Raw genomic sequence first — 115343 nt, forward strand, 5'->3', positions numbered from 1 at the left:
ACGCGCGCGCCCATACCCAGCCGCCCAAGGTCATAAAGCGTCAGCGCCCTGCCATTGTTCAGTTCAAGAAACCCGTCCAAATCCCACGGCAACACTATGTGCTGCGTGACGTGCAGATCCGTCAGGCCAATCGGCGCCTGACGCCGGGCCACCAGCATCTCTTTGATCAAGCGGACGAACGGGAACATGGGCTTCTCCTTTGTTCTTAAAATGCGGCAGTGCGGCGTAACATCAAGGGGCGGTCCAATGTGACCTTGCGCCACATCGCGGTGCGCCCTACCACTAACCAAACACCGCAAAGGAACAGGCCATGGTCATTTATCAACTGCTTCAACTGGTGCTGGGCGTGGTCTATTGGATCATGATCATCCACATCATCATGAGCTGGCTGATCAGTTTTCAGGTGCTGAATATGAACCAGCCGCTGGTGAGCCAGATTTGGACCGGGTTGAACAAGCTGCTGGAACCCATCTACCGACCGATCCGCCGGTATATGCCGGATACGCACCCGTTGGATTTGGCACCACTGGTCGCCTTTGTGATCCTGATTGCGATCCGTTCGATCATCCTGCCTGCGATCTTTGGATTGCGCTGATCCGGCGCGTTCGGGGACTTGTTTACGAGCCCTTAAAATGTGAGTCTGTATTCAAACGAGCAGACATATAAAATTTTATAGGGTTTCCGCCATGGCCAGCGCTGCCACGCTGTTGCACGACGTCTTTGGATTCGATGATTTCCGCCCCGGACAGGAAGAGATCGTCGATGCGGTTGCCGCTGGCGAAAACGCACTTGCCATCATGCCGACAGGCGGCGGGAAATCTTTGTGTTTTCAACTGCCTGCGCTGATGCGGGATGGGGTCACGGTGGTCATTTCACCGCTGATTGCACTGATGCGTGATCAGGTGCGTGCGTTGCAGGCCGCCGGGGTCGCCGCCGGTGCTTTGACATCCGGGAACACGCCCGAGGAAACCGACGCCGTGTGGGAGGCACTGGAGGCGCGCAGGCTCAAGCTCCTTTACATCGCGCCGGAACGGTTGGCGGCCGGGTCCTCTATCGGGATGTTGCGCCGGATCGGTGTCAGCCTGATCGCCGTGGACGAGGCGCATTGCGTCAGCCAATGGGGCCACGATTTCCGCCCCGATTATCTGCGCATAGGCGCATTGCGTGCGGCCCTCGATGTGCCGTTGGCGGCGTTCACAGCGACTGCTGATGCGGAAACCCAAGCGGAGATCATCGAAAAACTGTTCGATGGGCAGATCCCGCGCACCTTCCTGCGCGGTTTCGACCGGCCCAATATCCACCTTGCCTTTGCGGCCAAGAATGGCCCGAGGGCGCAAATTCTGAACTTTGCCGCCGCGCGTAAGGGGCAGTCGGGCATCGTCTATTGTGGCACCCGCGCAAAAACGGAAACCCTTGCCCAAGGCCTGCGCGAGGCCGGACACGCCGCAATCCACTACCATGGCGGCATGGACCCCGAAGACCGCCGCATCGCCGAACGCAAATTCCAGCAGGAGGACGGTCTGATTGTCGCCGCCACAGTTGCCTTTGGCATGGGGGTCGACAAACCTGATATACGCTGGGTTGCCCACGCAGACCTGCCCAAATCCATCGAAGCCTATTATCAGGAAATCGGGCGTGCGGGCCGCGATGGCGCGCCCGCCGAAACCCTGACGCTATACGGTCCCGAAGACATCAAACTCCGCCGCTCGCAAATCGACGAAGGGCTGGCCCCGCCTGAACGCCGCATGGCGGATCATGCGCGGCTTAACGCATTGCTGGGATTGGCCGAGGCGCTGGAATGCCGCCGCAAAACCCTGCTTGGCTATTTTGGCGAAGATGCAGTCAGTTGCGGCAAATGTGACCTGTGCGATAGCCCGCCCAAACTCTTTGATGGCACGACCGCTGTCCGCAAGGCATTGTCGGCGGCCCTGCGCACGGCGGAATGGTTCGGGTCGGGCCATTTGATCGATATTCTGCTGGGCAACGATACGGACAAGGTGCGCCAGCGCGGCCACAAGGACCTGCCAACCTTTGGCGTCGGCAAGGACTATTCCAAACCCGAATGGCAGGCGATTTTCCGGCAGATGATGGGACATGACCTGATGCGTCCCGATCCCGAACGTCACGGCGCGCTGCGCATGACGGAACGGGCCCGCCCGATCCTCAAGGGCGAGGCGCAGATCACCCTGCGCCGCGACACGATCAAAGGGGCACCGCGCCGTCCTGCGATCAAGACGCTGGTGTCCGAGGAAGACGCGCCGCTGTTGTCCGCGCTCAAAGCCAAGCGCCGGGCGCTGGCCGAGGCGTCCAAGGTGCCGGCCTATGTGATTTTCCCGGACCGCACGTTGATCGAAATGGCCGAACGGCGTCCTGCGACGCTGGATGACATGGCGGGGATCAGCGGGATCGGGTCGAAGAAGTTGCAGAATTATGGCGCGACCTTCCTCGAGGTGATCACCGGCGCGTCCGAGGACCTGCATCCAACCCGCGCCAAGCTCGCCGGGCGCGAGGCGGGAACGATCTATGACCAACTGCTCGCCGTGCAGGCCGATCTGGCGCGCGGCTCAGATGGCACGCAAAAACCGCTCAGCTGTTCGGCATCACAATTGGCCAAGGTCGCGCAATTGCACCGTCCGGACGCTGCGGCGCTGGAACGGGTGCTGGGTGATCGCAAGGCGGAACGGTTTGGTGGCGCGTTTCTGGACGTGCTCCGTGCTGCGGGCTAGATCAGCGGGACGACAGGCAAAAGGGGCAGGGATATGTTGGTGGTGATCTCACCGGCCAAGCGGCTGGACTGGAGCGACAGGGACGTCGCAATGACGGCACCTGCCATGCAGGAGGACGCCGCGCGTCTTGCCAAGACGGCGCGCAACCTGACCCTTGGCAAGCTCAAGGCGCTTATGGATCTGAGTGATGATCTCGCCCGCCTGAACCGTGATCGGTTTCAGGCCTTTTCCGATACGCCGTCACAGGAGGTGACGCGCCCTGCACTCTATGCGTTTGCCGGTGACACGTATCAGGGGTTGGATGCCGCGACGATGGACGCGGAAACGGTTGCCTATGCGCAGGATCGGTTGCGCATTCTGTCGGGACTTTACGGTCTGCTGCGGCCGCTTGATGCCATTCAGCCCTACCGGCTGGAGATGGGCAGCCGCTTGAAAACACGGCGGGGCGCGTCGCTTTATGACTATTGGCGGACCGATCTGTCAAAGGCTCTGAACGCGCAGGCCGAGGATGTGGGCACGGGTATGATCGTCAACTGCGCCAGTCAGGAATATTTTGGTGCGGTCCCGGAAAAGGCGCTCAGGCCGCAGGTCATCACGCCCGTCTTTATGGAAGACAAAGGGCAGGGTCCCAAGATCGTCAGCTTTTTTGCCAAGCGCGCCCGGGGGGCGATGGCGCGACATATCCTCGACAATCGGGTGGTGGATGTGGAGGGTGTTAGGTCGTTTGATACAGATGGCTACGCGTATCAGCCCGCACTGTCCGACGATGCGCGCCTTGTCTTTGTCCGTCCTTATCCGACCGCGTGATCCGCGCTTTCTTTCTGTGCAAAGGGGTGTGTGACCGCATCCGGACAGGCGGCTGACAGACGCTTGTGGATTTCGGCCTTGCGCAGCGGTTTTGTCAGGTAGTGGTCGATGCCGGCGGCCAGAATCCCCTGATCGTCCCCTTCCATTGCATGGGCCGTCATCGCGACGATGGGCACGTGACCGCCATGTTCGGCCTCAATGGACCGGATTTCGGCGGTGGCTTGTTTGCCGTCCATCTTGGGCATGGAGATGTCCATGAAAACGAGATCGGGCGCAAAGCTCTGGAACAGTTCCACCGCTTCCAGCCCATTGGCCGCAAATTTGAGATCAATTTTGGCGTCCTTGATCATCTTGGTAAAGACAAGCTGGTTTGTCTTGTTGTCTTCGGCGGCCAGCACGCGCATCAGGCGTGGCGTGTCGGGCACCTGTACCTGTACTTCCTCGACGACAGGCGGTTCTGCGGGTGCGGCGGTGTCAGGGGCGTCCGGTGCCACGATTGGGCCAACGCTTTGCAGCCGTGAAAACAGTTCGGCCCGGGGCACCGGTTTTTGCGCAATTCCGAAGAGGTGCTGGGCACCCGGATCGTTTGCCGCAAATGTCGGGTTCGAGGTCAGCAACAATACCGGCACGGTGCTGCCCGATGCATGGATCGCTTCGGCCAGTTCCAACCCGTCCATTTCGGGCATGTTGTGATCGGTCAGGACAAGGTCCACCTCGTCCAGATGCCGCAGAGCGTCAGCGCCGTTGGCGCAACAGATGACGCCAAGGCCCAACTGCTCCAGCTGGCGTTCAAGGATCAGCCGGTTTGCTGACAGATCATCCACCACCAGCACCCGACGCAATCCGTCCGGAACAGGTGGATGCGCGGGTAGCACCTCATCGCTCATTGTCAGCGGCACGCGAAAGCCAAAACAGGACCCGACACCGTCCTCACTGGTCACCCAGACCTCACCCTTCATCAGCGACACCAGCCGCTGCGAAATCGCAAGGCCAAGGCCGGTGCCATCGAACTGTCGGTTGCGGTCATTTTCGACCTGATTGAACTCACCAAAAATGTGCTCGATCTTGTCCTCGGGGATGCCGATGCCGGTATCTTCAATCGTGATGGTCACTTGCGCCTCACCCGTATCGGCATCCGGTACACCGATGACGCGGACCAGAACGTGCCCGTCCTGCGTGAATTTGACCGCGTTGCCCATCAGGTTGGTCAGAACCTGCCTGATCCGCCCCGGATCGCCGACAAAAGTTGTGGGCAGGAACAGGTCGTAATCCACCAGCAATGTCAGCCCTTTGTCCCGCGCAGAGGGTTGCAGCAGCATGATCACTTCGTGAATGCTGCGCTCCAGATCGAAGGGTTCGGGATGCAGTTGCAGTTTTTGCGCCTCGATCTTGGAATAGTCGAGCACGTCATTGATGATGACGAGCAGCGCCTCGCCCGAGTTTCGGATCGTATCCACATATAGCTGCTGTTCCTCGGACAGGCCCGTGTCGGCGAGCAGTTCCGCCATGCCGACAACCCCGTTCATCGGCGTCCTGATCTCGTGGCTCATGTTGGCGAGGAAGGCGGATTTGGCGCGGCTTGCCGCCTCTGCCTGTGCCCGCGCGGCCTTGAGCTGTTTTTCGTGCTCAACAGATTCGGTGATGTTCAGACCAAGCGAGACGATGTCGCCCGCCTGTCCGCGCCTGTCCACGAGTCGGATGTATTGATCATTCCACAGCCGGATCGTGATCGGTTCGGGTGCAGATTGCATCCACCGTTCCACCATCATCTGCCGCCAGTCATCCGGTGCAAGATTACCTGTGTTTACAATCCCTTCGTCCGTGAGAACCTGTAGGATCGTGATGTAGTTCACGCCGGGCCGGACCACGTCCAGATTGTCGAACACGGCGAGATAGCTGGCATTCGCCGCAACCATTTCATTGTCGGAATTGAAAATGGCAAATCCATCGGTGATCGTCTGAACCGAGTGCCACAGCCGGCGTTCGGCCACCTCAACCTTTTGGTTGGCCTGCCCCAATTCGCTGCGGACGCGTTCGTTTTCAGTGCGGACATTGGCCACTTCGGCCCGGGTTTCGACGATTTCACCCTGTAACGCAGCCGCATGGCGGCCCAGCTTCCGATTGGCTGCCGACAGCTCCGCCTGCTTAAGTTCCAAGAGCCGCTCTGCCGCGAGCCGCCCGCGCCGTTCTTCAGCCAGCTTGTTTGCCAGGCTCATGACCCGCTCCGCCAATTCACTTTGGTCGAGATATGTCACGATCCCGGTGAACAATGGCTTAATGCCGGGACAGCTTATCCGTTGCGCTGGCAGAGCGGGCCGTGGCAGGCTTGCGACATTACCGACACAGTGATTGGAGACGGGTGATGCGCCTGATTGCCTATTTTGCTACCGTTTTGACGCTCGCAACCGGGGTCGCCGCGCAGAACGCGGTGCCGGACCGCCGCTATGTCTTTTCCCGCGATGTGGATTTCTATGGGGCGGATCGGGCGAACCTCTTTGATACGACCCAAGAGGCGTGCCAGCGGGCGTGCAGCGCAGATGACCAATGCGTTGCCTTCACGTTCAACACCCGTTCCAATGCCTGTTTCCCGAAATCAGCTGTCAACGCGCGCGAACCCTATGTCGGGGCGATATCCGCGACACGGGTCGAAACACCTGCCCGGATTGTACAAGGTGCGGCCGCGCGCGCCGCGGCGCTGGCGCCGGGTGACAGGGACCTGAATGCAGCGCGGGTCATGGCGCAATCCATGGGCGCGCGCTATCCGGTCGGGTCTGCAACCGTTGATGATCTGATCGCCGCCGCTGACGCGGCATGGCAGCGCGGTGACCGGGCAGCGGCCCTGCGTTGGGTTGGCGGTGCTGTGGCACTCACGGACGCGCCGGACCTTTGGACGCGCTACGCAGACCATGCCCGAAGACTGGGCGACACAGTGACGTCTGCGCAACGGCGGCGCGCGCGGAACGAGGCTGTGCCTGCGGCGCTGAACGGCTACCTCCGGGCACAATCCGAAGGTGGGCAAGCAACCGCTCTCATCGAGTTGGCATTGGCCTACGAGGCGACCCGCCGAGGCCGCGACATGATCGCGCCATTGCGTCTGGCGCAGGCCATCCAGCCGCGCGACAGCACGTCTGATATGCTGGACAAGGCCATTGGCAAATACGGCTTTCGCACTACCGACCACACGGTCGATAACGATGCCGCCAACCCGCGCATCTGTGCGACCTTTTCCGAACCGCTGATCAAGGCGGGCTTTGACTACGATCCCTATGTGACGGCGGGTGAAGCGGATCTGGTGGCACAGGCGGATGGGGTGCAGCTGTGTCTGGACGGGGCCCGCCACGGCACCCGGTATCAGATCACCCTGCGCCAGGGTCTGCCCGCCCAAAGCGGCGAGGTGCTGGCCCGCGACGTGCAACTGTCGATCTATGTGCGCGACCGTGCGCCAGCCGTTCGGTTTCCCGGACGTGCCTATGTTCTGGCGCGCGGTGGTGATGTCGCGCTTCCTGTGGAAACTGTGAACCTCGATGAGGTTGAGCTTGTCCTGTCGCGGGTGAGTGACCGTAATCTGGTGCGCGCCCTGCGTGAGGATGTGTTCGGGCGCCCGCTGTCACAGTGGCAGGAACGCGAGTTCAAAGCGTCGATGGGCGAAGAGGTTTGGCGTGGCACCGGCGCAGTGCTGGGTGACTTGAACGTCGAAACCCGCACGCGCCTGCCCCTGTCAGAGGCGTTGGGCGGCCAGCCTGCGGGCATCTATGTGCTGTCCGCGCGTGTGCCGGGCAGTGATCCATACAGTCAGGCCTCGGCAACGCAATGGTTTGTCCTGTCGGATCTTGGGATCACCACGTGGCAAGGCAATGACGGAATGACCGCCGCCGTACGCGCGCTTGGCGATGCGAGCGCTGTGGCCGGAGCGGACGTAACGCTGGTGTCCCGTGCCAACGCTGTATTGGCCACAACACGGACCGACGCCGACGGATATGTGACCTTTCCGGCAGGGGTCACGCGGGGTCGTGGCGCAGCCGCACCGGCGATGGTGCAGGTGCGCGCAGGAGAGGATTTTGTGTTCCTGCCGCTGACCGGCCCGGCCTTTGATCTGTCCGATCGCGGGGTTGAAGGGCGGCCACCGGCCCCACCCATTGATCTGTTTCTGACGACCGACCGGGGTGCCTACCGTCCCGGGGGCACGGTGCATGTGACCACCCTTGCCCGTGATGCCCAGACGATGGCCCTGACGGGCCTGCCGGTGACGGCCATCCTGTTCCGGCCCGATGGGGTCGAATATAGCCGCGTATTGAGCGACGCGGACATGGCCGGTGGCCACGTGTTTTCCCTGCCGTTGGGCCATGCTGTCCCGCGCGGCACGTGGCGGGTCGAGGTCAAGAGCGACCTGAACGCGCCTGCACTTGCCAGTCAGACGCTGCTGGTCGAAGATTTTGTGCCCGAACGGATCGATGTGTCCCTTGATCTGCCCGGGGGCCCGCTGACCTTGGGGGTCGCATCGCCCATCCGTGCCGAAGCGCGATATCTCTTTGGCGCGCCCGGTGCCGATCTGGCCGTGGAGGGCGACTTGCGCCTGACCCGCCGTGACACGCTGGCTGACAAACCGGGCTACCGTTTTGGACGCCACGATGCGGCATTCTCGGCCCGACAGTCGGCGCTGCCCAGCCTGCGCACTGACGCAAATGGTTTGGCGCAAGTGCCACTGAACTGGCCTGAGATCGAGGCCGAAGGTGTCCTGTTGCAAGCCGCCGTGACCCTGCGGGTCTCCGATGGGGCGGGCCGCCCGGTCGAGCGCACAGTGACCCGTCCGGTCGCTCCGGCAGGTCCGGTGATCGGCATTCGTCCTGCCTTTGACGATGTCCTCCCCGAAGGCGCGGAGGCGCAGTTTGATCTGATTGCGGCGGGCGCGGCACAGCCGATGCCCGCGACGTGGACCGTGAACCGGGTCGAGACGCGGTATCAGTGGTATCAGCTTTATGGCAACTGGAACTGGGAGCCGGTCACCACCCGCACCCGTGTCGCCCAAGGTGACGTGACCCTGTCGGACCAGCCCGTGCAAGTGTCTGTCCCCACTGACTGGGGCGACTACGAGTTTGTCGTGGCGCGTGCGGACGGCCTCTATACTGCCAGCTCTTTTGGGTTTTCCGCCGGGTGGTACGGGGCATCGGACAGCAGTGACACACCCGACCGTGCGCTGGTGGCCCTGAATGCGGCGGCCTATGCGCCGGGTGACATAGCCACATTGCGCATCGATGCACCGTTTGACGGGACCGCACTGGTGTCTGTGCTGGCTTCCGATGTGATCGAACGGCGTACGGTGCCGGTTGTCGCGGGGGAAAACACGGTGATGTTGGACGTGACCCCGGATTGGGGCACTGGTGCCTATGTCGCCGCCTCAATCCTGCGCGGTACGGCGCAAGACGCCTTTGGTCCGTCGCGGGCACTGGGCATCGCCCACGCCGCGATTGATCCAGGTTCAAAGGCGCTGGCCGTTACGTTGGACGCCCCGACCACCACGGATGGTCAGGCGGGAAACACCGAGGTGACCGTTCGCGTGGACGGTTTGGGCAGCGTGCAGGGATATGTGACGCTGGCAGCGGTCGATGTCGGCATCCTCAACCTCACCGGGTTCGAAGCGCCTGATCCGCAAGGCCACTACTTTGGTCAGCGGCGTCTGGGCGTCGATCTCCGCGATCTGTACGGACGGTTGATCGATTCCAGCAGTGGCGCGTTGGGCACCATCCGGTCCGGCGGCGACGCGGCGGCGGGTATGGCGCGGCAAGGTCCGCCCCCGACCGAAGCGGTCATGGCAGCGTTTTCTGGTCCGGTCCGCCTTGGCCCGGACGGCACGGCGACAATCCCCATCCCGCGCCCCGCGTTCAACGGCACCATTCGCCTGATGGCGGTGGCGTGGTCTGCGCAAGGTGTCGGTCAGGCACAGACCGAGGTGGTCGCCCGCGACCCCGTGGTCATCTCTGCCGCCCTTCCGCGGTTCATGGCGCCGGGTGATCAAAGCCGGGTGCAACTGGAATTCGTTCATGCGGCAGGCCAAGCCGGTCAGATGGACCTGAGCGTCACCGCATCGGGCATCAGTGTCGGACAGGCACCCGCGCAAATCGACATTGCCCAAAGCGGCACGCTGCGCGTCGCCTTACCGATCCGCGCCAACGCGGTGGGGGATCACTCCATCACAGCCGTCTTGACGACACCAGACGGGACCACGTTGCGCAAGGCATTGACATTGGGCGTCCGGTCCAACGATCCGACCATCGCTATCACGCGCAGGCTGACCCTTGCGGCAGGTGCAGCACTGACGCTGGACGACAACCTTTTTGCTGATCTGCGTCCCGACGGGGCGGAGGTTACGGTGGCCGCCGGTCCCTTGTCGCGCTTTGATATGCCGGGGCTGCTGCGCCAGCTTGACCGCTATCCCTACGGCTGCACCGAACAGGTGACATCTGCCGCATTGCCGCTGCTCTATGCGTCCGACCTTGCGACAGGTGCCGGGCTGGATGACATCGACATGCGGATCAACGATGCAATTGCCCGCGTTCTGACCCGACAGGCCAGCAGCGGCGCCTTTGGCATGTGGCGGGCACAGGCGGGGGAATTCTGGCTTGACGCCTATGTCACAGATTTCCTCAGTCAGGCCCGGATGGCGGGATATGCTGTGCCGGATCACGCGATGACGCTGGCGCTGGACAACCTGCGCAACCGCGTCAATTACGCACCAGATTTCGACAGCGGCGGTCAGGACCTTGCTTATGCGTTGCTGGTGCTGGCCCGCGAAGGGGCCGCGCGGATTGGCGACTTGCGGTACTACGTGGATACCAAATCGACCGCCTTTGCCACGCCGCTGGCACGCGCTCAGATGGGTGCGGCACTGGCGCAATATGGTGAACAGGCCCGCGCCGACAAGATGTTCGGGCTGGCGCAGGACATGGCGCTGTCCCCATCACCGGATGGCCCGCGCTGGCGTGCCGATTTCGGCACCCCTGTGCGTGACGCAGCGGGGGTGCTGCACCTCGCAGCACAGGCGGGCAGCAACCGGGTGGACCGCACCGCGCTGGCAAGTGTGATCACCGGGCAGAACCGCAGCTATTCCACACAAGAGGCCGCGCAGATCGTGATGGCGGCCCAAGCTCTGCGTGCGCCGGGCGGCCCTGCACTGTTCGCTGTGAACGGCACGCAGGTCGTCGGGCCAGTGGTGCGATCGCACAGCGCGCGCGGTACCGCGTCGCTGATCGAGAACATCTCGGGCACGGCGCAGGACCTCACGCTGACCACCTACGGCGTCCCCATCGTGGCACCGCAAGCGGGGGGGTATGGCTATGCCATCACACGGCGCAGTTTCACCATGGACGGGGCGCCGGTGGACGGGCCGTGGCAGGTGGGGGAACGCCGGGTCATCGTGCTGGACGTCACGCCATTCGAAGAGGTTGGCGCGCGTCTGATGGTGGACGACCCACTGCCTGCCGGGATCGAGATCGACAATCCCAACCTGCTGCGCTCCGGCGATATCCGTGCGCTAGACTGGCTCAAACCGGCGACCACCGAACATGCAGAATTTCGGACCGACCGCTTCCTTGCCGCTGTGAACCATCGCGGCAGTGAGACCTTCCAACTGGCCTATGTCGCACGGGCGGTCAGTCCGGGGGATTTCCATCATCCGGCAGCACGGGTCGAGGATATGTACCGCCCCGAATACCGCGCCATCACCGGCACGAGCCGGACCTTGGTCCGCGAGTGAACATGCGCCTGACACTGGCGCTGCTGGCCGCGTCTGTGCTGCCCGTGATGGGCTGTCATGCGGGCTGGTCACGCTGGGTGGACCGGACGGATTTGCCGCCTGTTCTGGCGGAAACCTCAGTGGAAATGCGGGATCGCGACGGCCATATGTTGCGCGCCTTTGATGTGGAGAACGGGCGTGTCAGGCTGGCGGTGCGGGGCGATCAGGTCGACGCGGGCTTTGTCGACATGCTCGTGCGCTATGAGGACAAGCGGTTTTGGCGGCATACGGGTGTGGATGCCCGCGCGATGGGGCGCGCCGTGGCGCAGGCGCTGTGGCATAGGGACGTGGTGTCGGGTGGGTCGACCCTGACCATGCAGGTGGCGCGGCTTTTGGAAAATGGACCCACGGGATCGGTCCGGGGCAAACTGCGTCAGATGCGCGTCGCATGGGCGTTGGAGCGTCGTCTGACCAAAGACGGAATCCTGCGGCTCTATCTGCAACACGCCCCCTATGGCGGGCGGATCGAAGGGGTGCGCAGCGCCAGCCTGCTGTGGTTCGGCAAAGAGCCACGCCGCCTGTCCCCGTCCGAGGCGGCGTTGCTGGTCGCCTTGCCACAAGCACCTGAAACACGCAGGCCCGACCGGTTTCCGGAACAGGCGCGCGCCGCGCGGGACAGGGTGTTGGCGCGATTGGGGCAGGCCGCCACCGATGCGCCCGTGCCGCGCGCGATGCTGCCGGTGCCAATGCAGGCCCCGCATCTGGCTGATGCGCTGCGCGCTGCTGACCCGGACGCACGCCAGTTCGACACAACCCTGTCCCGCGGGCTGCAATCCCAGATCGCAACGCTGGCCCGCGCGCATGTGGCGCGGATGCCTGCCCGCGTGTCCGCTGCGATCGTGGTCGCCGACCACCAGACAGGCGAAGTTCTGGCGCGGCTCGGCGCACCTGTGTATTCCGACGCCTCGGGCGGGCTTGGCTTTGTTGATATGGCACGTGCCGTGCGGTCGCCGGGATCGACACTCAAACCACTGGTCTACGCGCTGGCCTTTGATCGTGGGTTGGCGCATCCATCGACGGTCATCGCGGATCAGCCGATGCAATTTGGCCGCTACGCGCCGCAAAACTTCGATGGTTTCTTTCGCGGTGACATCGCGGTGCGGGATGCGCTGGCACAATCGCTGAACGTGCCCGTGGTGGCGCTGACCGAAGCCTTGGGGCCGGACCGCTTGATGGCCGCGATGCGCGCGTTTGGCACAAATCCGCAACTGCCGGGCGACGCGGCACCGGGGCTGGCCGTCGCACTGGGCGGCGTAGGGATCAGCCTTGATGATCTGGTGACGCTCTATGCCGGGATGGCGCAGCAGGGACAGGCGCGGCCCTTGCACGTGCAGGCGGGTGCCGCACGGTCAGGATCCACAGTCTTGGCGCCGCGCGCGGCGTGGCAGGTGGGTGACATATTGGCAAACATCGCACCCCCGTCCGGGGCGCGCGCCGGGCTGGCGTACAAGACGGGCACGTCTTATGGCCACCGGGACGCGTGGGCTGTGGGGTTTGACGGACGCCATGTGGTGGGCGTGTGGATCGGGCGGCCAGACGGAACACCGGTGCCGGGGGCCTTTGGTGGCGACGTCGCCGCGCCGCTTCTGTTCGAGGTCTTTGGCCGGTTGACGCCTGACTATACCCCGTTGCCGCCCCCCCCGACGGATACGCTGATCCTGACGCAAGGCGAACTGCCCAGTCGGTTGCGCCGGTTTGAACCCACCGCGGCGCGGGACACAGGGCCAGAGGTCACGTTTCCCCCGGACGGCGCATTGCTGGCGACGCCGGACACGGTGGTCAAAGTGCGCGGCGGCAGCCTGCCGCTCACCGTTTTGGTGAACGGGCAACCAATCGAGACGCGACAACGTGGTCGTCAGATCGACCTTGGGCGGCTCGGACCGGGCTACACGGATATTTCGGTGATCGACGCGCAAGGCCAGTCGGCGCATGTGACCGTGCAGGCGCGCCCCTAGCGGCGGCCCTCGCGCAGCCACGCTGCGGTGATGCACCCGGCGGCGAGCAGCAGCACCAGCCACGGCGGCAACAGTGCCGACTGGCGCACATCCACCGTCTCATAGGCCCCGCGCGGGGTCAGCCCGATCCAGCCGCGCCCCGCCGCGGGCCGCCCCTCGCGCACATTGCGCAGACGCGGCACGCCATCTTCGATGCGGACGATCCCGCCGCGTGTGACGGCCACACGGTTTTCGAGGATGTCGCCAGAGGCGATGGTTTGCTCAAATTCCTTGGGCGCTGCGGGGCCAAGGCCGATCACGGCCTCCTGGTCTCCGTTGGCAAGGCGGTAAAGCCCGATCTCTGGACCTTCGAAATCCGTCTCGAACAGGCCCGGTGCGGTCTGCACCATGTCGAGGGTTGTGATGGTTCCATCCGGTCCCGTAACCGTGACCGGCGGCACGCTTTCTTCCAATGTGCGTCTTGCGATGCGCATGTTCTGGCCGGTGGCAACGGCGGTCAACGCCTCTTCTTCAAGCTCCGGTTCTTTCATCATCCAGTGGGCGAGCCGGCGCAGCAATTCCAGCTGCGGCCCGCCACCTTCGTAACCTCTGTTCCACAGCCATGCGTGATCCGATGCCAAAAGCGCCACGCGCCCCTCGTCCACCCGGTCGAGGATCAGCAGGGGCCGTTCGTCAATCCCTTCCATCACCGTCTTGCCAGAGCGGGGTTCCACGTCGATCTGGCGCAGCCAACGGCCCCAGTCACCGGCACTGGGCAAGCCGGTGGTGACCGGATGGCGCTGGCCGATCTCCGACACTTCGGGGCGGTAGGCTTCTTCGAGAACGCGGGCCGACGGCTGCGCTGGCATCACCTCACCCAAGGGCGAGCGATATAGGCTATCGGCACTTGCGAAATCCGGTCCGGCAGCCACCAGAACCGCTCCGCCATCACGGATATAACGCGCCACGTTTTCAAGGTATAGCGCAGGCAGGATGCCGCGCCGTTTATAGCGATCAAAGATGATCAGGTCGAAATCGTCGATCTTTTCCAGAAACAGCTCCCGCGTGGGAAAGGCGATCAGCGACAGCTCTCCTACGGGCACGCCGTCCTGTTTTTCCGGGGGGCGCAGGATGGTGAAATGGACGAGGTCGACGGAACTGTCAGACTTGAGCAGGTTGCGCCATGTTCGCCCACCCGCATGTGGTTCACCCGACACCAGCAGCACCCGCAGGCGGTCACGGATGCCGTTCATCTGAATCAGCGCGGTGTTGTTGCGGTCGGTCAATTCGCCGTCCGCTTCGGGCACAGTGAACTGGATCACGTTCAGCCCGCCATGGGGCAGCGTCACTGGCAGTTCCACATCTTCGCCGATGCGCACGTTGAACCGCTGCGGTTCGGACCCGTCGACCGAAATGTCCAGCGGTGCAAGACCGGTGTCCGTGGGGGCCGCTCCGCTGTCCTCAATCCGGAGGGTCAGGGTCACGGCCTCACCGATGATGGCAAAGGCTGGGGCGTTTTTGACAATCAGGCGGCGGTCCCAGTCGGTCTCTCGTCCCGTCAGCAGCAGGTGCAGCGGTGCAGGCAGGTCCAACGGCAGATCGGCGTCGTGTACCTGTCCGTCGCTGATCGCGATCAGTCCGGCAACACGGGCGCGCGGCTCTTCTGCGAGCGCATCGGACAGCGCGGTCATCAGGCGTGTGCCTGCGTCCTCTTCGCCGTCGGGCACGGTGATCCTGCGCACTTCTGCGCCGTCGCGGGCATTCAGCGTCGCCTCAAGTGCGTCAGCGGCTGTTGCAGTCTGGCCGGGGCGTCCGGGCAATTGCTGGCTGGCGCTTTGGTCTTCGGCGATAATCACGATGTCGGTCAGGGGTGCGCGGTCCTCCTGCTGAAATGCCGGTCCGCTGAGCGCGGCCAGCACCACGAGCCCGGCAAGCCCGCGCAAGGCCCAACCACTCAGCCCTCGTATCAGCGCGAGGCCAACACCGCCCAGCACCAGCACAGCCAGTACAATCAGAACGGGCCAAGGCACCAGCGGGTCAAAAAGGACGGTTCCGGTCATTGGCCCAACCGATCCAGCAAGGCAGGCACGTGGACCTGATCGCTTTTGTAATTGCCGGTCAGCACATGCATCACGAGGTTCACGCCAAAGCGGTAAGCCAGTTCGCGCTGCCGCTCACCGCCAAATCCCCGGCCCACAGGCAGCATCGCTTGCCCCGAGGATGTAACAGCCCATGCGGCGGCCCAGTCATTGCCGCCGATGACCACGGGCGTCACACCGTCATTGAGATTGCGAAAGGGCATCCCTTCGATCTGTTCAGCCCCGGGCGGGGCCGCTTCGACCCAGATTTCGCCGTCCATGTGTCGTCCGGGAAAATCCTGTAGCAGGTAGAAGGTGCGTGTCAGAACGTGATCGCGTGGCACAGGCTCCAGTGCGGGAATATCGAGCGGTGCGGCAAGGTCCCGCAACTTGCGCCCATTTGGGCTGGCCGCACCAAAGCCCGCGATGTCGCCATCGCGCGTGTCAAACAGGATGAGGCCGCCGGACCGCAGATAATCGTTCAGTTTGGCATAGGCCTCCCGCGAAGGGCGCGGCTGATCCGGCGTGATCGGCCAGTAAATCATGGGAAAGAACGCCAGTTCGTCCGTTTCGAGGTTTACGCCAACGGGGTCAGACGGCTCAACCGAGGTGCGGAAAAACAGCGTGTCGGACAGGCCGCGCAGCCCCGCCTCGGCCACCTCGTCCAGTTGTCGGTTTCCGGTGATCACGTGGGCCAACACCACCTCGGCGGCGGCGCTCAGCGTGCCCTCATCGGCGGGTTGGGCAAAGCCGTCGGTGGCGGGGAATGCCAACGCAACCGCCAGCGCAACCGACGCCGTGCGGCTGCCGCGCAAGCCGCCTGTCAACCGGCCCGACAAGGCAAGCGACGCGACCACGTCCGCCAGCAACAACCCGATGGCCAGCGCCAGCAGCAGGCCACCCAAGGGCTGCGGCGGGCGGTTGGTCAGCCCCGACACAGGCACATCCAAAGGCCAACTGGCCGCGACCAGCGTCGCATCTGCCGTCAACACATTGCGCGCAAGGCTGCGGTCGGCAGATGTGTAGACACCGGGCAAGAGGTCCGGACCAGCGGGCGCCGTGACCAGTTGCGGCCCCGGCACTCCGGGCATTGCGCCCGCGTCACGCAGGGTGCCAAAGCCGTCCATGACAATCTCGGGGGTCCAAACCGTCCCCTCCAGATCCTCGGCCACAGGTTGCGAGGATGTGGAGGATATCGCCAGCCGCTCCAGCATTTCGACAAAGAGACCAGACAGGGGCAAGGTTGACCATTCGGCGTTCGCAGTGACGTGGAACAGGACAATCTGCCCTTGCCCCATACGCTTGCGCGTGACCAGCGGTGTGCCGTCGCTCAACTCGGCAATCACACGTTCGGCCAATGTGGGATCGGGCTGCGCCATGACCTGCGCTGTGATCGACACATCATCGCGCACGTCGAGACCGAAGAAGGGCGAGTTTTCGCGGAAAGGGGCAAGCGTCTTGGGAGAACCCCAGCTCATCGCGCCCCCGACACTGCGCCCGCCCGACCGCAGACGGACAGGCATCAGCGGGTCCTCGTCCATGCGGCTAATGTCGCTGGCTGCAACGCGGGGGCCGGCAAAGCGGACCAGCATACCGCCATTTTCGACCCAGTCCGTGATGCCTTCGGCCTCGCCATCGGACAGGGTGGCCACATCGGCCAGTACGATCACATCAGGATTGGCGGGCAGCACATCGCTGAGGCTGCCGTCCAGCACATCCGCCGTCTCGACCAGCGCCCGTTCAAGGTAATGCAGCGGTGACAGCAGTTCCAGACCTTCGCGGCCTTCGCGCCCTGCAATCAGCGCGACCTCGCGCCGGCGCAGGCTGTCATCGACCAGCGTCACGGCACCGGCAGAGCGGGTGGCCTGCACTTCAAACCGGGTGATCCGCGCGCGCAATTCAGCGGGCAGGGCGAGCGCGGTGTCCGCCTCTGTCGCGCCTTCCGCAAACACGGCGTTGGCCGACGCAAGGATCGCCGCATTGCCAGCAGGGTCACGCCCCTGCGCAAGGATGGTCACGCCCCGCTCCGGTCCGGGGGCCGAGCGGCGCGCGGTCAACTGTATGGTGCCATCCTCATACGTCGCGGGTGCCAACGCGACGACGCTGGCACCGGTTTGCGTCACGCGCACCGGGCCTCTGTCCTGCAATGTTGCAAGGATGTCCGCACGCGCGGCATAGTCCAGCCCGTCACTGAACCAAACGGTTTCAAACGATCCGTCGGGCAGCGCGTCTGTCACATCCGCGACGGATATGGGTTGCCACGGCTGCGGCTGGAGACCGGCCAGACGGGCGACGCCCGCATTGGCCGCCTGAAACGTCGCCGCATCAGGATCGGACAGGTGCAGCAGCGCCACTTCGCGCCCCGCTGCACCGGCGCGGCGCAGTTCTGTCTCCATCGCTTCGACGGCTTGTGCCCAGCGGCTTGCCCCGGCCCAACTGCCGTCTATTGCCACCAAAAGCGGTCCGTCAGAGGTTTCCGCATTGTCATCGGGGTTTAGCACAGGGCCAGCCAGCCCGATGATGATCGCCGCAACGGCCAGCATCCGCAAAAGCAGCAGCCACCACGGCGTCCGGTCTGACACGGCCTCGTCATCTTGCAGGCCAAGCAGCAGCGCCACGCCCGGAAAGCGTTGGCGCAAAGGGGCAGGAGGAATGGCGCGCAGGATCAGCCACAGGATCGGCAACACAATCAGGCTCAGCAACAACCAGGGCGCGGCAAAGCCGATGGGGCCAAGGATCATCATGCCCGTCCGACCCCGCCATCCAACGCCCGCCACAGCCACAGCAGGCCCGACTGGGCCGACGATCCGGTGTGGTGTATTCCATATTGCCAGCCCGCCACGCTGCACAGCCGTTGCAATTCATCTTTGCGCGCGGCGAGGCGGGACAGGTAGCGATCCTTGAGCTCTGACGCCTTCAGCGTCTCATGTTCCAGCGTGCCACCGACGCTTTCGAAAATGGTGCGCCCGCGAAAGGGGAAGGCCTCTTCGGCAGGGTCAAGGACGTGGTAGAGCACACCGCGCACCCCTCGATCGGCGGCTTTGGTCAGGGCCAGTTTCACGGCCTCGATGTCACCCATGAAATCCGAGACAAAGACGGCGCGGGCATGGGGGATCATGGCGCGGTGTTCCGGCGGGGCATAGTCGTCCATCGCGTCTTCGGAGAACATCTCGGCCAGTCGCAGTATCTGCGCATTGCCGCGCCGCGGCGGCAGTGACGTGCCCGTCAGGCCCACACGTTCGCCCCCACGGATCAGCAGAATGGCAAGGGCAAGGCTCAGCACCCGCGCGCGGTCCGCCTTGGTCGGCAGATCGGGAGCAGAGGCAAAGCGCATCGCGGCCCCTTGATCGACCCACAGCATCACCGACTGCGCAATCTGCCATTCGCGTTCGCGCACAAACTGCACGTCCCCCATGGCCGAGCGGCGGTGGTCGATCATCCGACGGCTGTCCCCGATTTGCGCGGGCCGGTACTGCCAGAAATCATCCCCCATCCCCGCGCGCCTGCGGCCGTGATCGCCCAGCAGAACGGCACCGGCCAGATGTTCGGCGCGGGCCAGCAGGGGTGGCAGACGCGCGGCCTGCGTTTCAGCCTGCGCGCGGAGGGTGGTGGGTGTGATCACGCGGCGGCAGCCTTGCGGCTGAGGCCCTCAGCGGTTTCGTCGATCAGGTCGGCAAGGCTGTCGCCCCGCGCCCGTGCGGCAAAATTCAGGGCCATTCGGTGGCTCAGCACCGGGCGCGCCATATCAATCACGTCCTCGGCTGATGGTGCCAGACGCCCTTGCAGCAGCGCGCGGGCGCGCACCGCCAGCATCAGCGCCTGCGCGGCGCGCGGGCCGGGGCCCCACGCGACGGTTTCGCGGACCTTTTCGGATGCGTCTGCCTCTCCGGGGCGGAAGGCGCGCACAAGATCAAGGATCATTTCGACGACGCTTTCACCAACCGGCATCCGGCGCAGCAGCGTTTGTGCGGCCAGCAGTTCTTCTGTTGTAAAGACTTGGGTCGATTGCGCGTCCTCGGTGCCTGTGGTTGCCACCAGAATGTCCCGTTCCGTCGCGCGGTCGGGGTAGAGCACGTCGATCTGGACAAGGAACCGGTCCAACTGCGCCTCTGGCAGGGGGTATGTCCCCTCTTGTTCGATCGGGTTCTGCGTGGCCAGCACGTGGAACGGCACACCCAGCGGGCGGTCTTGCCCGGCGACGGTCACCGTCTTTTCCTGCATCGCCTGCAACAGCGCGGACTGCGTCCGGGGGGAGGCCCGGTTGATTTCATCCGCCATCAAAAGCTGGCAGAACACCGGCCCGGGTACAAAACGAAACGCGCGCGTGCCGTCTTCGGCGGTGTCCAGCACTTCGGAGCCCAGAATGTCCGCAGGCATCAGGTCCGGCGTGAACTGAATGCGGTTGCCGTGCAGGCCCATCACGGTGGACAAAGTTTCGACCAGCCGCGTCTTGCCCAGCCCGGGCAGACCGATCAGCAGGCCGTGCCCACCGCACAGCAGCGCGGTCAATGTCAGTTCCACCACCCGTTCCTGCCCGATGAAACGATTGGTGATCGATGCCTTGGCCTCGGACAGTTTGCCTCCGAGTGCTTCGATGTCCGCGACAAGATCCTCTGCGTCAGCCATGACTTCTCTTTCTTCCGGGGTATATGCTTTAGGGTACCAACCTATGGCCAATGCATGGAATGGCAAAAGATATGAGTGCACAAAAAACCGTGACACCGGATGCCGAGGGCCTTGTGGCGTCGATCACTGCTGCAAAAACACGCGGATTGCCGCCCGTACATCTCTGGAATCCGCCGTTTTGCGGTGATCTGGACGTGCGCATCGCCCGAGATGGGACGTGGTTTTATCAGGGTACGCCGATTGGGCGACCCGGATTGGTCAAACTGTTCTCATCGATTCTCAAGCGTGAGGGGGGCAAATATTTCCTCGTGACGCCTGTGGAAAAGGTGGGGATCACGGTCGACGACGCTCCGTTTGTCGCAATCGACTTTGAGGTGCAGGGCGAAGGCGTGGCGCAGGTCCTGACCTTTACGACCCATGTCGACGATATGGCCAAGGCCGGGCCGGATCATCCCATCCGGGTGGAGCGGGACCCCAAAAGTGGTGAGCCGTCGCCCTATATCCTGATCCGCGCGGACCTTGAGGCGCTGATTGATCGCAAGAGCTTTTACCGGCTTGTCGATCTTGGCGTTCATCATGACGGATGGTTTGGCGTTTGGTCGGGTGGCGCATTCTTTGGCATCATCCCGTCTTCAGAATTGCCCAGCTGACGCACACGCCATGTGCGCGTGCAACCCTTGGGCGCGGGCGGTGTCCACGGCATGATGCAGGCCTGACACAGCAGGCGAGGGCATTCACATGACACAGGGCACCGCAGTGATCATCGGCGCGGGCAGAGGCCTGTCGGCGTCTCTTGCGCGCAAACTGGCCGAACGGGGACACCCGGTTGTCTTGGGCGCGCGCAACGTCGCAAAACTGGACGACCTGGTGGCAGAGACCGGGGCGCAGGCGGTCGCGGTGGACGGCAGCGATGCGCCGTCGATGGACGCACTCTTTGCCGGTATCGACGGTCGCATAGACGTTGCCATCTACAATCCTTCGGCCCGCGCGCGGGCACCAGTGGCCGATTTGGATCCCGAAGAGGTGCGGCGCGCCCTCGAAGTCACGGCGTTCGGGTCATTCCTGCTGGGCCGTGCAGCGGCGGGCCGGATGCTGGCGCAGGACCCGGTGGACGGTGCGCGCGGCACGATCCTGTTCACTGGCGCGTCGGCGGGGGTCAAAGGCTTTGCCCAATCCGCCCCGTTTGCCATGGGAAAATTCGCGCAACGTGGCCTCGCGCAAAGCATGGCGCGCGAATTACACCCACAAGGCGTGCACGTGGCGTGGGTCAACATCGACGGTGGTATATCAAATGTGGCCCGGGCCGAACGCACTGACGATGGCACGGATAATATGCTGGACCCGGACGCCATTGCCGACGCCTATCTGGGTCTGATCGACCAGCATCGGTCGGCATGGTCCAACGAGATCGCGCTGCGCCCTTGGGTGGAACGATTCTGACCGGCTGGCGTCCGGTCAGGCGGGACGCTAGGGTCGCGCCATGCCGCAATTTGCCGCCAATCTGAGCTATCTCTGGGCCGAACTGCCCTATCTCGACCGGTTCGATGCGGCGGCTGAGGCCGGGTTCGGCGCGGTCGAGGTTCTGCAACCCTATGACGTCCCCGCGCCCGAGACGCAGGCTGCGCTGCGCCGCAACGGGTTGCGGTTCGTCCTGCTGAACGCACCGGGACCGAACTATACGGGTGGCGCGCGCGGGTTTGCGGCGCTTCCGGGGGGTGAGGCGCGTTTCGACTATGATATGCGTCGGGCCACGCGATATGCGCAGGCGCTGGGGGCGGGGCTGGTCCATGTGCAATGCGGTGACGCCTCCGGCCCAGAGGCGCGGGCCACGTTGATGGCCAATTTGCGGCGCGCTTGCGAAGGGCTCCCGGATGGGCTGACGGTGACGCTGGAGCCGATCAATCCGCAGGACAGGCCCGGCGGCTATCTGAACAGTTACGATCAGGCGGCGGAGATCATTGCGGCGGTGAATGCGCCCAACCTGGGTCTCCAATATGACAGCTATCACGCGCAGATGATCACCGGGGACGCGCTGGGATGCTTTGCCGCCCACGCGGACATGATCCGACACATCCAGATCGGAGACAGCCCGGACCGCGCCGTGCCGGGCACGGGCGAGATTGATTTTGCCGCGCTGTTCGCCGCCATTGATGCCAGCGGGTACACCGGCTGGGTCGGCGCGGAATATCACGCCGGGGACCGGACGGAGGCCAGTCTGGGCTGGTGGCTATAAGGCTGTGCGGTGGCGCACTTTTGCAGGCCCGCCCCCGCCGATATCATCGCGCCGACAGACCGCTCAGGAGACCCGCGATATGATCCCCAAGAAATATGCCCACATCGTTTTTGGCCTCATTCTCAGCGGGATGATGTCATTCCTTGTCTCGGGGATTTCGACCTATCTGGCGGTGGGGATGATCCCCGGATTTCTGGGGGAATGGATCTGGGCATGGCTGCCAAGCTGGGCCGTGGCCTTTCCCATCGTGCTGGTTGTCGCGCCCTTTGCCCGCCGCCTCGTGGCGGCGATCACGATCGAGGAGTGATCGGGGCTGTCCCATGCTGGGACACCGCGCCACGCACCAAAAATCAATGGGTTACAGAGGCCGTTTTACCATTTGTTAGGACTTCGCCCGCTCAGCGCCGAAAGGGAGAGGGGCGTGGACCATGGCGGGCAGAGGCCACAACGTCGTCGATCCGCGTGGCGCGGGTGGGTGCGGACTTGGCCGTTTTGATCCATGCCAGCGTCCCGCGTTTGACACAGCGGGGGTAGCGATCCCACGCGGGTCGCAACGCCTCGCCCAACGCGGCGGCGAGGTCCCCGGGCACCTCCAGCCGGTCCACGTCATCCAGAACGGCCCACATGCCCTTGACCAGTGCCGCCGCGATCAACGCTTTGCCCGCCTGTGTCACCCGCATCGCCGACCGCGCCGATGCCGGAGTGCGGGGCAAGACGCGGTAGGACGACCCTGCGTCATCCACGCGACGGGTCACGCTGTCGATCGAACCCCGGCACAACAGCTTTGCGACCGCGTCACCCCATGGCAGGCAATGCGGTGACGGCTGTTTGTTGACGACCGGCCAGACCGGTCCAGCGGTGGCGTGAGTATCGGCGAGCCATGCGCGCAGTGCGGCGCGGGATTTTACCTGGGCCTGCGGGCACGCACGCGCCACGCTGGAACAGGGGTGTTTGGTGCAGGTCATGGATGCGGCTTGGGGTCTTATTCCAGTCGCCGCCCACAAAAACAAAGCCGACGCGAGACGCGGAGTTTTCCCTGCCTATCGGGCACGCCACCACGAGACGGCGCAGGGGGTCGCGTGGTCATGCACCGTCGATCTGCCATGTGAGGCCGCCAAAAGGCCAAAGAGTGCACGGAGCGGTCAGCGACCGTCCATCGGGTGAACCCAAACTTCGGCATCTGGGTCATGCGCGGCGCGGGTGCCGTCCGTGGTGGCCCCAACCCGTTTGGCCACCGCCTGCGACTGTGTGTTTTCCACGTCGATATAGCTGTGGAGCTTGTCCAGTCCGAGCGCCGCCCCGGCCCATGTTCTGACGGCGACCGCGGCCTCGGTGGCGTAGCCATTGCCCTCGGCCCCGTCAAAGAGATGCCATGCCAGTTCGATATCCGGCCAGTCCGAATGCTTGAGCAAGCCCACACGCCCAACAGGCTGCATCGTCTGCGACAGGACAACGGTGAAAAAGCCAAAGCCGTGCCAGTGCCAGTGGCCGATGCCTGTCAGAAAGCTGTACCATGCCTGTTCCGCTGTGGTTGTTTCGCCCTGCGCCTCAAGCGACGGCGCGCTGGTCATAAACCGGGTGAACGCAGGCAGATCATCGCGTTCGGGGCCACGCAAAACCAGACGCTCTGTCGTGAGAAAGGGGGCGGTCGTGAGAGAGTTCATTAGTCGCCTTTCCGGTCGCAGATAAAAAGTCCGGCCACGTTCGGGATGCAGATGGACGCGCATCACAAACAGGAGCCGTTCGAATATGCCGTGGGCACAGCACCGTGGGCCAGAGGGGCGTGGGGGTCAGTGTGCTTCGGCCCAGTTTTGCCCTTGGCCCGCGTCCACGGTCAGCTTTACGTCCAGATGCACAACGGGAGCGTTGGCGCCTTCCATCACGTCCTTGGCCACGCCGATCAGGTCATCGACGGCGCTGTCTTCAACTTCGAACAGCAATTCGTCGTGGACTTGCAGCAGCATGGCGGCGGGCAGGTCCTTGATCGCGTCGGGCATTCGGATCATGGCGCGGCGGATCACGTCAGCGGCGGTGCCTTGGATCGGGGCGTTGATGGCGGCGCGGGCGGCAAAGCCTGCGCGCGGCCCCTTGGAGGCAATTTCGGGCGTGTGGATCTTGCGGCCAAAGAGCGTCTGCACATAGCCGTGTTCCTTGGCGAATGTCTTGGTGTCGTCCATATAGGTGCGGATGCCGGGGAAGCGTTCGAAATAGCGGTCGATGAAGCCCTGCGCCTCGCCCCGTGGGATGCGCAGATTGCGGGCGAGGCCAAAGCCCGAGATGCCGTAGATGACGCCAAAGTTGATCGCCTTGGCCTTGCGGCGGATGTCGGGTGTCATGTCTTCGAGCGGCACGTCGAACATTTCGGATGCGGTGAGCGCGTGAATGTCGATGCCGTCCGCAAATGCCTGTTTGAGTTCGGGGATATCCGCGATGTGGGCGAGAATGCGCAGCTCGATCTGGGAATAGTCGAGTGCGACAAGGGTTTTGCCCGGCTCGGCCACGAAAGCCTCGCGGATGCGGCGGCCTTCTTCGGTGCGGATCGGGATGTTTTGCAGGTTTGGATCGGTCGAGGCGAGGCGTCCGGTGGAGGCCCCGGCGATGGCGTAGGACGTGTGTACGCGGCCCGTGTCGGCGTTGATGTGGTCCTGAAGCGCATCGGTATAGGTGGATTTGAGTTTGCTGAGTTGCCGCCAGTCGAGCACGCGGGCGGGCAGTTCGTGTTCGGTGGCGAGGTCTTCGAGCACGTCGGCACCGGTGGCATATGCGCCTGTCTTGCCCTTTTTACCGCCTTCGATGCCCATTTCGTCAAACAGGATTTCGCCCAGTTGCTTGGGTGAGCCGACATTGAAGCTGCGGCCAGCCAGTTCGTGAATTTCCGCCTCGAGTCCGGCCATTTTCTGGGCAAAGGCATTGGACATGCGGCTGAGCGTGTCGCGGTCGACCTTGATGCCGGAACGTTCCATGCCCGCCAGCACGTGGACCATGGGGCGTTCGAGCGTCTCGTAGACGCGGGTGGTTTTGGCGACGTGCAGTTGCGGTTTGAACAATTGCCAGAGGCGCAGGGTGATATCGGCATCCTCGGCGGCGTATTTTACCGCATCGTCGATGGGCACCATGTCAAAGGTTTTGGCGGATTTGCCAGTGCCCAGCAGCGGTTTGATCGGGATCGGCGTGTGCCCAAGGTAGCGTTCGCTGAGCGTATCCATGCCGTGCCCGTGCAGGCCACCATGCATGGCGTAGGACATCAGCATGGTGTCGTCGATGGGGGCCACGTGGATGTCCAGACGCGCAAAGATTTTGGCGTCGTATTTCATGTTCTGGCCGATTTTGACGATGCTGTCGTCTTCGAGCACGGGTTTGAGCATGTCGAGTGCGGTGTCCAGCGGCATCTGGCCTTCGGCCAGCGCGTCGGAGCCAAAGAGGTCGTCGCCCCCCTGCCGGTGAGTCAGTGGGATATAGCAGGCGTGGCCTGCATTCACCGCAAGAGAGATGCCCACAAGGTCCGCCGTCATTTCGTTGAGGCCGGTGGTTTCGGTGTCCACGGCGACGTAGCCGCGTTCATAGATCAGGTCGATCCAGCCTTGCAGCGCTTCGGCGGTCTGCACGTGCTCATAGGTGGATTTGTCGAATGTGGGCGCTTTGGGGGCGTCGGTGGGGGCGGGGGCGGCCTCTTTGATCTCGGGCGGTTCCACGCCCATCTGTTCGGCGATGCGTTTGGTGAGGGTGCGGAACTCCATCTCGGCCAAGAAAGCCATGAGCGGTTCGGGATCCACGTCGCGCACTTCGAGGTCGTCGAGGGTGAAGTCGAGAGACATGTTTTCGTCGAGGCGGACAAGGTCGCGGCTGAGGCGGATCTGGTCGGCATGGTCGATGAGGGTCTGGCGACGCTTGGGCTGTTTGATCTCGGAGGCGCGTTCGAGCAGGGCGTCGAGATCGCCAAATTCGTTGATCAGGAGGGCGGCGGTTTTTATGCCGATGCCCGGCGCGCCGGGCACGTTGTCGACGCTGTCCCCGGCCAGCGCCTGCACGTCGACCACACGTTCGGGATAGACCCCGAATTTCTCGTGTACGCCGTCGCGGTCGATGCGCTTGTTCTTCATCGCGTCGAGCATTTCAACGCCGTCGCCCACAAGCTGCATCAGGTCCTTGTCTGAACTGATGATGGTGACGCGGCCCCCGGCGGCGCGGGCCTGCACGGCGAGGGTGGCGATGATGTCGTCGGCCTCGAACCCTTCGCGTTCCTTGCAGGCGATGTTGAAGGCTTCGGTCGCCTGACGGGTCAGTGGAATCTGCGGGCGCAGATCTTCGGGCATGGCGTCCCGGTTGGCCTTGTACTGGTCATAAAGGTCGTTGCGGAACGTGTGGCTGCCCTTGTCGAAGATCACGGCGATATGGGTGGGCGCGTCCGGGCCGTGGTTCCCCTCCACGTAACGCTGCAACATGTTGCAAAAGCCCGAGACGGCACCGATGGGCAGGCCGTCGGATTTGCGCGTCAGGGGCGGCAGGGCATGGTAGGCGCGGAAGATGAACGCCGATCCGTCGATCAGGTGCAGGTGGCAGCCTTTTCCGAATGCTACGGTCATGCGAATATCCCCTCTGGTTCCGAGACAGGTATTGCCATGATCCGCGTGGTCCCGCCAGCGACGCGGGCGATTTTTCTCCGCAAGGCCGAAAAGACGGCCGGGGAGGCAGGTGCTCCAGCCGACCCCGGTCCCCGGACCCGGCCGTGACCAAATTGAGCGCCTGCGGCGCACGCCATTGTTTATTTGGCGCTCACGGCGGGGATACGTTCACAACAGCGGGGCATGCCGCTGGCTCAGGCGTCGTCGGCGTGGTCGCGGTGCACATATTTGCAATCGCAATACGGGCATTCGACCCAACCGGTATCTTCGGGGATCTGCAACCAGACCCGCGGATGCCCCAGCGCGCCTTCGCTTCCGTCACAGGCCACACGGTGGCTGTCGACGATCTTGGTCTCGGGTGCGGGGAGGGTCATGGGAGGGCGGTCCTTGCTGAGCGTTGCGCAAGTGTTATGCGCCAAGCCTGCCGCCCCGACAAGGGTCTAGTCGTCGCGATCCACCCGCGCCTGATAGCAGTTGTTGCGTGCGGATCGGACATGGATATAGGCCACCTCCGGATCGGCAAAGATTTCGGCAATCCGCGCCTGCATCGCATCCGTGGCGACAACCCCGCCTGTACCATAGACGATGCGGTCGTGTGGCCCATACCCTTTCAGCAGATAGTCCGGTGCGGTTTTCAGCACCTCGGGCTGGTCCGCCCCGCTGCCCTGCGGACAGGCGGCGGCGCACAGAAAAATCGGACCGATCTCGGCATAGGGATGCGTGCCCTCGAAGGGCTTGTGCGCAAGGATCAACATGTCCGCGCCCGCCGGTATCTCGCGCAGACAATGGCGGCACGGATTGCCATGCCCATCGGATGTTGCCCGTTCGGGCGGATGGCCAAAAGCATCGGGCGCGCCCGCCTGATAGGCACGGGCGACATCGGTGGGCAGAGCGGTGAATGTGGGCATGACAGGTCTCCTTCTGCGCAGTGGGATATCCGCTGGCCAGTCTGCGGTTCGACCCGAATATTGCGCATCCGTCCCCGTTTCTTCTGACCAGAAATACCACGGGGGGCCCGCAGGGCGGGGGCAGAGCCCCCTCAACACTTCAAATAAGAACAAAAATAGAACATACTACACCCGGCTGCCGCTGCGAATCTGCTGTCTATGTTTACCGAACTGTCGATCACCTCGAACTTTACCTTTCTCACCGGGGCCTCCCACCCCGAGGAATACGTGGCGCGTGCCGCCCTTTTGGGGATGAAAGCGCTGGCCATTGCCGATGACAACTCGGTGGCGGGCATCGTCCGCGCCCATACCGAAGCCCGCAAAATCGCGCGCGACGTAAAGGAACGGCAGACCTTCGATGCCCTGCACGGGCTGATCGGTCCGCCCAAACCTGCACATCTGCCCGCACCACCCCGCGCGCCAGCCACGGTGACCCCCCGCCTGATCCCGGCAGCGCGGCTGCTTTTTACCGATGCCGCCCCGGTCACAGTGATCCCGAAAAACCGTGCGGGGTGGGGCAGCCTCTGCCGCATCATCTCGCGCGGTCGGCTGAAAGCCGACAAGGGGCAATGCGATCTCGGCCTGCGCGACCTCGAAGAATTTTCCGACGGTCTCCACCTGCTCCTGTGGCCACAGGCGCAAACGGTGACGGGCGGCGCGTGCGATTGGGTGACACAGGCGGAACGGCTGTCGCGCCGCTTTGCCGGAAACATGCATGTGCTGATGGTGCCGGGCTATGACGGGCGGGACGCGGCCTATTTCGACCACATCACCGATCAGGCGCAGCGCCTTGGCGTGCAGACCCTCGCCTCTGCCGCGCCCCGGATGCACCACGGCACGCGGCGCAAGCTGGCGGATGTGGTTGCAGCCGTGCGACTGAAATGCCGGGTCGATGATCTGGGCCGCAACGCGCTGGCCAATGGCGAAGGGCGCCTGCGCGGCGCAGACGAGATGCTGCGCATCTTTGCGGGCCACGAGGACGCCGTGCACCGCACGTCAGAACTCGCCGAAACGCTCACCTTTTCGCTGGACGAGTTGCGATACGAATACCCGTCCGAGATCACGGAGAACGAGACCCCCGGCCAGCGGCTGGAACGGCTGGCCGATGAGGGGCTGAAATGGCGCTATCCTGCGGGCGCACCGGAAAAGGCGCAAAGGCTTCTGCGCCACGAACTCCAACTGATCGCCAAGTTGAATTACGCGCCCTATTTCTTGACCGTTCGCGATATCGTGGCCTTTGCCCGGTCGCGCAACATCCTGTGTCAGGGGCGCGGGTCGGCGGCCAATTCGGTGGTGTGCTATTGCCTTGGCATCACCTCTGTCAGTCCCGAGATGGGGACCATGGTGTTCGAACGCTTTGTCTCCGAGGCCCGCGACGAGCCCCCGGACATCGACGTCGATTTCGAACACGAGCGGCGCGAGGAGGTGATTCAGCACATCTACGAACGCTATGGCCGCCACCGCGCGGGTCTGTGCGCCACGGTGGTGCACTACCGGGGCAAGCGGGCCATCCGCGAGGTGGGCCGGGCCATGGGCCTCTCCGAAGATACGATTTCGGCGCTCAGTTCGCAGCTTTGGGGCTTTTTCTCTACCAAGGGGATCGAGGCCGAGCGCATGGCCGAGATCGGCCTTGATTACCGCGACCGCCGTCTCGCCCAAACAATTGAACTGGTTTACGAGATCAACGGCTTTCCCCGCCACCTGAGCCAGCATGTGGGCGGGTTCATCGTGACCGAAGGGCGGCTGGACGAACTGGTGCCCATCGAGAACGCCACGATGGAGGACCGCACGGTCATCTGTTGGGACAAGGACGATATCGAGACGCTGGGCATCCTCAAGGTCGATGTGCTGAGCCTTGGGATGCTGACCTGCATCCGCAAGGCGTTCGACCTGCTCAAGATGCATCACCAGCGTGACTATACCCTTGCCACCCTGCCGCCCGAGGACCCGGCGGTCTATGACATGCTGTGCGCGGCCGACAGCGTCGGCGTGTTTCAGGTGGAAAGCCGGGCGCAGATGAACTTTTTGCCCCGGATGCGACCCCGCAATTTCTACGATCTGGTGATCGAGGTGGCGATTATCCGGCCCGGCCCCATTCAGGGGGACATGGTGCACCCCTATATCCGCCGCCGCAACGGAGAGGAGGAGGTGAGCTTTCCCTCGGACGAACTGGGGCAGGTGCTGGGCAAGACGCTGGGCGTGCCGCTGTTTCAGGAACAGGCGATGCAGATCGCCATTGTGGGCGCGGGGTTCACGCCGGATCAGGCGGACCGGCTGCGCCGGTCATTGGCCACGTTCAAAAAACACGGGAGTGTCAGCGAATTCCGTGCCCTGTTCCTGCGGGGGATGCGCAGGAACGGCTATGACGATGTCTTTGCCGAACGGTGCTTTTCCCAGATCGAGGGGTTCGGCTCCTACGGCTTTCCCGAAAGCCACGCGGCCAGCTTTGCGCTTTTGGTTTATGCGTCAAGCTGGCTCAAATGCCACCATCCGGGCATCTTTGCCTGCGCGCTGCTGAACGCGCAGCCCATGGGGTTCTATGCCCCCGCCCAGATCGTGCGGGACGCGCGCGAACACGGGGTCACGGTCAAACCCATCTGCATCAACGCGAGCTTTTGGGACAACGTGATGGAGCCGGACGGCAGGGGCGGGCTGGCCCTGCGGCTGGGCTTTCGCCAGATCAAGGGGCTGAGCGAAGAGGACGCCACATGGATCACCGCCGCGCGGGGCAACGGTTACCAATCGGTGCGCGATGTGTGGCGGCGGGCGGGCCTTGGCCATCAGGTGATCGTGCGGCTGGCCGAAGCGGACGTGTTCGCGGCCCTTGGCCTTGGGCGCCGCGAGGCACTGTGGGAGGCCAAGGCGATTGCGCCGGGCCCCGTGCTGCCGCTTTTTGCCAGCGATATCGACGGCGAGGTGGTGGACGAACCGACCGCGCTGCTGCCCCGGATGACCTTGGGCGAGGAGGTGGTGGAGGATTACGTCTCGACCCGCCTCACGCTCAAGGCGCATCCCGTGGCGCTCTTGCGCCATGTCCTGACACCGGGTGCTGCGCTGGAGCCAGTGACGGGCCGCGCGCCGGACCTGTCCAAGATCAGCTTTACCCGCGGCAACCCGGACTGAGCCCAGCGCCGGGCCATACGCGCAAACGCAAAAGCGCCGCAGATGCTCTGTCGACGCGAGAAAAAAACCACACGCAATGTCTGCTGCGAGCCCAAACTGATCGATGCTGCACCTTGCACCAAAGTCCGTTTGAATAGTAGCAGAGATATAAAGGGGAGTTTACCACATGAAACGTTGTACGATACTCGCAAGTTTCATTTTGTCTGTGGCGCTGCCGGTCTCAGCACAAGATGTACAATGGCAATTGGTCGATACCGGAGTCCTATCCCATTCGTCTCACGGTAAGGGAATAGAGATGCGAATCCAACCTGATCCAATTCCTAAAGGGTTGTTCGGTAACGAAAACTTGGATGATTTCCTTTTGGCGCTTTGCAATCACTATGCGCCATCTGTCATTCCATTCGTACTGCAACAAACAGGTATCGAAGATCCAAATTTCATTGCTGTACGCATCGTTTCAGGTGGTGCGGTAGGGCGCTATGTCTTGGAAACCTACGCAATTTCTGACGGGCAATGTGGAGAGACTCTTTAGCCAGTTTGCGATTGTAAAGCCGCCATTCGCGCAGTCGCAGCGAAATGGCGCAAAGTCCCGCAAGGCGGACGCAATGCAAAGATGAGCTTGGTGGCCTTTGATGCTTTGGTTAGGATCCGAAGGTTGCCGGACATGCAGGACAAATTGCGATGGGTTAAAACCCATCCTGCGCTTTTGATCGGTCGCTGGTCCGTAAGCGGGAAGCTTTTGATCCCATAGCCACCTTCCGAACTGGTGGCGTAACACTGGCGGCAGTCGGGACAGCCACCCCAATCAGACCGGCATATCAAAGCGCGTTTGCATGCAGAACGCATCAGGCGTCGGGCCTTGCGCGCGCAGATGCAACAGCTTTTGCCACCCCGTCTCCAGCGTCACGCGGGTGCCGCGGCGTTCCCACCACATCACCATCGTTGCACCATCCGACCGGTCCACCCAGTCGCGCAGCGTCTTCATCCCGTCCCGGTGCAGCGGGTCGCGATAGGCAAAGCGGTGGAGCGCGGCGGCGTCCTTCCATCCCGCCATGGTCAGGATGTCAAAGTTGTCTTTGGTCCGCTCTGTCTGCAACGCGAGGATACCGTTCATGTCGGCAAACCCGCCCTGAGGCGTGCGGGCCCCGTGATTGTGCCACAGCAGGCCGTCATCCGCCTTTGCCTTGGCAAAGACGGCGGGCAGCTGGGAAAAGAAATAGACCGCGTTGGGGTGGCTGGCCGTGAACGCCCCCAAGGGGCGCACCACATTCAGGTGTACCAGCATGTAATCGCTCATCCGTTTCCCCCCAACCTGCACGCCCCCCATATACAGCAGCCAGAGCATCCTTCCCATGCCTTGCACCGCACGCTAGAACCCAAGGCGACGAAGCAGCACCAAGAGCGCGCAGCCATGAGCACCCCGAAACCCGTAGTCCTGTGTATCCTTGATGGTTGGGGCCTGCGTGACGACAGCCACGGCAACGCGCCTGTGCTGGCGGACACCCCGACCTATGACCGGATCATAGAGACATGCCCGCACGCCACATTGGTCACACATGGGCCGGATGTGGGCCTGCCGTCGGGCCAGATGGGCAATTCCGAGGTTGGGCACACCAATATCGGCGCGGGCCGTGTGGTGGCGATGGATCTGGGCCAGATTGATCTGGCCATTGAGGATGGCAGTTTTTTCCACAATGCGGCGCTGCAGGACTGGATTTCGGGGATCAAGGATGCGGGCGGGCGCGCGCATCTGATGGGCGTGATGTCGGACGGGGGCGTGCACGGGCATGTGTCGCATATGGTTGCGGCGGCCAAGGCCTGCACCGATGCGGGCCTGTCGGTGCTGGTCCACGCGATCACGGATGGCCGCGACGTGGCCCCCAAATCCGCCGAAACCTATCTGGCCGATCTACAGGACGCCCTGCCCAAGGGCGCGCGGATCGTGACCGTGACGGGCCGCTATTTCGCCATGGACCGGGACAACCGCTGGGACCGTGTGGAAACCGCCTTTGCCGCGATTGCGCGGGCCGATGCGCCGGTGGTCGAAAGCCCCGCCGCCGCCATTGCGCGGGCCTATGCCAACGATCACACCGATGAATTCATCCCTGCCACGGTGGTGGACGGCTACAAGGGGGCCAAGGATGGCGATGGGCTGTTCTGTCTGAACTTCCGCGCCGACCGCGCGCGCGAGATCATGGCGGCCTTTGGCGATCCGGGTTTTGACGCGTTTGACCCGGCGGGACGCCCGGCGTGGTCCGGGCTTCTTGGCATGGCGGACTATTCCGAGGCGCACAAGGCCTACATGACCACCGCCTATCCCAAGCCCGAGATCGTGAACACGCTGGGCGCGTGGGTCGCACAGGCGGGCCTGCGCCAGTTCCGTCTGGCGGAGACGGAAAAGTACCCGCATGTGACGTTCTTTCTGAACGGTGGGGAGGAGACGCCCGAACCGGGCGAAGACCGCGCGATGCCCAAATCGCCTGATGTGGCCACCTATGACGCCCAGCCCGAGATGTCGTCGGTCGAGGTCACCGACCGCTTTGTCGAGGCAATCGAGGCGGGCTATGACCTGATTGTCGTGAATTATGCCAACCCGGACATGGTGGGTCATACCGGTGACCTGCAAGCTGCGATTGCGGCCTGCGAGGCGGTGGATGCAGGGCTGGCCCGTGTGCTGCCTGCGCTGGAAGCGGCGGGGGGCGCGATGATCCTGACGGCGGATCACGGCAATTGCGAGACGATGATTGATCCGGACACCGGCAACCCGCACACCGCGCACACGACAAACCGCGTGCCTGTTGCGCTGATCGGCGCTGACGGGACCTTGCGCGACGGGCGGCTGGCGGATCTTGCGCCGACGCTTTTGCAACTGATGGGGCTGGACCAGCCCGACGAGATGACAGGGGTCAGCCTGATCTCATGAGGCGTTTGCGGTTTGCCTTGATCCTTGCCATATGGCCCGCCGCGTTGACGGCGCAGGATGATCCCGGCGCATTGGCCCGGCAGGCGGCGGTGGCGTTGTCCGATGCGTCGGCGCAATTGGACGCGGCAGACAGCGCGCGGGACCGGGTGCGGGCGCTGACCCGGACCATTCAGGCCTACGAGGCGGGCCTGTCCGCCATGCGCGGCGGCCTGCGGCAGGCGGCGATCCGCGAGGATCAGCTGCGCCGCCAGCTGGGCGCGCGGGATGCGGAGATCGCGCGGCTGCTGGCCGTGTTGCAGACCATGTCCCCGGGTGAGGCACCCACAGCGTTTCTGCATCCGCAGGGACCCGAAGGCACGGCACGGGCGGGCATGTTGCTGGCCGAGTTGACGCCTGCGCTGAACCAGCGTGCGGCGAACCTGCGGCGCGATCTGGAGGACGTCGAGACGCTGCGGCTGTTGCAGGAAGACGCCGCAAACCGGCTGCGCACCGGGCTGGCCGAGGTGCAGACGGCACGCTCTGCGCTCAATCAGGCGATGGCCGAGCGCACGGACCTGCCCACCCGGTTTACCGCCGACCCGATCCGCACCGCGCTTCTGGTGGCGTCGGCCGAGACGCTGGATGCGTTTTCCAGCGGCCTTGCCGAGATTGTCGTGGATGAGGCCGCGTGGACGCCACCCCGCCTTGAGGACCGGATCGGCACGCTGACCCTGCCCGCGCGCGGGGTGCTGCTGCGCGCCGCCGGAGAGGCGGACGCGGCGGGCATTGCGCGCCCCGGCCTGTTGCTGGCCACGCGCCCCGGTGCGCTGGTCACGGCCCCCACGGAGGCCACGCTGCGCTATGTCGGGCCGCTCTTGGATTTTGGCAATGTCGTGATGCTTGAGCCGCGCCCGGGCACGCTGTTTGTCTTTGCCGGGCTGGGCGTCACCTATGGGCAGGCGGGCGATATCATTGCCGAGGGCACGCCGCTGGGCCTGATGGGCGGCTTGCCGGGGGCGCAGACGGAAAACGCCGCTTCAACAGGTGGTGAAGGGGCTGGCGGAACCCGTTCGGAAACGCTCTATATAGAAGTCAGACAAGACAACACGACTGAGGACCCTGCGGGGTGGTTCAGCATCGACAAGGATGGATAGGCAAGAATGAAACGTTTCGTCATGGCCGCGTTGGGCGGTACGGTCGCGGGTGCCATCGCGACCACGCAGATCGCAGGCCCGTTGCTGGCCCAAGAGGCCAATGCCAGCGCCAGCGTCTACGAGCAGTTGGACCTGTTCGGTGACATCTTTGAGCGCATCCGCAACCAATATGTCGAAGAGGTCGAACCCGGCGAACTGATTGAGGCGGCAATTGACGGGATGCTGACATCGCTTGACCCGCATTCCAGTTACCTGTCCCCCGACGACGCGGCGCAGATGCAGGTGCAGACACGCGGCGAGTTTGGCGGCCTCGGGATCGAGGTCACGCAGGAAGAAGGGTTCATCAAGGTCGTCTCGCCCATCGACAGCACGCCAGCGGCCGAAGCGGGCATCGAGGCGGGCGATTTCATCACCCATGTGGACGGCGAAAGCGTGCTGGGCCTGACCCTCGACGAGGCGGTGGACCGGATGCGCGGGCCGGTCGGGTCCGAGATTATCATCACCGTTGTGCGCGAAGGCGAAACGGAGCCGTTCGACGTCTCGATCATCCGCGACACAATTGAATTGCAGGCGGTGCGCACGCGCACCCAAGGCGAGACGGTGGTGCTGCGTGTCACGACCTTTAACGACAAGACGACGCCCAACCTGATCTCCAAGCTCGAAGAAGAGGTCGAAACGCTGGGCGGGATGGAAAACGTGGATGGGTTCGTCCTCGATCTGCGCAACAACCCCGGCGGTCTGCTGACCCAAGCGATCCGGGTGTCGGATGCCTTTCTTGAAGAGGGCGAGATCGTGTCGACCCGTGGCCGCGACCCGGCTGATGGTGACCGGTTCAACGCGACACCGGGCGATCTGGCGCAGGGCAAACCTATGGTGGTCCTGATCAATGGTGGGTCCGCGTCGGCGTCCGAGATTGTCGCGGGTGCGTTGCAGGATCACCGCCGGGCGATTGTCGTGGGCACCAAGAGCTTTGGCAAAGGGTCTGTGCAAACGGTCATGCCGCTGCGTGGCGCATCGGCCATGCGCCTGACCACGGCGCGTTATTACACGCCATCGGGCCGGTCTATTCAGGCGCTGGGCGTGAGCCCGGACATCGTGGTGGAACAGCCCCGCCGCGCCCCCGCAACCGAGGAAGACGAAGAGGCGCGCAGCGCGGTGGGCCAACGCTCCGAATCCGATCTGCGCGGCAGTCTCGACAACGACTCGCTGAGCGAGGACGAAATCCGTCAGATCGAAGCGGACCGCGAAAAGGCCGAAGCCGCCGCCGCCCTGCGCGAAGAGGATTATCAACTGGCCTATGCCATCGACATCCTCAAGGGTCTGAACGCGCTTGGCCCCAGCGACTGAGACCACGGCCCTGTGATTGCAGAAAGGCCGCCGCAAGATGTTGCGGCGGCCTTTTTCATGGCTGTTACACGGATTGCGTGGCGGCCACGGCACGTTGCCAGCGGCCATAGGCCTCTGCGCGGTCCGCGTCGGCCATTGCGGGGGCGAACTGCACATCTCGCGCCCACGTGTCGGCAAAGCCCTGCACATCCGGGTAGAGGCCCGCGCGCATCCCGGCGAGCCACGCGGCCCCAAGCGCAGTTGTTTCGACCCCGGCGGGCCGGTCCACCGGCGCGCCCAGCATGTCGGCAAGGAACTGCATCGCCCAGTCATTGGCGCTGAGCCCGCCATCGACGCGCAGCACGGCGTCACCGCCATCGGGCCAGTCAGCGCGCATCGCCTCCCACAGATCGCGGGTCTGAAAGCCGATGCTTTCCAGCGCCGCACGCGCCATTTCCGCAGGCCCGGTGTCGCGGGTCAGGCCATACACGGCCCCCCGGCAATCCGGGTTCCAGTACGGCGCGCCAAGACCGGTGAAAGCGGGCACAAGTGTGACGCCGGGCTTGCCTGTGGGTGCCAATGCCTCCGTCTCGGGGGCAGAGCCGATGACGCCCAGCCCGTCACGCAGCCATTGCACCACGGCGCCTGCAATAAAGATCGACCCTTCGAGCGCGTATGTCGGTTTGCCGTCCAGTTGGTAAGCGATGGTTGTGAGCAGCCGGTTCTGCGACCGCACCGGCGCGTTCCCGGTGTTCAGCAGCGCAAAGCAGCCTGTGCCATAGGTTGATTTCAACATGCCCGGCGCAAAACACGCCTGTCCGATGGTGGCCGCCTGTTGGTCCCCTGCGACGCCGTAGATCGGCGTTTCGCCCCCCAGAAGGCCGGTCACACCGAAGTCGGCGGCACAGTCTTTGACCTCGGGCAGCATCTCTTGCGGGATGTCGAGCATGGCGCACATCTCGGCGCTCCACTGGCCCTTGTGGATGTCATAGAGCATCGTGCGAGCGGCGTTTGTGGCATCCGTGACATGCGATGCGCCGTTGGTCATGCGCCAGATCAGGTAGCTGTCCACCGTGCCGAACAGCAGCTTGCCTGCACGGGCACGGTCCCGCGACCCTTCGTACTGGTCGAGGACCCATTTGACCTTGGTCGCGGAGAAATACGGGTCCAGCAGCAGCCCGGTGATGTCGGTCACCTGATCCGCGTGCCCTTGGGCGCGCAGGCCCTCGCACATGTCGGCGGTGCGGCGGTCCTGCCACACGATGGCACGGTGCAGGGGCGCGCCCGTCTCGGCATCCCAGACAACAGTTGTTTCGCGCTGGTTGGTGATGCCGATGGCGGCGATGTCGCTGGCCCCGAGCCCCGCCTTGGCCAAGGCAGCCGCGACCGTCGAGCCGACGGTGGTCCACAGGTCCTCGACCTCGTGTTCGACCCAGCCGCTGGCCGGGAAATGCTGGGTGAATTCCTCTTGCGCGGAGGCGATGGGTGTCATGTCGCCGTCAAAGACAATGGCGCGGGAGGACGTGGTGCCCTGATCAATGGCCAGAATATGGGTCATGCGGACTGCTCCTTCATCCATGTGTCGACGGCTGCGCGTTCTGCTTCGGTCAGCCTCAGCCCCAGCTTGGTCCGCCGCCAGAGCGCGTCCGCCCCTTCGCGTGCGTATTCGCGGGTCATCATCCATTTGAGCTCTGCCGCCGTCAACGTGGCGCCAAAGTCCTGACCGAGGTCAGTGGCAGCCTTGGCATCGCCCAGCACGTCCCATGCTTCGGTGCCGTAGGCGCGGATCAGACGGCCTGCCCATTTTGCGCCGAGAAACGGGTAATCCTGTGCCAGCCTGTTGGTCAGCGTGCCCACATCCGCCACGGCAAAGTCGCCACCCGGCAGCGGCACGCCAGCGGTCCATGCCGCGCCCAGACCCATCTTGGCCAGCGCCTGTTCGGCGAGTTTGCGGTAGGTCGTGATCTTGCCGCCAAAGACGCTGAGCACCGGCGGGCCGTTGTCGTCCAGCGTCAGCACGTAGTCCCGGGTGGCGGCCGTGGCAGACGACGCACCATCGTCATATAGCGGGCGGACGCCGGAATAGGTCCACACCACGTCATCGGCGGTCACGGGTTTTTCGAAATACTCGGACGCAAAGGCGCAGAGGTAGTCGCGTTCGGCATCGGTGATCTGGGGTTTGACGTCGGCGGCATCGTGTTCCGCATCCGTGGTGCCGATCAGGGTAAAGTCACGTTCGTAGGGAATAGCAAAGATGATGCGCCCGTCGGTGCCCTGAAAAAAGTAGCACTTGTCATGATCATAGAGCCGTTTGGTCACGATGTGCGATCCGCGCACCAGCCGGATGTTGTGCTGGCTGTTCTGGCGCATGACACCTGTCAGGATGTCGGCCACCCATGGGCCGCCCGCGTTGACCAGCGCCTTGGCCCGGTATGTGCCCTGTGCGGTGTCGATGCGCCATGTGTCGCCATCGCGGGACGCCTCGTTCACGCGGCAGCGGGTCAGGATCGTGGCGCCGCGCGCTTCGGCGTCGCGGGCATTGAGCATAACCAGTCGCGAATCCTCGACCCAGCAATCGCTGTATTCATAGGCCATCTTGAACCGCTGTTTGAGCGGTTTGCCTTCGGGCGCGGTGGTCAGGTCCAGCGTCTTGGTGCCCGGCAGGATCTCGCGCCCGCCGAGATTGTCATAAAGGAACAGGCCCAGCCGGACGAGCCAAGCGGGCCGCCGCCCCTTTTCGATCCACGGCATCGTCATGCGCAAGAGCCGTGAGGTTGGCGTGTCGCTGTCGAACCGCATATCGGGCGCGTATGGCAGGACAAAGCGCATGGGCCAACTGATATGCGGCATCGCCTTGAGCAGCACCTCGCGTTCTTTCAGCGCGGATTTGACAAGGCCAAACTCGAAGAATTCCAGATAACGCAGCCCGCCATGGAACAGCTTGGTCGATGCGCTGGATGTTGCGCCGCCCAGATCGCCTGCCTCGGCCAGCCCGACCCTGAGCCCCCGACCCGCCGCGTCACGCGCAATCCCGGTGCCGTTGATGCCGCCACCAATGATAAACAGGTCAAAAACTTGGTCGTCCGACACGTGCGCGCCCTCCGTTTGGGATACGGATGACGGTGTATGCTGAACCATCCAGTGCTTCAAGTTAGCGTTAACGCTGCGGCGACATGTCCTTGAGGCCCAGCAAAACAGCCGCGCCGATCATCAGCCCGCCGCAGATGCGGTTGATGGTGGCCATGGACATACGGGCAAGGCGGGCGGCAACCCGGTCCCCGGCCCAACCCCACGCAATCAGGGTCAGCCCATCGACCGCCAGATAGGTCGCCCCGAGGATCAGCAACTGCGGCAGGATGGCCGCATCAGGCGCAATGAACTGTGGGAAGAGCGCGGCAAAGAACACCACGGCAAAGGGGTTTGTCATCGAGGTGACAAAGCCCATGCGGAAGAGCCGTGCGGGCCGTGCGGTGTGTGCCGCTGCGCCACGGGCCGCCCCCTTGGCCCGCATCATCTGCACCCCGATCCACACAAGATAGGCAACGCCCAGCCACTTGATCCAGCCAAAGGCCACGGCAGAGGTCGCAATGATTGCAGCAAGGCCAAAGGCGGCGGCGGTCATCTGCAACATATTTGCACTGAGGTCCCCGGCGATCACCCACAGGCTGCGGCGCAGCCCGTGTTTCATCGCGTTGGAGACGATCAGAAGCTGGCTGGTGTCAGGTGGGGTGGCAAAGAAAACGGCGACGGCGGCGAGGTACAGCAGATAGGTGTCGGCTGTCATACCCGCGCGGCAATGGCGAGGTCGGCACCAAAGATCACATCGGCGTGGTCCGTCAGGTAGATGCGCAGCCACGGTGTGAACCGTTCGGGATGGCGTTGCACCATGGCCTTGAGGTCGTGGTAGTCGGTCCACTTGTAGGCCATGACTTCGTCCGGGTTGGGTGCGACATGCAGGTCACCGCGCACGCGACCCAGATAGACATCGACCACCTCGTGTTCGATCAGACCGTCACCCACGTCCGCGCGGTATTCCAGATGATGCCGGTGTTCGAGCGGCAGGCCCGTGATCCCAAGCTCTTCGTTCAGGCGGCGGGTGGCGCAGACCGACGGCGCTTCGTCCCAGTCGGGATGCGTGCAGCAGGTGTTCGCCCAGAGGCCCGGCGTGTGGTACTTGCCCATTGCGCGCTGTTGCAGCAGCACCTCGGTGCCGCGGATGACGAACACGGACACCGCCTTGTGCCGCAGGCCGCGCTGATGCGCTTCGAGTTTTTCGACCGGGGTCAACGTGCCGTCGACCCATGCGGGGATCATGATACTCATACGTGTTCCGCCTTTACGAGGCCGGTCAGGTGGGCGAGGTTCTTGATGCCGATCTTGACGTGGGCCATGGGCCGCGCCTTGACCAGCTTCTTGTTCATATACGCCTCGAACGTCAGACGCTGCACATCAATGTCGTGACATAGTGACACAAAGCGCTCGCGTCGGTCGTCGCTGCGATAGTAGGCATTTTGCATCGAAGCGAGGACCCGGAACACTGTCTTGTGCTCGCGCATGAACAGCTTGCGGGCAAGCCGTAGATCCTTGGCCCGGCCCGAGGCGAGTGTGGCCGCACAGGCTGTGGCGGCCACCCGGCCCCCAACCATGGCATAATAGATGCCTTCGCCTGACGAGGGGGCCACGACGCCTGCGGCGTCGCCCGCCAGCACCACGTCCTTGCCGTTGTCCCAGCGGTCGAGCGGTTTGAGGGGGATTGGCGCGCCTTCCTTGCGGATGGTTTCGCAGTCTGCGAGGCCGGAGGCCTTGCGCAACGCGGCGGTTGCGTCCTTGAGGTTTACGGACTGCAATTCGGTACCCATGCCGACGCTTGTGGTGCCGCCGTGGGGGAACACCCAGCCGTAGAAATCCGGCGAGATCGCGCCGTCATAGATCACGTCGCAGCGCATCGGGTCGTAGGTTTCGGTGGCGGCAGGGGCCTTGATGATCTCGTGATAGGCAAAGACCAGCGGCACCTTGTCGGCATCCTTGACCTCGGCCAGACCCACGCGGGATTTGGCCCCGTCCGCGCCGATCACCAGCTTGCACGGCAGCGCGCGTTCCTCTTGCGTGGCCTTGTCACGGTAGATGACGACGGGCGTGCCGTCGGGACGGTCGATGCGGACAAAGGTGCCGGTGAAGTACTTGGCCCCCGCATCCGCTGCGCGTTGGCGCAGGAACGGGTCGAAATCCTTGCGGTCGACCATACCCACATAGCCGTTTTCGATCGGGATATCGACCATGCGCCCCGTGGGCGAGATCATGCGGGCTGTGGTGACTTTGGTCAGCAGCTGATCTTCGTCGATGTGGAAATCCTGCATCAGCCTGGGCGGGATGGCGCCGCCGCAGGGCTTGATCCGGCCCTCGCGGTCCAGAAGGGCGACGGAATGACCGGACCGGACCAGATCTTCGGCGGCTGTGGCGCCGCAGGGGCCGCCTCCGACTACAACGACATCATACATGAGCTTTACTCCCCGGGGACCAAGGTTGCGTCTGAATAGTCAGCGCCCTGCATCACGCGGGCGGCGACCACGGCGGCCGCCAGAAACAGCGCCGCCTCCAATGTGAAAACGGTGGCGTAGGCGGTGGCGTCCGGCAGGACGAGCCGCGCCAGATCGAGCGTGCCGGTGGCCACGAGGCCCGCCAGACCCGCAGCGATGGCCTGAGCCGCGCCAAAGACGCCCATGCGGGTGCCGGTTGCCTTGGCATGGGCGGCGGCCAGTTGCATCATCGACCCGACCGCGCCCACGACGAACAGACCATTGCCGAGGCCAAGCACGACGGTTGATGGCACCAGCGGCAATTGCGCGCCAAGGCCCAGCAGGCCAAGCGCCGACAGGACACAGCCCGCCACGGCCCAAAAGCGCAGGCTGCCCAGCCGCAGATGGGACAGCACGCCTGCGCCGATCATGCCCATAAGTGCCGCGCCGTCCTTGCCGCCCGACAGCTTGGTGCTGTCCTCGGGACTGAGGCCGTGGATGTGGCCCGCAAAGGGCTCGAAGATCAGTTCGGACAGGTAGAACGCCAGGATCGACAAAAAGACAAAGCCGGTGAACCGGCGCGCCATGGGGTCGGCCCACGTGTGGCGCAGCGCCTGTATCAAGGGCACATTGCGCGCTTCGTCCGGCGCGGTCGCGCCGTCCTCAGCCCGCCATGTGGCGATGACACATAGTGCCAGCGCAATGGCCACGACAACCGCGACCACCGCAACGAGGCGCTCCGGACTGTAGGGTTCGAGTGCGATGCCGGTGCCAACGGAGGCAAAGATCGCGCCCGCGATCAGCAAGAGCCACGCCATTGTCGCTGCGGCGCCTTTGCGCGGACCGGTGACCGACGCCAGCAGCGCGAGAAACGACGTGCCCGCCGCCCCGATGCCAAGGCCGATGGCGATGTAAGAGATAACCCAGACCACCAGCGCCCAAGGCACCGAAGCAGTCGCAACCTGAATGCCCCAGGCTGCGCCCAGCACACCCGCACCCACCACGGCCATGCCGCCAAGGATAAAGGGCGTGCGCCCGCCACGCGTATCGGACCGGTGGCCCCAGACGGGCCGCGTCAGTTGCACGCCGTAGTGCAGCGCGACAAGCAGGCCGGGCAGCAGTGCAGGCAGGGCCAGTTCGACGGTCATCAACCGGTTGAACAGGTTCACGGGCAGGGCGGCCAGTCCGCCGATGGCGGCGTTCACAAGGCACAGCCGGATCAGAAGCCCCCAACCCGCCATCAGACCAGTCCCCGCAGGGCAAAGGCCGCGATCATCATACCCGACACATAGAGCAGCACACCGGTGCCGTTGTACCACGGTGCCTTGGCCTTGGGGTCGCGGAACATGATGGTCATGGCCCAGAATTGCAGGGCCAGCACCGTCATGACGCCCATGGCGTGCAGCGGGCGGTCCCAGAGAAACAGCAGGGCGATCACCACGGCCTGCGGCGCGGCCATCACAGCACAGGCCACTTGCGCAGCCCGCCGCGGGCCAAGCGTCACGGGCAGGGAGTTCACGCCCATTTGCCGGTCACCTTCCAGCGCTTTGAAATCGTTGAGTGTCATGATGCCATGCGCCCCCAGACCGTAAAGCAGGGCGACCAAGAGAATTTCCCACCGAGGGGCACCCGCGCTGAGCACGGCGGCCCCTGTCACCCATGGCAACGTCTCATAGCTGAGACCGACAAGGCCCGGGCCCCACCAGCCCGACCGCTTGAGGCGCACGGGTTCTGCCGAATAGGCCCACGCGGCCAGCACACCGACAACCGTCGCGGCAAAGCCCCACGGGCCCAGTTGCCAGCCGACAAAGAGGGATAGGGCAGACATCGCCAGCGCGATCCACAGACCCCAGCGGCCCGGAATGCGGCCCGACGGGATCGGGCGGTCCGGTTCGTTGATGGCGTCCACGTGGCGGTCGCACCAATCATTGGCCGCCTGGCTCATTCCGCAAACAATCGGTCCGGCGAGAAGCACACCCAGCAACACCAGCCACCAATGGCCCGCAGGTGCCACGCCCGATGAAATCACGCCACAGACATAGGCCCACATCGGAGGGAACCACGTGATCGGTTTGATCAAGCGCAGCGCGGCGACCGGTTCGGGAAATCGGCGCGTGGTCAGGGAAGAGCTGACATCCATGTGTCAACTATGGTTGACAACTTGAGTCGGCGCAAGTGTCTAGCGAGACTGTCAGGTGTCCTTGGCGAGCAGGCCGTATTTGCGCAATTTGACATAGAGCGACTGGCGAGACAGGCCCAACATCTCGGCCGCGGCCACGCGGTTGTTGCGGGTCAGGTTCACCGCTGTCTCGATGCACATTTTTTCGACCACATCCGTGGTTTCCGCCACTATGTCCTTGAGCGAGGCGGAGCCAACAAGGTCCATCACATTCCGACCGGGATCGGGCAACGTATTGCCGCCTTCGGGCTTGCGCACCCCTTCGAGGCGGCTCACATCGCGAAGGATGATGCCAATGGCCGACGCCTCTCCGGCTTCGAGCCGGGTGGCGGACACCTCAACCGGGACACGTGCGCCCAGATCGTTGACCAGACGGGTTGCGTACAGACGCATCTGTCCGGACCGTGTCACATTTTCCAACAGCACGCCCAGATCGACCTGACCACGGGTCAGGAAATCCGCAAGTGTCGCGCCAACCACATCGCTGAGATGCGCGGCACCAACAAGGTCCTGAAATGCCTCGTTCACCGACAGGATGCCGCCGCGGTTGTCGAGGAATGCAACCGCGTCCGAGGTTTGGCGGAACAAAGCCGCCGCATGGCTGGCCGCCGCATCGGCAGAGGGCGTGGCCTCTGCCTCGCCTGTCAGGCGGCACATCAGCACCCGCTGGCCTGCGGCGCGGAACACCACGGGATGGATTTGCAACCGTTGCCGGGTGCGCGTGGCGCGCACGGTTACGGGCGTCGCATCATCCGACAGGGTGGAATTCATCAGGCTTTCGGTCAGTTCACTGCCGGACCGATCCGAAAAGAGGGTGGCAAAGGTCGCGCCCGAGAGCGCGTCGGGTTTCAGCCCCAACAGGGTCGCGGCCTTGGCGTTGGCGTCCTCGACCCGGCCCGTCTGGACCGACACGAACACCACCGCATCTTCGACGTTGCCCATGACAACGCGGTACCGCGCGTCGAACTCGCGCTTGGCCTCGTACCCCTGCTCAAGCGCGATCTGCGCCTGTACCAATTGCTGCTGAGTCTCGGCGATCGGGCGCAGGTCGCGGCCCAAAAGCAGGACCGCATCCTCCTGCCCAAACCGGTGAAAGGTGTAGCGCACCGGATATTGCCAAACGGCGTTGTCGGCGTGGTTCAATTCGATCGACTTGCGTGCCAGACCGCCCGCCAGATAGCCGTTATGGGCGTGTTGAAACTTTTCGATACTGTCGTCGGTCAGGAATTCGACAACCGGACGGCCTTCCCAGTGGTTGAGATTGCCAAAACTGTCATCCTGCGCATTGATCACCACGGACAGGATATTGCCTTCGGCGGACACAACCAAAGCAATGTCAGACGCCGCGCCGATGATGCTGCTCAGGAATTCCGGCTCGATCAGGGGCACAGAACCGCTGGTCCAGAAACTGCTGCCCCCGGTGGTCATCCTCGGCTCAGCGCCTTGTGCCGCTTCGTATAGAAGCCAACAACGTCCTTCGCCGATTTCGTCACCAGATCTACGCCTGTCTTCTTTCGAATGCCTTCGATATCGCCCCGCATTGCGCCACCCAGAGCGATGACAGGAGCGGGGTCAATCGCTCGTCTGATCTTTTTAACGTTTCGGGCGATGGTTTCAAGGCCCGCCACCTGGGCGCAGGACATCAACACCATGTCAGGCTGATCATACAAAACGCGGTTGGTGATTTGCTTGGGGGGCTCTGCGATGGACAGGCTCACATCGCAACCCAGCCGCCGCAGTTGCGCGGCCACGACAGACGCCCCGAGAAAGTGCTGTTCGCCTTCGGACACGACCACCAGCGCAAGCGGCGCGGTGTGCGTGTTAATCGCCGTATGGACCAGCGCTGACGATGCCTCGCTCAGCAGGGCTTGCAGGCGCAACGCGCCCACAGTGACGGAGGCGAAATCAAGATCGGAGGTGGTCCACAGCTCGCCCATGCAGGTGGCAACCTGCGGAATATAGAGATCAATGATGGAATCGATGGTCAGGCGGTAGCCGCGCAACTCTTCCATCACGAGCGATGCGTCAAAGCTGTTCCGGGATGTCACCGCACGCAACAGGTAGTCCACAACGATCTGCCGCGCACCCGAAGGTCCGCTGGTTTGGCGTTCGCACAGTACGGATATGACCTGGGATGCCAAAGGCTCCAGGCTCCCTCCCATCCCGTTTCTGGTCTGGGCCGTGCCGAAAGGGTCGTCTTGCGCCATGGCTCACCTCTAACGGTAGACACACAACAGACGACTCTGGCGCGTCAGAGTCGTGGCTCTTGTGTAAGTCTCTGCTTTGCACCTGTGCATGTCAATGCAGATTGACAATAATCCACAGGTTGATTGGCGCAATTTTCACGAAAAACCGCTGTTTTCTCTTAAAATCAGCCATCTCGCCCTGAATCCGAGCGCTCTGACATGTCCAGAGTTGTAAACATACGTCTCCAAAACTGTAACTTATAATTGACACTTTTCCGGTTCCGCCGATAATTTCACCTTATGTAGCCATGGAGAGGCGCAAGTGATGTCCCACACGGGAAAGCCCAGCGGCGTGCCGCATGGCCTCTATACGGCCCAAGAGCGTGCGCGGCGCGACAGCACCATCTGGACGCCCATTCAGGGTATCCTCGCGCCGATCCAGTTTGTGGTCTTTCTGGTCTCTCTGGTGTTGGTCATCCGCTACCTCGTGACAGGTGACGGATACGCCGTCGCCACATGGTCCATCGTGGCCAAGACCGGGGTGCTGTACATCATCATGATCACCGGCGCGATCTGGGAAAAAGTCGTTTTTGGTCAGTACCTTCTGGCACCTGCATTTTTCTGGGAAGACGTGTTTTCCTTCCTCGTGATCGGGCTGCACACGGCCTATCTCTGGGCTCTGTTTTTCGGCGCGCTCAGCCCGGTGCCGCTGATGTGGCTCGCGCTGGCCGCCTACGCCGCCTACGTCATCAACGCCGCTCAGTTCGTACTCAAATTGCGGGCCGCCAGACTGCAGGCCGCCGCCATGCCGGAGGTGACCGCATGACCGAACTGCCACGTCTTCCCACCAGCGGCGGGTGCCGCGATGTGCCGATTCTCAAGCAGCGCGGACAGCGCGAAGTGTTCTGCGGTCTGACGGGAATCATCTGGCTGCACCGCAAGATGCAGGACGCGTTCTTCCTCGTGATCGGCTCGCGCACCTGCGCGCACCTGCTGCAATCCGCCGCCGGCGTGATGATTTTCGCCGAACCGCGCTTTGGTACGGCCATTCTCGAGGAAACGGACCTTGCCGGTCTGGCAGATGCGCAGACCGAGCTGGACAAGGTGGTGGACGAATTGCTGACCCGCCGCCCGGACATCAAGCAATTGTTCCTCGTGGGTTCCTGCCCGTCCGAGGTGATCAAACTGGACCTCGCCAAGGCGGCGGAACGCATGACCCAGCGCCACGCGCCATCGGTGCGGGTGCTGAACTTCTCCGGGTCAGGCATCGAGACGACCTTTACCCAAGGCGAAGACGCTTGCCTTGCCTCCATGGTGCCCGTCCTGCCCAAGACGGAGGACCGGCAATTGCTTCTGGTCGGCGCGCTGCCGGATGTGGTCGAGGAACAGGCCATCGGCCTGCTCGAAGCGATGGGCATCGGTCCGATCAAGGTGCTGCCCGCCCCCCGTGCCAGTGACGATCTTGGCGTTGGCCCCGGCACGGTCTACGCGCTGACACAGCCGTTTCTGGGCGACACCCACGATGCCCTGACGCGCCGCGGCGCGCGCCATATCCCGGCCCCGTTCCCCTTTGGCGAAGAAGGCACGACGCAATGGCTTGCCGCCATTGCCACAGAATTCGGTGTCTCCGCCGACCTCTTCGAACAGGTCACCGCCGCGCCCCGCGCCCGCGCCCGCAAGGCCATTGCCCAGGCCGCCGAAGCACTCAAGGGCAAATCCATATTCTTCTTTCCCGACAGCCAGCTGGAAATTCCGCTGGCCCGGTTTCTCACCCGCGAATGCGGCATGACCGCCATCGAGGTCGGCGCGCCCTTCATCCACAAAGGGCTCGTCGGCCCCGACCTCGACCTGCTGGCCGAGGGCCCGACCATCTCCGAAGGGCAGGATGTCGACCTGCAACTCGACCGCGCGCGGGCCGCCCGACCCGACCTGACGGTCTGCGGCCTCGGCCTCGCCAACCCGCTCGAAGCCGAAGGGCTCGCCACGAAATGGGCCATCGAACTGGTGTTTACCCCTGTCCATTTCTACGAACAGGCGGGCGATCTTGCCGGGCTCTTCTCCCGGCCGATCCGGCGTGCCGACCTCCTCAAGCTGGAGGTGTCCTGATGCTTCTTCTCTTTCCAAATACTCAATCCGGCGGCGACACATGAAGCTCACGGTCTGGACATATGAGGGTCCGCCCCATGTGGGTGCCATGCGCGTTGCCACCGGGATGACGGGTCTGCACTACGTGCTGCACGCACCGCAGGGCGACACCTATGCCGACCTGCTGTTCACCATGATCGAACGGCGCAATCACCGCCCGCCTGTGACCTACACGACCTTTCAGGCCCGCGACCTTGGTGCGGACACCGCCAACCTGTTCAAGACTGCGGCGCAGGACGCCTATGACCGGTTCAAACCACAGGCGATCATTGTGGGCGCGTCCTGCACGGCCGAATTGATCCAGGACGACCCCGGCGGCATGGCCGAGACGATGGGCCTGCCTGTGCCAACGATCCCGCTGGAACTGCCCAGCTACCAACGCAAGGAAAACTTTGGCGCAGACGAGACGTTTTTCCAGATCGTCAAAACGCTGGCCCGTCCAATGGAACGGACCAAACAAATCACCGCGAACCTCATTGGTCCGACAGCCCTCGGTTTCCGTCACCGCGACGATATCCAAGAGGTCACCGCGCTTTTGTCCGACATGGGCATCAGCGTGAATGTGGTGGCTCCGATGACATCGTCACCTGCTGACATTGCCCGCATGGGGGCGGCGCATTTCAACGTCCTGATGTATCCCGAAACCGCAGAAAGCGCGGCGCGCTGGATGGAGCGGGAACTGGATCAGCCCTATACCAAGGTGGTGCCCATCGGCGTCGGTGCGACCCGTGACTTTGTGGCCGAAGTGGCCGCGATCAGCGGCAATGAGGCATATGTCGACACCTCTCGTCTGCGCCTGCCGTGGTACTCCAAATCCGTGGACAGCACCTATCTGACGGGCAAGCGCGTTTTCCTGTTTGGCGACGGCACCCACGTGCTTGCGGCCGCGCGCGTGGCCTCCGAAGAGATGGGGTTCGAGGTTGTCGGCCTTGGCTGCTACAACCGCGAAATGGCGCGCCCGGTGCGCGCAAAGGCGCGCGAGATGGGCCTCGAGGCGACAATCACCGATGACTACCTCGAAGTCGAACGCGTGATCGAAGCGCTGCAACCCGAGATGATCCTCGGCACCCAGATGGAGCGTCACATCGGCAAGCGTCTGGGCATTCCCTGCTCCGTGATTTCGGCTCCGGTGCATGTACAGGACTTTCCCGCCCGGTATTCGCCCCAAATGGGGATCGAGGGCGCGAACGTCCTCTTTGACACATGGGTGCACCCGCTGGTTATGGGGCTCGAAGAGCACCTGTTACACATGTTCCGCGAGGATTTTGAATTCCACGATGCGGCGGGTCCGTCGCATCATGGCGGCCATGCGCCCAGCCCGGGCGCAGAGGGGGGCGCTGCCCCCCGGCCTGCGGCCTCCCCCCGGGATTTTTCCGGGACAGAGACGGGTGGGGGTCAGGTGATCTGGCTGGCTGAGGCCGAAAAGGAACTAAAGAAGATCCCCTTCTTTGTCCGTGGCAAGGCACGGCGCAACACAGAAGTTTTTGCCGCCGAACGCGGTGTGGCGCAGATTTCGGTGGACACACTCTATGAGGCAAAGGCCCATTATGCGCGATGACACCGGCATAGAGGGGCGTCGCCCCGGCTACCGCGTGGTGATCATCACGCTGGACAGCCATGCCGCGGGACCTGCGCGCAAGGCGCAGGAGGCGTTGGCGGGCGACTATCCGGGTCTCGACATCCAGATCTTTGCAGCCGCTGAATGGGGCGAGACGCCCGGAGCGTTCGAGGCCGCCGAAGAGGCGGTGATGCAGGGCGATATCATCATCGCAAATCTGCTGTTCCTCGAAGAGCATGTGGCGCGCATCCTGCCTGCATTGCAGGCCCGCCGGGACACCTGCGACGCAATGATCGGCGTTGTGGCGGATGCCGACGTGGTCAAGCTGACGCGCATGGGCACGCTGGACATGGCACAGCCTCCGTCGGCCATGGGCAAGTTGATGAAGCGGCTGCGCGGGTCGTCCAAACCATCGACCGAAAGCGGCGCCAAGAAGATGGCGATGCTGCGCCGCCTGCCGAAAATCCTCAAGTTCATTCCGGGCAAGGCGCAGGACCTGCGCGCCTGGTTCATGGTGATGCAATACTGGCTGGGCGGGTCGGACGACAATGTGCGCAGCATGATCCAGTTCCTGCTGGGCCGCTACGCAGACAGCGCCGATTGGACGGACCGGCCCGAGGCCGCGCTGCCGATTGATTACCCGGACACCGGCCTTTACCACCCCGATCTGCCCGGGCGGATCACAACCGATCCTGCGGACATTGCCGGACCCAAAACGGCTGTGATGACCGTCGGCATCGTGATGTTGCGATCCTATGTGCTGGCCGGCGACACCGCCCATTACGATGGCGTCATTCGCCGCTTCGAAGCGCAAGGTGTTCGGGTGTTGCCCGCCTTCGCCGGAGGGTTGGACGCGCGCCCGGCAATCGACACGTTTTTTAAGGGTCAGGTCGATGCGATGGTGTCACTGACAGGCTTTAGCCTTGTGGGTGGCCCTGCCTACAACGACAACGAGGCGGCCATTGACGTGCTGGCGGACCTCGATGTGCCCTATCTCGCCGCGCACGCGCTGGAATTTCAGACCCTGGGCCAATGGGCGGGCAGTTCCGGTGGGCTTGGCCCGATCGAGACGACGATGCTGGTTGCCTTGCCCGAATTGGATGGGGCTACCTGTCCAACCGTCTTTGGCGGGCGGCTGGGGCCCGAAGGTTGCGCAGGCTGTGCCCATGCCTGCCGCGCCGCTGAGCCCAAGGCCATGGTGCCCTGCCACGAGCGGATCGACAGCCTTGTTGAAAAGACCATCCGCCAGATGCGCCTGCGCCGCAAAGACAACGCGGACAAGAAGGTGGCCATTGTCCTCTTTGGCTTTCCGCCAAATGCGGGCGCTGTCGGCACTGCCGCCTATCTGAGCGTCTTTGAAAGCCTGATGAACACCCTGCGGGCCATGCGCGCGCGGGGCTACGATGTGGACGTCCCGGACAATGTGGACGCCCTGCGCGCCCGCGTCCTCGACGGGAATGCCGCGCAATACGGGCAAGAGGCCAACGTGGCCGCCCATGTGGACGCTGACACCATCGTGCGCACAACGCCACCCCTGCACGCCATTGAGGCGGTGTGGGGTCCTGCACCGGGCCGTATCCAGTCGGATGGGCGCGGTGTGTTTGTGCTGGGGGCCGAATTGGGCAACGTCTTTGTGGGGGTGCAGCCAGCGTTTGGCTACGAGGGCGACCCGATGCGGTTGCTGTTCGAGAAAGGCTTTGCGCCCACCCATGCCTTTGTCACCTTTTATCTGTGGCTGCGGAACACCTATGGCGCGGATGCGGTGGTGCATTTCGGGATGCATGGCGCGCTGGAGTTTATGCCGGGCAAGCAGGCAGGCTTGGGCGCGCAGGATTGGCCGGACCGTTTGATTGGCGAGATGCCGAACATTTATCTGTATGCGGCCAATAACCCGTCAGAGGCGTCGCTGGCCAAGCGGCGGTCGGGCGCTGTGACGATCACGCATCTGACGCCGCCGCTGGCGCAATCGGGGCTCTACAAGGGTTTGTCGGAGCTAAAGGATTCACTGACCCGCTGGCGTGGAACGGCGGCGGGTGATCCCACCCGCGATGACCTCGAAGTGTTGATCGCCGAACAGGCGGAGGCGGTTGATATGGGCGGCGTGGCACCTGCCGATCTGTGGCTGAAACTGCTCGAAACCGAGGACGCGCTAATCCCTGAAGGCCTGCATGTCGTCGGCGCGCCACTCAGTGACGCCGCGCGGCGCGATTACCTCGATCTGATGCAACACGAGGATGACGACGCGCGGGCGCGGGTGGACGCGCTGTTGCAGCAGGAGACGGAATTGTCGTCGCTGATGGCGGCGCTGGATGCACGCTATATCCGGCCTGTGCATGGCGGTGACCTGTTGCGGTCACCCGACATTCTGCCCACGGGGCGCAACATCCATGCGTTTGACCCGTTCCGGATGCCTACGGCTTTTGCCTGCCGCGAGGGCGTGGCGCAGGCGGAATTGTTGCTGAAGACGCATGACAGCCTGCCACGGTCCGTGGCGCTGGTGTTGTGGGGGTCGGACAATATCAAATCGGACGGGGTGCCTATTGCACAGGCGCTGGCGCTGATGGGGTGCGTGCCCCGCTTTGACAGCTTTGGCCGGTTGGCGGGGGCCGATCTGGTGCCGCTTGCCGAACTTGGCCGCCCACGGATCGACGTGATCATGACCCTGTCTGGGATTTTCCGCGATCTGCTGCCCTTGCAGACACGGATGCTGGCTGAGGCGGCGCTGAAATGCGCCGAGGCCGAAGAGCCGTTGGAACAGAACTTTATCCGCGCCCACGCGCTGGCCTATGCCGAGGCGCAGGGCGTTGATCTGGCGACGGCGGCGCTGCGCGTGTTCTCCAACGCCGAAGGCGCCTATGGGTCGAACGTGAACCATCTGGTGGACAGTTCGGCCTTTGGCGATGAGGACGAATTGGCGGACGCCTATGAGGGGCGCAAGAGCTTTGCCTATGGTGTCGACGGCAAATCAGCGGCGAACCCGGCCCTGTTGCAGCGCGCGCTGGCGGATGTGGAAATCGCCTACCAGAACCTTGAATCGGTCGAGTTGGGGGTCACGACGGTTGACCATTATTTCGACACGCTGGGCGGAATTGCCCGCGCCGTGAAACGGGCGCGCGGCCAAGAGGCGGCGGTATACATCGGTGACCAGACGCGCGGTACAGCCAAGGTTCGTACGCTCAAGGATCAGGTAGCGCTGGAGACGCGCAGCCGGGCGCTGAACCCGAAATTTTTCGAGGGCCTGCTGAAACATGGCGCCGAAGGCGTGCGCCAGATCGAGGCGACAGTGACCAACACGCTGGGCTGGTCGGCCACCACCGGTCAGGTGGACGAATGGGTATATCAGCGGATTTCCGAGACTTTTGTGCTGGATGAAGAGATGCGCCAGCGCATCGCAGACCTAAACCCCACGGCATCAAGCCGCATGGCGAACCGCCTGCTGGAAGCGTCCGACCGGAACTATTGGCAGCCGGACGCAGAGACATTGGCGGCGTTGCAGGATGCGGCGGATGCGCTGGAAGACAAGCTCGAAGGGATCGCGGCAGAATGATCCGTTTCGCGGCACATAAGATGGGAGCCTCCGGCGGGAGTATTTCTCAAGAGAAGAAGCACAGGGCGCGCACCCTGATGGAAAGGAGGCTCGCATGAGCCCACTCGACAGAAACCCACCCGTCCTGCGGGGTCAGGATGGCGAAGGATCGGTGCAGGTGCATCAGGACGCCGAGGCCCGCATCGAAGGGGCCAAGGTGTTTTCGGTCTACGGCAAGGGCGGGATCGGCAAATCGACCACCTCGTCCAACCTGTCGGCGGCCTTTTCCAATCTGGGCAAGCGCGTGTTGCAGATCGGGTGCGATCCGAAACATGACAGCACGTTCACCCTGACGGGGCATTTGCAGCCGACGGTGATCGATATTTTGAAAGAGGTGGATTTCCACCCCGAAGAGTTGCGGCCCGAGGATTTTGTGACCGAAGGGTACAACGGTGTGAAATGCGTCGAGGCCGGCGGCCCGCCTGCGGGCACAGGCTGTGGTGGTTATGTCGTGGGGCAGACGGTGAAGCTGCTCAAGCAGCACCATCTGCTGGAAGAGACCGACGTGGTGATCTTTGACGTTTTGGGCGATGTGGTCTGCGGTGGTTTTGCGGCACCGTTGCAGCACGCGGACCGGGCGCTGATCGTGACAGCCAATGATTTTGACAGCATCTACGCCATGAACCGGATCATTGCCGCCGTGCAGGCGAAATCGGCCAACTACAAGGTGCGGCTGGCGGGCTGCGTGGCGAACCGCAGCCGCGAAACCAACGAAGTGGACCGGTATTGCGACACTGTCGGTTTCAACCGGATTGCGCACATGCCGGATGTTGATGCGATCCGGCGGTCGCGGCTCAAGAAAAAGACCCTGTTCGAGATGGACGACGAAGAGGACATCGTCCGTTGCCGCGCCGAATACATCCGGCTGGCGCAGACATTGTGGGACGGGACAGAGGGTCTGGCACCCGCACCAATGGAAGACCGCGATATCTTTGAACTGCTGGGGTTCGACTAAGCCCATGGCCTATGACCAAACCCGCGCCCGGGTCGAAACCTATTTCGACCAGACGGCCACAAAGACATGGGAGCGTCTGACGTCAGACGCCCCGGTGTCGCGTGTGCGTGAAACGGTGCGTGCGGGGCGGGACCGGATGCGGACGCTGATGCTGAGCCGTTTGCCGGATGACCTGCGCGGCGCGCGGGTTCTGGACGCGGGCTGCGGTCCGGGCATGGCGACGATTGAACTGGCCAAACGCGGCGCGACGGTGGTCGCCGCAGATATCTCGCCACAGCTGATCGACATTGCGCAGTTGCGGTTGCCGCATGAATTGCAGCGGCAGGTGACATTTCACGCAGGCGATATGCTGGACCCGAAGCTGGGGCAGTTCGACGCCGTCATCGCGATGGACAGTCTCATTTACTACACCGCCGAGGACATTGGTGCAGCCTTGCACAAGCTGGAGCCGCGGGTGTCTGGACCAATTGTGTTCACTGTGGCCCCGCGTACGCCTGCGCTGATGGTGATGTGGTACGCGGGCAAAGCCTTTCCCCGCGCGGACCGGTCGCCTGTGATGATCCCGCACGCGCATCCCAAGCTCGCCAATGCTGCCAAGGCCGCCGGTGTGCGCCGGATGCTGCGCCCGGTGGAACGTGTCAGTTCGGGCTTTTACATCTCCGAAGCGATGGAGTTGCGGCCATGAGCGGGCTCAAATCCCTCAGCCTGCGGGCGCTGCCCTTTGCGGATGCGGCATCCGATGGATTGCCGATGGATCAGTTGCTGCGGCTGTCGCTGTTTCAGGTGTCCGTGGGTATGGCGACGGTCATGCTGCTGGGCACGCTGAACCGGGTGATGATTGTCGAGTTGAGCGTGCCTGCGATGATCGTGGCGATCATGATCGCGCTGCCGGTACTGATTGCGCCGTTCCGGGCGCTGTTGGGCTTCAAGTCGGACAATTACCGGTCGTCTATCGGGTGGAAGCGGGTGCCCTATATCTGGTTCGGTTCGCTGTGGCAGTTTGGGGGGCTGGCCGTGATGCCCTTTGCCCTGCTGGTGCTGGGCGGCGATGTCTATCACGAGATCCCCTTTGCCGGAGAAGTGCTGGCGGCGCTGGCCTTTCTGATGACGGGTCTGGGTCTGCACATGACGCAGACCGCAGGGCTTGCGCTGGCCTCGGACCGGGCCACGGATGAGACCCGGCCACGGGTCGTGGCGCTGCTTTATGTGATGTTTCTGGTGGGCATGGGCGTGTCCGCGCTGATCATTGGCGGCCTTTTGAACAACTACAGCGATCTGCGCCTGATCCGCGTCGTGCAGGGGGCTGCTGTTGCAGGTGTCGCCCTGAACCTGATCGCCCTGTGGAAGCAGGAGGCCGTGCGCCCGATGAGCAAGGTGGAGCGCGCCGCCCCGCGCCCCCTGTTCCGGGAGGCGTGGACGGATTACGCCGCCGGTGGCCAAGCCGGTCGCCTGCTGGCCTGCGTGTTTGTGGGCACTATGGCGTTCAACATGCAGGACGTGCTGCTGGAACCCTATGGCGGCGAAATTCTTGGGCTTTCTGTGTCCGCCACAACGCTGCTGACGGCGCTGTGGGCAGCGGGCGCGCTTCTGGGATTTGCCTGGGCCGGGCGGCGCTTGGCCAAAGGATCGAACGCCTACCGGCTGGCAGGCGGGGGCATCCTCGCGGGGGTCTGGGCCTTTACGCTGGTGATCTTTGCCGCGCCGATGCAGGCCAATGTGCTGTTTTATGCCGGTGCCTTTCTGATCGGCTTTGGCGGCGGGCTCTTTGCGGTGTCGACCCTCACGGCTGCCATGACCATGCCCGCCAAAGGAATGGCTGGCCGGGGTCTTGCGCTGGGCGCGTGGGGGGCCGCGCAGGCCACCGCCGCCGGGGTTGCCATCGCCCTTGGCGGCACGCTGCGCGACTGGATCGGCGCCATCGCCATGTCGGGCGTCTGGGGGGAGGGCCTGCAAACACCCGCCGCCGGATATGCCTTTGTTTATCACGCCGAGATTGGCCTGCTTTTTGTCACTCTCATCATCCTGGGACCGCTCGTGCGCCATTCGGGTCCCCTCACCGAAAAGGAGGAGCCGCAGCCGCTTGGCCTTGCGGATTTCCCCACATGACCTTGTCCAGGAAAGGAACACACACATGACTGGGACATTCTTTGGCGAATTTGACCTCGCCTCCCTTGCGATCTGGCTCTTCTGGGGGTTTTTCGCGCTGCTGATCTTCTACATCCAGCGCGAGAATATGCGCGAGGGCTATCCGCTGGAAAATGACGATGGGACCGAAGCGGCTAATCAGGGGCCGTTCCCGGTGCCGTCGGACAAGACGTTTGAGCTGCCCCACGGGCGCGGGTCGGTCACTGTGCCGTCGGGCCAGACGCCTGAACGCAGCGACATTCCGATGAAAAAGACCGCCGAGCCCAATGGCTTTCCGTTTGAGCCGACGGGTGATCCGATGCTGGACGGTGTTGGCCCCGCATCTTGGGCCCCGCGCCGTGACGCGCCGGAACTGGACGGTCACGGCCACCCCAAGATCGTGCCGATGTCCGCCAATGAGGCCTTTACCCACGCCGCTGGTCGCGACCCCCGTGGATTGCCGGTGATGTCGGGCGATGACGAGGTTGTTGGCCGCGTGGTGGACATGTGGATCGACGAGCCGGAGCAACTGGTGCGCTACCTCGAATATACGCTGGACGCAAAATGGGGCACCGGCAACCGGCTGGTGCCGCTGACGCTGGCGCGGATCAAATCCGACCGCGTCGTCGTGCAGTCGATCTATGCCAAGCACTTTGCCACCGTACCGACGATCGCAAGTGCGACGCAGGTGACCCTGCTCGAAGAGGACAAGATCTGTGGCTACTACGGCGGCGGCCTTCTTTATGCCGATGCCAGCCGTCAGGACCCGCAGCTTTGATGTGAACCCACCCACGCGGCGGGCTGGTTTCGCCGCGTGCAACCGCAACCAATCATAGGGACGTGCGCAATGCCTCATGATGATTTCGAGATCGAGCCCATAGAGGGCTTGCCGGAGGCGCCGCCGGACGGCGAACAGATCCTGTGGCAAGGCCGCCCGGACACATGGGCGCTGGCCCGCGAGTCGCTGAATGTGAATTGGGTCGCGGGGTATTTTGCGATCCTTGCGGCATGGCGGTTCGTTTCTGTCGTGGACTTGATGCCGATGGGGCAAGCCATCGGTGCCATGGTGCCTTTCGCGATTTTAGGGGTGATCGTCTATGGCCTGCTGCTGGGCATCGCTTACGTTCAGGCGCGCTGCACGATGTACACGATCACAACGTCCCGCGTGGCAATGCGCATTGGCGCCGCGCTGACGCTGACGCTGAACCTGCCCTATCGCGAATTGGGCAATGCCGCGCTTGATCTGCGCAAATCCGGCACAGGCACGATCGCGTTCGACACGCTGGGCGAGACCAAGCTGAGCTATCTGGTGATCTGGCCCCACGCGCGGCCCTGGCGGTTTGGCAAGACCCAGCCCGCGCTGCGTTGCATCCCCGATGCACAAAACGTCGCCAGCATTCTGGCCGAGGCGGCAGAGGCGCGGGTGAGCACTCCGCAAGTCATGCGTGTCGTGCCCAACAGCGCAGTGGCGGCGGAGTAGGGGCGATGTCAGACACACACACCTCCGAGGCCCGCATCCACGCCCGCCCTGACGAACTGGTGCCGCGCGTGCTTGTGCGCGCGATGGTGGCGCTGGTTCTGGTGATCCTGTCGCTGGTTACCGTGGCGCGCATCACCGACCGCCCGTTGGAAAGCACACCGGCCCTGACGCCGATCCTGGCCGAGCGGGTGATCCACCTGTCAGGGGACGCTTCGGGCGCGGCGCGCGTTCTGGATGAAACGGGCAGCGTCATCGCCAGTTTCCCGTCCGACAAGGGCGGGTTTGTGGCAGGCATCGACCGCGTGCTGCAACGCGAACGCGGCAAGATCGGTGCGGACACGTCCGCGCCGGTCGTCTTGCGCCTGCGGGACGGCAATCGCCTGTCCCTTTACGACCCCATCACCGATTGGTCTGCCGAGCTTATGGGCTTTGGCGCCGATAATCTCCGCACCTTCGCCAGGTTGCTGGAGCCCACTTTGACCCAAGGAGGAAGCCACCATGGGACTACTGACTAAGGACGTTGAACATGCACCCTGCACGGTCGAGATCAGCCACAAGTTCGAAAGCCTGCACGCGCATGTGAAATTCAACAACGGCGCCGTGATCTATCCCGGCGACGAGGTGCAGGTCAAAGGGCCCGAGATCATGGCCCCCTTTGGCGAGATCGTGCGCGAGGACCGCGAGGCGGTCATCATCCGCGCCTCCAAGCTGGAACAGCTTTGGACCCGCCTGACCGGCGATTTCGAAGTGATGGAACTGTGTGAATTCTCGTTCTCCGAGGAGGTGACGCTATGAATGCCCATACCAAACACACCGCCGACGCCACCAGCGTCGAAGAAGGTCTTGCCATTGCGCAGGCGCAGGACGAACAATTTACGTCCGAATTTGCGACCGAGACGGCGATGCAGAACACGCTGCTCACGCCGCGGTTTTACACCACGGATTTTGACGAGTTGGATGCGATCGACGTGTCGGGTGTCCGCGAAGACTGGGACAAGCTGATCGACCAGATGGAAAGCGACCCGAACAAGGGTCATTTCAAGAAAAACGAGGACTGGGACACCGTCGATTGGGACGGAATGGAGCCGGAACTGAAAAAGGAATTCATCGATTTCCTGATTTCGTCCTGTACCGCCGAATTCTCGGGCTGCGTTCTTTACAAAGAGATGAAGCGGCGCGGCAACAACAAGGACATCACGCAGCTGTTCCAGCTGATGGCGCGGGACGAGGCGCGGCACGCGGGCTTTATCAACGACGCATTGCGTGAGGCTGGCCTGCGCGTGAACCTCGGGTTTCTGACCCAAAAGAAAAAGTACACCTATTTCCGGCCCAAGTTCATCTACTATGCCACCTATCTGTCGGAAAAGATCGGTTACGCCCGCTACATCACGATCTTTCGTCACTTGCAGGCGCACCCCGAACATCGCTTTCACCCGATCTTCAAGTGGTTCGAAGAGTGGTGCAATGACGAGTTCAGCCATGGCGAAGCCTTTGCCCTGCTGATGAAGACGGACCCCAAGCTGACCAGCGGCATCAATGTCTACTGGATCAAGTTCTTTCTCACGGCTGTCTATGCGACCATGTATGTGCGCGACCATCAGCGCCCCGCGTTCCATGCCGCGCTCGGGGTAGACCCGGACTGGTATGCGCACGAGGTTTTCACCAAGACGTCAAAGCTGAGCGAACAGATTTTCCCGATCACGCTGGACATCGAACACCCACGCTGGCAGCCCGGCCTCGAACGTCTGCAAAAGGCGAATGTCGATCTGGCCCAGTCGAAGGGCCTCAAGAAGATCGGCGCGCAAATCCGGGCCGGTCTGGCCTTTGTGTCACTGCTGACCATCCCGTCGCGCAGCCACACGGTCCCGGCCTCCACCCGTCTGGAGCCGGTCTATTGATGCGCGCGTTTTCCGACACCGGAGATCACCGGAGAGCGGTACGCTGTCCGGTCGCGCAGGCGCTTGACGCCTGCCTGTTTTCCGCGTCGGAAAGCAGCCCGAGCCAAGTGTGCGGAGGGTGTGCATGACACCGTGGATCGCAGCCCTGATCGCGCTTTTTATCTGGTGGTTCTCTACCGGCACGATCCTGATGGCTGTGAAATATGCGGACCGCCAAGGCGCGGCTGCGCGCAAGCGCGCCACGCTGGGCGGCCTGCCTTTGGTCTGTCTTGGCGCGTACGGTGCCTATTGGTCGGCCACGCAAACGGACGTCATGGGGGTCTACGTGGCGTTCCTGTCCGCACTGGCCATTTGGGGCTGGATCGAACTGGCGTTTCTGACCGGCATCATCACCGGACCCAACCGCAGCCCGCTGCCCGACCGCACCCCCGAATGGGAACGGTTCATCCGCGCGTGGGGCACGCTGGCCTATCACGAGATGCTGCTGGTGGCGGCGCTTATTATGCTGGGCCTTGCCCTGTGGGATGCGCCCAACGCGTTTGGGTTCTGGACCTTTGCGGTTTTGTTCTTTGCCCGCGTGTCGGCCAAGCTGAACCTCTTTTTCGGGGTGCCGCGCACCCATGTGGAATTCCTGCCCGAGGCGCTGTCGCATCTGTCCAGCCACTTTCGCGTGGCGGGTATGAACTGGCTTTTCCCGGTATCGGTCACGGCGCTGACATTTGCCACGGCCTGCTGGCTCGAACGGCTTTATGCCGCGCAGACTATGGGCGACACCACGGGGTTTGCCCTGCTGACCGCGCTGACCGCGCTGGCGGCTCTCGAACACTGGGTAATGGTTTTGCCCATTCCTGACGAACGGCTCTGGCGGTGGATGCTGCCTGCGCCCAAACCACATAAACACCAAAAGACCCAAGGGGGACATCATGGACTTTGATGCACTGTTCCAAACGCAACTGGACGCGCTGAAAGACGAAGGCAACTACCGCATATTCGCGGAGCTTGAGCGCCAATACGGCGCGTTCCCCCGCGCGCGTTGCCACGATGAGGACGCCCCGGACGAGGTCACAGTCTGGTGTTCCAACGATTACCTTGGCATGGGCCAGCACCCATCGGTGGTCAAGTCGATGAAGGACACAATCGACGCCTGCGGTGCAGGCGCGGGCGGCACGCGCAACATCAGCGGCACCAACCACGCGCACAAGCAGCTGGAAGAAGAGCTTGCCGACCTGCACGGCAAGGAAAGCGCGCTGCTCTTTACCTCGGGATATGTCTCGAACTGGGCCGCCTTGAGCACATTGGGCAGCCGCCTGCCCGATGCTGTGATCCTCAGCGACGAGTTGAACCATGCCTCCATGATCGAAGGCATCCGCCACGCGCGCTGCAACAAGGTCATCTGGAAACACAACGACCCCGAAGACCTGGACCGCAAGCTGGCCGCCTTGCCCGCCAACGCCCCCAAGATTGTGGCGTTCGAGTCCGTCTATTCGATGGATGGTGACATCTGCCCGATGCAGGAGATTGTCGAGGTCGCCGAAAAGCACGGCGCGATGACCTACCTTGATGAAGTACACGCGGTTGGCCTTTACGGCCCGCGCGGTGGCGGCATTTCGGAGCAGGAGGGCCTCGCCGACCGCATCACGCTGATCGAAGGCACCTTGGGCAAGGCTTACGGCGTTGTCGGCGGTTACGTGACCGGGTCCGATGCGATGTGTGACTTTATCCGCAGCTTTGCCAGTGGCTTTATCTTTACCACGGCTCTGCCCCCTGCCGTGGCCGCAGCGGCCCGCACCTCCATCCGCCATCTCAAACAGTCCGATCAGGAACGGCTCCTGCAACGCCAGCGGGTCGCATATCTGCGCAAGCGGCTGGATCAGGAAGGCATTCCGCACATGGACAATGCCAGCCACATCATCCCCGTGATGATCAAGGACCCGGTCAAATGCCGGATGCTCAGCGACTATCTGATGCAGCGCTACGGCATCTATGTGCAGCCCATCAACTACCCCACAGTGCCCAAGGGAACCGAGCGTTTGCGCTTTACCCCGTCGCCATTGCACAGCGTTGAGGACATCGAACACCTGGTGCTTGCCCTCAAGGATTTGTGGAAACAATGCGCGATTGCCCACGCAGTTGCCTGACATCAATACAAAGTTACTGTTGACTTGATCGTGAACTCGCTACGTTCATTTGCAACGAACACTTGGAAGGAGAGACCCATGTTCCGATCCCTCGCGATTGTGGCCGCCACCGTTCTGGCCGCCCCCGCATTCGCAGACGGCCACGCTGTTGACCTCACGCCCACGGGCGATGTGGAAGCGGGCGAAAAGGCATTCCGCCAATGCGTGTCCTGCCATGTCGTCGTGAACGACGAAGGCGAAACGCTGGCTGGTCGGAAGTCTAAAACCGGGCCAAACCTTTACGGCGTTGTGGGCAGCACAGCGGGCTCCGTCGAAGGCTTCAAATACTCTGACATCATCATGCTCGCTGGTGAGCAGGGCGTGATTTATGACGAGGCCAGCTTTGTTGCCTATGTGCAGGACCCCACCGGTTGGCTGCGCGAAGTGACCGGTGACGGTGGTCGTGGCAAGATGACCTACAAGGTCCGCAAGGAAGAGGACGCCGTGAACCTCTATGCGTACCTCGCGTCGCTGGCCCCGCTGCCAGAGCCCGAAAGCTAAGGGACCCCGGTCCAACCAGTTGACAACACGCCGCCCTGTAACCGGGGCGGCGTTTTGCGTTTCGGCTATGGGTGGAGCAGGCGCAGGATCAGCGCGGCCAGTTGTTCCGGCGCTTCCTCGTGCATGAGGTGACCCAACCCTTCAATCTGGTGGAACTCAGCGTTGGGCATACGTCCAGCGGATGTCTGGGACACCGACGGCGGCACAGTTGCATCCTTGGAACCCGCAATCAGATCCACGTGACCTGCGTAGCGTGGCAGCGCGGCCAGCAGCGGTCGCAGGTCCCATTGGGCCATCATCCTGAGCGTTCCGTCCACATGCGCCTTGTCCCCGACCAATTGACGATACAGGTCGTAGCCTTCTGCATCCAACGCAGACCCGGTGGACGCGATCAGCGCCTTGATCCGCGCGGGATTGGCGGAGGTGGTGGAAAACAGGGTGGTCGCAAAGGGCATCGCCGCCAGCGCCTTGGCCATCAGCGGAAAGACAAGACCGGCAAGGCCGGGAAACTCGCCCAATGCGGCGTTCAGGCCGATCACATGGGGCGGGTCGACCATATCCCGTGCCATTTGCAGGGCAACCGCCGCGCCTGCGGAATGGCCGATGATCGCGGCAGGCCGCCAGCCTTCTTGCGCGCACAAGGCGGCCACGTCCTCCGCCATCGCTTCCAGCCCGCTGCGCTGCCGCGCGCCCAATTGGGAAAAGCCGTGTCCAGGCAGGTCGAGCGCAACGACATGATGCGCCGCGCTGAGCAGCGGGATGAGGTCGCGGTAACTGTGCGTGGACCCGCCCGCCCCGTGCAGCAACAGCAATGTGGGGCCGGAGCCTGTGACCTGCGCGTGCCAGCGGTGTATCGGCCCGTCGATCCGACGTGACATCTGGTGCAACGGCCAGCCGCCGATCTGCGCCCAGTCCATGCCGTTAGCCAGCCAAGGCCGCGCTGACCGCATCGGTCATGCGGTGTGCGTCCGCGCGGGGCAGCGCGATATAGCTGCCGTCAAGGGTGCGGCCAAGGTCCTGCAGGGCCGGTTGCGGACGGTTCGACATGTCAATGACCAGCGCATCGGTGCCTTGGGCGCGGATCGCGCGGGCCACGGTCTGGGCGTCCTCGGCGGCAGTGGCGCGGTGCGCGGAGCCATCCAGCGCGATATTGGCGCGCCCGTCCGTCAGCACGATGATGGTGGGCGTCATGCCTTGGCCAGCGGATTGTGCCGCCAGCGTCATGGCGCTGTGCAATCCGGCAGCCAGCGGCGTGCCGCCACCGCCCGGCAGTGCCGACAGGCGGCGTTTGGTCTGCACCAGCGACCGGGTGGGCGGCAAAAGGGTCTCGGCCTGCGTGCCCCGGAACGAGATCAGCGCAACGTGGTCGCGGCTGGCATAGGCTTCGGCCAACAGCAATTCGATGGCGCCTTTGGCCTCGCCCAGTCGGGCCATCGCGGCAGAACCGGATGCATCCACGGAAAAGATCAGCAACCGGTCGGAATGCTGGGCATAACGCTTGGTGCGGATGTCCGAGGGGTGGATCAGCAGGCCCTCGCGATCCGGCTGATGCGTGCGACGCAGCGGTTGCCATGGGGCCGCTGCGCGCAAGGTCGCAATCAGGTCGATCCGCGCGTCCCCGCCCAGCCGTCCGGGCCGCGAGGGCAGGGGCCGTCCCCGCCTGTTCGACTTGCGCACCTTGCCTGCGCCACTGCCCTTTGCGGCGCGCGCGCTGCGGGCCTGACCCAATGTCTGGAGCAGTCCGGCAGGCAGCAAGGCGGCGACGGCATCAATCAGCATCTCGGTGTCGGGCAGGGCGCTTTGGCCGTCTTGCGTACCGTCATCCTGTTGCACTTGATCTTCGGGTGCGGGGGGCTGCTCGGTCGGCGCATCCGTTTCCGGCATGTGCAGGGCGCGGTGCGGATAGACCAGCGCCGCGGCCAGTTCTATGTCGTCCGCACGCACACCTGTGCGTCCCTGCGACGCTGCGTGCGCCTGTGCCGCGCGCCACGCCAAGAGCGGCGCGCGCAACGAGGCGATGCCAAAGCGTGCGGCCAACAGCGTCAGTTGCGCCATCGCCTCGTCCGCATCGACCGGCGCGCCGGGCGGCGTCGGGGGACGGGCAGGCCAGTCACGCGGCATTCGCCCCTCGGGTGCGATGTGAAAGGCGAGCCTGTCCGATAGGCTGTCGGGCAGCGCCTCGTCCACCTCGATCCCTTCGTCCAGAGCCAGAATGCCCTGTGTAAGACCCTGATCGGTGAGTTGGCACAGCTTGGCCGCCAGCGCAGGTGCGCAGCGTTCGGCCATCGGCAGCACGGCGGTGCATGGCGTTGCAAAGAACCCCGAACTGCGCACGATCTTGCCCGCGGCCAGTGTCGCGGCAAGGTCAACCCCACCCAGCAACTGTTCATCGGCGATTGTGATCGGCAGCTTGCGCAGCGGCGCTGGCGGTGCAAAGGCCGCGACCAAGCGATCCCGGTCCGGCCCCGCCCGCATCTTCAGAACGGCCCCGCCCAACCCTTGCGGATCCACCGCAAGGATGTCGAGGGCCGCCGCGGCGAGATGCCAAGAGGTGTCGGACATGGCTCAGGCCAACACGGTCTCGACCGTGCGGCTGACCCGCGTGCTGCTGCCCGCCTCGTCCAGCGGATCGCGGCGCAGCCGGTGGCTGAGCGCAAGTGGCGCGATACGACGCAGGTGTTTGCGGGTGACGCGCTTGGCGCCGTCGTAGGCGGCCAGCGCCCGCGCGGCGCGCAACAGCGTCAGTTCCCCGCGCAACCCATCAGACCCAAGGGCAAGGCACAGTTCCGCGCAATCGCCAAGGATTGCATCACCGGCCTTAACCTTATCAAGATTGGACCGCGCCGCCAGAATTGCGACTCTGATGCTGGCATCATCCTTGGCGTATCGCTTGATGAAGGTGTCGGGCTTGCGTTCGTAGGCGTCGCGTCGTCGGATCACCTCGATCCGCTCGGCCACGTCCTGTGGCGACCGCACTTCGACCGACAGCCCGAACCGGTCAAGAAGTTGCGGGCGCAACTCACCCTCTTCGGGATTGCCGGAGCCGACCAGAACGAACCGGGCGTCGTGACGGATGCTGAGCCCTTCCCGCTCTACCACGTTCTCACCCGATTGCGCGACGTCCAGCAGCAGATCAACGATGTGATCCTCCAGCAGGTTCACCTCGTCAATATAAAGATAGCCACGGTTGGCCCGCGCCAGCAGACCCGGTTCAAACGCCTTCTCCCCACGGGTCAGCGCGCGCTCAATATCGAGCGCGCCCACCACGCGGTCCTCGGTCACGCCAAGGGGCAGATCAATCACGGGGGTGGGGCGATTTTCGAGCGTATCAGTCTCTATATTGGCCCAATCGGGACAGTCCGCACGCATCGCGGCGTTGACCGGGCAGCCCTGCACCACCTCAATTGCGGGCAGCAGCGCCGCCAGCGCACGCACTGCGGTGGATTTGCCCGTGCCCCTGTCGCCAAAGACCAGCACACCGCCGATGCCCGGATCAACAGCGGTGAGGATCATCGCGGTTTTCATATCGTCCTGACCGACAATGGCGGAAAAGGGAAAAGGCTGTTTCATGGCGCTGGCTCCAGCCGGCTAAGGGGGCTGACACCGCCCCAGGTGCCGCTGTCATCCAGAATGGAGAAGCGGGCATAGAGTTCTTCGCGAAACCACGCACCGTCCCGCACGGCTTTGATTGCCTCGGCATGGGGGCCATTGGTGCGGGCGAACGCGGCCATTTCCTGTGCGCCGGGCCAGATCGAGAACGTGACCTGATGCAACCATGGCACTTCGCCAATGCCGATTTTGAACATCACATTGGGGTCCGATCCGATCATCCGCGAAATATCGGGCACGCGGCCCCAGAATCGCGGCAGGATGCGTGGTTTGATCGTGGCCCGCGTCAAGGCGGCGATGGGGCCGGAAACAGAGCCTGTTTCAGGCAAAAACGGTTGCTGTCCGCTCCATGCGCCCCGCGCTGATGCGGTGGACAGGTAGATGGTCCAGTGTTCGGTCGCGCGCGCCCAATAGCGGGCAAAGATACGTTCAGAGCGCAGGCGGTTGCGTGCCGTATCGGCGTCTGGCCACGTGCAGAGAATCGCGTAAACAGCCGTGTTAGGGACGGGTGTGAACCCCTCGCCCGTGCCGGAGCCGCAGAGTTTCCAAAACTCAAGATCGGGCACCCGCGCCATGGCCAGACGGGCCGCGCCCATCATCGCAAGGGCCCACGCCCGGTCGCGCCACCGCTCAAAGCGGAAAAAGGTGATCGTGGTTGTCTGGCTCATCTGTTCGCACTGCAGAATGCCGGAAAAGGCACAGGGATCAGGTTACCGCGAGAAAAGAAATTGTCAACTAAACTAGACACTCGTACTGTGGTATTCAGATGACAAAGCTCGACCCTATAGATTCGGAGACACGTGGCGGGAACCGCGCCATTGTCATTGGCGCGGGCCTTGGCGGGCTGGCTGCGGCGATGCGGCTGGGGGCCAAGGGATACAAGGTCACGGTGATCGACAAGCTCGACGTGCCCGGCGGGCGCGGGTCGGCCATTTGGCAGGACGGTCACCGCTTTGATCTGGGGCCGACAATCGTCACTGTTCCGCAGCTTTATCGCGATTTGTGGGCCGCGTGCGGGCGCGATTTCGATGCGGACGTGACGCTGAAATCGCTCGACCCTTTCTATGAAATCCGCTGGCCGGACGGTACAACCTTCACCGCGCAGCATGACACCGAAGCAATGCGCGCCGAGGTGGCCAAGATCGAACCGCGCGATGTGGCGGGTTTTGACAGGTTCCTTGAGGACAGCGCCAAGCGCTACTGGTTCGGGTTCGAAGACCTTGGACGTCGGTCAATGCACAAATTCTTGGACCTGGCCAAGGTGCTGCACATCTTTGGCATGTTGCGCGCGGACCGGTCGGTCTATGCCCATGCAGCCCGGCGGTTCCGCAATGAAAAACTGCGGATGGCGTTTTCCTTCCACCCATTGTTCATCGGGGGCGACCCGACCCATGTGACGTCGATGTATATCCTTGTCAGCTATCTCGAAAAAGAATTCGGGGTGCATTACGCCATGGGCGGTCTGGCTCATATGGCGCGCAAGATGGGTGACGTGATCGAGGCGCAGGGCGGCACGCTGCTGATGGACACCGAGGTTGATGAAATCGTCGTGCAAGGCGGCAAGGCGCAGGGCGTACGTCTTGCCACGGGGCTGGAATTGGGGGCCGATGTTGTCGTGTCAAACGCCGATGCAGGCCACACCTATGACCGGCTGATGCGCAAGGCGCTCAAGCGGCGTTGGACGCCCGCGCGGTTGCAACGCACCCGCTATTCGATGAGCCTGTTTGTCTGGTATTTCGGCACCAAGGGCACCGCAGGTCAGTGGCCCGATGTTGGTCATCATACGATCCTCAACGGGCCGCGCTACACGGGCCTGCTCAGGGATATTTTCATCCGTGGTCACCTGTCGGATGACATGAGCCTTTACGTCCACCGCCCCTCGGTCACCGACCCGAGCGTAGCGCCCGAGGGCGACGACACGTTCTATGTACTCAGCCCGGTGCCGCATCTGGGCCATGGCGGCGTCGATTGGAGCACAGAGGCCGAGGTCTACAAGGCCAAGATGCTCAAGGTGCTGGAGGATCAGCTTTTGCATGGATTAGGGTCGAAAATTACGACAGAACAGGTGTTCACGCCCGAGACGTTTCGCGACAGGTATCTGAGCCCGCATGGCTCTGGCTTTTCGATCGAACCGCGCATCCTACAATCGGCTTGGTTCCGTCCGCACAATGTCAGCGAAGAGGCCGAAGGCCTGTACCTTGTTGGCGCTGGCACCCATCCGGGCGCGGGCGTGCCAGGCGTTATCTCGACCGCCGAAGTGCTGGGCACGCTGGTGCCGGAGGCGGTGACATGATGAACCCGCGTGATCTTGAGGCCTGCACCGAGGCGATCCGCCATGGGTCGCTGTCCTTTCACGCGGCTTCCAAACTGCTGCCCAAGCGGGTGCGGGACCCGGCGCTGGCGCTATACGCCTTTTGTCGGCTCGCCGATGACGAAGTGGACCTCAAGGCGGAAAAGGTTGACGCGGTGCTGCGTCTGCGTGACCGGCTGGACCTTGTCTATGCTGGCACGCCGCAGAATGCCGCCCCCGACCGGGCCTTTGCCGCCGTGGTGGCGCAATTCGATATGCCGCGCGCCTTGCCTGATGCGCTGCTTGAAGGGCTGGCATGGGACGCTGAGGGGCGGACATATGCCAACATGAGCGAGGTGCGGGATTACTCTGCACGCGTGGCCTCTGCTGTGGGCGCAATGATGTGCGTGCTGATGGGCGTGCGCGATGCCGACGCGCTGGCGCGGGCCTGTGATCTTGGCGTGGCGATGCAACTGACCAATATTGCCCGCGACGTCGGAGAGGACGCGCTGGAACGCCGCCTGTACCTGCCGACCGATTGGCTGAACGAGGCGGGCATGACGCCCGACAGTTTCTTTGCCGACCCGCGCCCGACCAAGGCCGTGCGTGCCATGGTCCGGCGACTGGTGATGGAGGCGAACCGCCACTATTACCGGTCCGAGGCGGGGATTGCCGCGTTGCCTGTGGCCTGCCGTCCGGGCATCTACGCGGCCCGGTTCATCTATGCGGGCATTGCCGGGCGGCTCACCGGCATGGGATTCGACAGTATCTCGGCCCGTGCGCGCACTTCAAAGGCGCAAAAGCTGGGCTGGCTCGCGCAATCCATGGCGCTGAGCGCGGGCAGCACGGTCATGCCGCAGTCCGCAGTGCTCTATGCCCGGCCACTGGACGAGGTGCGGTTCCTTGTCGACGCGGCGGCCAAGGGCACTCGCACCAGCCGCAGTGACAGCCTGTTCGAGGCGCTGGCCGCGCTGGAGGTCAAACGCCAGTCGGACCGCGCCGCTATGCTAAGCGCCAAGGCGCGGGCGGGGTAGCGCGGTGTTCTGGCTTCTCCTCGGTCTCTTTTTTGCGGCCTGCGCAGGCGCGGGCCTGACCGGCGGACTGTTCCCGCCCGGCCCGTGGTATCGCGCCCTCGAAAAGCCGTCTTGGACGCCACCTGACTGGGTGTTTCCGGTGACATGGACAGTGCTTTACGTGTGCATGTCGGTCGCCGGGGCGCGGGCGGCAATGGCAGAGGACAACGGCGTGGCGATGGGCCTTTGGTCCGTGCAGATCGCGTTCAACGGTCTCTGGACGCCGGTGTTCTTTGGGCTGCGTAACATCCGCATGGGCATGGGTATCATTGGCGTGCTGTGGATTTCTGTGTTCTGCGGGATGATTGCGCTGGGACAGGTCGATACGCTGGCCGGGTGGCTTTTTGCGCCCTACCTGCTGTGGGTGACGATTGCCGCCGCGCTGAATTGGAAAGTCTGGCAGTTGAATCCCGAAGAGGCGCGAAATCCCTCGCCTCAGAACGGCTGAGCCTGCCCGGCAGCATGTCACTGGTGCCTTACGGCTGAACGCCTACTCAAAGCGCCATTTGCGCCGCCGGGGCACCCGCACCGCCAGCATGGGCTTGAGCAGCGGAGAGCGGAAGCGCACCAGATCCAACGCTTCGTGGACACCGGTGGTCCGTTCTCCATCAATCACGGTTTCGACGGCACTGCGGGTGTAAAACGGTGCGTCCAACATGGCGAGCCGTTGGCGCGCTGTTGTTCCCGCGTCCCCGCGCGTCTCGCGTTTCACCGCCCAGAGTGACCGGGGCAGGCGGGCTTTGGGTGGTATCGGCACGCTGCGCGCCGCGCCATCGGGGTCAAAGCGGAACCCGGCGGCCAGTTCGGACCCATCAAGCCGGGTTGCATCATAGAAACAGGTGGCCCCGTCCGCAGTCGGGAACCGGCCCCACGTCCAGTAGGAAAAATCCTCTTCCAGCGCGCGGGTGCCAAAATTTGCGTCGAAATACCCCTCGCCGTCCCATTGCCAGCCGGGGCGGTCAATTTCGACCTCGATCCGGGCGCGCGGGGCAAAGGGGCGCCAGATATGGCTGTCATCTGGGGTCAACGCCAGTTCCACGCCCGTCACAGCCGACGGGATGACCCGGATTTGCCCTCGGATGCGCGACACCAGCGGGGGCGAAGACACTTCGTCGATGTCGATCACAAGGTGATCGCCTTGCCAGCTCATCTTGGAGGGGCCAACCTCGAACCGGGAGGCGGTCTGGCGCAGCGCGTCTTGGCCTCGGTCGGTCATGGTAAAGCGGCCACCGGGGCCATAGGTTGCCACGTTGATGCAGACATGGTTCTGCGGGTTCTTGCGTCCCGACCAGCGATACCACGGCGAAAACACAGACCCGATGAACCCGATCACCGAAACGGCGCGGGTGCCACAGTCGCTTAGGCCGTCGACATACCACCACGCGTAGCCGTTGGGGCCGACGGCGACATTGAAGTTTGGTCGTTCAAGATCGCCTCGACCGCGTGCCGGGCGGAGAGGGTCGCCATCGGCACACCGGCACCCGGGTGCGTGCCGCCCCCGGCAAGGTACAGGTTCGATATCGATGTCCGGGCGCGCGGGCGCTTCAGCGCGGCGAACGTCCCGTGCGGGCTCTGCCCGTAGAGCGCGCCCAGACTGGCCGGGAACATCCTTGCGAACGCTTGGGGCGTTGTCACGGTTTGCACTGTCGGCGTCGGGCTGAAGGTCATCCCGAAATGCGCCATCTGCTGCGTGATCTGATGAAGCCATTGTGTCAGGTCCTCGGGGTCGGTGGTGTCGTCGGTGGCGGGTGCATTTGTGATGATCTCAAACCGTTCGACGGGCGGCGGATCGGTGCCTTGCCCACGGTCGAGCGCACAGATGTAATAGGACGGATGCGCCGGGATGCGGCCCGCCATCAGGTCCCGGAATTCCCCTTCGGCATCGCCTTGGAAAAACACGTTGTGATGCGCTAGGTCGGCGCGCCCCGGCGTGGCCGCAAAGCTGAGGACGCGGGCAGAAAAGCTGCGCGGCACTTGGGTGGTCACCTGCGCGATGTGGCGCAAGGCGGGGCCAAGCGCGCCGGTGGCCAGTGCGCGCGGGTCGCCCGCATGAACCAGCACGTCGCAGGGCAGGCGGGTCCCGTCCTCAAGACATAGGGCGGCGGCGCGTTCATCCTGTATCTCGACCCGCGCCACATGGGCATTGGTGCGAATGTTGACGTCATGGGTGCGTAAAACTGCCGACAACGCCCCGACCAGCCTGTGCATCCCGCCTTGGACGACCCAGACCCCGGCGGCCTCGGCCTGCCAGATCAGCGACAGCAGGCCCGGCGCATGGGTCGGGCTGCCACCCACATAGGTCGCGTAGCGGCCAAAAAGCTGGCGCAGTCGCGGATCGTCGAAAGCTGTGCGCAACATCCCCCTGAGCGTCGACAGGGGTGCCATGGCCGGGATCAGGCCGGGCTGCTTCAGCACGGTTGTCGTCAATGTGGCAAGGCGCGGGTCCGCCGCCTGCATCATCGGTTGGTCAAAGGCCGCGAACAGACGCTGCGTCCTGCGGCTGAACCGCTGGAACTGCGCGGCGCTGCGGTTTCCGGCAAAGCGGCGCACGGCCTCCACGTTCCGGCCTTCGTCACGACACAGGTCAAGCGTGCTGCCATCGGGCCAAAAGTGGCGTGCCAAAAGGTCTTGCTGAACAAGGTTTACGTGGTCATCCAGCCGTTGGCCCAGCGTTGCAAACAGATCGTCAAACACGTGGCGCATCGTCAGAACGGTGGGGCCTGCATCAATCGGGCCAGCCGCAGACGGAACGGTTCTGATCTTGCCCCCTGGCTGTGCGTGCCGTTCAAGCACCGTCACCTGATACCCCGCCGCGCGCAGACGCACCGCACAGGCAAGCCCGGCGATGCCGGCGCCGATGATCAGCGCGCGGGGCGCCTGAGGTGTCGGTGTGACCTGCATGTCCCGATTGTTGACTCACCAAGGCAATGTGTCCAGTATGATTTACACTTATGTGTCAGCAATGTGTGACATTTTGCAGGTTTGGAGGCCCCCATGGGATTGAGCACTCGGATTGAAACGGCGATCGCAAGCGCCGTCGCGCTCGGTCAGGGGCGCGGTGCGGATGGCCGTTTTTCGACCCCGCCAAAGCTGGGCGAAGCACTGCACTATGCCACTGCACCCGGTGGGGCGCGGATACGGCCCACCATATGCCTGTCGGTGGCGATGGCCTGTGGCGATGACCGTCCCGGTCTGTCGGACGCCGCCGCCGCCGCGCTGGAGGTCATTCACTGCGCTTCGCTTGTGCATGATGATCTGCCCTGTTTCGACGACGCAGATGTGCGGCGCGGCAAACCCAGTGTGCACCGCGCGTTTTCCGAACCGCTGGCGGTGCTGACGGGCGACAGCCTGATTGTCATGGCATTTGAAATTCTGGCGCGCCAGTCGCATCTGGCGCCCGACCGGGTCACGCAACTGATCCTGACGCTGGCGCAGCGCACGGGTATGCCCGGTGGCATTTGCGCGGGTCAGGGCTGGGAAAGCGAAGACCAAGTGGATCTGAGCGCCTATCATCAGGCCAAGACCGGCGCGCTGTTCATTGCCGCCACGCAGATGGGGGCCATTGCCGCCGGGCAAGAGGCGGAGCCGTGGTTCGAATTGGGCGCGCGCATCGGTGAGGCGTTTCAAGTGGCCGATGACTTGCGCGACGCGCTCTACGATGCCGAAACGCTGGGCAAGCCCGCCGGGCAGGACGATCTGCATGGGCGCCCCAACGCGGTCACGGAGTTTGGGGTGCAGGGGGCCATTCAGCGCCTCAAGGACATTCTGGGCGGTGCGATTTCGTCGATCCCGTCCTGCCCCGGTGAGGCGCAATTGGCCGAGATGGTGCGGATGTATGCCGAACGGCTGACACCTGTCGTCAGCCCGAGCCGTGTGCCGGGCGAATGACAACGGGCACCCATGATCTGCCGGGATGGCGCGGTGGCTGGCTGAACCGGCTGGTGGCGCGGCCCGGATTTCAGTCCTGGGCGGCCCGGTTCCCTCTGACCCGTGGACGTGCCCGCGCCGACGGCGCGGCCCTGTTCGAGATCGTGCAGGGATTCGTTCACAGTCAGGTGCTGATGGCGCTGGTCGAGCTTGATATCCCGCGCCGTCTGCGCGCAGGTCCGCAAGATGCCGAAACCTTGGGCAAGGCCTGTGCCGTTCCCGCTGCGCGAATGCAGGTGCTGTTGCAGGCAGGGGCCGCGCAGGGATTGCTGAAACGCAAGCGGAGCGGCTATGCCCTTGCCCGCCAAGGGGCGGCGCTGATGGGCGTGCCGGGGTTGGAGGCGATGATTCGTCACCACAAGGCGTTCTATGACGATCTGCGTGATCCGGTTGCACTGCTGCGGGGCCAGGAAGAGACCCAATTGTCCCGCTTCTGGCCCTATGTCTTTGGTGGTGAAATCGACCCGGCTGAAGCCGCGACATATTCCGACCTTATGGCGCAATCGCAGCGCCTCGTTGCCGAAGACACGCTGCGCGCAGTGTCGTTCAAAGATGTGGCGCACCTGATGGATATCGGCGGCGGCACAGGGGCCTTTCTCGAAGCTGCGGGGGCGACCGCACCGCAGATGGAGATGACGCTTTTTGATCTGCCGCAGGTGGTGCCGGAGGCGCAGGCGCGGTTCGACGCGGCGGGCATGGCCGACCGTGTGCAGATTGTGCCGGGGTCGTTTCGGGATCAGCCACTGCCAACGGGGGCGGACGCCATTTCGCTGGTGCGAGTGCTGTACGACCATGCTGATGACACCGTGCGTGATCTGTTGGGCAAAGTGTATGACGCCCTGCCTCCGGGCGGGCGGTTGATCGTGTCCGAGCCGATGGGCGGCGGCGCAAAGCCAGACCGCGCAGGCGACGTGTACTTTGCCTTCTACACCATGGCGATGCAGACGGGGCGGGCACGCTCCGCCGCTGAGATCAGCGCATTGCTGCGCGCGGCGGGTTTTGCACAGATCAAGAGCGGGGCACCGGCGCGGGCCTATGTCACGCGGGTCGTCACGGCTGCCCGTCCAGCCTGATTGACACTGACATGCCACGAAAGTGTCTATTATAATTGACACATCCGTTTGTCTAATTAGAATGACACTAAGCAAAACAGCCGCCCTGAGTCTTTTCGACACAAGACACATGGAATGCGGCATCTGACACGGAGACCAACTTGGACACCGCTGCCGTTCTGTTGAAAGGTCCCAAGGACCTCGACATCGATACCCTGGCGCTCAACGCGCCGGGACCGGCAGACCTTGTCGTAGACATTGCCCATTCCGGCATCTCCACCGGCACGGAAAAGCTGTTCTGGTCAGGCGAAATGCCACCTTTTCCCGGCATGGGCTATCCGCTGGTGCCCGGTTACGAGGCCGCAGGCGAGGTCGTCGAGGCGGGCAATCTGACGGGGTTCAAGCCCGGCGATCACGTCTTTGTCCCCGGTGCCAATTGCTATGAAGGTGCGTTTGGTCTGTTTGGTGGTGCGGCCCGGAGGGTTGTCACTGACAGCGAACGCGTGACGCGAATCGATGCGGGCTTTGGTCCCGAAGGGGCGCTGCTGGCGCTGGCCGCCACGGCACGCCACGCGATGGCGGGCATGAACAAGGCCGTGCCGGACCTGATCATCGGCCACGGGGTGCTGGGCCGCTTGCTGGCCCGGTTGACCATCGCATCCGGCGCGCCCGCGCCGACCGTTTGGGAGATCGACCCCGACCGCCGCAGCGGTGCGACGGGCTACGAGGTCATCGACCCCGAAATGGATCCCCGCCGCGATTACAATTCGATCTACGACGCGTCCGGTCAGGGCGCGCTGCTGAATGATCTGGTGGGCCGCATCGCCAAGGGTGGCGAGATCGTGTTGGCCGGGTTCTATACGGCGCCGCTCAGCTTTGCCTTTCCGCCCGCATTCATGAAGGAGGCGCGGTTCCGCGTGGCCGCTGAATGGACGCGCGATGACCTCGCCGCGACCCGCGCGCTGGTGGAATGCGGCGCGCTGCGCCTTGACGGATTGATCACACACACACGGCCTGCTGCGGATGCACGGGCCGCCTATGAACAGGCATTCACCGATGGGGCCTGCCTAAAAATGATTTTGGATTGGGAGCACTGAACGATGAAAGACGAGGTTCCTAATCTCAAGGATTTCGATCAACGCCTGCGCGACGAGGCAAACGAGGATTTGGCCGACGTGCTGCCCGCAGAGGCCACAAAGGACACCCAGATCATCGCGATCTATGGCAAAGGCGGGATCGGCAAGTCGTTCACGTTGGCCAATCTCAGCCACATGATGGCCGAACAGGGCAAGCGCGTGCTGCTGATCGGGTGCGACCCAAAATCGGACACCACATCGCTGCTCTTTGGTGGCAAGGCGTGCCCGACCATCATCGAAACCTCGACCCGCAAGAAACTCGCAGGCGAAGAGGTGCAGATCGGCGATGTGTGTTTCAAGCGCGGCGGCGTCTTTGCAATGGAACTGGGCGGGCCCGAAGTGGGTCGCGGCTGCGGTGGCCGGGGGATCATCCATGGCTTTGAACTCCTCGAAAAACTTGGCTTCCACGATTGGGATTTTGACTATGTCCTCCTGGATTTTCTCGGAGACGTTGTCTGTGGCGGCTTTGGCCTGCCCATCGCGCGGGACATGGCTCAGAAAGTGATCCTTGTGGGGTCGAACGATTTGCAGTCGCTCTATGTGGCCAACAACGTCTGTTCGGCGGTGGAATATTTCCGCAAGCTGGGTGGCAACGTTGGTGTCGCGGGACTTGTCATCAACAAGGATGACGGGTCGGGCGAGGCGCAGGCCTTTGCCAAGGCCGTTGATATTCCGGTTCTGGCGTCGATCCCGCAGGACGATGACCTGCGCAAGAAATCCGCCAACTACCAGATTGTCGGCACCGCCGAGAGCCAGTGGGGTGCACTGTTTGCCGAACTGGGTGTGAACGTGGCCGCAGCCCCGCCGGTGCGCCCGGCACCCTTGTCTCAGGATGGGTTGCTGGAGCTGTTCGATGGGTCCGAAACCGGTGCCGGAGTGGTGCTGGAGCCTGCAACCGACACGGATATGCGCGGCAAGAACGCAGCGCCCAAGGAATCGCTTGAGGTGATCTATGACGACGCATGACGCCCTTCAGCGCAGCGATGTTGCTGTTGCGGAAACATATCGGTTGCTGAACGACAGCAAGACCATGATCGGCGTTGCCCGGTTGCAGTTGCGGGAATCCATCGCGCGTTCTGCCCAGTTCATAGATGACCACAGAACGTTCACCCGGGTGCTTGATGACGTCCGCAGGCAGATCGCGGAATGAGCGCAAAGGTCACATATGACGCCGCCGACGCGGTGGAGGTGACCAAGGGCCACCCGCGCGAGGCAGAGATGCCCGTGGGCACTGCCCCTGTGGACGGTCTTGGGTGCCACTCTGGTTCGGACATGGAAAAGGCCGCCCGAATGGCCGGCAATTCCGAGATGCTGGACAAATTCGCCGCCGATTACCCACAAGGTCCACATGACAAGCCGCAGTCGATGTGTCCGGCCTTCGGGTCATTGCGTGTCGGATTGCGGATGCGCCGGGTGGCGACCGTGCTGTCCGGGTCGGCTTGCTGTGTCTATGGCCTGACCTTTGTGAGCCACTTTTACGGGGCGCGCCGGTCGGTTGGCTATGTGCCGTTCAATTCTGAAACACTGGTGACTGGCAAGCTGTTTGAGGACATCCGCGAAAGCGTGCATGACCTCGCCGATCCCGAGAAATTCGACGCTATCGTGGTGACGAACCTCTGCGTTCCCACCGCCTCTGGTGTGCCGTTGCGGCTGTTGCCCAACGAAATCAACGGTGTCCGGATCGTCGGGATCGACGTGCCGGGATTTGGTATTCCCACTCATGCCGAGGCCAAGGACGTTCTGGCCGGGGCGATGCTGAACTATGCCCGCGCCGAAGCAGAGGCGGGGCCGGTGGCCGCTCCCGTGGGTGGGAAGTCTGACCGCCCGACCGTGGCGCTGCTGGGCGAGATGTTCCCGGCGGACCCGATGATGATCGGGCAGATGCTGGCACCTTTGGGGTTGGCGGCGGGACCTGTCGTGCCGTGCCGCGAGTGGCGCGAGCTTTATGCCGCCCTGGATTCGTCCGTCGTGGCAGCGGTGCATCCGTTCTACACGGCAGCGGTGCGCGAATTTCAGGCGGCCGGTCGTCCCGTGGTCGGGTCCGCGCCTGTGGGCCGTGACGGCACTGCCGCGTGGCTCAAGGCCATCGGCGCGGCAAATGGCTGTTCTGCGGAACAGATCGCGGCGGCGCAGAACGCCGTGCTGCCTGCAATCGCCGGCGCGTTGGCGGCCACGCCGATCAAGGGCACGATCACGCTGTCTGGTTACGAAGGCTCCGAGTTGCTGGTCGCGCGCCTGCTGATCGAAAGCGGGGCCGAGGTGCCATATGTGGGCACGGCCTGCCCGCGCACCCCGTGGAATGCGGACGATCAGGCATGGCTGGAAGCTAAGGGCGTGAAGGTGACATTCCGCGCGTCTCTCGAAGATGATTGTGCCGCGATGGAAGCGGTCAAGCCGGACCTTGCTATCGGGACCACCCCGGTGGTGCAGAGGGCCAAGGAACTGGGCGTGCCCGGTCTCTACTTTACCAACCTGATTTCAGCGCGGCCCCTGATGGGCGTCGCCGGTGCCGGGTCGCTGGCACAGGTCATCAACGCGGCGATCGCCAACAAGGGACGCATGGATCACATGCGCGACTTCTTTGAAGGCGTCGGCGAAGGCGACACTGCCGGTGTCTGGGAAGGTGAGCCGAACCTGCGGCCCGATTTCCGGGCGCAGAACTTGAAGAAACTGGAACGCCAGCAGAAGGCCGCGAAGGCGGCGGAGATGATCTGATGGTTTGGCGCGATGCCTCATCGGTCCGGGTCCGGACCTCTTCGGCGGATGAAGGCGCGGCGCGCCTGAAGACGCATGGGAGGTGGCTATGCTGATCATGGACCACGATCGGGCTGGCGGGTATTGGGGCGCTGTATACGCATTCTGTGCCGTAAAAGGCCTGCAATGTGTGATCGACGGCCCTGTGGGCTGCGAGAACCTGCCGGTGACCTCTGTGCTGCACTACACGGATGCATTGCCGCCACATGAGTTGCCCATTGTGACCACGGGTCTGGGCGAGGAAGAGCTGGGCCGGGACGGCACCGAAGGTGCCATGAAAAGGGCTTGGGGCACGCTGGACCCGGCTTTGCCTGCGGTTGTTGTGACCGGTTCAATCGCCGAGATGATCGGCGGGGGTGTCACCCCCCAAGGCACAAACATTCAGAGATTCCTGCCACGCACCATTGATGAGGATCAATGGGAAGCGGCGGATCGGGCGATGACCTGGATCTTTACCGAGTTCGGTATGACCAAGGGTCGGATGCCGCCCGAGAAGAAACGCGAGGAAGGTGCGCGTCCTCGCGTTAACATCCTCGGCCCGATGTACGGCACGTTCAACATGCCGTCCGATCTGGCCGAGATCCGCAGACTGGTCGAAGGGATCGGCTGCGAGGTCAACATGGTTATGCCGTTGGGCGCGCATGTGGCCGAAATGAGAGATTTGGTAAATGCGGATGTCAACATCTGCATGTACCGCGAGTTCGGGCGCGGGTTGTGCGAGCTTCTTGCCAAGCCGTATTTACAAGCCCCGATAGGGGTCGAGAGTACCACCAAGTTCCTGCGCGCACTGGGGACCTTGGTGGGCCTCGACCCCGAACCTTTTATCCAGCGCGAGAAGCATTCGACGCTGAAGCCTGTCTGGGACCTGTGGCGGTCCGTGACGCAGGATTTCTTTGCCACCGCGAGCTTTGCGGTTGTGGCGAACGAGACCTATGCCCGAGGTATCCGGCTGTTCCTCGAAGAGGATATGGGCCTGCCTTGCGCCTTTGCCGTGGCGCGCGTGGCGGGCAAGAAGACCAACAACGAAGAGGTGCGCGCCTGGATGGCGCAAAAACGACCGCTCGTTGTGTTCGGGTCGATCAACGAAAAGATGTATCTGGCCGAATTGAAGGGCGGGCACGGGCCGTCGCCTGCGTTCATCGCTGCCTCGTTCCCCGGTGCCGCGATCCGGCGGCACACCGGCACGCCGATGATGGGCTATGCAGGGGCCACGTATCTGATTCAGGAGGTCTGCAACGGCCTCTTTGACGCTCTGTTTCACATTCTGCCTCTGGCCACCGACATGGATGCCGCCGAGGCCACACCGACGACCCTGCGCCGCGACTTCCCTTGGGATGCCGATGCGCAGGCCATGCTTGACCGGATTGTCGAGCAGCACCCCATCCTGACCCGTATTTCCGCCGCCAAGACATTGCGTGATGCCGCTGAGCAAGCAGCGCTGGACGCAGGTGCGGACCGGGTTGTGATCGAGACCGTGCGCGCACTTGATCCCGCTTTGGCGGGGTCGTCAGACCCAGTTTCCGAGGGAGGAACATCATGACTGACATGACGTCCAATATGGCCGCCGAGACGCCGAAAAAGCGCGCCGGTATCAAGACCGAATTCATGGTCTATTTCGCCATTATCTTTGTGGCAACGCTGCCGCTGGCCTGCCTGACATGGGCACTGGCCGCGATCAAATCGCGTTCGTTCACAGACAAGGGGCCGATGGCCCGGGCCTGGACCCAAGCGCGGATCATCACGCCGATGATCTTCAACGCTTGATCGGCAAACAGACACATACCGAATTTCTCAGCTGTCGTGCGCCTGCTGAGACATCGAACTGGACGCCTGGCAACAGGTGGACAGAGCCCGGAGGGGGCGACCCCAAAGGACCCGGCCGCGGGGAGCGCGGCGTCAGCATAACGTTCCGGAGGAATATTTATGGCTGATAATCACCTGTCTTTCACAGGTCTCACAGACGAGCAGGCGCAAGAGCTGCACGCTGTCTATATGAGCGGGCTCTGGCTTTTCACAGCCGTTGCCGTTGTCGCTCACTTGGCAGTGTTCATCTGGCGTCCGTGGTTCTGAGGAGGGATTAGCAAATGGCAAAGTTCTACAAGATCTGGCTCATCTTCGATCCCCGCCGTGTGTTTGTTGCACAGGGCGTCTTCCTCTTCTTGCTTGCAGCGATGATTCACCTCGTCCTGCTGAGCACGGGGGCGGAAGGCTTCAACTGGTTTGAAATCGCCGCTGCAGAGCGCGCGGAGTAATTCCGGTCACCAAGACAGCGCCGCGGGCGGGGTAACAGTGCGCCCCGCCTGCCCGCGGCAAACCTTTCTATTTCAAGACGGCTGACGACCCCAACGGGCGCGCCGCCAAATGCGGAGAACTGAGAGATGGCTTTGCTATCCTTCGAACGTAAGTATCGCGTCCGCGGAGGGACGCTGATCGGCGGCGATCTGTTCGACTTTTGGGTGGGCCCCTTCTATGTGGGCTTTTTCGGGGTCACGACCGCCTTTTTCGCCCTGTTGGGCACTGTGCTGATCTTCTGGGGCGCGTCTCAGCAAGGCACATTCAACCCGTGGCTGATCAACATCGCGCCACCTGACCTGAGCTATGGTCTGGGCCTTGCGCCACTGCTGGAAGGCGGCTTGTGGCAGATCATCACGATCTGTGCGACCGGTGCCTTCATCAGTTGGGCGCTGCGCGAGGTGGAAATCTGTCGCAAGCTGGGCATGGGATATCACGTCCCCATTGGCTTCAGCTTTGCCATTTTCGCCTATGTGACGCTGGTCATTTTCCGCCCGCTTCTGATGGGCGCGTGGGGGCATGGTTTCCCATACGGGATTTTCAGCCACCTCGACTGGGTCAGCAACACCGGCTACGCCTACCTGCACTTCCACTACAACCCGGCGCATATGCTGGCGGTTACGCTGTTCTTTACGACCACGCTGGCGCTGGCGCTGCACGGCGCGCTGATCCTGTCGGCGGCCAACCCCGAAAAAGGGTCCGAGGCGCTGACGCCGGATCACGAAGACACGTTCTTTCGCGACTTTATCGGCTACTCGATCGGTACGCTGGGCATTCACCGTCTTGGGTTCCTGCTGGCGATCAATGCCGGGTTCTGGAGCGCGGTGTGCATCATCATTTCCGGCCCGGTCTGGACGTCCGGCTGGCCCGAATGGTGGAACTGGTGGCTGAACCTGCCAATCTGGGGCGCGGACCCGCTGCCTGTCTATCAATCCGCGTTCGGAGGGTAAGGTCATGGGTATCAAAGCTGAATATCAGAACATCTTTACCCAAGTGCAGGTCCAAGGCACGCCCGAATGGGGCATGGACGACAACGGCACAATGCTCGAAGAGCGCGTGGGCAACCCATGGTTTTCCAAGCTGGCGGGCCTTTTTGGCAACGCACAAATTGGGCCGATCTATCTGGGTTGGACCGGGATGGTGTCGCTGGCCACGGGCCTGATCTGGTTCGTCATGGTGGGGCTGAGTATGCTGGCGCAGGTCGGCTACAGCTTTCCCGAATTGCTGAGGCAACTGTTCTGGCTGGCGCTGGAGCCGCCGTCGCCGGAATATGGGCTGAGCATTCCGCCACTGAACGAGGGCGGCTGGTACATCATCGCATCGTTCTTTTTGCTGGTGTCGGTGATGACGTGGCTTTTGCGCAGCTACCTGCTGGCGCAACAGCACCGGATGGGCAAGCACGTGTTCTGGGCTTTTGCGTCTGCCGTGTGGCTGTTTCTGGTGCTGGGCCTGTTCCGTCCGATCCTCATGGGATCGTGGAGCGAGGCGGTGCCTTACGGTATCTTCCCGCACCTTGACTGGACCACGGCGTTTTCGATCCGCTACGGCAACCTCTACTACAACCCGTTCCACTGCCTGAGCATTGTGTTCCTTTATGGTTCAGTCCTGCTGTTCTGTATGCACGGTGCCACCATTCTGGCGGTCACCCGCTATGGCGGCGACCGCGAGTTGGAGCAGATTTATGACCGCGGCACGGCCACGGAACGCGCGGCCCTGTTCTGGCGCTGGACCATGGGGTTCAACGCCACGATGGAGGGCATCCACCGCTGGGCGTGGTGGTTTGCGGTGCTGACCCCGATCACAGGCGGCATCGGCATCCTGCTCACCGGGACTGTCGTCGACAACTGGTTCATCTGGGCGCAAGAGCACAACTTTGCCCCGATGTATGACGGCGCCTACGGCTACGAAGATTACGGCTCTTACGAAGCCTTCATCGGGAAGGAGAACTGATCATGCTACCCAAGTGGTTTGACCAATGGAATAAATCCAACCCGACGAACATCTTCGGCCCCGCGATCCTCGTGGGGGCCGTCGGTGGGGCCCTGTTCGTGGCGATCCTGCTGATCACATGGGGCAACCCGGCGCAAACGGCCAGTATGCAGACCGGCCCGGCGGGCACGGGCATGTCTGTGCCGGAATACAACATCGCCCGCCTCGCCCCCGATCCGTCGATCGAGGACTATTACACCGAAGCGCCGTATGTGCCCGAAGGCGGCGAACCGCTGGCACGCGACATCTACGAAAATGTGCAGGTGCTGGGTGATCTGACCGAGGACAACTTCAATCGCGTGATGCTGGCCATGACCCAGTGGGTGAGCCCGGAACAGGGCTGTGCCTACTGTCACGGCGATGTCGATCTGGAAGAGTATGGCGCGGACAACCTGTACACCAAGGTCGTCAGCCGCCGCATGATCCAGATGACGCAGCACATCAACGAAGAGTGGGACAGCCACGTGAACGCGGTCGCCGAGGTGGGGGTCAATTGCTATACCTGCCACCGGGGTCAGAACGTGCCCAGCGACATCTGGTTCAACGTCACACCGGTGAACCAGTCGGTCGAAGGCTGGGCTGCGGTGCAAAACCGTGCCACGTCGATGAGCCAGTCCACGTCTTTGCCGTCATCCGCGCTGGAGGTCTACCTGACCGATTACGACAGCCTCGTGAACGTTCACGATCTGGAAAGCCGCGTCGCCGGTGTACCGGGCCTGACGGAGGACGTGCACACCATCCAGAAGACCGAGATGACCTATTCGCTGATGAATTACTTCTCGAACTCGCTGGGTGTGAATTGTGTGTTCTGTCACAACAGCCGGGCCTTCTACGACACGGCCCAAGTGACGCCGCAATGGAGCACGGCACAGCTGGGCCGCCAGATGGTGATCGAGCTGAACCAGGAATTCCTGATCCCGCTCAAGGATACCTATCCCGCTGAACGGCTTGGCCCGATCTATGCGGACGCGCCCAAGGCCGCCTGCCGGACCTGCCACAAGGGGTATCAACGTCCGCTTCAGGGCATGAACGTCACGGATGACTGGCCGGAATTGGTCACGACCGAGGCACCGGTTTACGAATAGGGCGTCCGCGCCCAACACCATGACACATGGCGGCAACGCCATGTGACGCCAGGCGCGGACCACTGGCTTCCTTGGTCCGGGCACGGGATCCTGAGATCCCGGTTCCCTTCCTGTTGGCTACAGGAACCTGGCGTCGTGCTTGATCCCTCAGGCACGACGCCTTTTTCGCCCAACGATGTCGCGGGCAAGGCGGCAGGGCGGTGACAAGAAAGGACGTGCGCCAATGACCGTTTCACCCTCCAAGACACCGACGCTGGACCGTGTGGCCGGGCCGCAGGACCTGAAACGGCTGAGCGATGCGGAACTGACCGCTTTGGCAAGCGAGTTGCGCACCGACGTGATCGACGCCGTGTCCCGAACCGGCGGGCATCTGGGGTCGTCGCTCGGTGTGGTCGAACTGACCGTGGGCATTCATGCCGTCTTTGACACGCCACGTGATAAGGTGATCTGGGACGTGGGCCACCAGTGCTACCCGCACAAGATCCTGACAGGGCGGCGCCATCGTATGGGGACCTTGCGGCAGAAGGACGGGCTGAGCGGATTCACCAAACGATCGGAAAGCGAATATGATCCGTTTGGTGCCGCGCATTCGTCAACGTCGATCTCTGCCGCGCTCGGCTTCACCGTGGGGCGCGACATGGGAATGCCGACGGGCGACGCGGTCGCCGTGATCGGTGACGGTTCCATCAGCGCCGGCATGGCCTATGAGGCGCTGAACAACGCAGGTCACGAGGGGCGCCGTCTGTTCGTAATCCTGAACGACAACGAGATGAGCATTGCGCCCCCCACAGGGGCCATGAGCACGTATCTGTCGAACCTCAGCCGGAATTCTCCCCTCGCTCCGCTGCACGCCATTGCCGAAGGCATGGAACAGGCGCTGCCCAAACCCATGCGCGACGGTGCGCGCCGTGCGCGCGAGATGGTGACAGGGGTTGGTAGCAAGGGCACATTCTTCGAAGAGCTGGGCTTTGACTATATCGGCCCGATTGATGGCCATGACATGGCAGAGGTGCTGAACGTCCTGCGAGCCGCCCGCACGCGTGCGGATGGGCCGGTTCTGATCCACGCCTGCACGGTCAAGGGCAAGGGCTACGCCCCCGCCGAAGGGTCCGCCGACAAGTATCACGGCGTGTCCAAATTCGACGTGGAAACAGGCGAGCAGTCCAAGAGCAAAAGCAACGCACCGTCCTATACTTCGGTCTTTGGCGCGACCCTCACGGACCTTGCGGCGCAGGACCCCAGCATTGTCGCCGTCACCGCCGCGATGCCTTCGGGCACTGGCGTGAACAAGATGCAGGACCGGTTTCCGGCGCGCGTCTTTGACGTTGGCATCGCGGAACAGCACGCCGTGACCTTTGCCGCCGGGATGGCGGCCAGCGGGCTCAAGCCGTTCTGCGCAATCTATTCGACCTTCCTGCAACGCGGGTATGATCAGGTGGTGCATGATGTGGCGCTGCAAGGGTTGCCGGTCCGCTTTGCGCTGGATCGGGCGGGGCTGGTCGGGGCGGATGGCGCGACACATGCAGGGGCGTTTGACATCGGCTATCTCACCGCACTGCCGGGCATGGTTGTTATGGCCGCTGCGGACGAGGCCGAACTGGTGCATATGGTCACCACAGCTGCGGCCCATGACAGCGGACCCATTGCATTCCGCTATCCACGCGGCAACGGGCGCGGTGTTGAGATCCCTGAACAGGGCACCGTGCTTGAGATCGGCAAGGGCCGCATGATCCAAGAGGGGCGCGACGTGGCGCTGCTGTCGTTGGGCGCGATGCTTGACGATTGCGAGCGTGCCGCCGCGCAGCTTGAGGCCGAAGGATTGTCGGTATCCATCGCGGACGCCCGCTTTGCCAAACCGCTGGATATGGAGATGATCCGCGATCTGGCATCGCGTCACGCGCTGTTGCTGACAGTTGAACAGGGTGCCATGGGTGGCTTTGGGGCGATGGTGCTGCAAGCCATGGCGCGCGAAGGCTTGCTGGACAAAGGCCTCAAGGTCCGCACGTTGTGCTTGCCGGACCGCTTTATCGATCAGGCAAGCCCGGACGAGATGTATGCCGCTGCTGGCATAGACGCCGATGGGATCATCGCCGCCGTGCGCGACGCAATGGGCCGCGACGAAACGAACGTCGTCGATCTGGCCACTGCCGGAGAATAACGCCTAGCTGCTGAGCGATCCGCGGATCGGGTTCTTGTCGGCAAAGGTGGTGGTCAGGTCGGCAACAACATCCGGCGCATCCCAATGGATCGAGTGCCCTGCGCCCTCCACAATGTGGTGGGGCAGGTGGTTCAACACCGCCAGAATGTGATCCGGCGGCACGATCAAGTCCAGCGCGCCGATCAGCACCTGTGTCGGACAGGTGGGCCGCGACAGCGCGGCCCCGTCAAACCCGCGCAGGGCCGTCAACTGATGTTCCATCGCATCGGCGCTTTGCTCATGGGGATAGGCAAGCCCGTCAGCAATTGCCTGATCAACAACTTTGGGGTCATCGTAGACACGTGGGTTGTAAAGCCACGGGTAAAGCGCACGCAGCCACGTGTCGGGCGGCGCATCGCTGCGCCGTATCGCGATCATGTTGGCAAAGAGCGCCGTGTTCCGCGCAAGCCGTACGGGTGCGGATGCCGCAATATGCGTCGAGGCCATGCGCAGCGGCACCTGTTGAGCCATGTGCAGCGCGATGATGCCGCCCATGGAATGGCCGATCACGTGGTATCGTTCGAGGCCGAGGTGATCCATAACCGCCAGCGCATCCTTGCACATAAGGTCAATGGAGACCGGCGCATCCCACGGGGTTGTCCGCCCGGTGGTGCGGTTGTCGGGACGGATGCACGTGAACCGGTGTCGCAGTCGGGCAACCAGCGGGTCCCATGTGCTGTGGTCCGACATGAACCCGGCCAACATCAGCAATGGCGGGCCGTCGCCTTCGACCGCGTAGTGCAGGGTCACGTCCGGGCGATCAAGCGTCGGCATTAAGCTCGCTCCACGTGGGCAGGATGTCGCCCGGCGCAGGTGTTGCGGCATGAACTCCCCGCGCGATGGCCCGGGCAAGGCACAAAGACGCCGCATGGCCGATCAGGCCCAGCTCGGACGGATCGGGCAGGACCTTCGCACCCATTGCAGCGGCAAAGACAAGGTCGCCGTCGCTGGGGCTGTGTGCGGGCACACAGGCCCGGGCGATGCCGTCATGGGCTGCGATGGCGACACGCTGGCACTGCGCTTTGTCCAGAGAGGCATCCGTGGCGATGATTGCAATGGTGGTATTTGCGTGCTCCATCATGGCCGTGACCTTGCGCCGGTCGATCGTGCGCCCCAGCCCGCTGGCAGGGTCCGGGCCCAGACCGCCGAATTCGCTGTCGATTTCGAACGGAGCGGCCCAGAAATGCCGGTCACCATGCGTGGTGACGCTTCCCATCGGGTTGGCGGCGACCAAGGCGCCCACGCTGATCCCGCTGTCGAGGGTCAGGGATGCCGTGCCCAAACCACCCTTCATGGCAGCCGTCGTGGCCCCGGTGCCTGCCCCGATGCTGCCGATCCCGGTGCGGGGCTCGGCGGCCTCCAGCGCGCGGCGACCAAGTGCGGGATAGGGATTGCCGGTCCAGCCGTGATCGCCACCCGCCAACAGATCGAAGAGGATGGCACCCGGCACAATGGGAACGCGCGCCGGACCCACCGGATACCCGCGCCCGACCGTGCGCAGGCCCGCCACGACCCCCGCGCAGGCCTCAAGCCCAAAGGCAGAGCCACCGGACAGCACCAGCGCATCCACCTGCGCCACCGATTTGTCCGGGGCCAAAAGGTCTGTTTCCCGCGTGCCCGGCGCGCCCCCAAGCACCGCGACCGAGGCCGTAAATGGCACGTCTGCCGTCATGACCGTGACCCCGGATTTCAGCGCCTCGTCCTGCGCGTGGCCGACCTTGAGCCCTGCGACGTCCGTGATGGCGTTTTGTGGACCTGGGATCATGAGAATTTGTGCCTCCGGCGGGGATTTTTTGGGACAGAGACGGGTCAGATGCGCGGCTTGGGTGCGGCCGTGGCTGGATCGCCGGTGTTGGGCACGCCCTTGGGTTCGATCAGCAGCACCTTGCATTCTTCCTCGGCGCGGGGTCGGTGGGTGACACCTTTGGGCACGATGAACAACTCGCCAGCTTTGACCGGGTGGCTTTGCCCTTCGAGGTCCATCACCATCTCGCCCTCAAGCACAAGAAAGAAGTCATCCGTGTCTTCGTGCAGGTGGAACGGAAATTCGCCCTGAAACTTGACGACCATCACGTCGTTGCCGTTGTAGTCTGCGACCACATGTGGGTCCCAGTGCGTGCTGAACTGGCTGAGTTTCTGGGCGAGGTTGATGGGTGTCATATGCAGCGTCCTCCGTCGATTTCGAGCGCCACGCCGGTGATCATGGATGCCGCATCCGAACACAGGAATGTGGCGGCGGCCCCCATGTCCTGCGGTGTCGAAAACCGGCCCAGCGGGATCGTGGCGAGGAACTTGGCCCGCATTTCGGGCGTGTCTTCCCCCATAAAACTTTTGAGCAGGGGCGTTTCGCCTGCCACCGGGTTCAGAGCGTTTACCCGGATGCCATGTGGTGCCAGTTCAACCGCCATGGCCTTGGTCGCGGTGATCATCCAGCCTTTGGAGGCGTTGTACCAGTTCAGATTGGGGCGCGGCGACACCCCCGCGGTCGATGCGATGTTGAGGATTGCGCCCGCCTTGCGCGCCTTGAAATGCGGCACAAGACTGCGTGCGGTAAGGTAGACAGATTTGGCATTCACCGCGAGCACACGGTCGAAATCGTCTTCGGTCACGTATTCCATGGCTTGCGGCAGATGGGTGATGCCTGCGTTGTTCACCAGAACGTCGATATGGCCAAAGGCCTGCAGTCCCGCATCCACCATCGCCTGAACGGATGCGCCATTTGCGACATCAACAGTGCAGGGTGTGCCACCGATATCGCCTGCAACTTCTTCCGCGCCGTCGCTGTTCAAATCGGCCACCAGCACCCGCGCCCCTTGGGCAGCAAAGGCGCGTGCAATGCCTGCGCCAAAGCCGGAGGCGGCACCGGTCACGATGGCGGTCTTGCCGTCAAGTTGCATAGGGCGTCTCCTTGATGAACTCGCGGATGAGGTGCAGGACCGTCGCGGGTTTGTCCGTCTCAAGCAGGTGCGCAGCCCCGTCGATCAAATGGAATTCTGCATTGGGCAACGCGGCGGCAATCCGTTCGCCAAAGGGGTGCGGCATGATCGGATCGCTGTCGCCGGACAGCACAAGTGCCGGGCACGGCACCTGTGCAAGTGCGTCGTGAAAGTCAAAGCGCCCCTGTTCGTTGTCCGGTCCGTTGTAGTGCATGGCCACCGGGTTTTTGACGATCATGCGCTGCATCATATGCGGATCAGGCACCGTGCGGGAATAGAGCGGCAGACAGATGTCAAAATAGTTCTGCCGTCCTTCAGGTGTCGGGTTGGACCAGTAGGCGCGCGCGACATTGCCCGCGACCTTTCCACCGATACGGTCAAAGGCAGCGTAGATTGTTTCGAAATCAGTGCGTGCAGTTGTGCAGGCGAGGATCAGCGCGCCCGCGTGGTCCGGGTGCTGCGTGGCATAGGCCTGCGCCACCACGCCGCCAAAGGACGCGCCGTAAACAATGGGCTTTTGCACGCCGAGGACGTCGCACAACGCACGCACGTCATCGCCCCAATGGGCAAGGGTCCAATCGGCAGGATCGCCGTCATCTGAACGGCCATTGCCCCGGTGGTCCACATAGATGATCTGCGCCAGATCGCTCAGCTGGGTCATCAGGGGACGCAGGATGGAATGGTCCGCGCCCGGCCCACCATGCAGCGCCAGTACCGTGTGTCGCTGGCGCATGAATGGCCCGTCGGGCACCAGCTTGGGGCCTTCGACATCGACAAATAGTCGGACGCCATTCACCTCGATCCGCATCAGTAGGTGGCCCGCCCGCCCGACTGGTCAAAACAGGCCCCCGTGGCAAAGCTCGCCTCGTCCGAGGCCAGCCAGCAGGCCATGGCGGCAATTTCCTCGACCGTGCCGAAACGGCCCATGGGAATTTTGGATTGCATGAAGTCGATATGTTCCTGCGTCATCTGGTCAAAAATTGCGGTGCGCACGGCGGCGGGCGCGATTGCGTTGGCGGTCACACCTGTTGTCGCAAGCTCTTTGCCCAATGACTTGATCAGTCCGATCACGCCTGCCTTGGACGCGGAATAGGCGGGCGCGTTTGGATTGCCGTCCTTGCCAGCGATAGAGGCAATGGCGACGATCCGGCCCCACCCCTTGGCCGCCATCAGGGGCGCTGCGGCGCGGCAGCAATAGAACACCGCGTGCAGGTTCAGCGCATGAATCGCCAGCCAATCGTCCACGCTGTAGTCCCACGTGGTCGCGTTCGGCCCGGTGATCCCGGCAGAACATACCAGCACATCCGGATTGGTCTCTGTCATGGCCCAGGACACCGCGTCGGCATCTGTCACGTCGATCTGCCGGGTGGTGATACGGTCCTGATCCACGTGGGTCAGGGCCGCGCCGTTGATGTCCCAAACCTCGACCGTGGCGCCTTCGGCGGCCAGACGGCTTGCGATGCCTTCGCCAAGCCCGGACGCGCCGCCCGTCACGACGCAGTGCCGTCCCTGAAACCTGTTGTCGAACATCCCCGTCCCCCCGAGCGTGCCTGCCTTTGTGCATCAATTTGCGCCGCGGGGCGTAGGGCCGCAACGGTTTTCCTGTGCCGCGCGGGTGCAATCGGCTCGCACCCGGCGGCGGGGCGCCTATGTTGGCGCTCATGCAGCGGCCTCTTTTCATCGGTTCGGACATCTATCGCGGCTCGTCTTATGGCGCGTGGCACCCCTTGCGCGTGCCGCGCGTGTCCACCGTGATGGACCTGTCGCGGGCGATGGGCTGGCTGCCGCCCGAGGTTTATGTGCCCAGCCCCCGGGTCAAGCCACAGACGCTGACGATCTGGCACACACCTGACTACGTGCAGGCGCTGCACGCGGCGGAGGCGGCGCAGGCTGTCAGCGCGGCCGTTCGGTCGCGACACGCGATTGGCACACCGTCCAACCCCGTGTTCGCCGAGATGTACCGCCGTCCCGCGACAGCGGCGGGTGGATCGCTTCTGGCGGGTGAGTTGCTGGCCCATGGTGGCATCGTCTACCACCCTGCGGGCGGGACACATCACGGGATGCCGGACCGGGCGGGCGGGTTCTGTTATCTCAACGATCCGGTGCTGGCGATCCTGTCGCTCAGGCGCAATGGTGCGCGCCGGGTGGCCTATGTGGATATCGACGCGCATCATCCGGACGGCGTCGAACACGCCTTTGGCGACGATCCGGATGTGTTGATGATATCGGTGCACGAAGAGGGGATATGGCCGCGCACCGGTGCGCTGGGCGTAACTGGCTATGGCACAACGATCAATTTGCCGGTGCCACGCAGTCTGCATGATGATGAGATGGCGCTGATTGTCGATACGCTGATCCTGCCGCGCGTGCAGGGGTTTTGCCCGGATGCTATTGTTCTGCAATGCGGTGCGGATGGGGTCGAAGAAGACCCGCAGGCCCATCTGTCCCTGTCCAATCAGGCACATTGGTCCGTCGTTCAAGCACTTATGGGCATGGCGCCTCGGCTGCTTGTGTTGGGCGGCGGGGGGTACAATCCGTGGTCCGTGGGGCGGCTCTGGACCGGCGTCTGGGGCGCGCTGAACGGGTTCGAGGTGCCGGACAGGCTGGACGCCGCGCCGGAAGCGGTGCTGCGCGGCTTGCGCTTTGATGGCAACCGGCGCGGGCGCAATCCGCCGGAACACTGGTTCACGACGCTTGCCGATCGGCCACGAAACGGGCCTATTCGGGACGACATCCGAACCCGCCTCGCAGAATTGCACAGCTGACGGTGCGTTTCGACCAAAGCCTGTAGTGGCACAACCGGCTTGCGCCTGTTATGGCCCTGCCCAGAATTTCGACAGCGAAAGGCCCGCCACATGAGCGCCACCGCCCGCAAATCAGCCCCTTTGCCCGATGATATCCGGGACATGAAAGGCGGCACACCCATCGTCAGCCTCACAGCCTACACCACGCCCATGGCGGAAATGATGGACGCGCATTGCGACTTTGTCCTTGTGGGCGACAGTCTCGGGATGGTTCTGCATGGGCTGCCGTCGACCCTTGGGGTGACTATGGACATGATGATCATGCACGGTCGTGCCGTGGGGCGCGGGGTAAAATCTGCGATGATGGTCGTGGACATGCCCTTTGGCAGCTACGAGGAAAGCCCCGCGCAGGCGTTCCGCAACGCAGCACGCATTATGGCAGAAACCGGTGCGGCGGCGGTCAAGCTCGAAGGTGGGGTCCACATGGCAGAGACGATCGCATTCCTCGTGGCGCGCGGTGTGCCGGTGATGGCGCATATCGGGCTGACGCCGCAGTCAATCAACACGCTGGGTGGCTACAAGGTGCAGGGCCGGGGTGATGCGGGTGCCGCACTTATGGCGGATGCGCGGGCAGTCGCAGAGGCTGGCGCGTTTTCGGTTGTGCTGGAAAAAGTGCCCGCAACGCTCGCAGACGAGATCACCGCAGCGATCCCGATCCCTACCATTGGCATCGGGGCGTCGGCAGGCTGTGACGGCCAGATCCTCGTGGTCGACGATATGCTGGGCCTGTTCACGCGGTTCAAGGCCAAGTTCGTCAAACGCTATGCCGAATTGGCGAGTGATGGTGAAGCCGCGATTGCGGCCTATGCTGCGGATGTGCGCGCGCGCAGCTTCCCGGCTGCCGAACACGTCTTTGGCGACGCGGACCCCAAGAGCAACGCATGACAGCCCCCATCGTTCGGACCCGCGCAGAGCTGCGCGAGATGGCGCAGCTTTGGCGCCGCGCAGGCGAAACCATCGGTGTTGTGCCGACCATGGGCGCGCTGCATGACGGACACCTGAGCCTTGTTGCGCGGGCCAAGGAGATGTCGGACCGGGTGATCGTTACGATCTTTGTGAACCCCAAACAGTTCAACAATCCCGAAGACCTCGAAAACTACCCGCGCACGGAACATGAGGACGCGCGCAAATTGGAGCGGTTTGCGGTCGACGCGATCTATGTGCCCGACGGGGCGCAAATGTACCCGGACGGGTTCGCCACGACCGTGCGTGTCGAGGGGCTGACGGATGTTCTGTGCGGGGCGCACAGGGCGGGACATTTCGACGGGGTCGCAACCGTCGTCACCAAGCTGTTTACCCAGTCGTCTGCGGACCTCGCCTTTTTTGGTGAAAAGGACTTTCAGCAATTGCAGGTGGTGCGCCGTATGGCCCGCGATCTGGATTTGGGCGTCGACGTGGTGGGATGTCCCACCATCCGCGAAATTGACGGGTTGGCGATGTCGTCGCGCAATCTGTTGCTGTCCGATCAGGCGCGCAGCCGGGCATCCGCCTTGTTCGATGTCATGGAGGACATGGGCGAGGCGCTTCAGTCCGGGCAGGCCATGGATGCGCTGCTGCCTGCGGCGCAGGCGCGTCTGGCTGCTGCGGGCTTTGGCGACATTGATTATCTGGAACTGCGGACAAACGACACGCTACGGCTAATCCACCGTGCCGAAGCACCGGCCCGACTGTTCGCGGCCGCGTGGATGGCGGGCGTTCGGCTGATCGACAATATCGACGTTCCCGCAGTGACATAGGCGCGTATTGCCTAGCTCGGCAAGAGAAGGCGTTCCAGCGCGGCTCCCATGACCTTGGCGCTGTCCAGCATGTCCGTGATACCAACCCATTCATCGGGCTTGTGCGCCAACTCCAGCGCGCCGGGGCCGTAGGCGATGCAATTGCGCAGTTTGCCGATCCGATCGATGTGCTTTTGATCGTAGGATCCGGGCGAGGCGACATAGGTGGGGGCCACACCCAACACATCTTCGATTGCCGCGTGAATTGTCTCTACCACCGGGGCCGTTTTGTCCGTCATGGACGGCAGAACAACGTTCAATTCGCGCATTTCATAGGCGAACCGATCCCGCGACATGCGCAGCCGTTCTAGCAAGGCCACCACCTCGCCCCGCACATCATCCAAGCGCTCTTCGACGAGAAAGCGCCGGTCGATCACGATACGGCAGCTGTCGGGCACGCAATGGGTCGGCAGACCGTCATAATCGGGTGGTTGTTCGGGTTGGCCGCCGTGGATCGCATTGATGTTCATGGTTGATTGCCGCGCGCCATCGGGCACCACAGGCATCTCGGTGCGGCGCTGGGCCATGGCGGGGTAGAGCTCGGTCTCGAACGCGTCCAACACAGCGCCCATGTGACGGACGGCGCAGTCCCCGAGAAAGGGCATCGAACCGTGGGCAATTTCGCCCTTGGTTTCGATTTCCGCCCACCAGCCGCCGCGATGGCCAAGGCAGATACGGTCCTTGTTCAAAGGTTCCGGGATAATGACATGCTGCACGCGCGCGGGGTCGAAATAGCCCTGTTCAGCCAGATAGGCGACGCCGCCATAGCCGCCGGATTCCTCGTCTGCGGTGGCGCTGATCTCAATGGCGCCGCAAAAGGTGTTGTGTTCTGCGACGAACGCCTCGGCGGCGATGATCGCGGCGGCCAGCCCGCCTTTCATGTCGCAGGCCCCGCGCCCGTAGATGCGATCCCCTTCGACGTCGCCGCCAAAGGGGCTGCGTGTCCAGCCGAGGCCGACATCAACCACGTCGTGATGCCCGTTGAAATGGACGCAATCGCCAGGGTCGGTGCCCGCGTACCGGGCCACCACGTTCCAGCGCGGATAGCGGTCGCTGTCACCGGGAGTGCCGGTGGCGCGCACCAGTTCCACGTCGAAACCCGACCGGCCCAAGCGGCGGGCGAGCAGGTCGCAGATGTCGCGATAATGCGCTCCCGGCGGGTTCAGCGTCGGGATGCGGATCATGTCCTGCGTCAGCGCAACAAGGTCGTCACGCGCGCCGTCGATGCGGGTGCCGAGGGTCATGGCCACGAGTGTCGGGTGTCGCACCGGGATTGGCAAGGGTTGGCCCGGCGCAGCCCGGCCCTTCGGGGAGGATTTTTGGGGGAGAGAGACGGGGACGCTTGCGCCCTGCCGTTAGAGCTTGCCCAGTGGCACCTTGAGCGCCATGTCACCGTGATCGTCGCGGGGCACTTCGCCTGCGCGCATGTTCACCTGCAGGGCGGGGATGATGAGGTTGGGCATCGCCAGTTGCGCATCGCGTTCGGTGCGAAAGCGGATGAAGTCGTCACGGGTCTTGCTGCCGCCCACGTGGATGTTGTTTTCGCGCTCCTCGGCGACGGTCGTTTCCCACGCGATGGCGCGCCCACCGGGGCCGTAGTCGTGGCAGATGAACAGGCGCATATCGCCGGGCAGGGACAGCACGCGCTGAATGCTGTCATAAAGCTCGCCTGCATCGCCGCCGGGAAAATCCGCGCGGGCCGAACCGCCATCGGGCATGAACAGCGTATCGCCGACAAAGGCGGCGTTGCCCATCACATGCACCATACAGGCGGGCGTATGTCCCGGCGTGTGCATGGCAAAGCAGGTCATGCCGCCAACTGTGTAGGTATCGTTATCCTCGAACAGCGCGTCGAACTGGCTGCCATCGCGCTGGAATTCCGTCCCCTCGTTAAAGACCTTGCCAAAGGTGTCCTGCACCTCGGTGATCTTTGCGCCAATGCCGATCTTGCCCCCCAGCGCCTGCTGGATATAGGGCGCGCCGCTCAGGTGATCGGCATGGACGTGGGTTTCGATGATCCATTCCAGCCGCAGATCATGGGCGCGGATATGCGCGATCATCGCGTCCGCCCCGTCAAAATTCAGCGCGCCGGCGGCATAGTCGATGTCCATCACCGCGTCGATCACGGCGCAGCCCGGTCCGTCCGGTTCCTGCACCACATAGGAAATGGTGTTGGAGCGTTCGTCAAAAAACGGCGTCACAATCGGGCGTTGGGTCATGTCGGGTGTCATGGCGGGCCTCCTGAAAACAGATTGCCTTTGTTGCATGTATTTTGCCACGCTTAACTTGTGCGCGTGTTGATCTGACGCAAGCCGCTTTGCGACCCGTCAGGACCCGTCTGTCTGAAACCCTTCGCGTCCAACGCTGGTATAGGCGACAAAGCCCGCGCGTTTGGCGTCCTTGACCGCGTATATGTTGCGCAAATCGGCCAGCCGCGGCACGGCCATGCGGCGCGCCAGCTTTTTGAGGTCCAGCGCGCGAAATTCGTTCCATTCGGTCAGGATGACCAGCATCTCGGCGTTCTGGACGGCTTTGTGAGCGTCCTCCACCCATTGCACGCCGGGCAGAAGGGCTTCGCCTTCGCGCTGGCCTTGCGGATCCACGACGCGCACCTTTGCTCCCGCACCGATCAGGGCCGGGATGATCGTCAGGCTGGGGGCGTCCCGCATGTCATCGGTGTTGGGTTTGAAGGTCACGCCCAGAACCGCCACCGTTTTGCCCGCCAGTTGCCCATCGCAAAGATCGAAGATCTTGTCGATCATCCGCCGCTTGGTCTCTTCGTTGACCTTGATCACCGTTTCGGTGATTTGCATCGGCACGGCGTGTTCCTGCCCGATACGGGCCAGCGCCTTGGTGTCCTTGGGGAAACACGACCCGCCATAGCCGGGGCCTGCGTGCAGAAATTTGTTGCCGATGCGCCCGTCGAGGCCCATGCCCTTGGACACTTGTTTGATATCCGCACCGGTGCGTTCGCACAGCGCCGCGATTTCGTTGATGAAGGTGATCTTGGTCGCCAAAAACGCGTTGGCGGCGTATTTGATCATCTCTGCGCTTTCCAGATCGGTCGTCACGATGGGAAAGTCGCGCAGAAACAGCGGTCGGTAGATGTCTGCCATGACCTCTGCCGCCTGGTCTGTCTGAACGCCGACCACGACGCGGTCCGGTTTCATAAAATCGTCAATCGCCGCCCCTTCGCGCAGGAATTCGGGGTTGGACGCGACGTCGAAGTCCAGCTCTGGGTTGGCTTTGCGCACCGTCTGCTTGACCTGTCGGTTGGTGCCCACGGGCACGGTCGATTTGGTGACGATCACGACATAGTCCTTGGCCAATGCGGCGATCTCCTCGGCGGCGGCCATGACATATGTCAGATCAGCATGACCGTCGCCCCGGCGGGTGGGCGTGCCCACCGCAATGAACACGGCATCCGCCCCATCGACCGCCTCGGCCAGATCGAGGGTGAAGGACAGGCGGCCCGCCTCCACATTCTTTGTCATCAGGGCCTCAAGCCCCGGCTCGTAGATCGGCACCGCGCCTGCCTTGAGCTTGTCGATTTTGTCAGGGTCCTTGTCGACGCAGACCACGTCGTGCCCAAAGTCGGAAAAACACACCCCCGACACGAGGCCCACATAGCCCGTCCCAATCATCGCAATCTTCATGGCCTGCCCGCCGTGCTGATTTATCGTTGCACGTGTGGTAGTGCGCGGCCTTACACGCCGTCAAGGCAAGAGGCCGCGCTTGGTTTAGCTAGGGTTCAGGTGCGCGCATTCCGGCACAGGTGTCACCACGCGGCCCGTGTCCAGATGGCTGAGCAGGTTGTCGACCACCAGATTGCCCATCGCGGCGCGCGTCTCGTGGGTGCCGCTGCCCACGTGGGGCAACAGGACAACGTTGGACATGGATTTCAGAGCATCGGGGATTTTTGGTTCCTGCTCGAACACGTCGAGTGCGGCGTAGCCCAGTTTGCCGTCCTGCAAGGCGGTCACAAGCGCGGCCTCGTCCACGACCGATCCGCGCGAGACGTTGATGAGCGTGCCATCGGGGCCAAGCGCCTCCATCACCTCGCGGTTGATCAGGTGCCGGGTCGCGGCACCGCCGGGCGTGATACAGATGATGACCTCCACTGCGCGCGCCATATCCACGAGATCGGCGTGGTAAGTATAGGGCACATCCTTGGGGCTGCGGGTATGGTAATGGATGTCGGCGTCAAATGCCTTGAGTTTGTCCGCGATGGCTTGCCCGATCCGCCCGAGGCCAAGGATACCGACCCGACGCCCATCCGCTGAGCGCGACAGGGGCGCATTCCCGTCCCGTTCCCATGCACCGGAGCGTGCGTGCGCCTCGTCGCTCAAGAAGTTGCGAAAGCTGGTGAGCATGAGCATAATCGCGGTGGTCGCGACCTCTTGGTTCAGCACGTCCGGGGTATGTGTGACCAGCATCCCGCGCGCCACGCAGGCGTTGGTGTCGATGGCGTCGTAGCCGACCCCATAGCTTGCCGCGACCTTGGCATTCTGGCAGGCCTCCAGCACGGCGGCTGGAACGCCGTCATGTCCGTTGGTCACGATGTGAGTTATGGCATCTGCGGGGTAATCGTCGCCCATCTGGTGAATGGTAAATCGCTCTGCCAGCCGGGCGCGCATGTCTCCGGTGATGCCACCGATTTGCAACAGATCAGGCATCCTGTTTGACCTCCTGACGCTGGGTTCCAAGACCGTCGATGGTCAGTTCCATAACGTCGCCCACGGCAAGGTAGCGCTGTGGTTTCATCCCGTCACCGACGCCCGGCGGCGTCCCGGTAGAGATGACATCGCCCGGATGCAGCGTGAACAACTGGCTGAGATGCGAGATGATCTCGGCCACGGAAAAGATCATTGTGGCCGTGTTGCCGGTTTGCATTCGGTCGCCATTAACGCTGAGCGACATATCCAGTGCCTGCGGGTCTGCGATTTCATCACGTGTCACAAGATACGGACCCGTTGGGCCAAAAGTGTCGCAGGACTTGCCCTTGGTCCACTGGCCGGTCAGGTTCTGTTGGAATTCGCGTTCCGATACGTCGTTGACGATGCAATAGCCCGCGACGCTGTCCAGCGCTTCGGCCTCGGACACGTATTTCGTCTCTTTGCCGATGACCACGCCCAGTTCGACCTCCCAATCGGACCGTTTGGATCCGCGCGGCATCACCACATCGTCGTTGGGTCCGACGATCGCTGAATTCGCTTTGAAGAACAGGATGGGGTGCGCCGGGATCGGCAGGCCTTGCTCAGCGGCATGGTCCGAGTAATTCAGACCGATGCACAGGAACTTGCCGATATTGCCAACGCAGGGGCCAATGCGGGGGTTGCCGTCCACAGCGGCAAGGCTTGCAGGATCAATGGCGCGCAGACGGTCGAGGCTGGCATCGTCCAGCACGGCACCCGTGATATCATCCACATGCCCGCTCAGGTCGCGCAGTGTGTCGCCGTCCATCAGCCCCGGTTTTTCCGCGCCCGGCGCGCCGTATCGTACGAGTTTCATGGTCTGTCCCTTTAGTGGTTGTCCCGCGGCATGTGTTTGCGCGAGATGTCTTTGTAGTCCGTCGATCCGCGCAGGGTCATGCCTTCGTCGAACCGGCCGACGCGGTCGCGGAAAATCTCTTGCCACGGGCTTTGGCTGTCTGGATGCGGATAGCCACCCTGTGCCGCCAGCGCGTCCGCGCGGGCCTGCAACTCTGCTTTGTCCAGCAGCATGTCGGCGGTGCATTTTTTCAGGTCGATCCGCACGCGGTCGCCGTTTTGCAGCAGCGCCAGCCCACCGCCATCCGCCGCCTCGGGCGAGGCGTTCAGGATTGACGGCGACCCGGAGGTGCCGGACTGCCGTCCGTCACCCACACAAGGCAGCGCCTCGATCCCGCGTTTCAGCAGGTAGGACGGCGCGCGCATGTTCACCACCTCGGCCCCGCCGGGATAGCCCTTGGGACCCGCACCGCGCATGAACAGGATGCAGTGTTCGTCGATCCCCTCCGCCTCATCATCGATGCGATGGTGGAAATCCTCGGGCCCATCGAACACCACGGCGCGCCCTTCGAACGCCTCCGGGTCGTCGGGGTTCGACAGGTAGCGGTTGCGAAATTCCTCGGAGATCACCGAAGTCTTCATGATCGCGCTGTCAAAGAGGTTGCCCTTGAGGTTGATGAACCCCGCGCGCTCTTTCAGCGGGTCGGCCACGGGCCGGATCACCTTGGTGTCTTCGGACCGCACATGCCCGCAGTTCTCGCGCATGGTCTTGCCATTGGCGGTGATGACATCGGGATGCGGCAGCAGGTCGGCAGCGATCAACTCTCCGATCACGGCAGGCACGCCGCCTGCGTGCTGGTAATCTTCGCCTAGGTATTCGCCCGCAGGCTGGAGGTTCACCAGCAGGGGCACGTCATGCCCAACCTGTTGCCAGTCGTCATTGTCGAGCGGCACACCAAGGTGGCGCGCAATCCCGTTCAGGTGAATGGGCGCGTTGGTCGACCCGCCAATGGCGGAGTTGATGACAATCGTATTTTCGAACGCCTCGCGCGTCATGATGTCGGACGGGCGCAGGTCCTCCCACACCATTTCGACCGCGCGTTTGCCGGTCTCGTACGCGATCTGCCCGCGTTCGCGATAGGGCGCAGGGATCGCGGCAGAACCGGGCAGTTGCATCCCCAGCGCCTCGGCCAGCGAATTCATCGTGGTCGCGGTGCCCATCGTGTTGCAATAGCCCACGGACGGCGCGGAAGAGGCGACAAGTTCCATAAACCCTTCTTCGTCAATCTCGCCCTTGGCCATCATCTCGCGCGCCTGCCAGACGATTGAGCCGGACCCGGTGCGCTTGCCCCTGAACCAGCCATTCAGCATCGGGCCGACAGACAGGGCAACCGCCGGGATGTTAACCGTTGCGGCGGCCATCAGCAGGGCGGGTGTGGTTTTGTCACAGCCGATGTTCAGCACAACGCCGTCCAGCGGATAGCCAAACAGCGTCTCCACCAGCGACAGGTAAGCGAGGTTGCGGTCGAGCATCGCGGTGGGCCGCTTGCCCGTTTCCTGAATGGGATGCACGGGCACTTCGATGCAGGTGCCCCCGGCGGCGGTGATGCCATCACGCACGCGCTTGGACAGCTCGATATGGTGGCGATTGCAGGGGCTCAGGTCGCTGCCCGTCTGCGCGATGCCAATGATCGGCTTGCCGGATTGCAGCTCTTCCCGCGTGAGGCCGTAATTCAGGTAGCGCTCAAGGTAAAGCGCGGTCATTTCCGGGTTGTCGGGGTTCATGAACCACTTGCGCGACCGCAGGTCCTCGATGCCGATTTTCTTGCTCATTGGCCTGACCAGCCTCCGTCGATGATATGAGTGTGTCCGGTGGTAAAGGCGCTTTCGTCGCTGGCGAGATAGACGACAAGCGCTGCAATTTCTTCGGCCTTAGCGACACGGCCCATGGGTTGGCGGGCAACAAATTGCGCCATCGCCTCGTCATAGCTGCCCAATTGCTCGCCCAAGGCCTTGACCCGCTCGTGCCAGCTTGGGCTTTCGACAGTGCCGGGGCAGATGCAGTTACAGCGGATGCCTTGGGTGATGTAGTCTGACGCCACCGATTTGGTCAGGCCGACCACCGCCGCCTTTGTCGTGCCGTAGATGAACCGGTTGGGCGCACCCATGATCGACCCAAGCGCAGACGACATGTTGATGATCGACCCCGACCCGCGTTCCAGCATCCCCGGCAGCACCGCCTGAATGGACCGGAACATCGACCGCACATTCAGATCAAAGGCAAATTCCCATTCATCCTCGTCCGCATCCATAATCGTGCCGTGATGGACAAACCCCGCGCAGTTGAACAGAACGTCCGGTTGCGCGTGCCACACCCCTTTGCGGATGCTGACCGGGTCCATCGCGTCGAGCACATAGGTTTCGATACCTTCGCCGCTAAGCTCTTCCACCGCGGCCTCGTTCACGTCCGTGGCAAAGACTTCGGCGCCTTCTGCTTTCATGGCGAGCGCGGATGCGCGCCCGATCCCCTGTCCTGCGGCTGTGACAAGCGCGCGCTTTCCGTCGAGACGGCCCATGACTTCCCCCCATGCGATATGGTGTTGCGCAGACCGGCAGGCTGCGGTTTACCGTTAGCGTATGACAAGCGATTGGTGATGACCAGACCGGTCATGACCCTAGGGGAGGTTTGGACATGGCTTTTGAAAAGGTGACGCTGTTGGGCACGGGGCTGATGGGCCTGCCCATGGCGCGCAACCTCGCACAGGCGGGTGTGCCGATGACGGTATGGAACCGCACGGCGGCCAAGGCCGGACCGCTTGAACCCCATGGCGTGCGCGTGGCGCAGACGCTGGAGGATGCAGTCACTGGTGCCGATATCGTCATCTCGATGCTGAGCGATGGACCAACGGTGCTGGCGGTGATTGACGACATTGCAGCTGCGCTCAAAAACGGTGCGTTGTGGATCGACATGTCCTCCACCAAGCCGGAAGAAGCCCGCGCCCAAGCCGCCCGACTGGCGCAGGTCGGCGTGGCACATCTGGACGCGCCCGTGTCTGGCGGCACCAAAGGGGCAGAGGCGGCAAGCCTCGCCATTATGGTGGGCGGCACGATGACCGATCTGGCCCGCGCCCAGCCTGTGGTGGAGGCAATGGGCCGTCCGGTGCATGTGGGTCCCAGCGGGTCCGGCCAACTGTCCAAACTGTGCAATCAGGCCATCGTCGCCGTGACCATCGGCGCCGTAGCCGAGGCGATGCTGCTGGCCGAAAAGGGGGGTGCAAACCCTGCGGCGCTTCGCGCGGCTCTCAAGGGTGGTTTTGCCGACAGCACCATCCTGCAACAACATGGGGAACGCATGACGACGGGCAATTTTGAGCCGGGTGGACTGTCCAAGTTCCAACTCAAGGACCTGAACAACGTGTTGGGTGAGGCAGCGAGCCTCAATCTGACCCTGCCCATGGTCGAGGATGTGCGCGACCGATTTGCGCACTTCGTGGACAAAATGGACGGCGCCGACAAGGACCATTCGGGCCTCTATCTGGAACTGTGCCAGCGCAACGGACTGTCGTCATGACCCGCGTTCTGATTTTGGGCGGTGGCGGTATGGTCGGCCAGAAGCTGGCGACCAAGCTGGAGGCCGAAGGGTTGCCGGGCCTTGGCGATTTGCACCTGACCCTGCACGACATTGCCTTTCCCAACGGCGGGGCGGGCACGGACAGGCGCGTCGGCAACCTCGCCAATCCGGCGGAGGTCGCGGCATTGGCGGCGGAACGGTTTGACCTGATCTTTTTCCTTGCCTCTATCGTATCGGGTGAGGCCGAGATTGATTTTGACAAGGGATGGCAGACGAACCTGTGGCCCATGTGGGGGTTTCTCGAAGGGTTGCGGGCACAGCACCGGGCGACGGGCGGCATCTATGTGCCGCGCCTGATCTTCACCTCGTCGATTGCAGTGTTCGGCGGTCCCTATCCAGACAAGATTGATGACGATTTTCTGCAATCTCCGCAAACCAGCTATGGCGCGCAAAAGGCGGCCTGCGAACTGTTGGTTCAAGATTTCAGCCGCAAGGGGTTCATCGACGGTATGTCACTGCGGCTGCCGACGATCTGCGTGCGTCCGGGCAAGGCGAACATGGCGGCATCCAGCTTTTTCTCGGGCATCATCCGCGAACCGCTGGCGGGCCAGCGGGCCGTGCTGCCAGTGGCGGACACGGTGCGTCACTGGCACGCCTCGCCCCGCGCGGCCGCCGGGTTTCTGGCCCACGCCGCGACGCTTGATACCGCGCGGCTGGAGGGGCGTCGGGCGCTGAACCTGCCGGGGCTCAGCTGTACTGTGGCCGAACAAATCGAAGCCTTGCGAGACGCCGCGGGCAACGAGGCTGTGGCCCTGATCGACCCGCAACCCGACCCGCACATCGCGCGCATCGTCGAAGGCTGGCCCCGCAATTTCGCACCGGAACGCGCCAAGGCACTGGGATTTGTGGCAGAGCAAAGTTTTGACGAGATTGTCGCGATCTATATGGAGGAGGACATGCCCAAAGGGTGACCGTCAGACCAATGCGTCCACCCGCACCGAAACCGGCCTTCCCGGAATCAGGTGCCGCTCGAAATGTTCAAAAATGCGCTGGCGCATCGCAGTTTCATCCCCGCTGAGCGCGGCATCGACGATGGCATGATGTTCCCGAATATTGCTGGCCACGTGTTGGAACGTGTGATCGTACTCGGCCTTGATCTGCCGGTAGCGGTTGTAGACCTGTAAGTGCAATTCGATCAAAAGGTCCGATCCGCAAGCAGACAGCAGCGTCTGGTGAAATTCCAGCTCTGCCGCCATCCAGAGTTGCGCCAGTTCTTCGGTTGGACCCATGGCGGCGATGCGGCTCTCGATGTGGCTTAGCTTGTGATGCGCTGCGTTCAGACGCGATTCCCATGCGACGCCGCCGTAGCGCATGGAGCGGCAGGCGCCTTCGGTTTCGAGCATGATTCGCATCTGCGTAATGTCGTGTTGCCGTGCCTCGGAATACTCGGGCATCCGGAACCCGCGCTGTTCCTGAAACTCCACAAGGCCAAGGGCCGCAAGCCGCAACAGCGCTTCGCGGACGGTACTGGCGGAACAGCCATAATCGTTGCGCAGAACCTCGGCACGCAGCTTTTCGCCGTGGGCAAATGCACCGGATATGGCGCGGGTTCTGATGTTCTCGAAAACGTCCATATCCCGACCTGACGCAAACAAACTATCCCGGGAGGCTGCATTAGAAATTTCGAGATTTCAAGGAAATCCTGAGATTGCGAGAAATCCAAAATTCATCTTGCGCAATCGTTTCCTTTGCGCCTACGGTTTTTCACCGATCACAAGAAGGGCCCGATGAACGGCCCCCGGTGCCAACATCCTAGGGAGGACCTAATGAAAACCATGTTCAAAGCGGCAGCAGTCGCGGCCGTTGCCGCGTCGACGGCTGTGACGGCAATGGCAGATGGCCATGCCAGCACAAAGCTGCGCATTCAGACACACTACGCCCCCGAGACGGTCTCGGGCCAGCTGGCGGCGCAGTACATCGACGACATTCAAACAATGTCGAACGGCGAGATCGCCGTCGAGATGTTCTACAGCTCGTCCGTTGTGAAATCGGTGGAAACATTCGACGCCGCCGCAACCGGCATTCTTGACTGCGACATGACCGGCGGTGGCTATCAGACCGGCAAGAACTCGGCCTTCCAATTCGTTGGAGACATCATGGGTGGCTACGAAACGCCATACCAACAGCTGAGCTGGCTGTATTTCGGAGGTGGCAAGGAAGCTGCGGCACCGCTCTACAACAAGTACGGCATGGAATTGATCGGCTGGTGGGTCTACGGACAGGAATCGTTCGCATCCTCCAAGCCCATCGAAAAAGTGGCCGACTTCAAGGACTGGAAATTCCGCTCGCCCCCCGGCATGGAAACCAAGATCTTTGAAAAGCTGGGCGCCTCGCCCATCGTGATGGATTTCACCGAGATATTTACCGCACTCGAAACCGGTATCATTGATGGTGCAGACGCCTCGGGTCTGGCCAACAACGTCGGTCTGGGTCTGTATGACATCGTGAAATACGCCAACTTCCCCGGCTTCCACTCGATGCCGTCCGATCACTTGGCGTGCAACAAGGCCGTGTTTGACGCGATGCCCGCACACCACCAGACCATCATGAAGGTCGCCATGGAAGCGCTGGCGCTCCGCACCGCTCTGACGTTCGAGAAAAAGAACGCCGAAGCGGCTGCACAGCTGCGTGCCGACGGTGTGACACTGTCGCAATGGGCACCTGAAGAACTCCAGAAGTTCCGGGACGCGGCGCAGGCCACATGGCCCGAATTCGCCGACACACCCGAAGCGAAAGCTCTGGTGGACGCGCATCTCAGCTACCTCAAGCAGCTGGGTCTGGTTTCTGAATAAACCAATCCCGGAGCCCTGCCGTGTGCGGGGCTCCGATCCGACTTCGGGCTGATCATCGACACCGCAGCCGGGGTTTTTTCAATTCATCAGGGGGGACGTCGCGATGCAGGTGCGCTCGGGCACGCCGATCGAATGGCTTGTGCCATTGGCCTTTATCTTTTGCGCCGGTTGGGTGGTGTGGCACATGCCTGCCTTTACGCTCGACTTCTATCCTCCGACCGATGAATCCCAATTCGACAAACTGTCTGCCCTGTTCAAGCGCAACGATGTGACGCCCAACATGGGTGGCCTGTTCGGTGGCTTTGCCGACATCGTCGACTGGCTCACCCTCATCGGCATCCCCGCACTTGCCTATGTCGGAATGCGCACGGTGCGCCGCGCCGGTATGGAGTTCGAAAGCTGGCGCGCGGTCGACCGTCTCGCCGTATTCATCGGGCGCGTCACAATGATGCTGATCCTGCTGCTGACATCCGTGATGCTTTACGAAGTGATCGTGCGCTACGTGTTCGAGGCGCCGACTCTCTGGGCCAATGAACTCAGCCTGTGGCTGGCGGGTATGGTGTTCCTGTGTGCCGGGCTCTACGCCATGCAGCAACGCAGCCATATCCGCATTGTGCTGCTCTATGATGCGGTGCCGCGCTGGTTGCAGCGGGTGTTCGATTGCATTTCGACCCTGTGCATCGCGATCTTTGCCTTTTTCCTCGTTTTTGGCGGCTACGGCGAAGCGTTCGACAAATTCTACCGGTGGGAGACGTTCGGCACCGCTTTTGACCCGCCCATTCCGGCAACGATCAAACCGATGGTGCTGTTTGTGGTCAGCCTCGTGGCGCTTCAGGCCGTGGTTAATCTGATTTCCGACTGGAACAAGGAAGAGGTCCATTACGGCGGTGAAGACCTCGACGAAGAAGAGATCGAGCGCATCAAGGCGCAGGTCGGCACCGAAGGCGTCAGCGACATCGACGTCACCGGTCAACACGTGACCACAAAGGACTAGAGCGATGGACGTCGGTACAATTTCACTGGTCCTGATGCTGGGCCTTATCTTGCTTCTGGCGATCGGTATGCCGCTGGGCTTTGCGTCTGCGTTCATGGCGGTTGTGGTTCTGTTCATGAAATTCGAACCCGCTGTGCTGATGGATCTCACGCTGTGGGGTGAAGGGTTCCTGACCGGGCGACCGGGGTCCGGCCCGCTCAATATCCTGCCGCAGAGGATATATGGCGATGTGATGACCAGTTACGTGCTGATCTCTATCCCGCTGTTCATTTTCATGGCCGCACTGTTGGAACGGTCGGGCATTGCCAAGGACATGTATTCGTCGCTGAACGTCTGGCTGAACCGGACGCGCGGCGGGATCGCCATCGTGACCTCGATCATGGCGGTGATTATGGCCGCGATGTCCGGCATCATCGGCGGCGAAGTTGTCCTGCTGGGCCTGATCGCGCTGCCGCAGATGCTGCGGTTGGGCTATAACCAGAACCTCGCTATTGGTGTGATTTGCGCCTCCGGGTCACTGGGCACGATGATCCCGCCGTCCATCGTGTTGATCATCTATGGTCTGATCACCGAAACCTCGATCAAGGCGCTGTTCACCGCGTCTTTCATCCCCGGTTTCATGCTGGCGTCGTTCATCATCATCTACATCATCATCCGCACGCAATTGCGCCCCGAAGACGCGCCCTTGCCGGACCCGGTTGAAGGCGAACCACAGGGTCGGGAAAAGACGTTGCTGTTCTTTGCTTTTCTCACGGTGGTTATCGCGGGCTTTGCCGCGGTGCTGATGGGTCGGGCGATGTTCTTTGAGTTCTCCGGGTCCAACGCGGCGGCTACGGGCGAGCAGGCCCGGTTCGGAACGGCCCCCTACATCACCTATTTCGGGGTCGCACTTGTGGCGTGCCTCGGGTTGATCTTTGGCGTCTTTGGCCGCGCGCGTGCGGCACAGGGCTGGTCCATGGGCAAGGGGCTTGTTCCGCCCATCGTGGTGATCGGCGTCGTGATGGGGTCGATTTATGGCGGTATCACCGGCATCACCGAGGCCGCCGCCATGGGGGCGCTTGCCGTGTTCGTCATTGCCCTGTTGCGGGGTGAAGCGTCGTTCGAGCTGGTCTGGGACAGCCTCATGCGCACGCTCAAATCCACCGGCACCATCGTGTGGGTGACCATCGGTGCCACGGCGCTGGCCGGGGCCTATACCATCGCGGGCGGTCCGGTCTACGTGGCCGACTTTATCGTAGGGTCCGAGTTGCCGACGATGGTCGTGATCCTGTTCATGATGTTGATCCTGCTGTTTATGGGGGCGTTCATGGACTGGGTGGGCATCGTGCTGCTGATCATCCCGGTCTTCCTGCCCATCGTGCTGAAACTCCCTATCGACGAGATCGGCCTCTTTGGAGAGTTGAACCCGCGCCATGTGGCGATCTGGTTCGGGGTGGTGTTCTGTATGAACATGCAGGTGTCGTTCCTGTCGCCACCCTTTGGCCCTGCGGCCTTTTACCTCAAATCTGTGGCACCGCCGCACATCTCGCTCACCGATATTTTCAAGGGGTTCCTGCCCTTTATCGGTATCCAGCTGATTGCGTTGTCGGTGCTGCTGATCTGGCCGCCAATCATCTCCATCCTGCTCTAGAGGCTGCGCATGTTGACCGAGGCCCAAGTTGAGACGTTCTTTGGCCAGGGGTATCTGGTGGTCGAAGATGTCTTGCCCATGCAGGCCGTCGACGCGGTGCGGACCGAGTATGCCAACCTTATGCGATCTTTGTACGGTCAATGGGCAGCGGAAGGGCGTGTGCCCCGTGGGGTACATGATTTCTGGACACAGCTGAGCGCGTCCTATGCCGCCGGCTGTGACTGGTTCCAACCGATGGATATCAGCCTGCCGGGCGGAGAGATCGCGCCCGATTGCCCAATGCATTTTGGCCCGGCCATCTTTGATCTGGTGGTGCATGATCGGTTGTTGAACGTGGTTGAGGCGCTGATTGGCCCCGAGATTACGTCGAACCCGATCCAGCATGTGCGGATCAAGCCGCCCGCGCCGCAACTGGCGACGGATGAGGTGCGCGCGCACGTTACATCGACCGATTGGCATCAGGATCGCGGCGTCGGGCATGAAGCGGCAGACCAGACCGACATGGTCACAGCTTGGGTGGCGATCACGGATGCGACGGTCGAAAACGGATGCCTGCAAGTGGTGCCGGGCGTCGATCAGGGGCTGTTGCCCCATTGCCCACAGGTGCAGACGGCCATTGCGCCCCAGCACCTCGATACGTCCCGAGCCGTGCCACTGCCCGTCGGTGCTGGCGGCGTGGTTCTGTTTCATCCGCTGGTGCCGCACGCATCCTTGCTAAACAGGTCCGACGGGTTCCGCTGGTCGTTTGACCTGCGCTACAACGTGACGGGGCAGGACACCGGGCGCACCCATTTCCCCGACTTTGTCGCCCGCAGCCGCAGCGCGCCAGAGACGGAACTGCGCGATTGGCGGGTCTGGCGGCAGATGTGGTTCGACACCCGCGACCGTCTGGCCACGCGCCCTCACATACCGATCCACAGATGGGACGGCGACGCGCCGTATTGTGCATGAGCTTTATTCGTCTTGACCCGACCGACACAGTTGTCACCGCCACCGGACCTCTTGAGGTCGGCGTGGCGGTGGAGGGTGCGCCCACCCGCACGCTCATCCCGTCTGGCCACAAGATCGCAACGCAGGCCATGGCCAAGGGCGACGTGATCCGCAAATACGCACAGGTCATCGGTTACGCTGCCCAAGACATTGCGGCGGGTGATCACGTCCACACTCACAACGTCGCATTTCGCAACACCGATACCGCCTATGATTTTGGGACCAATTTGCGTCCCGCAACGCCCGCGACGGGCGACACATTTATGGGATTCCGTCGCGAGAATGGTGACGTGGGCACGCGCAACTACATTGCGATTGTCACATCGGTGAACTGTTCGGCCACGGCGGCGCGGATGATTGCGGCGCATTTCACACCCGAACGGCTGTCCGACTATCCGAATGTTGATGGCGTCGTTGCCTTTGTCCATGGCACCGGGTGCGGCATGGGCGGTGACGGCGAAGGGTTCGAGGCGCTGCAACGCGTCATGTGGGGCTATGCCAAACATCCCAACCACGCCGCTGTGCTGATGGTCGGACTGGGTTGTGAGATGAACCAGATCGACTGGCTGCTCGAAGCCTATGGGCTGAAACAGGGCCCGCTGTTTCAGACAATGAACATTCAGTCGGTTGCCGGCCTGCGCCGCACGGTTGAGATCGGTATCGAAAAGGTCACGGCCATGTTGCCACTGGCCAATGCCTTCACGCGCACCGAATGTCCGGCGTCTGCGTTGAAGGTGGCACTGCAATGTGGCGGCTCGGACGCGTGGTCCGGGATCACGGCAAACCCGGCACTTGGCTATGCCACCGACCTGCTGGTGGCGCAGGGCGGCACCGGCGTGCTGGCCGAAACACCCGAGATTTACGGCGCCGAACACCTGCTGACCGCCCGCGCGGCAGACCGCGCCACGGGCGAGCGGCTTGTGGGCCTGATCCGCTGGTGGGAAGATTACACCGCCCGCAACAAGGGCAGCATGGACAACAATCCCAGCCCCGGAAACAAGGCCGGTGGCCTGACCACGATCCTCGAAAAATCGTTGGGGGCGGCGGCAAAGGGTGGCACCACGCCGCTGACCGGCGTCTACAAATACGCCGAACCCGTGCGCGCCTCCGGCTTCACCTTCATGGACAGCCCCGGCTATGACCCTGCGTCGGTGACGGGCCAGATTGCGGGGGGGTGCAATTTGGTGTGCTTTACCACCGGGCGGGGTTCGGCCTTTGGCTCGAAACCCGCACCGACGATCAAGCTGGCGACCAACACGGAGATGTATGGCCGCATGATCGAAGATATGGACATCAACGCAGGCGACATGCTCACCGCCGGTGTCAGCCTTGAGGACAAGGGACGCGAAATTTACGAGATGTTCCTGCGCGTTGCCTCCGGCGAAATGTCCAAATCCGAAGCTCAGGGCCTCGGAGACTACGAATTCGTGCCCTGGCAAATCGGGGCGACCATGTGATGGAATGTCTGACACCGGATCAAAAGGCCAGCTACGCGTCGAATGGTTATCTGCTGGTCGAAAACCGCATCCCCGACGATTGGCTGACCAAAATCCGTGCCGAGATCGCCCGGTTTGAGGCCGAAGCGGCCACCATGACCGGCAGCAACGACCGGCTCGACCTCGAAGACAGCCACAGTGCCGCCGACCCCCGTCTGCGGCGGATCAAACTGCCGCACACCATTTCAGATGTATTCCGCGAATTGATGCTGTCCGACCACGTGTTGGCGCCGGCGCGCGACCTGATCGGTCCGAACCTCCGCCTGCATACGTCCAAGCTGAACATGAAATCGGCAGGCTATGGGGCCGCAGTGGAATGGCATCAGGACTACGCATTCTACCCGCACACCAATGACGATATCCTCGCTATTGGCATCTGTATCGACGACATGGCCGCAGAAAACGGCCCCCTGATGGTCTTTCCCGGGTCACAAAAAGGGCCGGTGTTCGATCACCATGTAGATGGCGTCTTTGCCGGGGCGATGCTGCCAGAGGCGAACGGGTTGAACATGGCAGACGCCGTGCCGCTGACGGGCCCCGCCGGGTCGATCAGCATCCACCATGGGCGCATTGTGCATGGCTCTGCGCTCAACCGTTCGGACAGGCCCCGGCGTATCCTGTTCTACGAAATGATGGCGGCGGATGCTTTTCCCATCATGGGCAGCATGACCCGTTGGGACGGGATCGAAGACTACAATGACCGGATGCTGTGTGGAGAACCGACGCTGCAACCACGCCTCAAGGACATCCCGATCCGCATCCCGCAGCCGCAGCCCAACGTGGCCATATCCATCTATGAAATTCAGAAAGGCCTCAAGACACGGGCCTTTGACACAATTCCCGCCAAGGAGACATCGCAATGAGTACACCCACCATCGGATTCATCGGCCTTGGCCTTATGGGCGGGGCAATGGTTGGGCGATTGCAGGACAAGGGCTATGCCCTGACCGTCGTCGCAAACCGCACCCGCACCCATGTGGACGCAGCAGTGGCCCGTGGCGCCACCGAAGTCACCACGGCCAAGGCGGTTGCCGAAGCGTCCGATATCGTGATGCTGTGCATGGACACCTCTGACAATGTAGAGGCGCGGATGCGCGGCCCCGAGGGTGTCATCGCAGGCCTGAAACCCGATGCGGTTGTGATTGACTTCGGCACATCGCTGCCCGGCTCCACCAAGGTGCTGGGGCAAGAGGTTGCGGCTGCGGGCGGCACCCTGCTGGATTGTCCGATCGGGCGCACACCGATGCACGCCAAGGACGGATTGCTGAACCTCATGGGATCTGGCGACAAGGCTGCATTCGACCGGGTCAAACCTGTGCTCGACGATCTGGGCGAAAACGTCTTTCACCTTGGCGCGCTTGGCACCGGGCATACGATTAAGCTGATCAACAACTTTTACGCCCAAGCCTGCGCCAATGCGATGGCCGAAAGCTTTGCCATTGCCGATGTGATGGGGGTCGAACGGCAAGCCGTCTATGACGTGATGTCTGCGGGCCCGCTTAAGTCCGGCATGATGGACTTTATCACCGCCTACGCGCTCGAGGGCAACGACGCCAACCTTGCCTTTTCCATCAAGAACGCGGCCAAGGACGTCGGCTATTACGCGCAGATGTGTGCCAATGCGGGCGTGTCGTCCATGATGTCGGGCAGCACGTTGGACAGTCTCAAGGCGTCCATTGATGCAGGCCGCGGCGAGGATTTCGTACCCCATCAGGTCGATTTTTTCGCCGACACGTTCAAAGCCTGATCCATGGCCATCGCGGCCCAGGCAACACAGGACCGCGCGGCCCTCGGCATTCTGATGACGCTGGGGGCCTATTTCTTTTTCATGCTCATCGACACGTCGGTCAAATGGCTGGTGCTGGCGGGTCTACCAGCGTTCCAGTTGGCGTTCATGCGGTATCTGCCGCATTTCATCATCTCGACCGTTCTTTTGCTGCGCAAAGATATGTCTTGGTCGTCGTTTCAGTCGGCGCATATGGGGCTGGTGTTGTTGCGGGGCTTCTTGCTGGCCTCCGCCACGCTTTTTAACTTTATCACGCTGATCTATCTGCCGCTGACGGTCACGGGGTCCATCATGTTTTCGGCTCCGATCATCGTTTGCGCGTTGAGCTGGCCGCTGCTGGGCGAGCGCGTGGGACCGTGGCGGTGGGCCGCGATTATGATTGGGTTTATCGGTGTGCTGATCGTGATCCGGCCCTTTGACGCGGATTTTCACTGGATCGCTCTGCTGAACGTCTACAACGCGGTGTCGCTCGCGCTTTATTCGATCATCACGCGCAAGATTTCCGGCGTGGTCGCGGCTGAAACGATGCAGTTCTACATGGGTGCGTTTGGCGCCATCACGCTGTTTCCATTGGCCGTGGTGTCATGGACACCGCCCGCGACAACGCTTGACTGGGTGTTGATGGTGGCGCTGGGGGTCTGGGGCTGGGCCGGGCACGAGATTTTCTCGCGCGCGCATTCCTACGCGCCTGCCAACACGCTGATGCCCTACACCTACAGCTTTTTGCTGTATCTGGCCGTGGCCAGCTACATCGTCTTCAACGGCATCCCGGACGGTTACACGTTGCTTGGGGCGTCCATTATCGTGCTGTCGGGTCTGGTGATCTGGTGGCGCGCCTTGCGGAAGGAAACCGAATGAAATGCGCAGCGATTGGTGAGGCGATGATCGAACTGTCGATGGTCGGAGACACGCCGCAGATTGGCGTTGCGGGTGACACGTTGAACACAGCGATCTACCTCAAACGGTCCGCACCCGACATGCAGGTCGACTACGTGACACGGCTGGGCGGTGACGCGTTTTCGCAACGCATTGCGGATTTCATCGGCGCGCAAGGCGTGGGCACCGACGCGATTGAGCGAGACCCGGACAAGACCTGTGGCCTGTATGGCATCACCACTGACGACGCAGGTGAGCGTACGTTTACCTATTGGCGCAACCAGTCGGCGGCGCGGCAGGTGTTTTCGGGTCCGAACGGCCCCAGCTTTGACTGGCTCGGCGGGTATGACGTGATTTACCTGTCGGGGATCAGTCTTGCCATTCTGCCGCCCGAAACGCGGGATGGCCTGCTGCGCTGGCTTGCGATCTACCGGGCGCAGGGCAGGCGGGTTGTCTATGACAGCAACTACCGTCCTGCCCTGTGGCCGGACCAAGAGACAGCGCAGGCCGTGACGCGGACCATGTGGCACATGTGCGATATCGCGCTGCCCTCACAGGATGACGAAGCAGCGATCTTTGGCGAAACGCTGGAAGAAGTCGCTGCGCGGTTCGTCGCCATGGGCAAATCCGGTGCGCTCAAGCGCGGGCCAGAAGGGCCACTGTGTCTCGAAACCGGGCAATCGCGCAGCTATGCCGCCGCTCCGGATGTCGTGGATACCACCGCCGCCGGAGACAGCTTTAACGGCGGCTATCTGGGCGCGGTGCTGCAAGGGGCGGCACAGGTGGATGCGTTGCGTGCCGGACATGATCTGGCCGCGCGTGTGGTGGGGCATCGCGGGGCGATTATCCCGGCATGACCAGAGTGCGCAGGGCAGCGTCAGGGTCACCGGACGCACAGGCATCGGCCAGCGCATCTGACCGCGGATCGTCCAGCACGCGGCCAGCCGCAATCTCGGCACGTACGAAGGCGACCCATGCCGACAGCGCGGCCTCCAGCGCCGGGCTGTGCGCGTCGCGGTCCGCGAGGGTCGCGCATATGCGGATGGGCATCTTTTGTGACCCGTCCATCGCGATCTGACGCAGTCGGTGGTGCAGGTTCGGATTGTCAAAACGTTCCAGCAACGCTTGGGCATATCGCGGGGCCTGTTCTTGCACCTCGGGCGGCAACGTCTCTGCGGCTTCTGCCATAACGCCCGCCGCGCCGTCCCGCAACGCGGGATCACCTATTGCCTCGTGGACAAAGCTTTGACCGGCAAGCGTCCCGGCATAGGCAAGGTAGGAATGTGCCCCGTTCAGCATCCGCAGCTTGCGCATCTCGTGCGGCGCGACGTCCGACACCCATTGCACTCCGGGCCAATCCGGGCGCGCGGCTGCAAAGTCATCTTCGATCACCCATTCGCTGAACGCCTCAGTCGGGACAGCCATGGCGTCGCCTGCCTCTGTTCGGATTGCGTCCGAGGTCGCCGGTGTGATCCGATCCACCATACAGGATGGAAAGGTCACCCGCGTGCCGATCCGCAACCCTGCTGCGTCGGCAAATCGCCGCACAGCCGCACCCAGCTTTGTCCCGTTGTCCGGCAGATTATCGCAGCTCAGGACTGTGACGGGCGCACTCCGCCGCGCCAGCCCGCGTGCCAGCGCGCCGATCACAGTCATCTCACCGCCGGACAGATCTGCACAGATCGCAGGATCATCCATATCCAGAACGCCATCTGGCCCAAGGCGGTACGCCTTTTCTGTCACTGTCAGCGTGATCACCTGCGTCGTATCTGCTGCGATCTGGGCAAGCACCGCCTCCGGTGCATCTGCCGCCACGATCATGTCGTGCAAACAGGTGATCCTTTCGATCCGCGCGCCGCCCGCGTCCTTGATGACAAGGCTGTAGTGATATCCCTGCGCCGCCAAACCATCCCGTATGGAGGTGCTGCGAAAACTCACGCCGGTGATGTCCCAACCGGGGCAGTGCTGCGTGTACCACGCCTGATGCGCCCGAAAGAAATTGCCGACGCCAAGGTGCAGAATGTGACCCACGTGACCCCCCCTGTGATGCAGGCAAATCGCGCCCTGCACATGTTACACCATGCCTAGCACAATTGCCCCTTGGCGCACCGCCCAATTCACGCCAAGTTGCCTCCGGGAGGACGTCAATGAACGTATTGCTGATCGGC

General features: G+C 63.1%; 103 protein-coding genes (2 of these 103 cut by a window edge). 61 read left to right on the forward strand and 42 right to left on the reverse strand.

What is annotated here, in order from left to right; translation table 11 throughout:
- On the reverse strand, positions 1-188 hold the 5' portion of the coding sequence (locus tag Q1A85_RS03075) for an acyl-CoA thioesterase (RefSeq protein ID WP_299684948.1). The gene continues 379 nt to the left of window position 1, outside the view; 188 of the gene's 567 nt are visible here — the first part of the coding sequence; its start codon is at positions 186-188; its stop codon lies beyond the left edge, outside the window.
- A 122-nt stretch (positions 189-310) separates the two neighbouring features.
- On the opposite strand from Q1A85_RS03075, the gene Q1A85_RS03080 reads away from it, so the two are divergent.
- The 3 genes from Q1A85_RS03080 to yaaA all read left to right on the forward strand — a co-directional run bounded on the left by Q1A85_RS03080 (position 311) and on the right by yaaA (position 3533).
- A complete protein-coding gene (locus Q1A85_RS03080) occupies positions 311-595 on the forward strand; it encodes a YggT family protein (RefSeq protein ID WP_299684950.1) in 285 nt (94 codons plus the stop codon).
- A 91-nt stretch (positions 596-686) separates the two neighbouring features.
- The gene (gene recQ, locus Q1A85_RS03085) at positions 687-2726 is read left to right on the forward strand and encodes a DNA helicase RecQ (RefSeq protein ID WP_299684952.1); all 2040 of its coding nucleotides are present in this window, start codon (positions 687-689) and stop codon (positions 2724-2726) included.
- A 33-nt stretch (positions 2727-2759) separates the two neighbouring features.
- Positions 2760-3533 carry a peroxide stress protein YaaA gene (gene yaaA, locus Q1A85_RS03090; protein ID WP_299684954.1) on the forward strand — a complete coding sequence of 258 codons (774 nt, stop codon included), beginning with the start codon at positions 2760-2762 and terminating at the stop codon, positions 3531-3533.
- On the opposite strand, the gene Q1A85_RS03095 is transcribed toward yaaA, so the two are convergent.
- Entirely contained in the window at positions 3518-5749 is a 2232-nt protein-coding gene (locus Q1A85_RS03095; RefSeq protein ID WP_299684956.1) for a response regulator, read from the reverse strand. The genes yaaA and Q1A85_RS03095 overlap by 16 nt on opposite strands.
- 146 nt (positions 5750-5895) lie before the next feature.
- On the opposite strand from Q1A85_RS03095, the gene Q1A85_RS03100 reads away from it, so the two are divergent.
- The gene (locus tag Q1A85_RS03100; protein WP_299684958.1) at positions 5896-11283 is read left to right on the forward strand and encodes an alpha-2-macroglobulin family protein; all 5388 of its coding nucleotides are present in this window, start codon (positions 5896-5898) and stop codon (positions 11281-11283) included.
- A gap of 2 nt (positions 11284-11285) precedes the next feature.
- Entirely contained in the window at positions 11286-13277 is a 1992-nt protein-coding gene (gene pbpC, locus Q1A85_RS03105) for a penicillin-binding protein 1C (protein ID WP_299684960.1), read from the forward strand.
- Here the strand turns inward: pbpC and Q1A85_RS03110 are convergent.
- Genes Q1A85_RS03110 through Q1A85_RS03125 form a run of 4 tightly spaced genes read right to left on the reverse strand, consistent with a single transcriptional unit; the run spans position 13274 to position 19960 of the window.
- Positions 13274-15316: a hypothetical protein gene (locus Q1A85_RS03110; RefSeq protein ID WP_299684962.1), complete on the reverse strand. Its 2043-nt coding sequence runs from the start codon at positions 15314-15316 to the stop codon at positions 13274-13276. The genes pbpC and Q1A85_RS03110 overlap by 4 nt on opposite strands.
- Positions 15313-18078 (reverse strand): DUF4159 domain-containing protein, encoded by a 2766-nt coding sequence (locus Q1A85_RS03115; RefSeq protein ID WP_299684964.1) that lies wholly within the window; start codon positions 18076-18078, stop codon positions 15313-15315. Before Q1A85_RS03115 ends, Q1A85_RS03110 begins: the two co-directional genes overlap by 4 nt.
- Positions 18075-18956 (reverse strand): DUF58 domain-containing protein, encoded by an 882-nt coding sequence (locus tag Q1A85_RS03120; protein WP_299684966.1) that lies wholly within the window; start codon positions 18954-18956, stop codon positions 18075-18077. The genes Q1A85_RS03115 and Q1A85_RS03120 overlap by 4 nt, the downstream gene beginning before the upstream one ends.
- Positions 18953-19960, reverse strand: a complete 1008-nt coding sequence (locus Q1A85_RS03125) for a MoxR family ATPase (RefSeq protein ID WP_299684968.1) — start codon at positions 19958-19960, stop codon at positions 18953-18955. The genes Q1A85_RS03120 and Q1A85_RS03125 overlap by 4 nt, the downstream gene beginning before the upstream one ends.
- A 71-nt stretch (positions 19961-20031) precedes the next feature.
- On the opposite strand from Q1A85_RS03125, the gene Q1A85_RS03130 reads away from it, so the two are divergent.
- The 4 genes from Q1A85_RS03130 (at position 20032) to Q1A85_RS03145 (ending at position 22500) form a co-directional block, all read left to right on the forward strand.
- Positions 20032-20610, forward strand: a complete 579-nt coding sequence (locus Q1A85_RS03130; RefSeq protein WP_299684970.1) for a DUF1285 domain-containing protein — start codon at positions 20032-20034, stop codon at positions 20608-20610.
- Between the two features lie 88 nt (positions 20611-20698).
- Positions 20699-21400 carry an SDR family NAD(P)-dependent oxidoreductase gene (locus tag Q1A85_RS03135; RefSeq protein WP_299684972.1) on the forward strand — a complete coding sequence of 234 codons (702 nt, stop codon included), beginning with the start codon at positions 20699-20701 and terminating at the stop codon, positions 21398-21400.
- A 40-nt stretch (positions 21401-21440) separates the two neighbouring features.
- The gene (locus Q1A85_RS03140; RefSeq protein WP_299684974.1) at positions 21441-22193 is read left to right on the forward strand and encodes a TIM barrel protein; all 753 of its coding nucleotides are present in this window, start codon (positions 21441-21443) and stop codon (positions 22191-22193) included.
- A gap of 79 nt (positions 22194-22272) precedes the next feature.
- On the forward strand, positions 22273-22500 hold the full coding sequence (locus Q1A85_RS03145; protein ID WP_299684976.1) for a DUF2798 domain-containing protein: 228 nt from the start codon (positions 22273-22275) through the stop codon (positions 22498-22500).
- Between the two features lie 91 nt (positions 22501-22591).
- On the opposite strand, the gene Q1A85_RS03150 is transcribed toward Q1A85_RS03145, so the two are convergent.
- The 5 genes from Q1A85_RS03150 to Q1A85_RS03170 form a co-directional block, all read right to left on the reverse strand.
- A complete protein-coding gene (locus Q1A85_RS03150) occupies positions 22592-23158 on the reverse strand; it encodes a YdeI/OmpD-associated family protein (RefSeq protein WP_299684978.1) in 567 nt (188 codons plus the stop codon).
- Between the two features lie 177 nt (positions 23159-23335).
- Positions 23336-23857, reverse strand: a complete 522-nt coding sequence (locus Q1A85_RS03155; protein ID WP_299684980.1) for a GNAT family N-acetyltransferase — start codon at positions 23855-23857, stop codon at positions 23336-23338.
- 126 nt (positions 23858-23983) lie between these two features.
- The gene (polA, locus tag Q1A85_RS03160) at positions 23984-26776 is read right to left on the reverse strand and encodes a DNA polymerase I (protein WP_299684982.1); all 2793 of its coding nucleotides are present in this window, start codon (positions 26774-26776) and stop codon (positions 23984-23986) included.
- Positions 26777-27009: 233 nt separating this feature from the next.
- Entirely contained in the window at positions 27010-27189 is a 180-nt protein-coding gene (locus tag Q1A85_RS03165) for a zinc-finger domain-containing protein (protein WP_299684984.1), read from the reverse strand.
- A gap of 66 nt (positions 27190-27255) precedes the next feature.
- On the reverse strand, positions 27256-27723 hold the full coding sequence (locus Q1A85_RS03170) for a DUF1203 domain-containing protein (RefSeq protein WP_299684986.1): 468 nt from the start codon (positions 27721-27723) through the stop codon (positions 27256-27258).
- Positions 27724-27921: 198 nt separating this feature from the next.
- Between Q1A85_RS03170 and Q1A85_RS03175 the strand changes: the two genes are divergently transcribed.
- Both Q1A85_RS03175 and Q1A85_RS03180 read left to right on the forward strand, forming a co-directional pair.
- A complete protein-coding gene (locus Q1A85_RS03175; RefSeq protein ID WP_299684988.1) occupies positions 27922-30885 on the forward strand; it encodes an error-prone DNA polymerase in 2964 nt (987 codons plus the stop codon).
- A 166-nt stretch (positions 30886-31051) separates the two neighbouring features.
- Complete coding sequence (locus Q1A85_RS03180) at positions 31052-31417, forward strand: hypothetical protein (RefSeq protein WP_299684990.1); 366 nt, start codon at positions 31052-31054, stop codon at positions 31415-31417.
- 273 nt (positions 31418-31690) lie between these two features.
- Here Q1A85_RS03180 and Q1A85_RS03185 read toward each other — a convergent pair whose 3' ends face one another.
- Complete coding sequence (locus tag Q1A85_RS03185; RefSeq protein ID WP_299684992.1) at positions 31691-32230, reverse strand: DUF3291 domain-containing protein; 540 nt, start codon at positions 32228-32230, stop codon at positions 31691-31693.
- Positions 32231-32296: 66 nt separating this feature from the next.
- Here Q1A85_RS03185 and gpmI point away from each other — a divergent pair, with 66 nt between their 5' ends.
- From gpmI to Q1A85_RS03200, 3 genes are read left to right on the forward strand one after another with little or no spacing between them, the layout of a single operon-like run.
- Positions 32297-33808, forward strand: a complete 1512-nt coding sequence (gene gpmI / locus Q1A85_RS03190) for a 2,3-bisphosphoglycerate-independent phosphoglycerate mutase (protein ID WP_299684994.1) — start codon at positions 32297-32299, stop codon at positions 33806-33808.
- The gene (locus Q1A85_RS03195) at positions 33805-34941 is read left to right on the forward strand and encodes a peptidase M23 (protein WP_299684996.1); all 1137 of its coding nucleotides are present in this window, start codon (positions 33805-33807) and stop codon (positions 34939-34941) included. The genes gpmI and Q1A85_RS03195 overlap by 4 nt, the downstream gene beginning before the upstream one ends.
- 6 nt (positions 34942-34947) lie before the next feature.
- Positions 34948-36288, forward strand: a complete 1341-nt coding sequence (locus Q1A85_RS03200) for a S41 family peptidase (RefSeq protein ID WP_299684998.1) — start codon at positions 34948-34950, stop codon at positions 36286-36288.
- A gap of 64 nt (positions 36289-36352) precedes the next feature.
- Here the strand turns inward: Q1A85_RS03200 and glpK are convergent, their stop codons facing one another.
- The 9 genes from glpK to Q1A85_RS03245 are packed head-to-tail and all read right to left on the reverse strand — an operon-like array spanning position 36353 to position 46103.
- The gene (gene glpK, locus Q1A85_RS03205; protein WP_299685000.1) at positions 36353-37825 is read right to left on the reverse strand and encodes a glycerol kinase GlpK; all 1473 of its coding nucleotides are present in this window, start codon (positions 37823-37825) and stop codon (positions 36353-36355) included.
- Entirely contained in the window at positions 37822-39405 is a 1584-nt protein-coding gene (gene glpD, locus Q1A85_RS03210; protein ID WP_299685002.1) for a glycerol-3-phosphate dehydrogenase, read from the reverse strand. The genes glpK and glpD overlap by 4 nt, the downstream gene beginning before the upstream one ends.
- 19 nt (positions 39406-39424) lie before the next feature.
- Positions 39425-40051 (reverse strand): LysE family translocator, encoded by a 627-nt coding sequence (locus Q1A85_RS03215; RefSeq protein WP_299685004.1) that lies wholly within the window; start codon positions 40049-40051, stop codon positions 39425-39427.
- Positions 40048-40590, reverse strand: coding sequence for an isopentenyl-diphosphate Delta-isomerase (idi, locus tag Q1A85_RS03220; protein WP_299685006.1), 543 nt, complete (start codon positions 40588-40590; stop codon positions 40048-40050). Before idi ends, Q1A85_RS03215 begins: the two co-directional genes overlap by 4 nt.
- Complete coding sequence (locus Q1A85_RS03225) at positions 40587-41765, reverse strand: geranylgeranyl diphosphate reductase (RefSeq protein ID WP_299685008.1); 1179 nt, start codon at positions 41763-41765, stop codon at positions 40587-40589. The genes idi and Q1A85_RS03225 overlap by 4 nt, the downstream gene beginning before the upstream one ends.
- A 5-nt stretch (positions 41766-41770) precedes the next feature.
- Complete coding sequence (locus Q1A85_RS03230) at positions 41771-43024, reverse strand: MFS transporter (RefSeq protein ID WP_299685010.1); 1254 nt, start codon at positions 43022-43024, stop codon at positions 41771-41773.
- On the reverse strand, positions 43024-43923 hold the full coding sequence (chlG, locus tag Q1A85_RS03235; RefSeq protein ID WP_299685012.1) for a chlorophyll synthase ChlG: 900 nt from the start codon (positions 43921-43923) through the stop codon (positions 43024-43026). Before chlG ends, Q1A85_RS03230 begins: the two co-directional genes overlap by 1 nt.
- A 51-nt stretch (positions 43924-43974) precedes the next feature.
- Positions 43975-45390, reverse strand: a complete 1416-nt coding sequence (gene ppsR / locus Q1A85_RS03240; RefSeq protein WP_299685014.1) for a transcriptional regulator PpsR — start codon at positions 45388-45390, stop codon at positions 43975-43977.
- Positions 45387-46103, reverse strand: a complete 717-nt coding sequence (locus tag Q1A85_RS03245; protein WP_299685016.1) for a B12-binding domain-containing protein — start codon at positions 46101-46103, stop codon at positions 45387-45389. The genes ppsR and Q1A85_RS03245 overlap by 4 nt, the downstream gene beginning before the upstream one ends.
- A 370-nt stretch (positions 46104-46473) precedes the next feature.
- On the opposite strand from Q1A85_RS03245, the gene bchF reads away from it, so the two are divergent.
- From bchF to Q1A85_RS03320, 15 genes are all read left to right on the forward strand, one after another.
- Positions 46474-46974 carry a 2-vinyl bacteriochlorophyllide hydratase gene (gene bchF / locus Q1A85_RS03250; protein WP_299685018.1) on the forward strand — a complete coding sequence of 167 codons (501 nt, stop codon included), beginning with the start codon at positions 46474-46476 and terminating at the stop codon, positions 46972-46974.
- Positions 46971-48254, forward strand: coding sequence for a ferredoxin:protochlorophyllide reductase (ATP-dependent) subunit N (locus Q1A85_RS03255; protein WP_299685020.1), 1284 nt, complete (start codon positions 46971-46973; stop codon positions 48252-48254). The genes bchF and Q1A85_RS03255 overlap by 4 nt, the downstream gene beginning before the upstream one ends.
- 40 nt (positions 48255-48294) lie before the next feature.
- On the forward strand, positions 48295-49851 hold the full coding sequence (bchB, locus tag Q1A85_RS03260) for a ferredoxin:protochlorophyllide reductase (ATP-dependent) subunit B (protein WP_299685022.1): 1557 nt from the start codon (positions 48295-48297) through the stop codon (positions 49849-49851).
- Positions 49841-53398, forward strand: a complete 3558-nt coding sequence (locus Q1A85_RS03265; RefSeq protein ID WP_299685024.1) for a magnesium chelatase subunit H — start codon at positions 49841-49843, stop codon at positions 53396-53398. Before bchB ends, Q1A85_RS03265 begins: the two co-directional genes overlap by 11 nt.
- Before the next feature lie 94 nt (positions 53399-53492).
- Positions 53493-54392 (forward strand): ferredoxin:protochlorophyllide reductase (ATP-dependent) iron-sulfur ATP-binding protein, encoded by a 900-nt coding sequence (gene bchL / locus Q1A85_RS03270; RefSeq protein ID WP_299685026.1) that lies wholly within the window; start codon positions 53493-53495, stop codon positions 54390-54392.
- A gap of 4 nt (positions 54393-54396) precedes the next feature.
- A complete protein-coding gene (gene bchM / locus Q1A85_RS03275; RefSeq protein WP_299685028.1) occupies positions 54397-55077 on the forward strand; it encodes a magnesium protoporphyrin IX methyltransferase in 681 nt (226 codons plus the stop codon).
- Positions 55074-56498 (forward strand): PucC family protein, encoded by a 1425-nt coding sequence (locus tag Q1A85_RS03280; protein WP_299685031.1) that lies wholly within the window; start codon positions 55074-55076, stop codon positions 56496-56498. The genes bchM and Q1A85_RS03280 overlap by 4 nt, the downstream gene beginning before the upstream one ends.
- Positions 56499-56523: 25 nt before the next feature.
- Positions 56524-57294 carry a photosynthetic reaction center subunit H gene (gene puhA, locus Q1A85_RS03285; RefSeq protein WP_299685033.1) on the forward strand — a complete coding sequence of 257 codons (771 nt, stop codon included), beginning with the start codon at positions 56524-56526 and terminating at the stop codon, positions 57292-57294.
- Between the two features lie 69 nt (positions 57295-57363).
- Positions 57364-57996, forward strand: a complete 633-nt coding sequence (gene puhB / locus Q1A85_RS03290; RefSeq protein WP_299685035.1) for a photosynthetic complex putative assembly protein PuhB — start codon at positions 57364-57366, stop codon at positions 57994-57996.
- 5 nt (positions 57997-58001) lie between these two features.
- A complete protein-coding gene (puhC, locus tag Q1A85_RS03295; RefSeq protein WP_299685037.1) occupies positions 58002-58511 on the forward strand; it encodes a photosynthetic complex assembly protein PuhC in 510 nt (169 codons plus the stop codon).
- Positions 58495-58791 (forward strand): hypothetical protein, encoded by a 297-nt coding sequence (locus Q1A85_RS03300; protein ID WP_299685039.1) that lies wholly within the window; start codon positions 58495-58497, stop codon positions 58789-58791. The genes puhC and Q1A85_RS03300 overlap by 17 nt, the downstream gene beginning before the upstream one ends.
- Positions 58788-59894 (forward strand): magnesium-protoporphyrin IX monomethyl ester (oxidative) cyclase, encoded by a 1107-nt coding sequence (gene acsF / locus Q1A85_RS03305; RefSeq protein ID WP_299685041.1) that lies wholly within the window; start codon positions 58788-58790, stop codon positions 59892-59894. Before Q1A85_RS03300 ends, acsF begins: the two co-directional genes overlap by 4 nt.
- Before the next feature lie 124 nt (positions 59895-60018).
- Positions 60019-60828, forward strand: coding sequence for a putative photosynthetic complex assembly protein PuhE (gene puhE / locus Q1A85_RS03310; RefSeq protein WP_299685043.1), 810 nt, complete (start codon positions 60019-60021; stop codon positions 60826-60828).
- On the forward strand, positions 60818-62032 hold the full coding sequence (hemA, locus tag Q1A85_RS03315; RefSeq protein ID WP_299685045.1) for a 5-aminolevulinate synthase: 1215 nt from the start codon (positions 60818-60820) through the stop codon (positions 62030-62032). The genes puhE and hemA overlap by 11 nt, the downstream gene beginning before the upstream one ends.
- 78 nt (positions 62033-62110) lie before the next feature.
- Positions 62111-62572 (forward strand): c-type cytochrome, encoded by a 462-nt coding sequence (locus Q1A85_RS03320; RefSeq protein WP_299685047.1) that lies wholly within the window; start codon positions 62111-62113, stop codon positions 62570-62572.
- 65 nt (positions 62573-62637) lie between these two features.
- Here Q1A85_RS03320 and bchO read toward each other — a convergent pair whose 3' ends face one another.
- The 4 genes from bchO to crtA are packed head-to-tail and all read right to left on the reverse strand — an operon-like array spanning position 62638 to position 66849.
- Positions 62638-63489: an alpha/beta fold hydrolase BchO gene (gene bchO, locus Q1A85_RS03325; protein ID WP_299685049.1), complete on the reverse strand. Its 852-nt coding sequence runs from the start codon at positions 63487-63489 to the stop codon at positions 62638-62640.
- Between the two features lie 4 nt (positions 63490-63493).
- Entirely contained in the window at positions 63494-65134 is a 1641-nt protein-coding gene (locus Q1A85_RS03330; RefSeq protein WP_299685051.1) for a magnesium chelatase subunit D, read from the reverse strand.
- A 3-nt stretch (positions 65135-65137) separates the two neighbouring features.
- A complete protein-coding gene (bchI, locus tag Q1A85_RS03335; RefSeq protein WP_299685053.1) occupies positions 65138-66142 on the reverse strand; it encodes a magnesium chelatase ATPase subunit I in 1005 nt (334 codons plus the stop codon).
- On the reverse strand, positions 66139-66849 hold the full coding sequence (gene crtA / locus Q1A85_RS03340; protein ID WP_299685055.1) for a spheroidene monooxygenase: 711 nt from the start codon (positions 66847-66849) through the stop codon (positions 66139-66141). Before crtA ends, bchI begins: the two co-directional genes overlap by 4 nt.
- 98 nt (positions 66850-66947) lie before the next feature.
- Here crtA and Q1A85_RS03345 point away from each other — a divergent pair, with 98 nt between their 5' ends.
- Genes Q1A85_RS03345 through Q1A85_RS03355 form a run of 3 tightly spaced genes read left to right on the forward strand, consistent with a single transcriptional unit; the run spans position 66948 to position 69992 of the window.
- Positions 66948-68474 (forward strand): phytoene desaturase, encoded by a 1527-nt coding sequence (locus Q1A85_RS03345; RefSeq protein WP_299685057.1) that lies wholly within the window; start codon positions 66948-66950, stop codon positions 68472-68474.
- A complete protein-coding gene (gene crtB / locus Q1A85_RS03350) occupies positions 68471-69505 on the forward strand; it encodes a 15-cis-phytoene synthase (protein WP_299685059.1) in 1035 nt (344 codons plus the stop codon). The genes Q1A85_RS03345 and crtB overlap by 4 nt, the downstream gene beginning before the upstream one ends.
- A 4-nt stretch (positions 69506-69509) precedes the next feature.
- The gene (locus Q1A85_RS03355) at positions 69510-69992 is read left to right on the forward strand and encodes a TspO/MBR family protein (protein ID WP_299685061.1); all 483 of its coding nucleotides are present in this window, start codon (positions 69510-69512) and stop codon (positions 69990-69992) included.
- Positions 69993-70034: 42 nt separating this feature from the next.
- On the opposite strand, the gene crtC is transcribed toward Q1A85_RS03355, so the two are convergent.
- Positions 70035-70877: a carotenoid 1,2-hydratase gene (gene crtC / locus Q1A85_RS03360; RefSeq protein ID WP_299685063.1), complete on the reverse strand. Its 843-nt coding sequence runs from the start codon at positions 70875-70877 to the stop codon at positions 70035-70037.
- Positions 70878-70903: 26 nt separating this feature from the next.
- A complete protein-coding gene (gene crtD, locus Q1A85_RS03365) occupies positions 70904-72445 on the reverse strand; it encodes a 1-hydroxycarotenoid 3,4-desaturase CrtD (protein ID WP_299685065.1) in 1542 nt (513 codons plus the stop codon).
- 93 nt (positions 72446-72538) lie between these two features.
- Between crtD and Q1A85_RS03370 the strand changes: the two genes are divergently transcribed.
- The 14 genes from Q1A85_RS03370 to dxs all read left to right on the forward strand — a co-directional run bounded on the left by Q1A85_RS03370 (position 72539) and on the right by dxs (position 85937).
- Positions 72539-73432, forward strand: coding sequence for a polyprenyl synthetase family protein (locus tag Q1A85_RS03370; protein WP_299685067.1), 894 nt, complete (start codon positions 72539-72541; stop codon positions 73430-73432).
- Positions 73429-74544 (forward strand): methyltransferase, encoded by a 1116-nt coding sequence (locus Q1A85_RS03375; RefSeq protein ID WP_299685069.1) that lies wholly within the window; start codon positions 73429-73431, stop codon positions 74542-74544. The genes Q1A85_RS03370 and Q1A85_RS03375 overlap by 4 nt, the downstream gene beginning before the upstream one ends.
- A 140-nt stretch (positions 74545-74684) precedes the next feature.
- Positions 74685-75620, forward strand: a complete 936-nt coding sequence (bchC, locus tag Q1A85_RS03380) for a chlorophyll synthesis pathway protein BchC (protein ID WP_299685071.1) — start codon at positions 74685-74687, stop codon at positions 75618-75620.
- 3 nt (positions 75621-75623) lie between these two features.
- Entirely contained in the window at positions 75624-76625 is a 1002-nt protein-coding gene (locus Q1A85_RS03385; RefSeq protein WP_299685073.1) for a chlorophyllide a reductase iron protein subunit X, read from the forward strand.
- On the forward strand, positions 76612-76809 hold the full coding sequence (locus tag Q1A85_RS03390) for a hypothetical protein (RefSeq protein WP_299685075.1): 198 nt from the start codon (positions 76612-76614) through the stop codon (positions 76807-76809). Before Q1A85_RS03385 ends, Q1A85_RS03390 begins: the two co-directional genes overlap by 14 nt.
- A complete protein-coding gene (bchY, locus tag Q1A85_RS03395) occupies positions 76806-78374 on the forward strand; it encodes a chlorophyllide a reductase subunit Y (RefSeq protein ID WP_299685077.1) in 1569 nt (522 codons plus the stop codon). Before Q1A85_RS03390 ends, bchY begins: the two co-directional genes overlap by 4 nt.
- A gap of 88 nt (positions 78375-78462) precedes the next feature.
- Positions 78463-79953, forward strand: coding sequence for a chlorophyllide a reductase subunit Z (gene bchZ / locus Q1A85_RS03400; RefSeq protein ID WP_299685079.1), 1491 nt, complete (start codon positions 78463-78465; stop codon positions 79951-79953).
- The gene (pufQ, locus tag Q1A85_RS03405; RefSeq protein WP_299685081.1) at positions 79950-80177 is read left to right on the forward strand and encodes a cytochrome PufQ; all 228 of its coding nucleotides are present in this window, start codon (positions 79950-79952) and stop codon (positions 80175-80177) included. The genes bchZ and pufQ overlap by 4 nt, the downstream gene beginning before the upstream one ends.
- A 159-nt stretch (positions 80178-80336) precedes the next feature.
- Positions 80337-80483: a light-harvesting antenna LH1, beta subunit gene (gene pufB / locus Q1A85_RS03410; protein WP_299685083.1), complete on the forward strand. Its 147-nt coding sequence runs from the start codon at positions 80337-80339 to the stop codon at positions 80481-80483.
- 14 nt (positions 80484-80497) lie between these two features.
- The gene (pufA, locus tag Q1A85_RS03415) at positions 80498-80665 is read left to right on the forward strand and encodes a light-harvesting antenna LH1, alpha subunit (RefSeq protein WP_299685085.1); all 168 of its coding nucleotides are present in this window, start codon (positions 80498-80500) and stop codon (positions 80663-80665) included.
- 126 nt (positions 80666-80791) lie between these two features.
- Complete coding sequence (pufL, locus tag Q1A85_RS03420) at positions 80792-81655, forward strand: photosynthetic reaction center subunit L (protein ID WP_299685087.1); 864 nt, start codon at positions 80792-80794, stop codon at positions 81653-81655.
- A 4-nt stretch (positions 81656-81659) separates the two neighbouring features.
- Positions 81660-82655, forward strand: coding sequence for a photosynthetic reaction center subunit M (pufM, locus tag Q1A85_RS03425; protein WP_299685089.1), 996 nt, complete (start codon positions 81660-81662; stop codon positions 82653-82655).
- Between the two features lie 2 nt (positions 82656-82657).
- Complete coding sequence (gene pufC, locus Q1A85_RS03430) at positions 82658-83779, forward strand: photosynthetic reaction center cytochrome PufC (RefSeq protein ID WP_299685091.1); 1122 nt, start codon at positions 82658-82660, stop codon at positions 83777-83779.
- A gap of 223 nt (positions 83780-84002) precedes the next feature.
- Positions 84003-85937, forward strand: a complete 1935-nt coding sequence (gene dxs / locus Q1A85_RS03435; RefSeq protein ID WP_299685093.1) for a 1-deoxy-D-xylulose-5-phosphate synthase — start codon at positions 84003-84005, stop codon at positions 85935-85937.
- 3 nt (positions 85938-85940) lie between these two features.
- Here the strand turns inward: dxs and Q1A85_RS03440 are convergent, their stop codons facing one another.
- From Q1A85_RS03440 to Q1A85_RS03465, 6 genes are read right to left on the reverse strand one after another with little or no spacing between them, the layout of a single operon-like run.
- On the reverse strand, positions 85941-86750 hold the full coding sequence (locus Q1A85_RS03440; RefSeq protein ID WP_299685095.1) for an alpha/beta fold hydrolase: 810 nt from the start codon (positions 86748-86750) through the stop codon (positions 85941-85943).
- Positions 86737-87741, reverse strand: coding sequence for a P1 family peptidase (locus Q1A85_RS03445; protein WP_299685097.1), 1005 nt, complete (start codon positions 87739-87741; stop codon positions 86737-86739). Before Q1A85_RS03445 ends, Q1A85_RS03440 begins: the two co-directional genes overlap by 14 nt.
- A gap of 44 nt (positions 87742-87785) precedes the next feature.
- Positions 87786-88136: a cupin domain-containing protein gene (locus tag Q1A85_RS03450; protein WP_299685099.1), complete on the reverse strand. Its 351-nt coding sequence runs from the start codon at positions 88134-88136 to the stop codon at positions 87786-87788.
- A complete protein-coding gene (locus Q1A85_RS03455) occupies positions 88133-88873 on the reverse strand; it encodes an SDR family oxidoreductase (RefSeq protein WP_299685101.1) in 741 nt (246 codons plus the stop codon). Before Q1A85_RS03455 ends, Q1A85_RS03450 begins: the two co-directional genes overlap by 4 nt.
- Positions 88863-89720 (reverse strand): alpha/beta hydrolase, encoded by an 858-nt coding sequence (locus Q1A85_RS03460; protein WP_299685103.1) that lies wholly within the window; start codon positions 89718-89720, stop codon positions 88863-88865. The genes Q1A85_RS03455 and Q1A85_RS03460 overlap by 11 nt, the downstream gene beginning before the upstream one ends.
- Entirely contained in the window at positions 89720-90442 is a 723-nt protein-coding gene (locus tag Q1A85_RS03465; RefSeq protein ID WP_299685105.1) for an SDR family NAD(P)-dependent oxidoreductase, read from the reverse strand. Before Q1A85_RS03465 ends, Q1A85_RS03460 begins: the two co-directional genes overlap by 1 nt.
- A 131-nt stretch (positions 90443-90573) precedes the next feature.
- On the opposite strand from Q1A85_RS03465, the gene Q1A85_RS03470 reads away from it, so the two are divergent.
- From Q1A85_RS03470 to panC, 3 genes are all read left to right on the forward strand, one after another.
- Positions 90574-91677 (forward strand): acetoin utilization protein AcuC, encoded by a 1104-nt coding sequence (locus tag Q1A85_RS03470; RefSeq protein ID WP_299685107.1) that lies wholly within the window; start codon positions 90574-90576, stop codon positions 91675-91677.
- A 90-nt stretch (positions 91678-91767) separates the two neighbouring features.
- Entirely contained in the window at positions 91768-92601 is an 834-nt protein-coding gene (gene panB, locus Q1A85_RS03475) for a 3-methyl-2-oxobutanoate hydroxymethyltransferase (protein ID WP_299685109.1), read from the forward strand.
- The gene (panC, locus tag Q1A85_RS03480) at positions 92598-93452 is read left to right on the forward strand and encodes a pantoate--beta-alanine ligase (RefSeq protein WP_299685111.1); all 855 of its coding nucleotides are present in this window, start codon (positions 92598-92600) and stop codon (positions 93450-93452) included. Before panB ends, panC begins: the two co-directional genes overlap by 4 nt.
- Before the next feature lie 11 nt (positions 93453-93463).
- Here panC and Q1A85_RS03485 read toward each other — a convergent pair whose 3' ends face one another.
- The 7 genes from Q1A85_RS03485 to Q1A85_RS03515 all read right to left on the reverse strand — a co-directional run bounded on the left by Q1A85_RS03485 (position 93464) and on the right by Q1A85_RS03515 (position 101556).
- Positions 93464-94735: an acetylornithine deacetylase/succinyl-diaminopimelate desuccinylase family protein gene (locus Q1A85_RS03485; RefSeq protein WP_299685113.1), complete on the reverse strand. Its 1272-nt coding sequence runs from the start codon at positions 94733-94735 to the stop codon at positions 93464-93466.
- Positions 94736-94846: 111 nt separating this feature from the next.
- The gene (locus tag Q1A85_RS03490; protein ID WP_299685115.1) at positions 94847-95722 is read right to left on the reverse strand and encodes an MBL fold metallo-hydrolase; all 876 of its coding nucleotides are present in this window, start codon (positions 95720-95722) and stop codon (positions 94847-94849) included.
- A 96-nt stretch (positions 95723-95818) separates the two neighbouring features.
- Entirely contained in the window at positions 95819-97147 is a 1329-nt protein-coding gene (locus tag Q1A85_RS03495) for a UDP-glucose/GDP-mannose dehydrogenase family protein (RefSeq protein ID WP_299685117.1), read from the reverse strand.
- Between the two features lie 84 nt (positions 97148-97231).
- Positions 97232-98167 (reverse strand): 2-hydroxyacid dehydrogenase, encoded by a 936-nt coding sequence (locus tag Q1A85_RS03500; RefSeq protein WP_299685119.1) that lies wholly within the window; start codon positions 98165-98167, stop codon positions 97232-97234.
- Entirely contained in the window at positions 98160-99002 is an 843-nt protein-coding gene (locus Q1A85_RS03505; protein WP_299685121.1) for a fumarylacetoacetate hydrolase family protein, read from the reverse strand. The genes Q1A85_RS03500 and Q1A85_RS03505 overlap by 8 nt, the downstream gene beginning before the upstream one ends.
- An 11-nt stretch (positions 99003-99013) precedes the next feature.
- Entirely contained in the window at positions 99014-100813 is a 1800-nt protein-coding gene (locus tag Q1A85_RS03510) for an IlvD/Edd family dehydratase (protein ID WP_299685123.1), read from the reverse strand.
- Positions 100810-101556: an SDR family oxidoreductase gene (locus tag Q1A85_RS03515; RefSeq protein WP_299685125.1), complete on the reverse strand. Its 747-nt coding sequence runs from the start codon at positions 101554-101556 to the stop codon at positions 100810-100812. The genes Q1A85_RS03510 and Q1A85_RS03515 overlap by 4 nt, the downstream gene beginning before the upstream one ends.
- Before the next feature lie 116 nt (positions 101557-101672).
- Between Q1A85_RS03515 and Q1A85_RS03520 the strand changes: the two genes are divergently transcribed.
- Together Q1A85_RS03520 and denD are read left to right on the forward strand one after the other, a co-directional pair.
- On the forward strand, positions 101673-102551 hold the full coding sequence (locus Q1A85_RS03520; protein WP_299685127.1) for an NAD(P)-dependent oxidoreductase: 879 nt from the start codon (positions 101673-101675) through the stop codon (positions 102549-102551).
- Positions 102548-103522: a D-erythronate dehydrogenase gene (denD, locus tag Q1A85_RS03525; protein ID WP_299685129.1), complete on the forward strand. Its 975-nt coding sequence runs from the start codon at positions 102548-102550 to the stop codon at positions 103520-103522. Before Q1A85_RS03520 ends, denD begins: the two co-directional genes overlap by 4 nt.
- A gap of 3 nt (positions 103523-103525) precedes the next feature.
- On the opposite strand, the gene Q1A85_RS03530 is transcribed toward denD, so the two are convergent.
- Positions 103526-104185, reverse strand: coding sequence for a GntR family transcriptional regulator (locus Q1A85_RS03530; RefSeq protein WP_299685131.1), 660 nt, complete (start codon positions 104183-104185; stop codon positions 103526-103528).
- A gap of 192 nt (positions 104186-104377) precedes the next feature.
- Here Q1A85_RS03530 and Q1A85_RS03535 point away from each other — a divergent pair, with 192 nt between their 5' ends.
- The 9 genes from Q1A85_RS03535 (at position 104378) to Q1A85_RS03575 (ending at position 114032) form a co-directional block, all read left to right on the forward strand.
- On the forward strand, positions 104378-105403 hold the full coding sequence (locus tag Q1A85_RS03535; RefSeq protein WP_299685133.1) for a TRAP transporter substrate-binding protein: 1026 nt from the start codon (positions 104378-104380) through the stop codon (positions 105401-105403).
- 103 nt (positions 105404-105506) lie between these two features.
- The gene (locus Q1A85_RS03540) at positions 105507-106397 is read left to right on the forward strand and encodes a TRAP transporter small permease (protein WP_299685135.1); all 891 of its coding nucleotides are present in this window, start codon (positions 105507-105509) and stop codon (positions 106395-106397) included.
- A gap of 4 nt (positions 106398-106401) precedes the next feature.
- Entirely contained in the window at positions 106402-108027 is a 1626-nt protein-coding gene (locus Q1A85_RS03545; protein WP_299685137.1) for a TRAP transporter large permease subunit, read from the forward strand.
- A gap of 9 nt (positions 108028-108036) precedes the next feature.
- Positions 108037-108978 carry a phytanoyl-CoA dioxygenase family protein gene (locus Q1A85_RS03550; protein WP_299685139.1) on the forward strand — a complete coding sequence of 314 codons (942 nt, stop codon included), beginning with the start codon at positions 108037-108039 and terminating at the stop codon, positions 108976-108978.
- Positions 108975-110474, forward strand: a complete 1500-nt coding sequence (locus Q1A85_RS03555; protein WP_299685140.1) for an altronate dehydratase family protein — start codon at positions 108975-108977, stop codon at positions 110472-110474. The genes Q1A85_RS03550 and Q1A85_RS03555 overlap by 4 nt, the downstream gene beginning before the upstream one ends.
- Positions 110474-111376, forward strand: a complete 903-nt coding sequence (locus Q1A85_RS03560) for a phytanoyl-CoA dioxygenase family protein (RefSeq protein WP_299685142.1) — start codon at positions 110474-110476, stop codon at positions 111374-111376. Before Q1A85_RS03555 ends, Q1A85_RS03560 begins: the two co-directional genes overlap by 1 nt.
- Entirely contained in the window at positions 111373-112260 is an 888-nt protein-coding gene (locus Q1A85_RS03565; protein WP_299685144.1) for an NAD(P)-dependent oxidoreductase, read from the forward strand. The genes Q1A85_RS03560 and Q1A85_RS03565 overlap by 4 nt, the downstream gene beginning before the upstream one ends.
- A 3-nt stretch (positions 112261-112263) precedes the next feature.
- The gene (locus Q1A85_RS03570) at positions 112264-113157 is read left to right on the forward strand and encodes a DMT family transporter (RefSeq protein ID WP_299685146.1); all 894 of its coding nucleotides are present in this window, start codon (positions 112264-112266) and stop codon (positions 113155-113157) included.
- The gene (locus Q1A85_RS03575) at positions 113154-114032 is read left to right on the forward strand and encodes a sugar kinase (RefSeq protein ID WP_299685148.1); all 879 of its coding nucleotides are present in this window, start codon (positions 113154-113156) and stop codon (positions 114030-114032) included. Before Q1A85_RS03570 ends, Q1A85_RS03575 begins: the two co-directional genes overlap by 4 nt.
- On the opposite strand, the gene Q1A85_RS03580 is transcribed toward Q1A85_RS03575, so the two are convergent.
- Positions 114019-115206, reverse strand: a complete 1188-nt coding sequence (locus Q1A85_RS03580) for a mannitol dehydrogenase family protein (protein ID WP_299685150.1) — start codon at positions 115204-115206, stop codon at positions 114019-114021. The genes Q1A85_RS03575 and Q1A85_RS03580 overlap by 14 nt on opposite strands.
- 116 nt (positions 115207-115322) lie before the next feature.
- On the opposite strand from Q1A85_RS03580, the gene Q1A85_RS03585 reads away from it, so the two are divergent.
- A protein-coding gene (locus Q1A85_RS03585; RefSeq protein WP_299685152.1) for a Gfo/Idh/MocA family oxidoreductase crosses the window boundary here: on the forward strand, positions 115323-115343 show its beginning. 1017 nt of this gene lie beyond the right edge of the window; only the first 21 of its 1038 coding nucleotides appear in the window; it begins with the start codon at positions 115323-115325; its stop codon lies off the right edge, out of view.

Source organism: uncultured Tateyamaria sp. (assembly GCF_947503385.1).
GTDB lineage: Bacteria > Pseudomonadota > Alphaproteobacteria > Rhodobacterales > Rhodobacteraceae > Tateyamaria.

Coding starts and splice junctions, on each gene's coding strand:
- acsF (WP_299685041.1), top strand. CDS start 58,788: ATGAATGCCCATACCAAACACACCGCCGACGCCACCAGCGTCGAAGAA.
- ppsR (WP_299685014.1), bottom strand. CDS start 45,390: ATGACCACCGGGGGCAGCAGTTTCTGGACCAGCGGTTCTGTGCCCCTG.
- puhC (WP_299685037.1), top strand. CDS start 58,002: ATGTCAGACACACACACCTCCGAGGCCCGCATCCACGCCCGCCCTGAC.
- Q1A85_RS03390 (WP_299685075.1), top strand. CDS start 76,612: ATGACGACGCATGACGCCCTTCAGCGCAGCGATGTTGCTGTTGCGGAA.
- Q1A85_RS03470 (WP_299685107.1), top strand. CDS start 90,574: ATGCAGCGGCCTCTTTTCATCGGTTCGGACATCTATCGCGGCTCGTCT.
- Q1A85_RS03445 (WP_299685097.1), bottom strand. CDS start 87,741: ATGATCCCAGGTCCACAAAACGCCATCACGGACGTCGCAGGGCTCAAG.
- Q1A85_RS03255 (WP_299685020.1), top strand. CDS start 46,971: ATGACCGAACTGCCACGTCTTCCCACCAGCGGCGGGTGCCGCGATGTG.
- yaaA (WP_299684954.1), top strand. CDS start 2,760: ATGTTGGTGGTGATCTCACCGGCCAAGCGGCTGGACTGGAGCGACAGG.
- polA (WP_299684982.1), bottom strand. CDS start 26,776: ATGACCGTAGCATTCGGAAAAGGCTGCCACCTGCACCTGATCGACGGA.
- Q1A85_RS03505 (WP_299685121.1), bottom strand. CDS start 99,002: ATGAAACTCGTACGATACGGCGCGCCGGGCGCGGAAAAACCGGGGCTG.
- panB (WP_299685109.1), top strand. CDS start 91,768: ATGAGCGCCACCGCCCGCAAATCAGCCCCTTTGCCCGATGATATCCGG.
- Q1A85_RS03555 (WP_299685140.1), top strand. CDS start 108,975: ATGAGCTTTATTCGTCTTGACCCGACCGACACAGTTGTCACCGCCACC.
- Q1A85_RS03130 (WP_299684970.1), top strand. CDS start 20,032: ATGAGTGCACAAAAAACCGTGACACCGGATGCCGAGGGCCTTGTGGCG.
- denD (WP_299685129.1), top strand. CDS start 102,548: ATGACCCGCGTTCTGATTTTGGGCGGTGGCGGTATGGTCGGCCAGAAG.
- Q1A85_RS03370 (WP_299685067.1), top strand. CDS start 72,539: ATGGGATTGAGCACTCGGATTGAAACGGCGATCGCAAGCGCCGTCGCG.
- bchY (WP_299685077.1), top strand. CDS start 76,806: ATGAGCGCAAAGGTCACATATGACGCCGCCGACGCGGTGGAGGTGACC.
- Q1A85_RS03140 (WP_299684974.1), top strand. CDS start 21,441: ATGCCGCAATTTGCCGCCAATCTGAGCTATCTCTGGGCCGAACTGCCC.
- Q1A85_RS03565 (WP_299685144.1), top strand. CDS start 111,373: ATGAGTACACCCACCATCGGATTCATCGGCCTTGGCCTTATGGGCGGG.
- gpmI (WP_299684994.1), top strand. CDS start 32,297: ATGAGCACCCCGAAACCCGTAGTCCTGTGTATCCTTGATGGTTGGGGC.
- dxs (WP_299685093.1), top strand. CDS start 84,003: ATGACCGTTTCACCCTCCAAGACACCGACGCTGGACCGTGTGGCCGGG.
- Q1A85_RS03530 (WP_299685131.1), bottom strand. CDS start 104,185: ATGGACGTTTTCGAGAACATCAGAACCCGCGCCATATCCGGTGCATTT.
- Q1A85_RS03170 (WP_299684986.1), bottom strand. CDS start 27,723: ATGCCCACATTCACCGCTCTGCCCACCGATGTCGCCCGTGCCTATCAG.
- Q1A85_RS03180 (WP_299684990.1), top strand. CDS start 31,052: ATGAAACGTTGTACGATACTCGCAAGTTTCATTTTGTCTGTGGCGCTG.
- Q1A85_RS03265 (WP_299685024.1), top strand. CDS start 49,841: ATGCGCGATGACACCGGCATAGAGGGGCGTCGCCCCGGCTACCGCGTG.
- hemA (WP_299685045.1), top strand. CDS start 60,818: ATGGACTTTGATGCACTGTTCCAAACGCAACTGGACGCGCTGAAAGAC.
- Q1A85_RS03495 (WP_299685117.1), bottom strand. CDS start 97,147: ATGAAGATTGCGATGATTGGGACGGGCTATGTGGGCCTCGTGTCGGGG.
- Q1A85_RS03540 (WP_299685135.1), top strand. CDS start 105,507: ATGCAGGTGCGCTCGGGCACGCCGATCGAATGGCTTGTGCCATTGGCC.
- bchZ (WP_299685079.1), top strand. CDS start 78,463: ATGCTGATCATGGACCACGATCGGGCTGGCGGGTATTGGGGCGCTGTA.
- bchF (WP_299685018.1), top strand. CDS start 46,474: ATGTCCCACACGGGAAAGCCCAGCGGCGTGCCGCATGGCCTCTATACG.
- panC (WP_299685111.1), top strand. CDS start 92,598: ATGACAGCCCCCATCGTTCGGACCCGCGCAGAGCTGCGCGAGATGGCG.
- Q1A85_RS03135 (WP_299684972.1), top strand. CDS start 20,699: ATGACACAGGGCACCGCAGTGATCATCGGCGCGGGCAGAGGCCTGTCG.
- Q1A85_RS03125 (WP_299684968.1), bottom strand. CDS start 19,960: ATGGCTGACGCAGAGGATCTTGTCGCGGACATCGAAGCACTCGGAGGC.
- Q1A85_RS03330 (WP_299685051.1), bottom strand. CDS start 65,134: ATGTCCGACACCTCTTGGCATCTCGCCGCGGCGGCCCTCGACATCCTT.
- bchM (WP_299685028.1), top strand. CDS start 54,397: ATGGCCTATGACCAAACCCGCGCCCGGGTCGAAACCTATTTCGACCAG.
- glpK (WP_299685000.1), bottom strand. CDS start 37,825: ATGACCCATATTCTGGCCATTGATCAGGGCACCACGTCCTCCCGCGCC.
- Q1A85_RS03460 (WP_299685103.1), bottom strand. CDS start 89,720: ATGCGGATCGAGGTGAATGGCGTCCGACTATTTGTCGATGTCGAAGGC.
- Q1A85_RS03115 (WP_299684964.1), bottom strand. CDS start 18,078: ATGATGATCCTTGGCCCCATCGGCTTTGCCGCGCCCTGGTTGTTGCTG.
- puhB (WP_299685035.1), top strand. CDS start 57,364: ATGCCTCATGATGATTTCGAGATCGAGCCCATAGAGGGCTTGCCGGAG.
- Q1A85_RS03150 (WP_299684978.1), bottom strand. CDS start 23,158: ATGACCTGCACCAAACACCCCTGTTCCAGCGTGGCGCGTGCGTGCCCG.
- glpD (WP_299685002.1), bottom strand. CDS start 39,405: ATGGTTCAGCATACACCGTCATCCGTATCCCAAACGGAGGGCGCGCAC.
- Q1A85_RS03515 (WP_299685125.1), bottom strand. CDS start 101,556: ATGGGCCGTCTCGACGGAAAGCGCGCGCTTGTCACAGCCGCAGGACAG.
- Q1A85_RS03225 (WP_299685008.1), bottom strand. CDS start 41,765: ATGTATGATGTCGTTGTAGTCGGAGGCGGCCCCTGCGGCGCCACAGCC.
- pufL (WP_299685087.1), top strand. CDS start 80,792: ATGGCTTTGCTATCCTTCGAACGTAAGTATCGCGTCCGCGGAGGGACG.
- Q1A85_RS03345 (WP_299685057.1), top strand. CDS start 66,948: ATGACAAAGCTCGACCCTATAGATTCGGAGACACGTGGCGGGAACCGC.
- bchB (WP_299685022.1), top strand. CDS start 48,295: ATGAAGCTCACGGTCTGGACATATGAGGGTCCGCCCCATGTGGGTGCC.
- recQ (WP_299684952.1), top strand. CDS start 687: ATGGCCAGCGCTGCCACGCTGTTGCACGACGTCTTTGGATTCGATGAT.
- Q1A85_RS03375 (WP_299685069.1), top strand. CDS start 73,429: ATGACAACGGGCACCCATGATCTGCCGGGATGGCGCGGTGGCTGGCTG.
- Q1A85_RS03195 (WP_299684996.1), top strand. CDS start 33,805: ATGAGGCGTTTGCGGTTTGCCTTGATCCTTGCCATATGGCCCGCCGCG.
- bchL (WP_299685026.1), top strand. CDS start 53,493: ATGAGCCCACTCGACAGAAACCCACCCGTCCTGCGGGGTCAGGATGGC.
- Q1A85_RS03510 (WP_299685123.1), bottom strand. CDS start 100,813: ATGAGCAAGAAAATCGGCATCGAGGACCTGCGGTCGCGCAAGTGGTTC.
- crtA (WP_299685055.1), bottom strand. CDS start 66,849: ATGAGCCAGACAACCACGATCACCTTTTTCCGCTTTGAGCGGTGGCGC.
- Q1A85_RS03200 (WP_299684998.1), top strand. CDS start 34,948: ATGAAACGTTTCGTCATGGCCGCGTTGGGCGGTACGGTCGCGGGTGCC.
- Q1A85_RS03545 (WP_299685137.1), top strand. CDS start 106,402: ATGGACGTCGGTACAATTTCACTGGTCCTGATGCTGGGCCTTATCTTG.
- Q1A85_RS03500 (WP_299685119.1), bottom strand. CDS start 98,167: ATGCCTGATCTGTTGCAAATCGGTGGCATCACCGGAGACATGCGCGCC.
- Q1A85_RS03575 (WP_299685148.1), top strand. CDS start 113,154: ATGAAATGCGCAGCGATTGGTGAGGCGATGATCGAACTGTCGATGGTC.
- Q1A85_RS03440 (WP_299685095.1), bottom strand. CDS start 86,750: ATGCCGACGCTTGATCGCCCGGACGTGACCCTGCACTACGCGGTCGAA.
- Q1A85_RS03230 (WP_299685010.1), bottom strand. CDS start 43,024: ATGGCGGGTTGGGGGCTTCTGATCCGGCTGTGCCTTGTGAACGCCGCC.
- Q1A85_RS03490 (WP_299685115.1), bottom strand. CDS start 95,722: ATGACACCCGACATGACCCAACGCCCGATTGTGACGCCGTTTTTTGAC.
- Q1A85_RS03100 (WP_299684958.1), top strand. CDS start 5,896: ATGCGCCTGATTGCCTATTTTGCTACCGTTTTGACGCTCGCAACCGGG.
- Q1A85_RS03560 (WP_299685142.1), top strand. CDS start 110,474: ATGGAATGTCTGACACCGGATCAAAAGGCCAGCTACGCGTCGAATGGT.
- Q1A85_RS03175 (WP_299684988.1), top strand. CDS start 27,922: ATGTTTACCGAACTGTCGATCACCTCGAACTTTACCTTTCTCACCGGG.
- crtB (WP_299685059.1), top strand. CDS start 68,471: ATGATGAACCCGCGTGATCTTGAGGCCTGCACCGAGGCGATCCGCCAT.
- pufQ (WP_299685081.1), top strand. CDS start 79,950: ATGACTGACATGACGTCCAATATGGCCGCCGAGACGCCGAAAAAGCGC.
- Q1A85_RS03535 (WP_299685133.1), top strand. CDS start 104,378: ATGAAAACCATGTTCAAAGCGGCAGCAGTCGCGGCCGTTGCCGCGTCG.
- Q1A85_RS03300 (WP_299685039.1), top strand. CDS start 58,495: ATGGGACTACTGACTAAGGACGTTGAACATGCACCCTGCACGGTCGAG.
- Q1A85_RS03165 (WP_299684984.1), bottom strand. CDS start 27,189: ATGACCCTCCCCGCACCCGAGACCAAGATCGTCGACAGCCACCGTGTG.
- Q1A85_RS03110 (WP_299684962.1), bottom strand. CDS start 15,316: ATGACCGGAACCGTCCTTTTTGACCCGCTGGTGCCTTGGCCCGTTCTG.
- Q1A85_RS03465 (WP_299685105.1), bottom strand. CDS start 90,442: ATGTTCGACAACAGGTTTCAGGGACGGCACTGCGTCGTGACGGGCGGC.
- Q1A85_RS03155 (WP_299684980.1), bottom strand. CDS start 23,857: ATGAACTCTCTCACGACCGCCCCCTTTCTCACGACAGAGCGTCTGGTT.
- Q1A85_RS03570 (WP_299685146.1), top strand. CDS start 112,264: ATGGCCATCGCGGCCCAGGCAACACAGGACCGCGCGGCCCTCGGCATT.
- bchO (WP_299685049.1), bottom strand. CDS start 63,489: ATGGACTGGGCGCAGATCGGCGGCTGGCCGTTGCACCAGATGTCACGT.
- chlG (WP_299685012.1), bottom strand. CDS start 43,923: ATGGATGTCAGCTCTTCCCTGACCACGCGCCGATTTCCCGAACCGGTC.
- bchI (WP_299685053.1), bottom strand. CDS start 66,142: ATGAAACAGCCTTTTCCCTTTTCCGCCATTGTCGGTCAGGACGATATG.
- Q1A85_RS03320 (WP_299685047.1), top strand. CDS start 62,111: ATGTTCCGATCCCTCGCGATTGTGGCCGCCACCGTTCTGGCCGCCCCC.
- Q1A85_RS03185 (WP_299684992.1), bottom strand. CDS start 32,230: ATGCTCTGGCTGCTGTATATGGGGGGCGTGCAGGTTGGGGGGAAACGG.
- Q1A85_RS03145 (WP_299684976.1), top strand. CDS start 22,273: ATGATCCCCAAGAAATATGCCCACATCGTTTTTGGCCTCATTCTCAGC.
- Q1A85_RS03385 (WP_299685073.1), top strand. CDS start 75,624: ATGAAAGACGAGGTTCCTAATCTCAAGGATTTCGATCAACGCCTGCGC.
- pufM (WP_299685089.1), top strand. CDS start 81,660: ATGGGTATCAAAGCTGAATATCAGAACATCTTTACCCAAGTGCAGGTC.
- Q1A85_RS03550 (WP_299685139.1), top strand. CDS start 108,037: ATGTTGACCGAGGCCCAAGTTGAGACGTTCTTTGGCCAGGGGTATCTG.
- Q1A85_RS03485 (WP_299685113.1), bottom strand. CDS start 94,735: ATGACCCTCGGCACCCGCATCGACGGCGCGCGTGACGACCTTGTTGCG.
- crtD (WP_299685065.1), bottom strand. CDS start 72,445: ATGCAGGTCACACCGACACCTCAGGCGCCCCGCGCGCTGATCATCGGC.
- Q1A85_RS03080 (WP_299684950.1), top strand. CDS start 311: ATGGTCATTTATCAACTGCTTCAACTGGTGCTGGGCGTGGTCTATTGG.
- Q1A85_RS03095 (WP_299684956.1), bottom strand. CDS start 5,749: ATGAGCCTGGCAAACAAGCTGGCTGAAGAACGGCGCGGGCGGCTCGCG.
- pufB (WP_299685083.1), top strand. CDS start 80,337: ATGGCTGATAATCACCTGTCTTTCACAGGTCTCACAGACGAGCAGGCG.
- Q1A85_RS03450 (WP_299685099.1), bottom strand. CDS start 88,136: ATGACACCCATCAACCTCGCCCAGAAACTCAGCCAGTTCAGCACGCAC.
- pufC (WP_299685091.1), top strand. CDS start 82,658: ATGCTACCCAAGTGGTTTGACCAATGGAATAAATCCAACCCGACGAAC.
- pbpC (WP_299684960.1), top strand. CDS start 11,286: ATGCGCCTGACACTGGCGCTGCTGGCCGCGTCTGTGCTGCCCGTGATG.
- pufA (WP_299685085.1), top strand. CDS start 80,498: ATGGCAAAGTTCTACAAGATCTGGCTCATCTTCGATCCCCGCCGTGTG.
- Q1A85_RS03215 (WP_299685004.1), bottom strand. CDS start 40,051: ATGACAGCCGACACCTATCTGCTGTACCTCGCCGCCGTCGCCGTTTTC.
- Q1A85_RS03455 (WP_299685101.1), bottom strand. CDS start 88,873: ATGCAACTTGACGGCAAGACCGCCATCGTGACCGGTGCCGCCTCCGGC.
- Q1A85_RS03280 (WP_299685031.1), top strand. CDS start 55,074: ATGAGCGGGCTCAAATCCCTCAGCCTGCGGGCGCTGCCCTTTGCGGAT.
- Q1A85_RS03520 (WP_299685127.1), top strand. CDS start 101,673: ATGGCTTTTGAAAAGGTGACGCTGTTGGGCACGGGGCTGATGGGCCTG.
- idi (WP_299685006.1), bottom strand. CDS start 40,590: ATGAGTATCATGATCCCCGCATGGGTCGACGGCACGTTGACCCCGGTC.
- puhE (WP_299685043.1), top strand. CDS start 60,019: ATGACACCGTGGATCGCAGCCCTGATCGCGCTTTTTATCTGGTGGTTC.
- puhA (WP_299685033.1), top strand. CDS start 56,524: ATGACTGGGACATTCTTTGGCGAATTTGACCTCGCCTCCCTTGCGATC.